Origin of the sequence: Methylobacterium sp. WL119 (assembly GCF_008039875.1) — a bacterium.
GTDB lineage: Bacteria > Pseudomonadota > Alphaproteobacteria > Rhizobiales > Beijerinckiaceae > Methylobacterium.
On sequence record NZ_VRUU01000004.1, the window covers coordinates 55960 to 145563 of the forward strand.

The 89604-nt window shown below is 70.6% G+C and carries 98 protein-coding genes and 2 pseudogenes (1 of these 100 only partly in view); 57 read left to right on the forward strand and 43 right to left on the reverse strand.

What is annotated here, in order from left to right; genetic code table 11:
• The 13 genes from glnA to rpmG all read left to right on the forward strand — a co-directional run.
• Positions 1 to 830: the 3' portion of a type I glutamate--ammonia ligase gene (glnA, locus tag FV227_RS03295; RefSeq protein WP_147727913.1), read on the forward strand. The gene continues 580 nt to the left of window position 1, outside the view; the window shows 830 of its 1410 coding nt (coding positions 581–1410); its start codon lies off the left edge, out of view; it ends in the stop codon at positions 828 to 830.
• 191 nt (positions 831 to 1021) lie between these two features.
• Positions 1022 to 1240 carry a hypothetical protein gene (locus FV227_RS03300; RefSeq protein WP_147858280.1) on the forward strand — a complete coding sequence of 73 codons (219 nt, stop codon included), beginning with the start codon at positions 1022 to 1024 and terminating at the stop codon, positions 1238 to 1240.
• Between the two features lie 57 nt (positions 1241 to 1297).
• Positions 1298 to 1489 (forward strand): hypothetical protein, encoded by a 192-nt coding sequence (locus FV227_RS29655; protein WP_246686388.1) that lies wholly within the window; start codon positions 1298 to 1300, stop codon positions 1487 to 1489.
• A gap of 148 nt (positions 1490 to 1637) precedes the next feature.
• Complete coding sequence (locus FV227_RS03310; RefSeq protein ID WP_147727914.1) at positions 1638 to 1910, forward strand: hypothetical protein; 273 nt, start codon at positions 1638 to 1640, stop codon at positions 1908 to 1910.
• Positions 1911 to 1965: 55 nt separating this feature from the next.
• Complete coding sequence (locus FV227_RS03315; protein ID WP_147727915.1) at positions 1966 to 2178, forward strand: hypothetical protein; 213 nt, start codon at positions 1966 to 1968, stop codon at positions 2176 to 2178.
• Between the two features lie 599 nt (positions 2179 to 2777).
• Entirely contained in the window at positions 2778 to 3122 is a 345-nt protein-coding gene (locus tag FV227_RS03325) for a hypothetical protein (RefSeq protein WP_246686382.1), read from the forward strand.
• Between the two features lie 385 nt (positions 3123 to 3507).
• On the forward strand, positions 3508 to 4143 hold the full coding sequence (locus tag FV227_RS03330) for a VOC family protein (protein ID WP_147858281.1): 636 nt from the start codon (positions 3508 to 3510) through the stop codon (positions 4141 to 4143).
• 50 nt (positions 4144 to 4193) lie between these two features.
• Complete coding sequence (locus FV227_RS03335; RefSeq protein WP_147728936.1) at positions 4194 to 4772, forward strand: NAD(P)H-dependent oxidoreductase; 579 nt, start codon at positions 4194 to 4196, stop codon at positions 4770 to 4772.
• A gap of 78 nt (positions 4773 to 4850) precedes the next feature.
• The gene (locus FV227_RS03340) at positions 4851 to 5189 is read left to right on the forward strand and encodes a hypothetical protein (RefSeq protein ID WP_147728935.1); all 339 of its coding nucleotides are present in this window, start codon (positions 4851 to 4853) and stop codon (positions 5187 to 5189) included.
• A 260-nt stretch (positions 5190 to 5449) separates the two neighbouring features.
• Positions 5450 to 7786, forward strand: coding sequence for a ribonuclease R (rnr, locus tag FV227_RS03345; protein ID WP_147858282.1), 2337 nt, complete (start codon positions 5450 to 5452; stop codon positions 7784 to 7786).
• A gap of 27 nt (positions 7787 to 7813) precedes the next feature.
• Positions 7814 to 8272 (forward strand): DUF983 domain-containing protein, encoded by a 459-nt coding sequence (locus FV227_RS03350; protein ID WP_246687865.1) that lies wholly within the window; start codon positions 7814 to 7816, stop codon positions 8270 to 8272.
• A gap of 19 nt (positions 8273 to 8291) precedes the next feature.
• Complete coding sequence (locus FV227_RS03355) at positions 8292 to 8966, forward strand: NUDIX domain-containing protein (RefSeq protein WP_244033158.1); 675 nt, start codon at positions 8292 to 8294, stop codon at positions 8964 to 8966.
• A 147-nt stretch (positions 8967 to 9113) separates the two neighbouring features.
• Positions 9114 to 9281 carry a 50S ribosomal protein L33 gene (rpmG, locus tag FV227_RS03360; RefSeq protein ID WP_147726819.1) on the forward strand — a complete coding sequence of 56 codons (168 nt, stop codon included), beginning with the start codon at positions 9114 to 9116 and terminating at the stop codon, positions 9279 to 9281.
• 84 nt (positions 9282 to 9365) lie between these two features.
• Here rpmG and FV227_RS03365 read toward each other — a convergent pair whose 3' ends face one another.
• The 6 genes from FV227_RS03365 to FV227_RS03390 form a co-directional block, all read right to left on the reverse strand.
• Positions 9366 to 10268 carry a LysR family transcriptional regulator gene (locus FV227_RS03365; protein ID WP_147726817.1) on the reverse strand — a complete coding sequence of 301 codons (903 nt, stop codon included), beginning with the start codon at positions 10266 to 10268 and terminating at the stop codon, positions 9366 to 9368.
• A gap of 58 nt (positions 10269 to 10326) precedes the next feature.
• Entirely contained in the window at positions 10327 to 11982 is a 1656-nt protein-coding gene (locus FV227_RS03370; RefSeq protein ID WP_147726816.1) for an OFA family MFS transporter, read from the reverse strand.
• 142 nt (positions 11983 to 12124) lie between these two features.
• Positions 12125 to 12418 carry a formate dehydrogenase subunit delta gene (locus FV227_RS03375; RefSeq protein WP_147726813.1) on the reverse strand — a complete coding sequence of 98 codons (294 nt, stop codon included), beginning with the start codon at positions 12416 to 12418 and terminating at the stop codon, positions 12125 to 12127.
• Positions 12419 to 12506: 88 nt separating this feature from the next.
• Complete coding sequence (gene fdhF, locus FV227_RS03380) at positions 12507 to 15368, reverse strand: formate dehydrogenase subunit alpha (protein WP_147726811.1); 2862 nt, start codon at positions 15366 to 15368, stop codon at positions 12507 to 12509.
• A gap of 10 nt (positions 15369 to 15378) precedes the next feature.
• On the reverse strand, positions 15379 to 16938 hold the full coding sequence (locus tag FV227_RS03385) for a formate dehydrogenase beta subunit (RefSeq protein ID WP_147858305.1): 1560 nt from the start codon (positions 16936 to 16938) through the stop codon (positions 15379 to 15381).
• Positions 16939 to 16946: 8 nt separating this feature from the next.
• Positions 16947 to 17420, reverse strand: coding sequence for a formate dehydrogenase subunit gamma (locus tag FV227_RS03390; RefSeq protein ID WP_147726809.1), 474 nt, complete (start codon positions 17418 to 17420; stop codon positions 16947 to 16949).
• Positions 17421 to 17868: 448 nt separating this feature from the next.
• Here FV227_RS03390 and FV227_RS03395 point away from each other — a divergent pair, with 448 nt between their 5' ends.
• Complete coding sequence (locus tag FV227_RS03395; protein WP_243933661.1) at positions 17869 to 18033, forward strand: hypothetical protein; 165 nt, start codon at positions 17869 to 17871, stop codon at positions 18031 to 18033.
• 66 nt (positions 18034 to 18099) lie between these two features.
• Here FV227_RS03395 and FV227_RS03400 read toward each other — a convergent pair whose 3' ends face one another.
• From FV227_RS03400 to FV227_RS03420, 5 genes are all read right to left on the reverse strand, one after another.
• Positions 18100 to 18954, reverse strand: coding sequence for an ABC transporter permease (locus FV227_RS03400; RefSeq protein WP_147858283.1), 855 nt, complete (start codon positions 18952 to 18954; stop codon positions 18100 to 18102).
• 79 nt (positions 18955 to 19033) lie between these two features.
• Positions 19034 to 19666, reverse strand: coding sequence for a LysE family translocator (locus FV227_RS03405; RefSeq protein WP_147728172.1), 633 nt, complete (start codon positions 19664 to 19666; stop codon positions 19034 to 19036).
• A 225-nt stretch (positions 19667 to 19891) separates the two neighbouring features.
• The gene (locus tag FV227_RS03410; RefSeq protein ID WP_147728173.1) at positions 19892 to 20875 is read right to left on the reverse strand and encodes an aliphatic sulfonate ABC transporter substrate-binding protein; all 984 of its coding nucleotides are present in this window, start codon (positions 20873 to 20875) and stop codon (positions 19892 to 19894) included.
• A gap of 108 nt (positions 20876 to 20983) precedes the next feature.
• Entirely contained in the window at positions 20984 to 21340 is a 357-nt protein-coding gene (locus tag FV227_RS03415) for a type II toxin-antitoxin system PemK/MazF family toxin (protein WP_147728174.1), read from the reverse strand.
• On the reverse strand, positions 21324 to 21569 hold the full coding sequence (locus tag FV227_RS03420) for an AbrB/MazE/SpoVT family DNA-binding domain-containing protein (protein WP_210246691.1): 246 nt from the start codon (positions 21567 to 21569) through the stop codon (positions 21324 to 21326). The genes FV227_RS03415 and FV227_RS03420 overlap by 17 nt, the downstream gene beginning before the upstream one ends.
• Positions 21570 to 21869: 300 nt before the next feature.
• On the opposite strand from FV227_RS03420, the gene FV227_RS03425 reads away from it, so the two are divergent.
• From FV227_RS03425 to lptB, 5 genes are all read left to right on the forward strand, one after another.
• A complete protein-coding gene (locus FV227_RS03425) occupies positions 21870 to 24662 on the forward strand; it encodes a [protein-PII] uridylyltransferase (RefSeq protein WP_147728175.1) in 2793 nt (930 codons plus the stop codon).
• 82 nt (positions 24663 to 24744) lie between these two features.
• Complete coding sequence (gene grpE / locus FV227_RS03430; RefSeq protein ID WP_243938182.1) at positions 24745 to 25371, forward strand: nucleotide exchange factor GrpE; 627 nt, start codon at positions 24745 to 24747, stop codon at positions 25369 to 25371.
• A gap of 474 nt (positions 25372 to 25845) precedes the next feature.
• Positions 25846 to 26610 carry a lipopolysaccharide-assembly, LptC-related protein gene (locus FV227_RS03435; protein WP_147728819.1) on the forward strand — a complete coding sequence of 255 codons (765 nt, stop codon included), beginning with the start codon at positions 25846 to 25848 and terminating at the stop codon, positions 26608 to 26610.
• Positions 26607 to 27416, forward strand: coding sequence for an LptA/OstA family protein (locus tag FV227_RS03440; RefSeq protein ID WP_147728820.1), 810 nt, complete (start codon positions 26607 to 26609; stop codon positions 27414 to 27416). The genes FV227_RS03435 and FV227_RS03440 overlap by 4 nt, the downstream gene beginning before the upstream one ends.
• An 86-nt stretch (positions 27417 to 27502) precedes the next feature.
• A complete protein-coding gene (lptB, locus tag FV227_RS03445; protein ID WP_243950730.1) occupies positions 27503 to 28276 on the forward strand; it encodes an LPS export ABC transporter ATP-binding protein in 774 nt (257 codons plus the stop codon).
• Between the two features lie 61 nt (positions 28277 to 28337).
• On the opposite strand, the gene FV227_RS03450 is transcribed toward lptB, so the two are convergent.
• The gene (locus tag FV227_RS03450; RefSeq protein ID WP_210246692.1) at positions 28338 to 29231 is read right to left on the reverse strand and encodes a LysR family transcriptional regulator; all 894 of its coding nucleotides are present in this window, start codon (positions 29229 to 29231) and stop codon (positions 28338 to 28340) included.
• Between the two features lie 117 nt (positions 29232 to 29348).
• Between FV227_RS03450 and FV227_RS03455 the strand changes: the two genes are divergently transcribed.
• The gene (locus FV227_RS03455; RefSeq protein ID WP_147858284.1) at positions 29349 to 29975 is read left to right on the forward strand and encodes a LysE family translocator; all 627 of its coding nucleotides are present in this window, start codon (positions 29349 to 29351) and stop codon (positions 29973 to 29975) included.
• A 122-nt stretch (positions 29976 to 30097) separates the two neighbouring features.
• Here FV227_RS03455 and FV227_RS03460 read toward each other — a convergent pair whose 3' ends face one another.
• Both FV227_RS03460 and FV227_RS03465 read right to left on the reverse strand, forming a co-directional pair.
• A complete protein-coding gene (locus FV227_RS03460; RefSeq protein ID WP_147729947.1) occupies positions 30098 to 30406 on the reverse strand; it encodes an MmcQ/YjbR family DNA-binding protein in 309 nt (102 codons plus the stop codon).
• Between the two features lie 36 nt (positions 30407 to 30442).
• Positions 30443 to 30694, reverse strand: coding sequence for a hypothetical protein (locus tag FV227_RS03465; protein ID WP_147729946.1), 252 nt, complete (start codon positions 30692 to 30694; stop codon positions 30443 to 30445).
• Between the two features lie 216 nt (positions 30695 to 30910).
• On the opposite strand from FV227_RS03465, the gene FV227_RS03470 reads away from it, so the two are divergent.
• The 3 genes from FV227_RS03470 (at position 30911) to FV227_RS03480 (ending at position 34290) form a co-directional block, all read left to right on the forward strand.
• Entirely contained in the window at positions 30911 to 31924 is a 1014-nt protein-coding gene (locus FV227_RS03470) for an outer membrane beta-barrel protein (RefSeq protein WP_147858285.1), read from the forward strand.
• Between the two features lie 198 nt (positions 31925 to 32122).
• A complete protein-coding gene (locus FV227_RS03475; protein WP_147729206.1) occupies positions 32123 to 32959 on the forward strand; it encodes an outer membrane beta-barrel protein in 837 nt (278 codons plus the stop codon).
• Between the two features lie 413 nt (positions 32960 to 33372).
• Complete coding sequence (locus FV227_RS03480; protein ID WP_147858306.1) at positions 33373 to 34290, forward strand: outer membrane beta-barrel protein; 918 nt, start codon at positions 33373 to 33375, stop codon at positions 34288 to 34290.
• Positions 34291 to 34410: 120 nt separating this feature from the next.
• Here the strand turns inward: FV227_RS03480 and FV227_RS03485 are convergent.
• Both FV227_RS03485 and FV227_RS03490 read right to left on the reverse strand, forming a co-directional pair.
• Positions 34411 to 35997 (reverse strand): annotated as a pseudogene (locus FV227_RS03485) (DHA2 family efflux MFS transporter permease subunit); the annotation flags it as partial.
• Positions 35998 to 36002: 5 nt separating this feature from the next.
• On the reverse strand, positions 36003 to 37223 hold the full coding sequence (locus tag FV227_RS03490) for an HlyD family secretion protein (protein WP_147858286.1): 1221 nt from the start codon (positions 37221 to 37223) through the stop codon (positions 36003 to 36005).
• Between the two features lie 126 nt (positions 37224 to 37349).
• On the opposite strand from FV227_RS03490, the gene FV227_RS03495 reads away from it, so the two are divergent.
• Positions 37350 to 37991, forward strand: a complete 642-nt coding sequence (locus tag FV227_RS03495) for a TetR/AcrR family transcriptional regulator (protein ID WP_147729715.1) — start codon at positions 37350 to 37352, stop codon at positions 37989 to 37991.
• A 119-nt stretch (positions 37992 to 38110) separates the two neighbouring features.
• Here FV227_RS03495 and dxr read toward each other — a convergent pair whose 3' ends face one another.
• The 4 genes from dxr to pyrH all read right to left on the reverse strand — a co-directional run bounded on the left by dxr (position 38111) and on the right by pyrH (position 41766).
• Positions 38111 to 39289, reverse strand: a complete 1179-nt coding sequence (dxr, locus tag FV227_RS03500; RefSeq protein WP_147858287.1) for a 1-deoxy-D-xylulose-5-phosphate reductoisomerase — start codon at positions 39287 to 39289, stop codon at positions 38111 to 38113.
• A gap of 14 nt (positions 39290 to 39303) precedes the next feature.
• Entirely contained in the window at positions 39304 to 40164 is an 861-nt protein-coding gene (locus FV227_RS03505) for a phosphatidate cytidylyltransferase (protein ID WP_147858288.1), read from the reverse strand.
• 180 nt (positions 40165 to 40344) lie between these two features.
• Complete coding sequence (gene frr, locus FV227_RS03510) at positions 40345 to 40908, reverse strand: ribosome recycling factor (protein WP_147727743.1); 564 nt, start codon at positions 40906 to 40908, stop codon at positions 40345 to 40347.
• 135 nt (positions 40909 to 41043) lie between these two features.
• Entirely contained in the window at positions 41044 to 41766 is a 723-nt protein-coding gene (gene pyrH, locus FV227_RS03515) for a UMP kinase (RefSeq protein WP_147727744.1), read from the reverse strand.
• 148 nt (positions 41767 to 41914) lie between these two features.
• Here pyrH and FV227_RS03520 point away from each other — a divergent pair, with 148 nt between their 5' ends.
• The gene (locus tag FV227_RS03520; protein WP_246688364.1) at positions 41915 to 42223 is read left to right on the forward strand and encodes a BrnT family toxin; all 309 of its coding nucleotides are present in this window, start codon (positions 41915 to 41917) and stop codon (positions 42221 to 42223) included.
• Positions 42186 to 42470: a helix-turn-helix domain-containing protein gene (locus tag FV227_RS03525; RefSeq protein WP_210246693.1), complete on the forward strand. Its 285-nt coding sequence runs from the start codon at positions 42186 to 42188 to the stop codon at positions 42468 to 42470. The genes FV227_RS03520 and FV227_RS03525 overlap by 38 nt, the downstream gene beginning before the upstream one ends.
• Positions 42471 to 42588: 118 nt before the next feature.
• Here the strand turns inward: FV227_RS03525 and tsf are convergent, their stop codons facing one another.
• The 10 genes from tsf to FV227_RS03575 all read right to left on the reverse strand — a co-directional run bounded on the left by tsf (position 42589) and on the right by FV227_RS03575 (position 51132).
• Positions 42589 to 43509, reverse strand: coding sequence for a translation elongation factor Ts (gene tsf, locus FV227_RS03530; RefSeq protein ID WP_147727745.1), 921 nt, complete (start codon positions 43507 to 43509; stop codon positions 42589 to 42591).
• Positions 43510 to 43630: 121 nt separating this feature from the next.
• Positions 43631 to 44698, reverse strand: a complete 1068-nt coding sequence (locus FV227_RS03535) for a 30S ribosomal protein S2 (RefSeq protein ID WP_147727746.1) — start codon at positions 44696 to 44698, stop codon at positions 43631 to 43633.
• A gap of 201 nt (positions 44699 to 44899) precedes the next feature.
• Positions 44900 to 45643, reverse strand: coding sequence for a pseudouridine synthase (locus tag FV227_RS03540; protein ID WP_147727747.1), 744 nt, complete (start codon positions 45641 to 45643; stop codon positions 44900 to 44902).
• Positions 45640 to 46560, reverse strand: a complete 921-nt coding sequence (locus tag FV227_RS03545) for a methyltransferase (RefSeq protein WP_147727748.1) — start codon at positions 46558 to 46560, stop codon at positions 45640 to 45642. Before FV227_RS03545 ends, FV227_RS03540 begins: the two co-directional genes overlap by 4 nt.
• 173 nt (positions 46561 to 46733) lie before the next feature.
• Positions 46734 to 47729 carry a GTPase Era gene (era, locus tag FV227_RS03550; RefSeq protein WP_147727749.1) on the reverse strand — a complete coding sequence of 332 codons (996 nt, stop codon included), beginning with the start codon at positions 47727 to 47729 and terminating at the stop codon, positions 46734 to 46736.
• Positions 47726 to 48532, reverse strand: a complete 807-nt coding sequence (rnc, locus tag FV227_RS03555) for a ribonuclease III (RefSeq protein WP_147858289.1) — start codon at positions 48530 to 48532, stop codon at positions 47726 to 47728. Before rnc ends, era begins: the two co-directional genes overlap by 4 nt.
• An 8-nt stretch (positions 48533 to 48540) precedes the next feature.
• A complete protein-coding gene (lepB, locus tag FV227_RS03560) occupies positions 48541 to 49338 on the reverse strand; it encodes a signal peptidase I (protein ID WP_147725738.1) in 798 nt (265 codons plus the stop codon).
• Between the two features lie 126 nt (positions 49339 to 49464).
• A complete protein-coding gene (gene acpS, locus FV227_RS03565; RefSeq protein ID WP_147725737.1) occupies positions 49465 to 49878 on the reverse strand; it encodes a holo-ACP synthase in 414 nt (137 codons plus the stop codon).
• On the reverse strand, positions 49875 to 50636 hold the full coding sequence (locus FV227_RS03570; RefSeq protein ID WP_147725736.1) for a pyridoxine 5'-phosphate synthase: 762 nt from the start codon (positions 50634 to 50636) through the stop codon (positions 49875 to 49877). The genes acpS and FV227_RS03570 overlap by 4 nt, the downstream gene beginning before the upstream one ends.
• A 232-nt stretch (positions 50637 to 50868) precedes the next feature.
• Positions 50869 to 51132, reverse strand: coding sequence for a hypothetical protein (locus tag FV227_RS03575; protein ID WP_147725735.1), 264 nt, complete (start codon positions 51130 to 51132; stop codon positions 50869 to 50871).
• Positions 51133 to 51656: 524 nt separating this feature from the next.
• Here FV227_RS03575 and rpsF point away from each other — a divergent pair.
• The 6 genes from rpsF (at position 51657) to FV227_RS03605 (ending at position 56489) form a co-directional block, all read left to right on the forward strand.
• Positions 51657 to 52127: a 30S ribosomal protein S6 gene (rpsF, locus tag FV227_RS03580; protein ID WP_147725734.1), complete on the forward strand. Its 471-nt coding sequence runs from the start codon at positions 51657 to 51659 to the stop codon at positions 52125 to 52127.
• 3 nt (positions 52128 to 52130) lie between these two features.
• Entirely contained in the window at positions 52131 to 52397 is a 267-nt protein-coding gene (gene rpsR, locus FV227_RS03585; protein ID WP_147725733.1) for a 30S ribosomal protein S18, read from the forward strand.
• 139 nt (positions 52398 to 52536) lie between these two features.
• Positions 52537 to 53589, forward strand: coding sequence for a hypothetical protein (locus FV227_RS03590; protein WP_147858290.1), 1053 nt, complete (start codon positions 52537 to 52539; stop codon positions 53587 to 53589).
• Positions 53590 to 53639: 50 nt separating this feature from the next.
• Entirely contained in the window at positions 53640 to 54212 is a 573-nt protein-coding gene (gene rplI / locus FV227_RS03595; RefSeq protein ID WP_147725731.1) for a 50S ribosomal protein L9, read from the forward strand.
• Between the two features lie 272 nt (positions 54213 to 54484).
• On the forward strand, positions 54485 to 55972 hold the full coding sequence (locus tag FV227_RS03600; protein WP_147725730.1) for a replicative DNA helicase: 1488 nt from the start codon (positions 54485 to 54487) through the stop codon (positions 55970 to 55972).
• Positions 55973 to 56024: 52 nt separating this feature from the next.
• Complete coding sequence (locus FV227_RS03605; RefSeq protein WP_246686501.1) at positions 56025 to 56489, forward strand: DUF29 domain-containing protein; 465 nt, start codon at positions 56025 to 56027, stop codon at positions 56487 to 56489.
• A gap of 3 nt (positions 56490 to 56492) precedes the next feature.
• Here the strand turns inward: FV227_RS03605 and FV227_RS03610 are convergent, their stop codons facing one another.
• Positions 56493 to 56810 (reverse strand): cupin domain-containing protein, encoded by a 318-nt coding sequence (locus tag FV227_RS03610; RefSeq protein WP_147725728.1) that lies wholly within the window; start codon positions 56808 to 56810, stop codon positions 56493 to 56495.
• 106 nt (positions 56811 to 56916) lie between these two features.
• Between FV227_RS03610 and alr the strand changes: the two genes are divergently transcribed.
• The 10 genes from alr (at position 56917) to FV227_RS03660 (ending at position 66308) form a co-directional block, all read left to right on the forward strand.
• On the forward strand, positions 56917 to 58092 hold the full coding sequence (alr, locus tag FV227_RS03615; RefSeq protein ID WP_147725727.1) for an alanine racemase: 1176 nt from the start codon (positions 56917 to 56919) through the stop codon (positions 58090 to 58092).
• A gap of 46 nt (positions 58093 to 58138) precedes the next feature.
• A complete protein-coding gene (radA, locus tag FV227_RS03620; protein WP_147725726.1) occupies positions 58139 to 59578 on the forward strand; it encodes a DNA repair protein RadA in 1440 nt (479 codons plus the stop codon).
• 219 nt (positions 59579 to 59797) lie between these two features.
• On the forward strand, positions 59798 to 60403 hold the full coding sequence (locus FV227_RS03625) for a CvpA family protein (protein WP_147725725.1): 606 nt from the start codon (positions 59798 to 59800) through the stop codon (positions 60401 to 60403).
• Between the two features lie 186 nt (positions 60404 to 60589).
• Complete coding sequence (gene purF / locus FV227_RS03630; RefSeq protein WP_147725724.1) at positions 60590 to 62068, forward strand: amidophosphoribosyltransferase; 1479 nt, start codon at positions 60590 to 60592, stop codon at positions 62066 to 62068.
• A gap of 10 nt (positions 62069 to 62078) precedes the next feature.
• Positions 62079 to 62828: an SDR family NAD(P)-dependent oxidoreductase gene (locus FV227_RS03635; RefSeq protein WP_147725723.1), complete on the forward strand. Its 750-nt coding sequence runs from the start codon at positions 62079 to 62081 to the stop codon at positions 62826 to 62828.
• A gap of 38 nt (positions 62829 to 62866) precedes the next feature.
• Entirely contained in the window at positions 62867 to 63277 is a 411-nt protein-coding gene (locus tag FV227_RS03640; RefSeq protein ID WP_147725722.1) for a dihydrofolate reductase, read from the forward strand.
• Positions 63278 to 63320: 43 nt separating this feature from the next.
• Positions 63321 to 63569, forward strand: coding sequence for a type II toxin-antitoxin system prevent-host-death family antitoxin (locus FV227_RS03645; protein ID WP_147725721.1), 249 nt, complete (start codon positions 63321 to 63323; stop codon positions 63567 to 63569).
• Positions 63566 to 63988 carry a type II toxin-antitoxin system VapC family toxin gene (locus FV227_RS03650; RefSeq protein ID WP_147725720.1) on the forward strand — a complete coding sequence of 141 codons (423 nt, stop codon included), beginning with the start codon at positions 63566 to 63568 and terminating at the stop codon, positions 63986 to 63988. The genes FV227_RS03645 and FV227_RS03650 overlap by 4 nt, the downstream gene beginning before the upstream one ends.
• A gap of 89 nt (positions 63989 to 64077) precedes the next feature.
• Positions 64078 to 65202: a carboxylate-amine ligase gene (locus FV227_RS03655; protein WP_147725719.1), complete on the forward strand. Its 1125-nt coding sequence runs from the start codon at positions 64078 to 64080 to the stop codon at positions 65200 to 65202.
• Positions 65199 to 66308 (forward strand): hypothetical protein, encoded by a 1110-nt coding sequence (locus FV227_RS03660; RefSeq protein ID WP_246686500.1) that lies wholly within the window; start codon positions 65199 to 65201, stop codon positions 66306 to 66308. Before FV227_RS03655 ends, FV227_RS03660 begins: the two co-directional genes overlap by 4 nt.
• 1 nt (position 66309) lies before the next feature.
• Here FV227_RS03660 and der read toward each other — a convergent pair whose 3' ends face one another.
• The 3 genes from der to FV227_RS03675 all read right to left on the reverse strand — a co-directional run bounded on the left by der (position 66310) and on the right by FV227_RS03675 (position 69189).
• Entirely contained in the window at positions 66310 to 67653 is a 1344-nt protein-coding gene (der, locus tag FV227_RS03665) for a ribosome biogenesis GTPase Der (protein ID WP_147725718.1), read from the reverse strand.
• A 124-nt stretch (positions 67654 to 67777) separates the two neighbouring features.
• The gene (locus FV227_RS03670; protein ID WP_147858292.1) at positions 67778 to 68488 is read right to left on the reverse strand and encodes a tetratricopeptide repeat protein; all 711 of its coding nucleotides are present in this window, start codon (positions 68486 to 68488) and stop codon (positions 67778 to 67780) included.
• A gap of 95 nt (positions 68489 to 68583) precedes the next feature.
• Complete coding sequence (locus tag FV227_RS03675; RefSeq protein WP_147728307.1) at positions 68584 to 69189, reverse strand: NnrU family protein; 606 nt, start codon at positions 69187 to 69189, stop codon at positions 68584 to 68586.
• A 162-nt stretch (positions 69190 to 69351) separates the two neighbouring features.
• Between FV227_RS03675 and FV227_RS03680 the strand changes: the two genes are divergently transcribed.
• Together FV227_RS03680 and FV227_RS03685 are read left to right on the forward strand one after the other, a co-directional pair.
• On the forward strand, positions 69352 to 70515 hold the full coding sequence (locus tag FV227_RS03680) for a hypothetical protein (protein ID WP_147728308.1): 1164 nt from the start codon (positions 69352 to 69354) through the stop codon (positions 70513 to 70515).
• Between the two features lie 63 nt (positions 70516 to 70578).
• A complete protein-coding gene (locus FV227_RS03685; protein WP_147728309.1) occupies positions 70579 to 70890 on the forward strand; it encodes a cupin domain-containing protein in 312 nt (103 codons plus the stop codon).
• A gap of 64 nt (positions 70891 to 70954) precedes the next feature.
• On the opposite strand, the gene FV227_RS03690 is transcribed toward FV227_RS03685, so the two are convergent.
• Complete coding sequence (locus FV227_RS03690; RefSeq protein WP_147728310.1) at positions 70955 to 71404, reverse strand: hypothetical protein; 450 nt, start codon at positions 71402 to 71404, stop codon at positions 70955 to 70957.
• 68 nt (positions 71405 to 71472) lie between these two features.
• Entirely contained in the window at positions 71473 to 71940 is a 468-nt protein-coding gene (locus FV227_RS03695) for a hypothetical protein (protein ID WP_147728311.1), read from the reverse strand.
• 280 nt (positions 71941 to 72220) lie between these two features.
• On the opposite strand from FV227_RS03695, the gene glyA reads away from it, so the two are divergent.
• The 5 genes from glyA (at position 72221) to FV227_RS03720 (ending at position 76189) form a co-directional block, all read left to right on the forward strand.
• Entirely contained in the window at positions 72221 to 73525 is a 1305-nt protein-coding gene (gene glyA / locus FV227_RS03700; RefSeq protein ID WP_147728312.1) for a serine hydroxymethyltransferase, read from the forward strand.
• 137 nt (positions 73526 to 73662) lie between these two features.
• Entirely contained in the window at positions 73663 to 74175 is a 513-nt protein-coding gene (gene nrdR / locus FV227_RS03705; RefSeq protein ID WP_147858293.1) for a transcriptional regulator NrdR, read from the forward strand.
• Positions 74172 to 75287, forward strand: coding sequence for a bifunctional diaminohydroxyphosphoribosylaminopyrimidine deaminase/5-amino-6-(5-phosphoribosylamino)uracil reductase RibD (gene ribD, locus FV227_RS03710; RefSeq protein ID WP_348642588.1), 1116 nt, complete (start codon positions 74172 to 74174; stop codon positions 75285 to 75287). The genes nrdR and ribD overlap by 4 nt, the downstream gene beginning before the upstream one ends.
• A 3-nt stretch (positions 75288 to 75290) precedes the next feature.
• Complete coding sequence (locus FV227_RS03715; RefSeq protein ID WP_147858294.1) at positions 75291 to 75920, forward strand: riboflavin synthase; 630 nt, start codon at positions 75291 to 75293, stop codon at positions 75918 to 75920.
• Complete coding sequence (locus FV227_RS03720; protein WP_147858295.1) at positions 75917 to 76189, forward strand: hypothetical protein; 273 nt, start codon at positions 75917 to 75919, stop codon at positions 76187 to 76189. Before FV227_RS03715 ends, FV227_RS03720 begins: the two co-directional genes overlap by 4 nt.
• A gap of 60 nt (positions 76190 to 76249) precedes the next feature.
• Here FV227_RS03720 and FV227_RS03725 read toward each other — a convergent pair whose 3' ends face one another.
• The 4 genes from FV227_RS03725 to FV227_RS03740 form a co-directional block, all read right to left on the reverse strand.
• Positions 76250 to 76672, reverse strand: coding sequence for a PaaI family thioesterase (locus FV227_RS03725; RefSeq protein WP_147729261.1), 423 nt, complete (start codon positions 76670 to 76672; stop codon positions 76250 to 76252).
• Positions 76673 to 76730: 58 nt separating this feature from the next.
• On the reverse strand, positions 76731 to 77675 hold the full coding sequence (locus FV227_RS03730; protein ID WP_147858296.1) for a prephenate/arogenate dehydrogenase family protein: 945 nt from the start codon (positions 77673 to 77675) through the stop codon (positions 76731 to 76733).
• Entirely contained in the window at positions 77668 to 78783 is a 1116-nt protein-coding gene (locus FV227_RS03735; protein WP_147858297.1) for a histidinol-phosphate transaminase, read from the reverse strand. The genes FV227_RS03730 and FV227_RS03735 overlap by 8 nt, the downstream gene beginning before the upstream one ends.
• Before the next feature lie 100 nt (positions 78784 to 78883).
• The gene (locus FV227_RS03740; protein ID WP_147727141.1) at positions 78884 to 79762 is read right to left on the reverse strand and encodes a chorismate mutase; all 879 of its coding nucleotides are present in this window, start codon (positions 79760 to 79762) and stop codon (positions 78884 to 78886) included.
• A 241-nt stretch (positions 79763 to 80003) separates the two neighbouring features.
• On the opposite strand from FV227_RS03740, the gene FV227_RS03745 reads away from it, so the two are divergent.
• From FV227_RS03745 to FV227_RS03755, 3 genes are all read left to right on the forward strand, one after another.
• On the forward strand, positions 80004 to 81209 hold the full coding sequence (locus FV227_RS03745) for a homoserine O-acetyltransferase (RefSeq protein WP_187274668.1): 1206 nt from the start codon (positions 80004 to 80006) through the stop codon (positions 81207 to 81209).
• On the forward strand, positions 81206 to 81916 hold the full coding sequence (metW, locus tag FV227_RS03750) for a methionine biosynthesis protein MetW (protein WP_147727140.1): 711 nt from the start codon (positions 81206 to 81208) through the stop codon (positions 81914 to 81916). Before FV227_RS03745 ends, metW begins: the two co-directional genes overlap by 4 nt.
• A 179-nt stretch (positions 81917 to 82095) precedes the next feature.
• A complete protein-coding gene (locus FV227_RS03755; RefSeq protein WP_147858298.1) occupies positions 82096 to 83787 on the forward strand; it encodes a methyl-accepting chemotaxis protein in 1692 nt (563 codons plus the stop codon).
• An 87-nt stretch (positions 83788 to 83874) separates the two neighbouring features.
• Here the strand turns inward: FV227_RS03755 and FV227_RS03760 are convergent, their stop codons facing one another.
• Positions 83875 to 84876, reverse strand: coding sequence for an alpha/beta fold hydrolase (locus tag FV227_RS03760; RefSeq protein WP_147727143.1), 1002 nt, complete (start codon positions 84874 to 84876; stop codon positions 83875 to 83877).
• 354 nt (positions 84877 to 85230) lie between these two features.
• Here FV227_RS03760 and FV227_RS03765 point away from each other — a divergent pair, with 354 nt between their 5' ends.
• Both FV227_RS03765 and FV227_RS03770 read left to right on the forward strand, forming a co-directional pair.
• Entirely contained in the window at positions 85231 to 86550 is a 1320-nt protein-coding gene (locus FV227_RS03765) for an MFS transporter (protein WP_246686502.1), read from the forward strand.
• A 76-nt stretch (positions 86551 to 86626) separates the two neighbouring features.
• Positions 86627 to 87424: an SDR family NAD(P)-dependent oxidoreductase gene (locus FV227_RS03770; RefSeq protein WP_147858299.1), complete on the forward strand. Its 798-nt coding sequence runs from the start codon at positions 86627 to 86629 to the stop codon at positions 87422 to 87424.
• A 115-nt stretch (positions 87425 to 87539) separates the two neighbouring features.
• On the opposite strand, the gene FV227_RS03775 is transcribed toward FV227_RS03770, so the two are convergent.
• Positions 87540 to 87896: an SWIB/MDM2 domain-containing protein gene (locus FV227_RS03775; protein WP_147727136.1), complete on the reverse strand. Its 357-nt coding sequence runs from the start codon at positions 87894 to 87896 to the stop codon at positions 87540 to 87542.
• 215 nt (positions 87897 to 88111) lie between these two features.
• On the opposite strand from FV227_RS03775, the gene FV227_RS30260 reads away from it, so the two are divergent.
• From FV227_RS30260 to FV227_RS03785, 3 genes are all read left to right on the forward strand, one after another.
• Complete coding sequence (locus FV227_RS30260; RefSeq protein WP_279593021.1) at positions 88112 to 88234, forward strand: hypothetical protein; 123 nt, start codon at positions 88112 to 88114, stop codon at positions 88232 to 88234.
• A gap of 117 nt (positions 88235 to 88351) precedes the next feature.
• On the forward strand, positions 88352 to 88834 hold the full coding sequence (locus tag FV227_RS03780) for a DUF2721 domain-containing protein (protein ID WP_147858300.1): 483 nt from the start codon (positions 88352 to 88354) through the stop codon (positions 88832 to 88834).
• A gap of 89 nt (positions 88835 to 88923) precedes the next feature.
• Positions 88924 to 89358 carry a PRC-barrel domain-containing protein gene (locus tag FV227_RS03785; protein WP_147730001.1) on the forward strand — a complete coding sequence of 145 codons (435 nt, stop codon included), beginning with the start codon at positions 88924 to 88926 and terminating at the stop codon, positions 89356 to 89358.
• 3 nt (positions 89359 to 89361) lie between these two features.
• On the opposite strand, the pseudogene FV227_RS03790 reads toward FV227_RS03785, so the two are convergent.
• Positions 89362 to 89604: pseudogene (locus FV227_RS03790) on the reverse strand (hypothetical protein); the annotation flags it as partial.

Here is an 89604-nt window from a genome sequence, read left to right on the forward strand (position 1 = left end):
GCGGCGAGATGCTGGCCGCGATGCAGGGCATGGGCGTGAAGGTGGAGAAGCACCACCACGAGGTCGCCAGCGCCCAGCACGAGCTCGGCATGAAGTTCGACACGCTGACGCTGCTCGCCGACCACATGCAGATCTACAAGTACTGCATCCACAACGTGGCGCAGAGCTTCGGCAAGACCGCGACCTTCATGCCGAAGCCGGTCTTCGGCGACAACGGCTCGGGCATGCACGTGCACCAGTCGATCTGGAAGGACGGCAAGCCGATCTTCGCCGGTGACAAGTACGCCGGCCTCTCCCAGGAATGCCTGTGGTACATCGGCGGCATCATCAAGCACGCCAAGGCGCTGAACGCCTTCACCAACCCGTCGACCAACTCCTACAAGCGCCTGGTGCCGGGCTACGAGGCCCCCGTGCTGCTCGCCTACTCGGCACGCAACCGCTCGGCCTCCTGCCGCATCCCGTGGACGAAGAGCCCGAAGGCCAAGCGCGTCGAGGTCCGCTTCCCCGATCCGATGGCCAACCCCTACCTCGCCTTCTCGGCGCTGCTGATGGCCGGGCTCGACGGCATCCTCAACAAGATCGATCCGGGCGCGGCCATGGACAAGGATCTCTACGACCTGCCCCCGCGCGAGCTGAAGAAGATCCCCACCGTCTGCGGCTCGTTGCGCGAGGCGCTGCAGAACCTCGACCGCGACCGCGCCTTCCTCAAGGCCGGCGACGTCTTCACCGACGACCAGATCGACTCGTTCATCGCCCTAAAGATGGAGGAGGTCATGCGCTACGAGATGACCCCGCACCCGGTCGAGTTCACGATGTACTACTCGCTCTGAGGCCGGGGCGGGCTCGACGCCCGCTCCCATCGCCCACGACGAAGCGCCGGAGCCTCCTCGAGGCTCCGGCGCTTCGCGTTTGAGAACCGCGATGAGAGCCTTCTGACTATATTCCTATACAGGAATATAGGAAGATCCGAGGGGTGCAGTCCATGGCGTCAGGCGCGACGGGCCTTGTGCGGGCGAGATGGATGATCGCCGCGTACCGCGTGGAGGTCGCCTTCCTGCGGTTGCGCCTGTCGCTGCGTGCGTATCACGCCGACCAACCCCGCCTGCCGGCCGGGAACCCGAACGGGGGCCAATGGACGGATGGCGATACGGGCGACGGGCATGATTCCGCCGACGATGCGCGGATCGTTCACGTCTCGGACGATGCCGACCGCCGGTACAGGGTCTTGCTCTCCGAGTAAGAGGCGCGCGGCGGGCATACGCTTCGCGAGCATGTCGGCAAGACGGATGCGGAGATGATGGGTCGCGTCCTGGCCAGCAGAAGGACGTTCCCGGTCATCAGTTACGGCCTGAAGCGCGATGGCTCGTTCGAGTCGGTGGGGACTGCGAACGACTTTATCAATCGGACACTGGAGCAGAATGCTGCGGAGGTCGATGACGTCGCAACCGGTAGAAGAGACGATGCCTTCATGACATCCCGTTTCGGATAGAGAACCGGGCGGGAAGCCTACACGGCGGGGCAGCTCGAGCCGTATCTGCGCACGACCTACGGTGTCGGAATGTTCATCGTTCACGATCCGGGCAGTCCCCGCGGGTACCGCATCCATACCGCCTATTCGCGCAACGACTGAGATCGACATGCAGGCCGCCCCGGAATTCCTGACCTTTGCCCGCTGGTACATCCAGGACATCGATCGCATCGCGCCGACGCTCGAGGAGATGTACGATTTCGGTCTCAGACGTTTTCGTGGCGAGGAACGCGTCCGCCTGCGGCAGTTCATCGACCGGGCCGTCCGCGAGGCGTCCGACGCGACGTTGGAACGGCTGTGGAATGAGACGGACGCCGACATCTACTTCCCCACCGTGCAGGATCTCCGCGCCTTCCTGGCCGGCGCCCGCGACCGGCTCTGACCAGAGAATCCGAGGGATCGGGTCCGGACGCCGCAGAGGGAAGAGGGAAGACGCCATGGCGAAGCCGCGCCTCGAACCCACGTCGGAATTCCATCGGCTCGGCCTGGATTTCTACCAGGACCTAGACACGACCGGGAAGACGGAAGACGAGGTCTGTGACATCGTGCTCGATCCGTTCACCGGCCAGGAGCGGATCCGCCTGCAGGACTTCCTCGACGGGATCACGCGCGACGACGCCTCGGATGCCGAGCTGCTGCAATCAAGGTAGCTTGTATATCAAATATAATCGCAGTGCTGGTTTTTACTTGATCCATGACCTGAATTCGGCGCGTGACTCTTGCGTCCGAGCCGCATATCCACGGAGTGACGGGGATCGACATGCAGCTGCCACCGGAATTCGAAAAGTTCTCACTCCAATTTTATTCGGGCATATTGGACGACGTTGAAACAGAAGAGGAATTAATCAATTCGGCCTTGTCCCCATTCTCAAATCCGCAACAACGCGCGCGCCTGCGTTCGTATCTCGATGAGATAACGCGGGATCATGTAGACGATAGGGAGCTGCAAGAAGTCTGGTCGTCGTCCGCAGACACCGTGTTTCGCGATAGCGCTGGGCTGCGTGAGTTGTTGAGAAGAGCGCGAGATCGGCTCTGATATCTGGCCCGAATTCATCCTTGCGATGCGCGACCCATCCTATGAAATATCCATATCCCGCACGATCCGCCATCGATTGCAGATTTTGTGTTCCATTTAAAGAAGGCTGGAGTTGCTGCATCTGGATGATTGCATAGCTAAAATTCGCAAATCACACATATCAGATCACTGTTTATCTGCGCAATAAACGTGGTATCGGCGTCGAGTCGAGACATGACCCGACTTCCCCGAGCGGATTTCTTATCCGGGCCGCATTCCCCCCTGCAGAAGGCAGCCGAAATGAAGCTATCTGCGGAATTTTGTGATTTCAGCCTGCAATTCTATCAGGATCTTCTCGACGACGTGTCGAGCGAAGAGGAAATGATCCGTACTGTCTTATCGCCTTTGAAGGATGCGGAAAAACGCGCAAGACGGAGGGAATATCTCGGCTCGATCACCGCAGACGAATTTTCAGATGAAGACTTGCGGAAACTGTGGTGGTCCTCGTCCGCCGATATCGTGTTTCACGACGGCGCCGAGCTGAGAGGTTTTCTCAAACGGGTGCGGGACAGATTGTAACGCCCGCCTCGGAAGCCGGCAGGGCAGCTCGGAACCGGCGAAGGCTGTCGATGACAGGGATGCGGTAGAAGTCACGGCAGGTCGCCGAGGCCTGAAGCGTGCCATGGAAGCATGGTGATCGTTCGACGGTGAAGAACGGATCCTTCCCCGGACCCGTCCGGGTTTCGAAAGGCCCGAGATCTTTCGCGGGTGCGGGCGAGGGCCCTGCATGATCCTCGGGGCTCGGCCCCGAGCCCCCGCCAAAGGGATGATCCCTTTGGAATCCCCCGGTTTGTGGTTCTATGATCAGGGGTGGGATCGATCGTCGTCACGGTCAATCACGCCCCCTCGGAATGCGTTGCCGGTCGCTTTGGGACCCTGATCGTTCGAATCGGCGGATCGATCCATGCTCACCCTCGACCATCTTGTCATCGTCGCACCGGATCTCGCCGCGGGCGTGGCTCATGTCCGCGACGGCCTCGGCGTCGACATGCCCGGAGGCGGACGCCACCGCGAGATGGCGACCCGCAACCATCTGCTGCGCCTCGGACCGGCGACCTTCCTCGAGGTGATCGCGGTGGACGCGGCGGCCGCGCCGCCCGGCCGCCCGCGCTGGTTCGGCCTCGACGACGGCGCCCGCGTGCGGGCCGACTGGGAGGCCGGCCGGCGCCTGCGCGGCTGGGTCGCCCGCACCGGCGACCTCGACGGCCTGCTCGGGCGCCATTCCGGCCTGTTCGGCGATGCGCTGGCCGTCAGCCGCGGCGCCCTGCGCTGGCGCTTCGCCGTGCGCCGCGACGGCGCCTGGCCCGAGGACGGCGCCCTGCCCTGCCCGATGACGTGGGGCGAAGGCCCGCACCCGGCCGGCGCGATGCCCGATCTCGGCTGCCGGCTGGCCGGTCTCACCCTCACGCACCCCGATCCCGACCGGATCGCCGCCCTGTACCGGACGCTTCGGCTCGCGGACGCGCCGGCGGTCCGGGCCGGGGCGTTCGGCTACCGCGCCGAGATCGCGACGCCCCACGGCCTGCGCGTGCTATCCTGACGGGCAGCGCGATCGGCGCGTCGTTCCGGCCCCCTGCAGGAGATTGTCCCATGGCCCTCGTCTGCCCGGTGATCCTCGGCTCCGTCCGCTCGGACCGGCAGGGTCTTCGCGTCGCGCGATTCCTGATCGCCGAGCTGGTGCGGCGCGGCTGGGAGGCGCCGCTGGTCGACCCCGCCGAGCTGCAGCTGCCGCTGCTCGACCGGATGTACAAGGAGCACCCGAAGGACGAGGCGCCGCCGAAGCTCGAGGCGCTGGCGGCGCTCTACCGCCGGGCCGACGCGTTCGCCGTGGTCTCGGCCGAGTACAACCATTCGGTGCCGCCGGCCCTGTCGAACACCCTCGACCACTTCCTGGAGGAGTATTACTGGCGGCCCTCGGCGATCTGCTGCTACTCGGCCGGGCAGTACGGCGGCGTGCGCGCGGCGATGCAGCTTCGGGCGATGCTGGCCGAGCTCGGCATGCCGAGCATCCCCTCGCTGCTGCCGGTGCCGCGGGTCGGCAAGGTGCTGGACGAGGCGGGCACGGCCGCCGAGCCGTGGCTGACCAAGGCCGCCGGCAAGTTCCTCGACGAGCTGGCCTGGTACGCCGAGGCGCTGAAGGCCCAGCGGCAGAAGGGCACGCCGTACTGAGCGCCGAGTGGCACCGCGATTGCCACGCGCCGGGGACCGCGGGTCGCAGGACGGGCGTGGCATCAACGAGAGCTGGGCATGAACGAGAGCGTGGAACGGGTCCGGGACGCCCTGGCCGAGCTGATCAAGGCGGCGCTGATCTCCGACGACCGGACGAGCCTTGCCTGCCGCGACGCGGCGCGGGAGAAGCTCGCGGCGCTGGCGGCCGACCCGCCGGAGGCGGCATCGCTGCGCATCGACGGCGCCTGGACCCTGGCGATCAAGGCGGCCGAGGCGCCGGAGCTCCAGCCGGCCGAAGGCCAGGTGAACCTGACCCTGCCTCGGGCCGCGCCGTTCGCCCTCGAGGACCTGATCGCGCCGGGCTTCGACGTGGACGCCGCCGTCGAGACGATCCGCAAGTCGGCCTCCACCGGCTAGAGCATCGTCCGTGATCCAGGGATCGCGGACGATGCTCTGTCCTGTCGTGAGGCCGTATTGTCTTCACGCGGGCCGGGATCCGCCCCGCTTGAAAATGCTCACCGAGCGGAGACCGGCGACCGACGCCTGTCGAGGGCCGGCGGCGCCGATGTTGCTCCGGATCGGGCGCAGCACCATGTTGGGGAACAGACGCGCGGTCCTCGATCGCGATCCCCGAACAGAACCGTCGCCGCGCGCGGCGCGAGCGAGCTGAACAGCCTTTGGCCAAACGCATCAACACCCAGGCGGGGGAGCCGTCCCTCCCCTCGCGCGAGCAGATCGTCGCCTTCATCGCGCAGGCGACCGACACGGTCGGCAAGCGCGAGATCGCGCAGGCCTTCGGCATCAAGGGCGCCGACAAGATCGGCTTGAAGCGCATCCTCAAGGAGATCGAGGAGGACGGCGACATCGCCCGCGGGCGCGGCGGCCTGTCGAAGGCCGGGCGCCTGCCGCCGGTGGTGCTGGCCGACATCCGCTCGCGCGACCGCAACGGCGACTTCCTGGCGTTTCCCGCCGAGTGGGATGCCGGCAAGGGCGATGGGACGGGCGACGGGACGGGCAAGCCGCCGACCATCGTGCTCCACGCGCCGCGCGGCGGCCGCAAGCCGCGGGGCCTGACCGCCGGCATCGGCGACCGCGCCCTGCTCAGGGTCGAGCCCGACGGCGCCGACGGGCGCTACACCGGCCGCGTCGTCAAGGTGATCGGAAAGAACAAGGCCGAGATCATCGGCGTGTTCCGCGAGGGCGCCCAAGGTGGCCGCATCGTGCCGGTGGAGAAGCGCTCGCAGGGCCGCGAGATCCTGATCCCGCCCGGCGAGGAGGGCGAGGCCCGCGAGGGCGACCTCGTCAGCGTCACGCTGGAGCGCGAGACCCGCTTCGGGCTGCCGCGCGGCCGGGTGCGCGAGCGCCTCGGCTCGCTCGGTTCCGAAAAGGCGGTGAGCCTGATCGCGCTGCACCTCCACCACATCCCGCACGTGTTCGCGGAGGCGACGCTGGCCGAGGCCGACGCGGCCAAGCCCGCCACGATGAAGGGCCGCGAGGATTGGCGCGACCGCCCGCTGCTGACCATCGATCCGCCCGACGCCAAGGACCACGACGACGCGGTGATGGCGCAAGCCGACGACGACGCCGGCAACCCCGGCGGCTTCGTCGTCACCGTGGCGATCGCCGACGTCGCGGCCTACGTCCGCCCCGGCTCGGCCCTCGACCGCGAGGCGCTGGAGCGCGGCAACTCGGTCTACTTCCCCGACCGGGTCGTGCCGATGCTGCCCGAGCGTATCTCCAACGACCTGTGCTCGCTCCGCGAGGGCGAGGACCGCCCGGCGCTGGCGGTGCGGATGGTGGTCGCCGCCGACGGGACGAAGCGCAAGCACACGTTCCACCGGGTGATGATGCGCTCGCGCGCCAAGCTCTCCTACGCCCAGGCGCAGGCCGCCATCGACGGGCACGGCGACGACGCCGCGAATGCGCTGCTCGACACGGCGCTCCGCCCGCTCTGGGCCGCCTACGCGGCGCTCCGCGAGGCGCGCGACCGGCGCGGCCCGCTGGCGCTCGACCTGCCGGAGCGCAAGGTGCTGCTGACCCCGGACGGCGCGGTCGACCGGGTGATCGTGCCGGAGCGCCTCGACGCGCACCGGCTGATCGAGGAGTTCATGATCCAGGCCAACGTCGCGGCGGCCGAGACGCTCGAGGGCGCGCGCCAGGCGCTGATCTACCGGGTGCACGACGAGCCGGCGATCGAGAAGATGCGCGCGCTCGGCGAGGTGCTCGCCTCGGTCGGCGTCAAGCTGCCGAAGGAGGGCGCGCTCCGGCCGGCCCTGTTCAACCGCATCCTCGCGGCGGTGGCCGAGACCGAGCACGCGCTGTTCATCAACGAGGTGGTGCTGCGCAGCCAGGCCCAGGCCGTCTACGGCTCGGAGAATCTCGGGCATTTCGGGCTGAACCTGCGCCGCTACGCCCACTTCACCTCGCCGATCCGGCGCTACGCCGACCTCATCGTCCACCGGGCGCTGATCGCTGCCGGGCGCATGGGCTCGGACGGGCTCTCGCCGGACGTGACGGCCGCCGACCTCGCGCAGGTCGGTGAGCAGATCTCGGCGGCCGAGCGCCGGGCCATGGCGGCCGAGCGCGAGACCATCGACCGGCTGATCGCCCACCACCTCGCCGACCGGGTCGGCGCGACCTTCCACGGCCAGATCGCCGGCGTGACGCGGGCCGGGCTGTTCATCAAGCTGGCCGATACCGGCGCGGACGGCTTCGTGCCGATCTCGACGCTGGGCGCCGACTACTTCCGCCACGAGGAGGGCCGCCACGCGCTGGTCGGCGAGCGCACCGGCGAGACCTTCCGGCTGGGCGACAAGGTCGAGGTGAAGCTCGTCGAGGCCGCCCCCGTCGCCGGCGCGCTGCGCTTCGACCTTTTGTCGGAAGGGCGCACCCGGGCGGGAACCAAGGCCTCCGGCACCCAGGCGCCCGGCGACCGCGCCTTCAAGGCCGCCCCGAGCGGCCGCCCCGCCGGCATCCGCAACGCGGGCACGCGTCACCGCGGCTCGCGCCGATGAGGCGGCAGGGTGTATGGTGACGGCATGATGCGCGAGCCCCCCACCCGTACCGGCCTGGTCCGCTCGATGGCGCAGGGCTTCGTCGGCCGCTGCCCGCATTGCGGGGAGGGCCGGATCTTCGGGCGCTACCTCAAGGTCCGGCCCGAATGCGACGCGTGCGGGCTCGAGCTGCACCATCACCGCGCCGACGACCTGCCGCCCTACCTGGTGATCTTCGTGGTCGCCCACGTGATCGGCTACCTGATCCTCGAATCGGAGCTGAACTACGACGTGCCGCTCTGGGTCTCGCTCAGCGTCTGGCCGGTGGTGACGCTGGCGCTGGCGCTCGGGCTGCTCCAGCCGGTGAAGGGCGCGGTGGTCGGGCTGCAATACGCGCTTGGCATGCACGGCTTCGCCACGCTACCGGGAGCTAAGCCCGACGCGGGGCCGGAGGACGCGCACCTTGACCGACCCGGCCTCGACGGCGCGTCCCCCCTCCGGCCCTAAGCCGAAACCGTCCGCGGCCTTGCGCCCGCGCGACGCCGCGACGCTGATCGTGCTCGACCGCCGCAGCAGCGGGCCGAAGGTGCTGATGGGGCGGCGCAACGCCGGCCTCGCCTTCATGCCGGGCAAGTTCGTGTTTCCCGGCGGGCGGATCGAGGCGAGCGACAGGCGCATGCCGGTGGCCGGCGCGCTGCCCGACTACGCCGAGGCCGCGCTGACCCGGCAGGTGGTGCGCCCGCCCCACCATCTCGGCCGCGCGCTGGCGCTCGCCGCCATCCGCGAGACCTTCGAGGAGACCGGCCTGCTCGTCGGCACCCGCGAATACGGGCCGCCGGAGGAGGTGCCGGCCGGCTGGGAGGCCTTCGCCGCCCACGGCGTGCTGCCGGACCTCGAGGCGCTGCACTTCGTCGCCCGCGCGATCACGCCGCCGAAGCGCGTGCGCCGCTTCGACACCCGCTTCTTCACGGTCGACCGCCGCGCCATCGCCGCCGAGGAGCCGGGCCGGGTCTCGGAGGCGTCGGAACTCACCGAGCTCGCGTGGTTCACCTTCGCCGCCGCGCGCAAGCTCGACCTGCCGACCATCACAGGCATGATCCTCGACGAGCTGGAAGCCCAGGTCGCGGTCGACTTCGCGCCCTACCGCCCGATCCCGTTCCACGCCGAGCGCCGCGGCCGGCGCGAGCGCACGGTGCTGTAGGGCTCGGGCCGCGGGGCGCCCGAGCGGGTCCCCACCTTGACGGCCCCGGCCCGATCGGGCATTCACCCGCCGGTATTCGGCCGGCCACGCCCGGCCCTTTTGCGTTTCGCGCTTGCGGAATGCCGCGAAGCCCCAGGAGCGCCCGCCATGGCCAAGGCCGTCACCGTCAAGATCAAGCTCGTCTCCACCGCCGACACGGGCTACTTCTACGTCACCAAGAAGAACTCCCGCACGCAGACCGAGAAGCTGACGCAGCGCAAGTACGACCCGGTCGTGCGCAAGCACGTCGACTTCAAGGAATCGAAGATCAAGTAAGCGTTTCGGTCCGGCAGCCCGGATCGGACGACGAGGCCGCCCCCGACCGGGGCGGCCTTTTTCGTGCACGCCGGTGCGGCGCTCCTACAGGTCCGGCGCGTCGAGCGTCTTCGCCAATGTCCGCGCGATGGCGACCAGCGCCGTGATCATCGGGGTGGAGGGCTCGCGCCGCGGCGCCACCAGGCCGATCGTGTGCTCCAGCTCCGGCGCGACGATCGGGATCGCGCGCACGCCGACCATCGGCCCGAGGGCGTCGGCGAGGATCGCCGGCATCACGCTCGCCCACTTGAGCGTGCGGACATGGGTCATCAGCACGATCATCGAGTTCGATTCGAGCGAGGCCGAGGGCTCGCCGCCCGCGTCGCGGATCTGCTGGTCGATGATGCGCCGGTTCTGCATGTTCGGCGTGAGCAGGCACAGCGGCAGGCGGCCGATCTCGGCCCAGGTCACCGAGGCGCGTGCGTCGAAGGCGCCGCCTTCCGCGGTCAGCAGCCGGTAGCGCTCGCGGTAGAGCGGCACCGAGATCACCCGGCCGAGCGGCTCGTTGTCGAGGTAGGTCAGGCCGGCATCGGCCTCCAGGTTCTCGATCAACGAGAAGATGTCGGCCGAGGTGGTCGATTCCACCGTCAGCCGCACGTCGGGGTGCTTCTCGCGGTAGGGCGTGGTGAGGTTGGCCACCATCGGCAACGCGGTCGGGATCGCGGCGATGCGCAGGTGCCCGGTGAGGCCGCGGCGCAGGCCCGCCACGTCCTCGTGCATGGCGCGGCTGTCGGCGACGATGCGCCGGCCCCATTCGAGCACGCGCTCGCCCTCCGGGGTGAAGCCCTGGAAGCGCGAGCCGCGCCGCACCAGCTGCACCCCGAAGCGGTTCTCGAGCTGCTTCACCCCCGCCGACAGGGTCTGCTGGGTGACGCCGCAGGTCTCGGCGGCGCGCCCGAAATGCTGCTCCCGCGAGAGCGCGAGCAGGAAGTCGAGCTTGTCGATCATGGCACCCTCCCCGGCGGCGTGCCGGGAAGGCTATACCCATTCGGCCGACCGCGCCCGCTCAGCGGAACAGGATCAGCGCCTTGGCCAGCGTCGTCCACACGCCCCAGGCGATCGGGATGCCGACGACGGCCCAGGCGGCGAGCGCCGCCAGGCCGAAGCCGCCGCGGCCGATGCCGAAGGAGCCCGAGGGGATCGTCCCCGCCGCGCCCCGGCTGTTCAGCGCCGCCACGTCGGCGTCCGACATGAACCACTTGGCCTTGAGCGGGCGCACCAGCAGGTTGGCGACGAAGCCGAGCGCCAGCATGCCGGCGAGGATGTACATGGTGCCGTCGTAGAGGCGCGAGCCGGCGACGCCGGCATCGACCTGCGCCTGGCGGATGTAGTTGACCACCACCGGCCCGACGATGCCGGCCGTCGACCACGCGGTGAGCAGCCGCCCGTGGATCGCGCCGACGAACTGCGTGCCGAAGATGTCGGCGAGATAGGCCGGCACCGTGGCGAAGCCGCCGCCGTACATCGACAGGATGACGCAGAACGCGAGCACGAACAGCGCCTGCGAGCCTGCGGCGGCGAAGGACGGCGCACCGGCATAGAGCGCGATGCCGAGCGCGAAGAAGATCGCGTAGGTGGTCTTGCGCCCGAGCTTGTCCGACATCGAGGCCCAGAAGAAGCGGCCGCCGATGTTGAACAGCGACAGCAGCCCGACGAAGCCCGCCGCGATCGCGGCGACCTGCGCCTTCTGGCCGGCCTCGAGGGCGGAAAAGCCGACATCCGGCGCGCCGACGAGGCGGCCGCCGAAGATCTCCTGCAGCATCGGCGAGGCGATGCCGATGACGCCGATCCCGGCCGAGACGTTGAGGCACAGCACCGCCCAGATCAGCCAGAACTGCGCGGTCTTGTGCGCGTCGTCGAGGTGGACCTGGCCGTTGGTGATCATCCCCGCCTTGGCCGGCGCCGGGCTCCAGCCCTCGGGCTTCCAGCCGGCCGGCGGCACGCGGTAGCCGAGCGCGCCGGCCATCATGAACACGAAGTAGCCGGCGGCCATCACCAGGAAGGTCTGCCACACGCCGACCGAGGTCGGCGACTTGAACGCGTCCATCAGCATCGCCGCCAGCGGCGAGCCGATCAGCGCGCCGCCGCCGAACCCCATGATCGCCATGCCGGTGGCCATGCCGCGCCGGTCCGGGAACCACTTGATCAGGGTCGAGACCGGCGAGATGTAGCCGAGCCCGAGGCCGATGCCGCCGATCACGCCCGAGCCGAGCCACATCATCCAGAGCTGATGGGTGACGATGCCCAGCGCCGAGATCGCCATGCCGCCGCACCAGCACAAAGCCGCGGCGATGCCGGCCTTGCGCGGCCCCGCCCGCTCGAGCCAGCCGCCAAACACCGCGGCCGAGGCCCCGAGGAAGACGAAGAACAGGGTGTACATCCAGCCGAGATCGGCCACCCGCCAATCGCAGGTGGTGGTCACCAGCGCGGTCGCCAGCGACATGTCCGGGCAGGCCTTCGACGCGGTGATGCCGAGGGCGCGCGAGAGCGGCAGCCAGAACACCGAGAAGCCGTAGGCCATGCCGATGCAGAGGTGGATCGCCAGGGCCGCCGGCGGCACGAGCCAGCGGTTAAACCCGGGTTTCGCGACGATGTATTCGCGCGACAACCAGGATGTCGGCCGCTCGCGCAGCAAGGTGACGTCGGCGGTCCGTGCGGTCATCGGTGAAGTTCCCCCGAAGCGGCCCTGTTGAGCGGGCCGTCAATCGAGGTGAATTCTAAGGATTGAATTCAAGCGCGACTATCCGCGGATGTCGACGAGTCGGACGTTTCATCCGTCCGATCGTGACAAAACCGCGCCGGCGTCAACCGGCGTCGCTCGCACCTTCGCCGAGCTTCTGCGGATCGCGGGTGGCGGACCGCACCGGGCTCTCGGCCTCGGTCCGGCCCTCGCGCATCGCGCGGACCACGAGCGGGTCGACCCGCTCGCCCATCGCCGGCAGGCAGGCCTCGAGGCTCGCGAGCATCTTCGGGGTCCAGAACGCGACCACGTGCTTGTGGATGCCGGTCACCGCCTCGTCGTCCGGGTAGGACCGGAAGAAGGACGCGATCTGGTTGGCCATTCGCACCAGCTTCTCGTCGCTCGTCAGCGCGCTCATCGAAAACCTTTGCTTGCCTGCGTTGCCGAACGATGCGCGAGCAGCGCGTGTCCCTCCCCCCGCAGAGGGGGGAGGGAAGAGCCTGCCGCTACTCCGCCGCGTCGAGCTGCTGCGCGATGCGGGTGAGCGAGAAGTCCTCCTCGTAGAACTTCGCCTGCCAGTCCGACGGGCGGTTGGTGCGCCGGACCTGCACCGCCGTGACCTTGTACTCGGGGCAGTTGGTCGCCCAGTCCGAGAAGTCCGTCGTGATGACGTTCGCGCCGGTCTTGGCGTGATGGAAGGTGGTGTAGACCACGCCCGGCTGCATCCGCTCGGTGATACGCGCCTTGAGCGCGATGTCGCCCGACCGGCTCTCCAGCGAGACCAGGTCGCCGTCGACCACGCCGCGGACCTCGGCGTCGAACGGGTGGATCTCCAGCACGTCCTCCTCGTGCCAGCGCGAGTTCTCGGTGCGCCGGGTCTGCGCGCCGACATTGTACTGCGACAGGATCCGGCCGGTGGTGAGGATGAGCGGGAACTTCGCCCCCGTGCGCTCCTCGGTGGCCACGAACTCGGTGATCATGAACCGGCCGAGGCCGCGCACGAACCGGTCGACGTGCATCATCGGCGTGCCCATCGGCGCCTTGTCGTTGCAGGGCCACTGCACCGAGCCGAGCTCATCGAGCTTGGCGAAGGAGACGCCGGCGAAGCTCGGCGTCAGCGCCGCGATCTCGTCCATGATCTCCGACGGATGGCTGTAGTCCATCTCGTAGCCCAGCGCCTTGGAGAGCAGGATCGTGCCCTCCCAGTCGCCGTAGCCGCCCATCGGCGGCATCACCTTGCGCACGCGCGAGATCCGGCGCTCGGCGTTGGTGAAGGTGCCGTCCTTCTCCAGGAACGAGGCGCCCGGCAGGAAGACGTGGGCGTACTTGGCGGTCTCGTTCAGGAACAGGTCCTGGATGACGATGCACTCCATCGCCATCAGGCCGGACGTGACGTGGTGGGTGTCCGGGTCCGACTGGGCGATGTCCTCGCCCTGGATGTACATGCCCTTGAAGGCGCCATCGACGGCCTCGTCGAGCATGTTGGTGATGCGCAGGCCCGGCGCGTTGTCGAGCTTGGCCCCCCAGAGCGCCTCGAAGCTCTCGCGGGTGGCGTCGTCCGAGACGTGGCGGTAGCCCGGCAGCTCGTGCGGGAACGAGCCCATGTCGCAGGAGCCCTGGACGTTGTTCTGGCCGCGCAGCGGGTTCACGCCGGCGCCGAGCTTGCCGATGTTGCCGGTGGCCATGGCGATGTTGGCCATGCCCATCACCATGGTCGAGCCCTGGCTGTGCTCGGTGACGCCGAGGCCGTAGTAGATGCCGGCGTTGCCGCCGGTGGCGTAGAGCCGGGCGGCGGCGCGGAGCTCAACGGGGTCGATGCCGGTGTATTGCGCCTGCGCCTCCGGCGAGTGGCGCTCGTCGGCGATGAAGCGGGCCCAGGACTCGAACTCGGCGAGGTCGCAGCGCTCGCGCACGTAGGCCTCGTCGATCAGCCCCTCGGTGACGATCACGTGCGCCATCGAGTTGATGAAGGCGACGTTGGAGCCGGGCTTCAGCGGCAGGTGGTGCGTCGCCTTGATGTGGGGCGACTTCACCAGGTCGATCTTGCGCGGATCGGCGACGATGAGCTTGGCGCCCTGGCGCAGGCGCCGCTTCATCCGCGAGCCGAAGACCGGGTGGCCGTCGGTCGGGTTGGCGCCGATCACCAGGATCACGTCGGACTGCTCGACCGACTTGAAGTCCTGCGTGCCGGCCGAGGTGCCGAGCGTCGACATCAGGCCGTAGCCGGTCGGCGAGTGGCAGACGCGGGCGCAGGTGTCGACGTTGTTGTTGCCGAAGGCGGCGCGCACCAGCTTCTGGACGAGGTAGGCCTCCTCGTTGGTGCAGCGCGACGAGGTGATGCCGCCGACCGAGTCCCGGCCGTAGGTCGCCTGGATGCGCTTGAACTCGGAGGCCGCGCGGCCGATCGCCTCCTCCCACGACACCTCGCGCCACGGATCCGTGATCTTCTCGCGGATCATCGGCTTGGTGATGCGGTCCTTGTGGGTGGCGTAGCCGTAGGCGAAGCGGCCCTTGACGCAGCTGTGGCCCTCGTTGGCCTTGCCGCCCTTGTAGGGCACCATGCGGATGATCTTGGTGCCCTGCATCTCCGCCTTGAACGAGCAGCCGACGCCGCAATAGGCGCAGGTCGTGACCTCCGAATGCTCGGGCTGGCCGTGCTCGTGGATCGACTTCTCCTGGAGCGTCGCGGTCGGGCAGGCCTGCACGCAGGCGCCGCAGGACACGCACTCGGATTCCATGAAGTTGGTGTTGCCGGCCGCCACGCGGCTGTCGAAGCCGCGGCCCTCGATGGTGAGCGCGAAGGTGCCCTGCACCTCCTCGCAGGCGCGGACGCAGCGGTTGCAGACGATGCACTTCGACGGATCGTAGGTGAAGTACGGGTTCGACTCGTCCTTCGGCAGGTACTTCTCGGCGGTGGGCACGACGTGGTTGTCGCCGTCGTAGCCGTAGCGCACGTCGCGCAGGCCCACGATCCCGGCCATGTCCTGCAGCTCGCAGTCGCCGTTGGCCGCGCAGGTCAGGCAGGTCAGCGGGTGGTCGGAGATGTAGAGCTCCATCACGCCCTTGCGGAGCTTGGCGAGCTTGTCGGTCTGCGTCCGCACCACCATGCCGTTCTCGGCCGGCGTGGTGCAGGAGGCCGGCGTGCCGCGCCGCCCCTCGATCTCCACGAGGCAGAGGCGGCAGGAGCCGAACGGCTCCAGCGAATCCGTCGCGCACAGCTTGGGGATCTGCGTGCCCGCCGTCATCGCGGCGGCCATCACCGACGTTCCGGCCGGGACGGTGACGTCCATGCCGTCGATGCTCAGCGTCACCGTCTGATCGCTGACGCGGATCGGGGTGCCGTAGTCGATCTCTTTGATGAGGGCCATGGACGCCTCCCTACTCCGCCGCGACGGGCAGGTCGCCCGCGCGCGAAAAGTCTTCGGGGAAATGGGTGATCGCGCTCATCACGGGCATCGGCGTGAGCCCGCCCATGGCGCAGAGCGAACCGTCGGTCATGACCTCACAGAGGTCGGCGATGACGGTGAGGTTCTTCTCCGGGCTGATCCCGGCGATGACCTTGTCCATCGTCTCGACGCCGCGGGTCGCGCCGATGCGGCACGGGGTGCACTTGCCGCAGGATTCCGTGGCGCAGAACTCGAAGGCGAAGCGGGCCTGCTTCGCCATATCGACGGTGTCGTCGAACACGACGATGCCGCCGTGGCCGACGAGACCCTTGTTGGCTGCCATCGCCTCGTAATCGAGGGGCGTGTCGAGCAGATGATCGGGGAAGTAGGCCCCGAGCGGGCCGCCGACCTGCACCGCGCGGACCGGGCGGCCGGAGAAGGTGCCGCCGCCGTAGCCCTCGATCACCTCGCGCAGCGTGATGCCGAAGGCGGTCTCGATCAGGCCGCCGTGCTTCACGTTGCCGGCGAGCTGGATCGGCAGGGTGCCGAGCGAGCGGCCCATGCCGTAATCGGCGTAGGCCTTGGCGCCGTGCTCCAGGATCCAGGGCGTCGCCGTGAAGGTCATCACGTTGTTGACGAGCGTCGGCTGGCCGAGGAAGCCCTTCAGCGCCGGGATCGGCGGCTTGGCGCGGACGATGCCGCGCTTGCCCTCGAGGCTCTCCAGCAGCGAGGTCTCCTCGCCGCAGATGTAGGCGCCGGCGCCGAGCCGCACCTCGAGGTGGAAGCTCTTGCCCGAGCCCATCACGTCGTCGCCGAGGACGCCCGCCGCGATGCCGTTGGCGATGGCCTCTTTCAGCGTCGCGAAGGCCTGCGGGTACTCGGAGCGCAGGTAGATGTAGCCCCGCGTCGCGCCGACGGCGACGGCAGCGATGGTCATGCCCTCGATGAGGTTGAAGGGGTCGCCCTCCATCATCATCCGGTCGGCGAAGGTGCCGGAATCGCCCTCGTCGGCGTTGCAGACCACGTATTTCTGGTGCGACTGCGCCAGCATCACCGTGTTCCACTTGATGCCGGCGGGAAAGCCGGCGCCGCCGCGGCCGCGCAGGCCGGATTCGCGGACCTCGCCGACGGTGCCCTCGGGGCCGAGCCGCAACGCGGCCTCGAGGCCGCGATAGCCGCCATGGGCCTTGTAGTCGTCGACCGAGACCGGATCGATCACGCCGCAGCGGTGGAAGGTGAGCCGCTGCTGGCGGGCGAGGAACGGGATCGCCTCCGGGTCGCCGAGGCGGAGCGGGTGGTCGCCGCCCTCCGCCAGGCCGGCATCGAGGAGCGCGTCGACGTCGGCGGGCGTCACCGGGCCGTAGGCGACGCGGCCCTCGGGGGTCGCGACCTCGATCATCGGCTCGAGCCAGAACAGGCCGCGCGAGCCGGTGCGGACGATCGACACGTCGAGGCCGCGGCGCTCGGCGCCGGAGAACAGCGCGCGGGCGACGCGGTTGGCGCCGAGGCCGAGGGCCACGGCGTCGCGGGGGACGTAGAGGGTGATGCTCATGGGGGTGCTCATGCGCGCGCCTCGCTGAGGGCCGCGTCGAGGCTGTCGGCGGTGAGGCGTGCGATCGGCTCGCCGTCCACCAGCGCCGCCGGGGCGTTGGAGCACAGGCCGAGGCAGTAGACCGGCTCGACCGTCGCGTTCCCGTCGGCGGTGGTGCCGTGCCAGCCGGTGCCGAGGCGCGACAGGATCTCGGCGTGCAGCCGGTCCGAGCCCATGGCCTGGCAGGCCTCGGCGCGGCACAGCTTCACCGCGTGCCGGCCGGTCGGGTGGGCGCGGAAGTCGTGGTAGAAGGTGATGCAGCCGTGGACCTCGGCCCGCGACAGGTTGAGCGCATCGGCGATCAGCGGCACCGCGCCGGCATCGACGTAGCCGAAGGTCTCCTGCAGCGCGTGCAGGATCGGAAGGGTGGCGCCTTCCAGGTGACGGTGCTCGGCGATGATCCCGGAAGCGCGCTGCGCATCCCAGGGCTCGAAACGCGGCATGATTTCCTGCCCAGATTGTTCCCGTTCTAAGTGGCGACTGGAACAGAAATGCCGATTGCATTCAATCGTGCAGATCGGTCGCTCGACAAAGGTCTTCTGTCGAAATCGAGGGTCCGGCCCTCTGCTTCCCTACGGACGAACCCGCGAGCGCGGCATTTTCAACACGTCCGATTTGTCATGCTGCACCGCAACAGAACGGAGCGTCGGAGCGCACGTCATGCTGCCGTGCAATAAACTACCGGTTCGCATTCCGGCCTCAACCCTCGGATGGTTCGGCCCACGTTCGTCTGCAACCATCGACGGGCACACCGAAACTTTCTTTTCGCCGGCATGAAACCCTGGACCAAAGCACGACTTGACAAGCCCTAAGGGCAGTCTTGGAGCTGTCCGTCAGGCTTACGACGGCGCTGGCAACGGGATGAATAGGGCGCCGAAGGTGACGAATTCCATGGTCAAGAGCGATCTCCACCCGCCGCATTCCGGGCCCGGGTCCGATCCGGTGCTCTACGGGGTGGCCGCCGGGCTCGCCGAGCTGTTCCCGCCGGTGACGGCGCACCCGCGCCCGGTCCACGATCGCGACCGGGCCGAGACCGACGAGCCCGACCAGGACTGAGGCGACGCGCCCCGAGCGCGCAACCCGACGCGTCTTCCGTCGGAGCGCGTCCCGCGGCGATCGTGATCAGAGCGCGTCCCGCGCCGTGTCCTGCCAGCGCACCAGCGGGGTCGTGAGCGCGACCAGCAAAGCGTCGGCGAGCTTGCCCGCCACCGCGAAGGCGATGATCGCGGCGAGGATCTGCTCGGGCTTGGAGAATTGCTGGCCGTCGATCAGCAGGTAGCCGAGACCTTCGGACGCCCCCATCAGCTCGGCCGCGACCACGAACAGGAAGCCGAGCCCGAGGCCGGTGCGCAAGGCCGTGACGGTGGCCGGCAGCACCGCGGGCAGCAGGATGCGCCGCACCTGCGCCGCCCGCGACAGCCGGAAGATCCGCCCGACCTCGACGAGCTTGCGGTCGACCGAGGCGATGGCGCCCGCGACCCCGACATAGACGGGGAAGAACACCCCGACCGCGATCAGCATCACCTTCGGCGTCTCGAGGATGCCGAACCACAGGATGAACAGCGGCACCCAGGCGAGCGACGGCACCGCGCGCAACGCCTGCAGGCTCGGGTCGACGAGCCGGCGCAGGTCCGGCAGGGTCGCGGTCAGCGCGCCCGCGACGATCCCCGCCGCCGCGCCGAGCGCGAAGCCGAGGCCGACGCGCACCAGCGTCGCGGAGACGTGCATCCACAGGTCGCCCGAGCGGGCGAGCTCCCACAGCGTCGCCGCGATTCGGCTCGGCGGCGGCAGCAGCCGCCCCTGCGCCAGGCCGGCACGGACCGCCGCCTCCCAGCCCAGAGCCAGCGCCAGCGGAAGCAGGAGGCCGAGGCCGGCCCGGCCCAAGCGCGGGGAGACCGCGCGTCCGGCCCGTGGGGCGGCGCTTGGCGCGAGGTTGGAAGCGGCGTTCGCCGCCGGAGCGGCCGCGGGTCCGGTCATCGGGCGTAGAGCTCGGAAAGGTGTGGCATCGGACCGTCGGGAGCTGGAGGGTCGGCGGCCCTATAGCACCGCCGCGGGCTCAGCGCCGCGCCTCGGTCGCCATCCGCACCGCGAGGCCGGCGAGCACGGTGCCCATCAGCCAGCGCTGCGCCACCATCCAGGCCGGGCGCCCGCCGAGGAAGCCGGCCACCGACCCGGCGGTGACGGCGAGCAGCGCGTTCACGCCGACGCTGATCCCGGTCTGCACCGACCCCAGCACCAGCGATTGCACCAGCACGCTGCCGTGCCCCGGCGTGATGAACTGCGGCAGCAGCGACAGGTACATCACCGCGATCTTCGGGTTGAGGAGGTTCGTCAGGAACCCCATCGCGAACAGCCGCCGCGGCCCGTCGGGCGGCAGCATCCGCGGCTGGAACGGCGAGCGCCCGCCCGGCCGCACCGCCTGCCAGGCCAGCCACAGCAGGTAGAGCGCGCCGGAAAGGCGCAGGGCGTCGTAGGCGAAGGGCACGGCGAGCAGCAGCGCGGTGATGCCGAAGGCCGCCGCCAGCATGTAGACGAGATACCCCGCCGCGACCCCGCCGAGCGAGACCAGCCCGGCGCCCGCCCCCTGCGAGAGCGAGCGCGAGACCAGGTAGACCATGTTCGGCCCCGGCGTCAGCACCATGCCGAGGGAGACCAGCGCGAAGGCGAGGAGGTTCGTGATCTCGGGCATGCCTCCGGTCGCTCCTGCTGTGTGCGTCGACCGAACCGTGGGCATATCGCGGCGCGGCCCCCCTCTCCCAGGGGGAGAGGGACAGGGTGAGGGGTGTGACCTTTCCGTCTGAGGCACGCCCCTCATCCCACCCTTCTCCCCCTGGGAGAAGGAGCCGCGCTGCGGATCGCGCGGACGATACGGCTCTGCGACGAACGATGCGAGCGGGGCTCGATACGCCCTCGCCTACCGCGCCGGGTTGAAGCGCGTGTCGATCAGCCCGTCGACGGCGGCGGGGACGTCGGTGCCGGCGGGGATGATGCCGGCCTGCTGCAGGGCGAGGCCGGCCGCCTGGATCGAGGCCGCCTGGGCCTTGCCGACCGCCGGCTCGGAGAGGTCGGTGCGGGCGACCTGCCGGGCGATCACCGGCTCGGGCAGCTTCGTGGCGGCGACCAGGGCCGCCTTCAGCGCGTCCGGGTTCTGGATCGCGAACAGCCGCGCCCGCTCGTAGGCGGCGATCACGGTGCGGACGAGCTCGGGGTTCTCCTGGGCGAACGCCTCGCGCACGTCGAGCAGGCCCCAGGTGTTGGCGCTCGCGTCGCGGAAGAACAGCACGTCGTCGTTCTCGATCTCGGCCGCGGCCATCATCGGGTCGAGGCCGGCCCAGGCGTCGACGTCGCCGCGGTCGAGCGCCGTGCGGCCGTCGGCGTGCTGGAGCAGGACGAGCTTGGCGTCGCGCTCGGTCAGGCCCGCGCCCTGGAGGGCGCGGATCAGGAAGATGTGCGGGTCGGTGCCGCGGGTCACCGCGATGCGCTTGCCCTTGAGGTCGGCGACCCGCGCGATGCCGCTGTCCTTGCGGGTGACGAGCGCGGTCCATTCCGGCCGCGAGTAGGCGTAGACCGCCTTGATCGGGTTGCCGTTGATGCGCGCCACGAGGGCGGCGGCGCCGGCCGAGGAGCCGAAGTCGATCGCGCCGGCATTGAGGAATTCGAGCGCCTTGTTGGAGCCGAGCGACTGGACCCAGCGCACGGTGATGCCCCTCGGCTTCAGCGCTTCCTCCAAAAACCCCTTGTCCTTCAGGACCAGCCCGACCGGGTTGTAGGTCGCCCAGTCGAGGCGGACCTCCTTGACCTCGGCGGCGCCGGCGGGCGCGGACAAGGCGGCGGGCAGGGCGACCGGGAGAGCGAGCGCGAGGGCGGCACCGAGAAGCGCGCGGCGGGCAAGGCGCATGAGGACAGTCCTTTTCGGATCGGGCGTTTGATCCGAGCTAGGCCGGTGCGTTCTTTATGTCAAACGACAATTCCGCAATATAGGACGCACAGCCGTGGATGATCGGCATCAACCGAGTTGCAGGAACGCCGCGATCTTCGCCTTCACGTCATCGATCACGGCCGCCGGCGCGACGTCGACGAAGCGCGCGTAGCGCTCGGCCCAGGCGAGCGGCTTGCCCTGGTCCGCAAGGACGAAGCCGTGGATCTTCAGCCCGGACGGCAGGGCCACCTCGTAAGGGTAGCCACGTCCGCGGCTGGTGACCGGACACGCGAAGCAGCGCCCGACGAGGCCGTTGTAGGACCGCGGCGTGAGGACGAGCCCGGGCCGGGTGAAGCCCTGCTCGGTCCCAAGATGCGGACTGAACTCGAGGAAGATCAGGTCGCCGAGATCAGGGCAATAGGGCGGCTCACCAGATCTCGTCACCGACCGTCCGCCCCTCGAACTGGTCGTCGTGCAGGTTCTCTTTGGTGATGCCGGCAAGCAGGCCGTCGAAGGTGTAGCGCGGCGGCTCTGCGCGCGGCGCGATGACGATCCGCCCCTCCTCGACACTCAGTTCGGCCGTGCTGCCTTCAGCAGCGCCGACGTCTCGCAGGATCTGCGCCGGGATGCGGAGGGCGAGACTGTTGCCCCATCGGGAGAACTGAACGATCACGCGCACCTCTCCTGGCATGGCTGTGACCAAGCTTCGAACGGCACCGTGCCGCGCTCGCATCAACGTATCGCCTTCGTATATACGATCCCCGGGACGGCGCGTCAAAGCTCGCCCACCGGCACCCCGCCCGCTCCGGCGGATCCGGATCGAGCGTGGCTTCGGCGTGGCTCTTGCTCGCGGCCCCTCGCCCGAGGCCCTTCGCTGACGAGCCCCGGCTCGAGGACCCTGGCTCGACGCCGCGCGCCTGTCCAGAAGCCCGGCCCCGCTGGCAGCACCGGCAGTTCATGCTAACGGGTACCCATGTTCGATGCCGTCGCTGCCCTGGACAAGGTTCTGGATGCCCTGGATCGCGAGGCTCGTGAGCCGACGAAGCTCCGCGCCGTCCTGGTGCCGGAGCTGAAGCGGGTCATCGAGGCCGGCCACGCGGCGGCCGAGGCGCAGCTTCTGAAGGACCGGGACGGCATGCGCTGCGCCCGCGCGCTGTCGAACCTCACCGACGCGGTGGTGCGCGCGATCCACGACGCGGTGGTCTGGCGGCTCTATCCGAACGACAACCCCTCCACCGGCGAGCAGCTCGCGGTGGTGGCGACCGGCGGCTACGGCCGGGGCACGATGGCGCCGGGCTCCGACATCGATCTCCTGTTCCTGCTGCCCTACAAGCAGACCGCATGGTCGGAGAGCGTCGTCGAGGCGATGCTCTACGTGCTGTGGGACCTCAAGCTGAAGGTCGGCCACGCCACCCGCTCGGTCGAGGAATGCCTGCGCGAGGCCCGCGCCGACATGACGATCCGCACGGCGCTCCTGGAGGCGCGCTTCCTGTTCGGCACGCGGGTGCTGTTCGAGGAGCTGGTGACGCGCTTCGACGCCGAGCTGGTGATGGGCACCGCGCACGAGTTCGTCGAGGCCAAGCTGCGCGAGCGCGACGGCCGCATCACCAAGGCCGGCTCCTCGCGCTACCTGGTCGAGCCCAACGTCAAGGACGGCAAGGGCGGCCTGCGCGACCTCAACACCCTGTTCTGGATCGCCAAGTACACCTACCGGGTGCGCGACCAGGTCGAGCTCGTCGCCGCCGGCCTGTTCACGGCGGAGGAGTACCGCCTGTTCGAGCGCTGCGACGAGTTCCTGTGGCGGGTGCGCTGCCACCTGCACTTCGTCACGCGGCGCGCGGAGGAGCGGCTGTCCTTCGGGCTGCAGCCGAAGATCGCCGAGCGCCTCGGCTTCGGGCCGCGCGGCGGGCTGTCGGGCGTCGAGCGCTTCATGAAGGCGTACTTCCTGATCGCCAAGGACGTCGGCGACCTCACCGCCATCGTCTGCGCCGAGCTGGAGGCGCGCCACGCCAAGCGCACGCCGGTGCTCGACCGCTGGATCGGCAAGTTCCGCGATCGGTTCCGCGCCACCGCGATCGAGGCGGAGGATTTCTGGCTCGACCACGGCCGGGTCAACGTCCGCGCCGAGGACGCGTTCGAGCGCGATCCGGTCAACCTCCTGCGCCTGTTCTGGCTCGCCGACCGGCACAACCTCGCGATCCATCCCGACGCCAAGCGCCTGGCGAACCGCTCCCTGCGCCTGATCGGCCACGCCCTGCGCGCCGACGAGGAGGCCAACCGCCTCTTCCTCGAGATCCTGACCTCGAAGAACTCGCCGGAATCGGTGCTGCGGCAGATGAACGAGGCCGGCGTGCTCGGCCGCTTCATCCCGGATTTCGGCCGCATCGTCGCGATGATGCAGTTCAACATGTACCACCATTTCACGGTGGACGAGCACCTGCTGCGCTCGCTCGGCGTGCTCGCGGCGATCGATTCCGGGCGCACCGAGGAGCAGTTCCCGCTGGTCTCGCGCCTGGTCAACGCGATCCACAACCGGCGCGCGCTCTACGTGGCGATCCTGCTCCACGACATCGCCAAGGGCCGGCCCGAGGACCACTCGATCGCCGGCGCGGCGATCGCGCAGAAGCTGTGCCCGCGCTTCGGCCTGACCCAGGCCGAGACCGAGACGGTGGCCTGGCTCGTCGAGCACCATCTCCTGATGTCGATGACCGCCCAGAGCCGCGACCTTTCGGATCCGAAGACCATCGAGAAGTTCGCCGCCGTGGTGCAGACGCTGGAGCGCCTGCGCCTGCTGACGATCCTCACCGTCGCCGACATCACCGCCGTCGGCCCCGGCGTCTGGACCGCGTGGAAGGGCACGCTGATCCGCACCCTCTACGACGAGACCGAGGTGGTGCTGTCGGGCGGCCATTCCGAGATCGCCCGCACCGACCGCGTCCGGCTGATCCAGATGGGCCTGCGCGAGCAGCTGCCCGACTGGTCGTCGGAGGTGTTCGACGCCTACGCCGCGCGCCACAACCAGGCCTACTGGCTGAAGGTCGACGGCGTGCGCCAGTTCAAGAACGCCGGCTTCATCCGCCAGGCGATCGAGGCCGGCCGCACCAGCGCCACCGACGTCGAGACCGATCCGGTCCGCGGCGTCACCGAGCTGACGGTGTACTCGCCCGACCACCCGCGGCTGCTGGCCATCGTCACCGGGGCCTGCGCGGCGGCCGGCGGCAACATCGTCGACGCCCAGGCCTTCACCACCAGCGACGGCTTCGCCCTCGATTCGATCTTCATCTCCCGCGCCTTCGAGCGCGACGAGGACGAGATGCGCCGCGGCCGGCGCATCACCGCCTCGATCGAGCGCTCGCTCAAGGGCGAGATCAAGATCGCCGAGCTCGTGGCCGACAAGCACCCGCCCTCCACCGGCCGGGCCAAGACCTTCCTGGTCCCGCCGGACGTGGCGATCGACAACGCGCTGTCCAGCCGCGAGACGGTGGTCGAGGTCACCGGCCTCGACCGGCCGGGCCTGCTCTACGAGCTGACCACGGCGCTGAACCGCCTCAACCTCAACATCACCTCGGCGCATGTCGCGACCTTCGGCGAGCGGGCGGTGGACGTGTTCTACGTCACCGACCTGACCGGCACCCGCGTCACCCAGCCCGACCGCCAGGCGGCGATCCGCAGCGCGGTGATGGAGGTCTTCGCCGGCGACGTGGCGGTGATGAAGGCGGAGGGGCTGGAGGCGCTCGTCGCCGCGCCGCCGCCGCGGGAGGCGTGATGTGCTTCGCCGGGTTGATTTCGCGGCCCGCGCGCCTGATATCAACGCCGACCCCGAAATCACCCGGCGAGCCCTTTTCGCGATGACGAGCAACGACATGCAGCATGACGACCCGCGCCAGAGCACGGTCGAGGCCGGCGCCGGCGTGGCGCACGAGGCGCCGCACGACGCCCCCGCGTCCCAGGACGGGTCGGCCGCCGACGCGAAGCTCGCGGCGATGACCGCCGAGCGCGACGAGCTGAAGGACCGCACGCTGCGCACGCTGGCCGAGATGGAGAACCTGCGCCGCCGGACCGAGCGCGAGGTCGCCGACGGCCGGACCTACGCGGTCACCAACTTCGCCCGCGACGTGCTCAACGTCGCCGACAACATCCGCCGCGCGCTCGACAGCGTCCCGGCCGAGGCGCGGGCCTCGGCCGAGGGCGCCCTGAAGGGCCTGATCGACGGCATCGAGCTGACCGAGCGGGATCTCGCCAAGACCCTGGAGCGCCACGGCGTGAAGGTGGTCGAGCCCAAGGGCCAGCGCTTCGACCCGAACCGCCACCAGGCGATGTTCGAGGTGCCCGACCCGGAGGTGCCGGCCGGCACCGTCGTGCAGGTGGTCCAGTCGGGCTACGTCATCGGCGACCGGACCCTGCGCCCGGCCCTGGTCGGCGTCGCCAAGGGCGGCCCGAAGGCCGGCGCGCCGGCGGACGCCGCGCAGGCGTAAGGCGGCCGACGCAGGCCGGGCCTCGTCCGGCCTGCGTCCCGCCTCGGGGGCGCCGCCGCGACGCCTTCCTGCCCGGCCCGTCGGTTCGCGGCTGCGCGGGATCTCGGCGCCGGATCGATCGCGCCACGCACCGCGCGCCCGTCTCGGACGGGAAAGGCGCCCTTCCCCCGCCGGGCGGGAGGGACGGGCGATCGGGCGTCGCAGGACAGTCCGACAGCGGCCCGCGCGGGTCGGGCGCCGGCAGCGCACGCCATCCGGGAACGGCCACGCCATCGCCGTGCGCGAACGCACGGCGCGTCCGCCGAATCCTCGCCCGCACGGCTTCCGGATGCAGGCGACAGTTGAACATTCGGAAACGCTTGGGCCATAACTTCGCCATCGGCCGGGCGCATCCCGGACGAGTCGGCGCGGCGCGCGAAGCGTCGGGGCCGGGCTCGCGGGCGCATCGCCCCAGCGTCGCGCATCGGAATCGTCATGCAGGTCGTCGACGCGGTCGAGATGAACGGGTACGCCCAGGCGAGCGGTCGGACCGACCTGCGCCGCACCCGCGCGCATGCGCGCGCCCATCGCCACAGCGCCCAGGTGCGCACGCTGCGCCGGGTGCTGCCCCTGGTCGCGGGCGGCGCGGTGATCGCGCTCGGAGCCTGGCTGTTCAACCCGTTCGCGGCCGTCATCCCCGGCGTCAGCGTCGGGCCGGTGACGCTGTCGGGCACCAAGGTGCGGATGGAGAACCCGAAGCTCTCCGGCTTCCGCAAGGGCGACCGCGGCTACGAGGTCACCGCCACCGCCGCGCTGCAGGACATGCGCAAGCCGAGCCTGATCGAGCTCGAGGCGATGCGCGGCCACGTCGCCACCGACGACAAGGGCGGCCTCGCCTGGATCGAGGCGGCGACCGGGCTGTTCGACACCACCCGCGAGGCGCTCGACCTCAAGCAGGACATCCGGATCTGGACCGACAAGGGCGAGGAGGCGCGGCTGCAATCGGCCGCCGTCGACTTCAAGGCCGGCAGCGTGAAATCGGCCGAGACCGTCACCGTGTCGGTGCCGAGCGGCCAGGTGGTCGCCGACGGGCTCGACGTGGTCGAGAACGGCCGCGTGATCTCGTTCATCGGCAACGTCCACACCGTGTTCCACCAGGACAAGGCCAAGGACGCGAAGGCCGACGACAAGGCCGAGCCGGCCAAGGCGCCCCTGCGCGTCCTCACCTCCTCGGCCGAGCCGACGGACGGCCGCCCATGACGGGCCTGTCCGGTCTGCCGGCGCGGCTCGCCGCCGCCTTCGCGGCCGCGTCGCTTCTCTCCGTTGCGCTGCCGGTCGCGCCCGCCCGGGCCGAGAAGCCGGCCGTCGCGGCGGCGCCGAAGAAGGATCCGACCTCGCCGTTCGGATCGATGGGCGGCGGCAAGGAGCCGATCAAGATCGACGCCGACCGGCTCGACGTGTTCGACCGCGAGAGCAAGGCGATCTTCGCCGGCAACGTCGTGGCCGTGCAGGGCGAGAGCACCATCCGCTGCTCGACGATGACGGTCCACTACAAGCGCGGCAAGGACAAGGACGCCAAGGACAAGGCGAGCCCGGCCGCGGAGGCCGAGGACAAGCCCAAGGATGCGGCCGGCATGGGCGAGAACGGCATCCAGAAGGTGGAATGCGCCGGCCCGGTCACGGTGGTGCAGAAGGACCAGGTCGCCACCGGCGACAGCGCGGTGTTCGACCAGGCGGCCAAGCGCATCGTGCTCACCGGCAACGTCGTGCTGAGCCAGTGCCAGAACGTCACCCGCGGCCAACGCCTCGTCTACGACATGAACACCGGCCGCGCGAACATGGACCCGGTGCCGGGTGGGCGCGTCTCCGCCCTGTTCGTGCCGGGCGAGAAGGCCGAGAAGGACAAGCCCGCCAAGGGCTGCGCGCAGCCCGCCGGCATCGCCAGGACCGCGCCGAAGCCGGCCGACGCCGCCAAGGGTGACGCGGCCAAGGGTGACGCAGCCAAGACGGATGCCGCCAAGGGCGACGGCAAGTCCGACGGCAAGACGCGGGCCCAGGCCAATTGAGCGGTTCGATCGGCGTCCCCGGCGGTCAGGCCCTCTCCCCGCACCGGTCCGAGACCGCGAGCCCGCGCCCGTCCTGGCTCGGGCGGGTGCTCGGCCGCGCCCGGCCCGAGGCCGCGCCGTCCGAGGTCGAGGGCGGCCCCGGCATCCTCAGCGTCCGCGGCCTGCGCAAGAGCTACGGCGCGCGCACCGTCGTGCACGAGGCCGGGCTCACGGTGCGGACCGGCGAGGCGGTCGGCCTGCTCGGGCCGAACGGCGCCGGCAAGACCACGATCTTCTACATGATCACCGGGCTGGTGGCGGCCGACCGCGGCCACATCACGCTGGACGGCCTGGCGATCACCCACCTGCCGATGTACCAGCGCGCGCGCCTCGGCATCGGCTACCTGCCGCAGGAAGCCTCGATCTTCCGCGGCCTGACGGTGGAGGACAACATCCGCGCCGTGCTCGAGGTCGCCGAGCCCGACCGCAAGGCGCGGGCGAGGAAGCTCGATTCGCTGCTCGAGGAATTCGACATCGCGCGCCTGCGCAAGTCCCCGTCGATCGCGCTCTCGGGCGGCGAGCGGCGGCGCTGCGAGATCGCCCGGGCGCTGGCCTCGTCGCCGACCTTCATGCTGCTCGACGAGCCCTTCGCCGGCATCGACCCGATCGCGGTCGGCGACATCCAGGACCTCGTCAAGCACCTGAAGCAGCGCGGCATCGGCGTGCTGATCACCGACCACAACGTCCGCGAGACGCTCGGCCTGATCGACCGCGCCTACATCGCCCATTCCGGCCGCATCCTCACCGAGGGCACCCCGGAGGAGATCGTCGCCAACGCCGACGCGCGCCGGCTCTACCTCGGCGAGGATTTCCGGCTGTAGCGGCGGCGGCTCCGGTCGGGCCCGGTGTCGTGACCGGAAGGACGGCTCGGGGTGGGAAGCCTCATCCGGTCGGCTCCGTGAACGACGCGATGGCCGCGTCGACCAGAGGATTGCTGCGGGCGTCCGACCAGACCAGGGCCGCCGCGACGATCTCGACGTTCTCGGCCAGCGGTCGGATCACGACCTGGGGCGGGGCGAGCCCTTCGAAGCGCAGGGGCACCAGCGCGACACCCTGCCCGCAGGCCACGAAGGCGATCTGCGAGGTCACGGCGCGGACCTCGTGCACGATGCGCGGCGCGAACCCCGCCGCGTGGCAGGCTGCCGTCACCCGGTCGAAGTAGACCGGGCTGGAGCGGCGAGCGAACATCGCGAAATCCGCATCGGCCAGCAGCGCCAGCGGGACCGCCGCCATCCCGGTCAGCCGGTGATCGCGCGGCAGGGCGACGGCGAGACGATCGGTGGCGACCGGCCGCGAGCGGATGTTCGGGCCGAGTTCCCCTTCCAGGCGCGCGAAGGCGAGATCGATCTCGCCCGCCTCGATCAGCGGCACCGCCTCGACGCTGTCGATCTCGCGCACGGCGATCGTCAGCCCCGGCTGGGCCGCACGCAGGCGCGCCACCATCGGCGGCAAGTCCTCCAGAAGCGCCGAGTTGATCGCGCCGACGGTCAGCGTGCCGGTCCGGCCTGCGACCGCCTCGCGCACGGCCCGCTCCAAGCGCTCGACCTGGCCGGCGAAGACCTGCACCGCCGGCAGGATCGCGGCGCCCGCGGGCGTGAGCCGCACGCCGCGGCGGTCGCGGTCGAACAACCGCGCGCCCAGCATCCGCTCCAAGGTCTGGATGCCCTCGCTCAGCGGGGGCTGCGACATGCCGAGCCGCTGGGCGGCACGCCCGAAATGCCGTGCCTCGGCCACCGCCAGGAACAGCCAGAGGTGCCGGATCAACCGGACGTCCACGGTCACTTCGATAGCCCAGCCGTATCACAGGGATCTTGAGATGGTATTTTACCGATCGAAGGGCCGATGGGAAATCCGGGGCTGCGCCGCCACGAAGCGTGCGGCAGGAGCCCGACGATGCCCGACCATCCCACCCTCGTCGCCTACGGCGCGGTGATCCTCGGCTTGGCGATCACGCCGGGGCCGAACATGATCTACCTGATCTCGCGCTCGATCGCGCAGGGGCGCCGGGCCGGCTTGGTCTCGCTGGTGGGCAGCGCGCTGGGGTTCCTGCTCTACATGGCCTGCGCCGCCTTCGGGATCACGGCACTGCTTGCGACGGTGCCCTACGCCCACGATGCCCTGCGGCTCGCCGGGGCGGCCTACCTGCTGCTCCTCGCCTGGTCCGCAGTGCGCCCCGGGGGCGTCTCGCCGTTCCAGGCCGCGGACCTGCCGCAGGCCGGCCCATGCCGGGTGCTCGCGATGGGGCTGGCCACGACCTTGCTGAACCCCAAGGCGGCGCTGCTCTACCTCGCGCTGCTGCCGCAATTCGTGATCCCCGGCCACGGCAGCGTGCTGGCTCAGACCCTGGTGCTCGGCCTGATGCACATCGCCCTCAACCTCGCCTTCGGCGTCGTCATCGCCACCACGGCCGGGGCGCTGGCGGCCGGCCTCGCCCGGCGCCCGTCCTGGATGCGGGCGCAGCGCTGGCTGATGGGCGGCATGCTCGGTGCGTTCGCGGCCAAGCTGCTCGCCGAGGCCTGAGGCGAGCCCGACGACCCGCCCGGCGATCGACGGGGCGCCAGGCCGTCCCGATCACCACCACGGCGGCGGGCCGAATGACGCAAGCGGGCGGCGCTCAGCACCGGCTCACGGGACGGCCGCCCTCACGCCGTCGGCTCGTAGACCGACACCAGCCCGGCCGGCGCCGTGGCGCGCCAGGCGGCGAGCAGGGCGTCCCGCAAAATCTCCTCCTCGCAGGCGTCGAGGTCGAGGTTGGTCCAGCCGCGGCGGCCCCAGGCGCCGTCGATGGCCGAGAACAGGCCCGGCTCGGCCTCCAGCAGGCGCTCCTGGTCCTCCGGCGACAGCCGCAGCACCAGCCGGTCCTCCTCGGTCCACAGCGTCGCGAAGACCCGGCCGCCCACGCGAAAATCCGGGTTGCCCTTGTGCGCGCCGGGGATCGCTTCCGGCAGCATCAGCGCGAGGGCGCGCACGTCCTCCGGCAGCACCGCTCAGGGCCCGGCGGGCGCCCGCGACAGGCTGGTCGGCCAGGTGCTGCCGGGATGCTCGCGGACGTCGCCGGGGTTCGATCCGGTCGCGGCATCGCTGGCCCACTCGCCCGGCTCGGCCACCGCCTCGATCCGGTCCTCGGGGTAGTGCGCCTCGAGGAACAGCAGCGCCTCGGCCTCCGAGGCCGCGCGCACCGTGACCAGGGGGCGCGGGCCGGACGGGGTCCGGACGTCGGCGATGAACAGGCGCGTCATGTCGATCTCGCTCGGTGGAGGCTGTGCAGGCAACGCCCGGAACGGCGATTGTGTCCGCAGGACCGCATCGGGGACGTGCAGGATTGCGCACCTCAAACAATCCATAACGCTAAGTTTTAACGTTAAGCCAGCTTTAAGACCTTGCGGCCATGGTCCGGGAGGTCACCAGAGCCGGCACCGAAAGCTTCCGGCACATTTAAGCGTGAAGGAATTCTTATGGCCCGCTCCAAGCTCGTCGCTTTGGTGCGCACCCTGACGCTCGCGGCGAGCGTCGGCGCGCCCTCACTGGCCGCAGCCGCCGACCTGCTGCCGCCCCCGCCCCCGCCGCCCTATGCCCCGCCGATCGAGGTCGGCGGCGGCTGGTACCTGCGCGGCGACGTCGGGGCCAGCGTCTACGACCGGGCGAAGTACAGCACGTCCTACGACTATGCCGGCTACCCGGAGGCGAACCGCTCCTACGGCAACGAGGTCGGCGGCGGCGGCTTCGCCGGGGTCGGCGTCGGCTACCAGTTCACCCCGTTCCTGCGCGGCGACGTGACCGGCGAGTACCGCTACTCCACCGGCCTGCGCGGCAGCGAGTACTACAGGGGCCCCGACTACGACAACGGCCTCGGCTCGTACGGCATCAACAAGTCGAGCGGCCACTTCGATTCGGCCGTCGTCCTCGCCAACGCCTACTTCGACCTCGGCACCTGGTACGGCATCACGCCGTTCATCGGCGCCGGCGCCGGCTACGCCTTCAACCACGTCTCCGGCTACGGCACGAACGGCCAGTTCACGAGCCCGACCTACGCCTACGATTACGGCAACCCGCAATACGGCGGCTGCCCCTGCGCCCCGCCGACCTACAACTACACCCCGACCTACACGGTCGACGCGAACGGCAACGCGACGCCGGTCTACAACAGCCAGGCGACGACCAAGTCGTACAAGGACAAGACCACCGGCAGCTTCGCCTGGGCGCTCCATGCCGGTCTCGCCTACAACGTCACCGACGCGTTCAAGGTCGAGCTCGCCTACCGCTACCTGAACCTCGGCCACGCCTCGACCGGCGCCAGCTTCTCCACCTGCTGCGGCGAGGCCGGAGCCGGCGTGAAGATCAAGGACATCGAGGCCCACGACGTGAAGATCGGCGTGCGCTACCTGCTCGGCGGCCTCGTCGCCGCGCCGCTGCCGCCGCTGGTGCCCGACTATCAGCCGGCCCCGGGCCCGCTCGTCCGCAAGTACTGAGACACGTACCGAACCTGCACGGCCTCGACATCGAAGACGGCGCGGATCCGATCCGCGCCGTCTTCTTTCGTTTCAGGGCCAAGACGCGCGCCACGGACCGCGAAATACGGTTAAGCCGTTCACAAGATTTGGGGTTTAGGGTCCTCGTCAAGTCGTCCTACGGGATGCAACTGTTGATCTTGCGTGAGGACTTTCCCCATGGCTGCGCTCGAACGCCGCTTCGCCGCCGCGGCGCTGCTTCTCCTCGGGATCGGCCGAGCCGAGGCCGCCGACCTGCTGCCCCCGCCCCCGCCGATGGCGCCGCCGGTCGCGGTCGGCGGCGGCTGGTACCTGCGGGCCGACTTCACCGAATCGGCCTACGCGCGCCCGCACGACGACACCCGGGCGGACGCGAACGACCCGGGCATGCCGCCGCTCGTCGGCCTGCGCCTGAGCGATGCGGCCGGCTACGGCGGCGGCGTCGGCTACCGGATCACCCCGTGGCTGCGCGTCGACGCGACCGTCGACCAGCGCGAGCCGGCCCGCTACGGCGCCGCCTCCTCGCGCTCGAACTTCGCCACCGGCTACAACGTCGAGGCGGCGCAGGTCTCCGCGCTCACCGCCCTCGTCAACGTCTACGCCGACCTCGGCACCTGGTGGGGGCTGACGCCCTATGTCGGCGCCGGCATCGGCGTCTCGGACATGGGCGTGGCGCGGGGCTACACCCAGACCACCTGCACGGTCGACGCCTGCGACGGCAACCCCGGCACCGGCCTGCGCACCGCCGTGACGCGCCCGAACCGCTCGGTCGCCTCGCTCGCCTGGGCGCTGACCGGCGGCGTCTCCTACGCGATCGGCGGCGGCTTCAGCCTGGACGCGGCCTATCGCTACGTCGATTTCGGCAACGCCAAGAGCGGGCTCGACGCCTACAACGCCGGCACGCGGCTGAAGGACATCGCCGCCAACGAGTTCCGCCTCGGCCTGCGCTACGACCTCGGTGGCTTCGGCAGCGGCCCGAGCCTCGCCGGCCTCGGCGGCAGCGCCTACGGCAACTGATCCGCGACCGGGCGATCGCCGACGGACGCGAAGCGGCCGCGGGCCTCGCGCGGCCCCTTGCCCTGCGGCGAGATGGCTGGATCGGGGGCGTGACCGCCCCCGGACGGTATCGGATTTCCCACCTCGCGACCGTCGCATGCGGGCGCTCGTCCGCGGCACGGCGGGCGAGCCGACGCCCGAAGCCACGGGCGTCGGCGGTCGGGGTGGCGTCGCGATCCGCGGATCGAAGCCTCGGCCCGGTCGCCGGGCGCGGGCGTGCGGTAAAATCCCGTCTTCGTTCCGGTTTTCGCGTCGCATCCCCGCATTGGCACGGCACGCCGGCCGATATCGAAACCAGCCATTAAGGTTACTCTCCTATCAAGAGAGAACAGGTTTCGTAGTGCGGTCGTGTTGCCGCCCCGAGGACGACCGCGATGCGTAAGACTTCCCGCGCACTTCTTGCCGCCCTGAGCCTGGCCGGCCCGACCACGGCCCGCGCCGCCGACCTCGACTACGATTTCCTCCGCGGCCCCGACTACGACCCGCCGGTCGCGGTCACGGCGATCGACTGGAGCGGCGTGTATGTCGGCGGGCACGGCGGGTACAGCTCGGCTGCGCTCGGGTTCCAGAGGTCGTATCAGCCGTTGATCATCCAGCAGACGCACAACTCGACTGCCGAGTCGGACTTCGGCGCCTCCAACCTGTTAACGTCGAAGCCCAGACGCGTGGGCGACGTGAGCTTCGGCGGGTACGCCGGCTACAATGTCCAGTTCGACGACGTCGTCCTCGGTATCGAAGTCGACTACACCAGCTTCGGGCGCAGCGGCTCGTCTTCGGACGGCATCTCCCGTTTCAAGACCAACAGCCTCGGTTATCTCGAGACGGTCAGCCTGAACGGCGCCTCGAGCACCAAGATCAACGATTTCGGGACAATCCGCGCGCGCGCAGGCTACGCCTTCGGCAACCTTCTGCCTTACGTAACGGGCGGTTTCGCGATCGGTCGCGCCCGCATCGCGGACGGCGTGTTCATTGAGGATTCGGGATACAACGCCACCACCTACAACGCTAACCAGGCTCTGACGGTCGGCAAGCCGGCCTACGTCGAGAACTTCGGTTATCGTGCCGGAACGTTCAGCCAGACCGATCCCACGACGGGCGTCCCCTACTCCACCTATGTCAGTAAGTCGAAGACCAAGACGGTCGGCGGCGTCGCTCTGGGCGGCGGTCTCGAATACGCGATCACGCCGAGCATCCTGCTCCGCGCCGAATACCAGTACGTGCTGTTCAACGACTTCGACGGGCACAGGGCCAACCTCAACACCGTCCGCGGCGGCGCGGCCGTCAAGTTCTGACCGGCAAGCCGCCGACCGCCTTCCCTCGCGCCGGATGACCCCGATGCCCGTTCGGATCTCGCTCCCCCTCGCCGCCCTCGCGGGGCCCGCCCCCGGCCCGGGGCGCCGCAGGCCCCCGGCGGCCGCCGCCGCGGGCCTGCGGATCAGGGGCGTGGCCAGCGCCATCAGCAGGAACAGGCCGGTGAGAACGAGAAACACGTCCTCGAAGCTCATCACCAGCCCCTGCATCCGCACGGTGTTGGTCATCGCCTTCAGGGCCATCTTCTCGGCGTCGCCGCCGGTCGCCTCGAACTGGCGGCGCATCGCGTCGAGGCGCTCCAGGGCCGCGCCGTTGGCCCAGGTGAAGCGTTCGTGCAGGCGCTCGAGGTGCAGGTCCCAGCGGTCGTTGAGCAGGGTGTTGATCAGCGCGAGCCCGACCGCGCCGCCGAGGTTCCGCGTGAGGTTGTAGAGGCCGGAGGCGTTCTTGATCCGGGCCGGCGGCAGGGTGCCGAGCGCGATGTTGTTGATCGGGATCATGCACAGCATCAGCGAGCAGCCCCGCAGGACCTGCGGCCACAGCAGCTCCCAGAAGTCCCAATCCTTGGTAAGCCCGGTGACGATCCAGGTCCCGGCGGCGAAGCCCGAGAACCCGATCGCCATCAGGATGCGCGGGTCGACCTTGCCGGAGAACCGCCCGGCGATCGGCGCGGTGGCGAACATGCACAGGCCCGAGACGAACATCGTCTCGCCGATCTGCAGCGCCGAGTAGCCGCGGATCCGCGCGAGGTAGACCGGGTAGAGGTAGGTCAGCCCGTAGAGGCCGATGCCGAGGACGAAGCTCGCCGCGCAGCCGGCGGCGAAGTTGCGGTCGGCGAAGGCGCGCAGGTCCACGATCGGCTGCTTCGCGGTGAAGACCCGCCAGAAGAAGCCGACCGCCGAGACCGTGCCGATGACGCTGCAGATCGCCACCGCGTCGTCTTGCAGCCAATCGTGGTTCGGCCCCTCCTCGAGCACGTATTCGAGGCAGCCGAGGAAGCCCGCCATGCCGGCGAGCCCGTACCAGTCGAAGCTCCTGAATAGGTCGAGGTTCGGCTCGTCGAAGTCGACGAGGAAGAAGGTCGAGACCGTGACGGCGATGCCGGGCATCACGTTGATCAGGAACAGCCAGTGCCAGGAGCCGAGGTCCGTCAGGTAGCCGCCGACCGTCGGGCCGATGGTCGGCGCCAGCGTCGCCACGAGGCCGATCATCGGCGAGACGATCGAGCGCTTGGACGGCGGGAAGATGGTGAAGGCCGAGGCGAACACCGTCGGGATCATGCCGCCGCCGATGAAGCCCTGCAGCGCGCGCCAGACGATCATCTCGTCGATCGAGGAGGCGGTGGCGCACATCACGCTCATCAGCGTGAAGCCGCCGGCCGAGATCACGAACATCCACCGGGTCGAGAGCACCCGCGAGAGGGTGCCCGAGAGCGGGATCGAGATCACCTCGGCGATCAGGTAACTGGTCTGGACCCAGGGGATCTCGTCGCCCGACGCCGAGAGGCCGGCCTGGATCTCGTTGAGCGAGGCCGAGACGATCTGGATGTCCAGGATCGCCATGAACATCCCGAACACCATGCACAGGAACGCCACCATCCGGCGGCGGTCGAGCGGCGGCTCGGCCGTCGCGGAGGGCGACGCCGCGGGGATGGGGGCTCGGCCGGGGCCGGCGGCGGCGGTCGCGGCCATGGCGGTCAGTCCTGCTTATGCGCGGTCCGCAGGAGCGGCGCGTCGGCGCCGTCGCGGGTGTCGATGCGGACCGTCACCGACAGGCCGGGCCGGAGCAGGCCCTCGGCGGCGACGTCAGCCGGCACCTTCACCCGCACCGGCAGGCGCTGGACGATCTTGGTGAAGTTGCCGGTCGCGTTGTCGGGCGGCAGCAGGCTGAACACCGAGCCCGAGGCGGGCGAGAGCGACTCGACCTCGCCCGCGATCTCGCGGTCGGGATAGGCGTCGACCTCGATGCGCACGTGCTGCCCGGGGCGGACGCGCACGAGCTGGGTCTCCTTGAAGTTCGCATCGATGCGGACGCTCTTGAGCGGCACCAGGGCGGCGACGCGCGAGCCCGGCGCGACGTAGGCGCCGGCCTCCACCGCCTTGTTGCCGACGACCCCGTCGAACGGTGCCCGGATCGTCGAGAAGGCGACGTCGCGCTTGGCGCGGTCGACGGCGGTGCGCAGCTCGGCCGCGAGGCTCTCGGCCTCGCGCTGCTGGGCGTGCAGAACCTCGACGTTGGCCTTGGCCGCGATCAGACCGGCCTCGGCCCCCTTGACCGCGGCATCGGTGCGGTCGCGGTCGGCCTTGGCCTGGTCGAGGCGGGATTTCGCGACGTAGTCGGCCTGCATCTGGGTCGCGCGGTTGTAGTCGGCGAGCGCCCGCACCGCGTCGGCCTTGGTCGCGTCGATCTGGGCGGCCATCTGCACGACCTGCGCCTGCGCCGCCTCGGCCTGCCGGCCGATCCGCACGATGGTGCTCTCCTGGGTCGCGAGCTTGTCCTGCGCCGCCTGCTGCGCGAGCCGGTAGTCGCCGTCGTCGAGCCGGGCGATCACGTCGCCCTTCTTGACCGACTGCCCGTTCACCACCGGGACGGCTTCGAGGTAGCCGGAGATCTTGGCGGCGAGCACCGAGATGTCCGCCTGCACGTAGGCGTCGTCGGTCGTGACGAAGAACCGCCCGACGGTCCAGTACTGCCAGCCCTGGTAGCCGCCCCCGGCCAACGCCGCGCAGAGCAGGCCCGCCAGGACGAGCGTCTTGCGCGAGCGCTTCCCGACCACCGGGGCCTCGGTGGGAGCCGGGACGTGGGACGAGGCCGCGGCCGCCTTCGGCGTGGCGCGCGGCGCCTCGGCGCGCTCGTCCCGCACGGCGTCGGCCGCCTCGGCCGCATCGATCCGGTCGCTATCCTCGCGCAACGACATGCCCGAAATCCCAGCTTGAAACTTGCTGACCGAACGGTTCGGTCATCAACGAGGACGATTGACGTCCGCCGTTCCAACGCAGTAGATATCATTGACCGAACGGTTCGGTCAATCAGGATCGCCAAGATGCCCGCGACCCCCGCGACGCTGGAACGAGACGCCGTCACGCCCGAGAGCGACAAGCGCCGCCAGATCCTCGACGGCGCGCGCCAGGTCTTCATGGGCGCGGGCTTCGACGGCGCGAGCATGGGCGAGATCGCTCGCACGGCGGGCGTCTCGAAGGGCACGCTCTACGTCTACTTCGACAGCAAGGAGGCGCTGTTCGAGGCGCTGACCCTGGAGGAGAAGCGGGGCTTGGCCGAGGCCCTGTTCCTGCTGGATGCCGACGACCCCGACGTCGCCGCGGTGCTGACGCGGCTCGGCACCACCTACCTCATCGAGATGGTGCGGCCCGAGCACGTGGCGGTGATCCGCATGGTGATCGGCGCCTGCGAGAAGTTCCCGCGCTTCGGGCAGGCCTTCTTCGAGGCCGGCCCGGCGATGGGCGTGACGCGGCTCACCGCCTACCTCGACGCGCAGGTGGCGGCCGGGCGCCTGAACGCGGCGGACACGGACCTCGCCGCCAAGCACTTCCTGCATCTCTGCCAGGCCGGCCTGCTGACGCGCCTGCTCTTCCACGCCGGCGATCCGGTGACGCGGGAGGAGATCGACTATCGCATCCGCGAGGCCGTGCGGGTGTTCTTCGCGGGCTACGGCCCGGGGCGCTGAGGCACGCCCTTCGCTCCCGACGACGTGCGGATGCGGCCAGGCCTCGACTCCGAGCACCCTTTCCTCCTCCGCTCAAGGGGGGAGGGAAACGCCGGTGCGGATCGGAAAACCCGTCGCGCTCAGCCGGCCGCGCGCATCCGCGGCAAAGCGGCCGTGCTCCAGGCCCGCACCTCGGCGTCGATCGCCAGGGCCTCCTCGACGCCGTCGGGGGTGGTGCGGTGGATCCCCGCGAAATGCGCGATCGCGCGCTCGACGAGGTCGGCGATGCCGTAGAACGGGATCGTGCCGGCGATGAAGGCCGCCACCGCGATCTCGTTGGCCGCGTTCATCACCGTCGGCGCCGCGCCGCCCTCGGCGAGCGCCGCGCGGGCGATCCGCAGGCACGGGAAGCGCGCCTCGTCGGCGGCCTCGAAGGTGAGGCTGCCCAAAGCCACGAGGTCGAGGGACCGGCCGCGGGCGATGGTCAGGCGGTCGCCGAGGCCGAGGCAGTGCGAGATCGGCACGCGCATGTCGGGCAGCGCCAGCTCGGCGGTGACGGCGCCGTCGAGCCAATAGATCATCCCGTGGATCACCGATTGCGGATGCACCACCACGTCGAGGCGGCCCGGCTCGATGCCGAACAGGTGATGCGCCTCGATCAGCTCCAGCCCCTTGTTCATCAGGGAGGCGGAATCGATGTTGATCTTCATCCCCATCGACCAGGTCGGGTGGGCGGCGGCCTCCGCCGGCGAGGCGGCGGCGATGCGCTCGCGCGTCCAGGTCCGGAACGGGCCGCCGGAGGCGGTGATCATCATGGTGCGCACGTCTTCCAGCGGCCGGCCGGCCATCGCCTGGCTGAGCGCGTCGTGCTCGGAATCCATCGGCAGGATGGTCGCGCCGTAGCGCTTGGCGTCGCGCATGAAGGCGTCGCCGGCGCAGACCAGGCTCTCCTTGTTGGCGAGCGCGACCTGCCGCCCGAGGCGGAGCGCCTCGTGGGTCGGCTTCAGGCCGGCGGCCCCGCTGATCGCCGCGACGACGATGTCGGCCTCCTGCGCTACCGCGTCGAGCACCGCCGCCTCGCCCGCCCCGGACGGGATGCCGGAGCCCGACAGCGCCTCGGCGAGCGCCGCGCCGCCGGCCGGATCGGCGAGCGCGGCGAAGCGCGCGCCGGTCTCGCGCGCGACCTTGGCCAGGGCCGCCGCATCGCGGCCGCCGACCACCGCGCCCACCCGGAAGCGATCCGGGTGCTGGGCGAGGAGGTCGGTGGTCGAGCGGCCGATCGAGCCCGTGGCGCCCAGGATGGTGACGGTGTGGGTCACGGCGAAAAACTCCGTCAGGCCGCGAGGCGGCGCAGGATCAGGTACAGGCCGGCGAGCAACGCGACCGCGAAGAACCCGTCGAGCCGGTCCATCACCCCGCCATGGCCCGGAATGGACTTGCCGGAATCCTTGACGCCGTAGCGGCGCTTCAGGGCCGATTCGACGAGGTCGCCGCCCTGGCTCAGGACCGAGGCGACGGCGCTGGCGAGCCCGACCCAGACGAGGGCGGTCTCGGCGAGCGGGCTCCAGCCCTGCGCCCGGGCGAGCGCGACGACCGCGAGACCGGCGACCACCGCGCCAGCGAGCCCGCCGAGCGCGCCGGACCACGTCTTCTTCGGCGACACCCGCGGCATCAGCTTCGGCCCGCCGAGCGTCCGGCCGGTGAAGTAGGCCACCACGTCGGTCGACCACACCACGGCGAACATCCAAGCCGGCCCGAGGATGCCGATCGCCGGCGCGTCGCGGAGCGCCACCGGCACCAGGGCGACGACCGCGCCGCCGAACAGGGCGCCGAGCGCCCGCAGGCGCCCGGCCGGCCCCTCCGCCACGATCAGGCAGAGCGCAGCGCCGAGCGCCAGGAGCACCGGCACCGCGTAGGTCGGCGCGTCGCCCTCGAAGCATGCCGCCGCCAGGATCAGCGTGCCGGCGACGATGGCCAGTAGCGCGCGCCGCGGCGTCGTCCGGCTCATGCCGATCCATTCGGCGGCGCCGACGATCCCGGCGGCGAGCCAGATCACGGCGAAGGCCCAGCCGCCGACCACCAGGGCCGCCACGACGATCGCCGCCAGCACGAGCCCGGAGACCACGCGCAGGCCGAACTCACGGTTCGCGAACGGGTTCTTCCGCGCGCCCACCGCCCTGTCGTCGGCGGCCATCACCGCGCCCTCGAACCGTCGGTCCGCGCGGATGCAAGGCGCGCAGAGTGCTTCCCGTCCACGCGTCCCCTCTCCGTCACGTCGCCGGCCCCGGGGCAGCCGGCCCGGTCTAGCGTTTCCTCACAGGTCGGCGCAGGCACCGTCACGCCCCCTCCCCTCGGGAGCGGGGCCGAGGCCGCCTCACACCTGCATGATTTCCTTTTCCTTGGACGCCAGCACCCCGTCGACCTCGGCGATGTGCTGGTCGGTGACCTTCTGCACTTCCGTGGCCTGGCGCTTCTCGTCGTCCTCGGAGATGGCGCTGTCCTTGAGCAGCTTCTTGAGGTGGTCGAGCCCGTCGCGGCGCACGTGGCGGACCGCGACGCGGGCCTCCTCGGTGTACTTGTGCGCGACCTTGACCATCTCCTTGCGGCGCTGCTCGTTCATCTCGGGGATGCGCAGGCGGATGGTCTGGCCTTCCGTCTGCGGATTGAGACCGAGATCGGATTCGCGGATCGCCTTCTCGACGGCCGTGACCATGCCGCGGTCCCACACCGAGATCGACAGCAGGCGCGGCTCGGGCACGCTCACGGTGGCGACCTGCGCCATCGGCATCGATGCGCCGTAGGCGTCGACCTGGATCGGGTCGAGGATGCTCGGCGTCGCGCGGCCGGTGCGCAGCGAGCCGAGATCCTTGGAGAGCGCCGTGACCGCGCCCTGCATGCGGCGCTTGATGTCGGCGAGGTCGAAGTCCGGTGTAGCCATTGTCTCAGAGTTCCCGAAACGTCTTCACTGTTCGTCGGTCGAGCCGGCCCGCCGGGCCAGAGCGCGTCGGCGCCTCAATGAACGAAATCCCGTGAGGCCGCAAACCGCAACGCCCCTCGGGGACGCCCGCCGTCCTCAAGGCACGACCAGGGTCGAGGCCGCATGCCCGGTGAGGATCGCAGTGATCGAGGAGGGCGGGTGCACCGAGCCGACCACGATCGACAGCCGGCTCTCGCGGGCGAGCGCGAAGGCGGCGGTGTCCATGATCTTGAGGTCGCGGGCGATCGCCTCGTCGTGGGTGATGCGGTCGTAGCGGGTCGCCTCCGGATGGGTCTTCGGGTCGGCCGAGTAGACGCCGTCGACCTGCGTCGCCTTCAGGACCGCGTCGCAGCGGAGCTCGGCCGCGCGCAGCACGGCGGCGGTGTCGGTGGTGAAGAACGGGTTGCCGGTGCCGCCGGCGAGCACGACCACCTGGCCCTTGTCGAGGTGGTGCAGGGCCGGCTGGCGCGCGTAGGTCTCGCAGATCGTCGGCATCGAGACCGCCGACATCGTCCGCGCGGGGACGCCGGCCGCGTTGAGCGCGGTCTCGAGCGCGAGCGAGTTCATCACCGTGGCCATCATGCCGAGCGAGTCGCCGGTGGCCCTGTCGATGAACCCGGCCTGCGAGATCCGCGCGCCGCGGATCATGTTGCCGCCGCCGACCACCAGCGCGACCTCGATCCCGGCCTCGATGGCGCGGGCGATGTCCTCGGCGAGGCCCGCCAGCGTCGGCGGATGGAGCCAGTACCCGTCGGGGGCGGCCAGCGCCTCGCCCGAGAGTTTCACCAGCACCCGGCGAAACGGCGTCGTCTCCGGCATCGTCCACCTCATAGGGTCCGGCGACACGGCCGAACCTGATCCAGAACCGAGGGGCTTCTACGTCAGGCCGCCCGGGACCGTCGAGGCCCCGGAGACCGCTCTCCGCGGACCGTTTCGGAAAAATCGGCTGCCGGCCTCGGATGTCGCCTTGTTGAAGGTACGGGATTTCCGTATCATTCGTGGGATGAGCGAGCCGTTCGATCCCGGCAAGGATGCGATCAACCGCGAACGGCACGGCCTGTCGCTCGCGTTCGGCGACAAGATCATGGCGGACGAGGCCCACCCGATCATTCCCTCCGTCCGGCCGCGGGACGGCGAGGAACGTTTCAAGGCCATTGGTCTGGTCGAGGGCAAACTCCACGCGGCCGTGTTCACCTGGCGAAACGGGTGGCCACGGTTCATCTCTGTGAGGCGAAGCAATGCCGGTGAAGGACGAGCCTACGATTCTGGCCTCTGAGACCAGCGACCCGGAGGATTTCGATGTCCCCGCGACGGCTTTGGATCGGGCGCAGAAGGCCCGGCTGATCCGGATGGCGCGCACGACGCTGGGCCTTTCGCAAGCCGCGTTCGCCCTCAGGTTCCGTGTCCCGCTCGGAACCCTGCGCGATTGGGAACAGGCTCGGACCACGCCTCCCGATTTCGCGGTCGCCTACGTTCGCGTCATCGCCCGGCATCCGGACATGGTCGCCGCGGCCGTCGCTTGAGCGAGACGCCGGCGGCTTCGTCGGGTGCCGGAACGCGAAGAGCCCCGGCCTTGCGGCCGAGGCTCCTCGGAAGAACCTATCATGTCGCTCAGCGCGACATGACTCAGCGCAACTTGGCTCAGCGCGACATGGCGGCGACTTCGGAGGCGAAGTCGGGGCCCTCTTCCTTCTCGATGCCGTCGCCGAGCGCGTAGCGCACGAAGCCGGTGAGCGCGACCGGGGCGCCGGCCTTGCCGGCGGCCTCCTTGATCACCTGGGTGATCGTCTTCGAGCCGTCGTGCACGAAGGGCTGCTCCAGGAGGGTGACCTCCTTGTAGTAGCTCTTCAGGCCGCTCTCGACGATCTTCGCCATCACGTGGTCGGGCTTGCCGGCGTTCTTCTCGCGCAGGATGTTCGACTCGCGCTCCAACGTGGCGGCGTCGACGCCGGAGGCGTCGAGCGCCACCGGGTTGGTGGCGGCGACGTGCATCGCGATCTGGCGGCCGAGCGTCGACAGGTATTCGACGTCGCCCTCCGACTCGAGCGCGACCAGCACGCCGATCTTGCCGAGGCCTTCGGAGATCTGGCCGTGGACGTAGCTCGCGATCACGCCCTTGGTCACGTCGAGCTTGGCGACGCGGCGCAGGTTCATGTTCTCGCCGATGGTGGCGATGAGGTTCTGCAGCTTCTCCGAGACGGTCTCGCTGCCGCCGGGGAAGTGCGCGGCCTGGAGGCTGTCCAGGGTGCCGTCGGAATCGAGCGCCATCTTGGCGGCTTCGCGGGCGAAGGCCTGGAAGGCGTCGTTGCGGGCGACGAAGTCGGTCTCGGAATTCACCTCGACGATGGCGGCGTGGTGTCCGGAGGACTCCACGGCGACGAGGCCCTCGGCGGCGACGCGGCCGGCCTTCTTGGCGGCCTTGGCGAGGCCCTTGGTGCGGAGCCAGTCGACGGCGGCCTCGAGGTCGCCCTGCGTCTCGTTAAGCGCGCCCTTGCAGTCCATCATGCCCGCGCCGGTCTTCTCGCGGAGTTCCTTCACCATCGCGGCGGTGATGTTGGCCATGGCCGGTCCTTTCGTCATCTCAGATGAGAGGAGCCCGACGTCCAGGGGTGAACGCCGGGCCCGAATGTGGTGGTGCGGATCATGGCGCCCCGGATGGGGCCGCCGCGATCCCGGCGGGCGATCAGGCGGCGGCCTGGGCCTCGACGAAGCCGCGGGCCTGGGCGACCCAGCCGTCGCGGCCGAAGCGGTCGTTGAGCTTCAGGTCGGCGTCGACCTTGGCGACGTCTTCCGGGCTCATCGCGGCGATCTGCCAGTAGTGGTAGATGCCGGCGTCGTTGAGCTTCTGTACGATCTGCGGGCCGGCGCCGTGGAGCTTGGACAGGTCGTCCGGCGCGCCGCGGGGGGCGGCGAGCAGCTCGAAATGCTCGGTCGACTCGGCGAGCATCGCGACGTCGGCCGGATCGAGGGCCCCCGACTCCACCGAGACGGCGGCGGCCTCGTCCGACGGAAGCTCCTCGGCCATCGGCTCCTCGGAGGCGCCGAGGTCGACGCCCGACGAGCCCTGGCCGCGCGAGATGCCGTCGATGGCGGCGCGGGCGATCAGGTCGCAGTAGAGCGCGATGGCGCGGCCGGCGTCGTCGTTGGCCGGGACGACGTAGGTGATGCCGTCCGGGTTGCAGTTGGTGTCGACGATCGCGGCCACCGGGATCCCGAGGCGCTGGGCCTCCTTGATCGCGAGCTGCTCCTTGTTGGTGTCGATCACGAACAGCAGGTCGGGCACGCCGCCCATGTCCTTGATGCCGCCGAGCGCCTTCTCGAGCTTGTCCTTCTCACGGGACAGCATCAGGCGCTCCTTCTTGGTGAGGCCCGGGCCGCCGGTGTCGAGGGTCTCGTCGACCTTGCGCAGGCGCGAGATCGAGCCGGAGATGGTCTTCCAGTTGGTCAGCATGCCGCCGAGCCAGCGGGAGTTGACGTAGTACTGGGCCGAACGCTTGGCGGCCTCGGCGATCGTGTCGGCCGCCTGGCGCTTGGTGCCGACGAACAGCACGCGGCCGCCCTTGGCGACGGTGTCGCTCACCGCCTGCAGCGCGGTGTGCAGCGCCGGCACCGTCTGGGCGAGGTCGATGATGTGGATGTTGTTGCGGGTGCCGAAGATGTAGGGCTGCATCTTCGGGTTCCAGCGGTGCGACTGGTGCCCGAAATGGGCGCCGGCCTCGAGGAGCTGGCGCATGGTGAAATCGACGGCCATGAGTCTTTCGCTTTCTTTCCGGTTTATGCCGCCGCGGAGGTAGCGACCGGCCGACGGATCGGCCGATCACCGGAAACGCCCCATTCAGGCATGGGGCCGGCTCCGCGTGTGGAATGGGCGGGGCCTTAGCAGAGGTTGGCCGCCAGGGCAACGGTATCGCCGGGGCGCCGGAAACCCCAGGCAGCGGACCCGAGGCCGGGATCAGGCGGCGGAAAAGACGTTCGCCACGTCCGCCGCGTCCATCACCCGATACGCCCCCGCCGGCAGGTCCGCCGGCAGGGCGAGGCCGCCGATCCGGTCGCGATGGAGCGCGGTGACGTGGTTGCCCATCGCCGCGAACATGCGGCGGACCTGATGATAGCGGCCCTCGTGCAGGGTCACGGTGGCATGCGTCGCGTCCTCGGCGGAGAAGCCCACCGGCAGGAGCGGCTTGTCGTCGTCCTCCAGCATCAGGGTGCCGGCGGCGAGGATCGCGTCCTCGTCGCCCTTCAGCGGGCGGTCGAGCGTCACGCGGTAGCGCTTGGCCACGTTGGCCTTGGGCGCGATGATCCGATGCAGCAGCCCACCGTCGTCGGTGAGCAGCAGCAGGCCCGAGGTCTCCTTGTCGAGGCGGCCGACGGTGGAGAGCGCCGGGTCGCGGCGGTGCCAGCGCTCGGGCAGGAGCCCGTAGACCAGCGGGCCGGCCTCCTTGTGCGAGCAGGTGACGCCGAGCGGCTTGTGCAGCATCAGCGCGAGGCCGGGGGGCGGGTCGATGCCCGCGCCGTCGACGGCCAGACGCGTGGGCAGGTCCGGCGTCACGGCGATGCGGGCTCCCGCGTCGGCGAGGGCCGCGCCGTCCAGAACGATGCGTCCGGCCCGCGCCAGGCCGGCGATCTCGCGGCGCGAGCCGTAGCCGAGGTTGGCCAGCAGCTTGTCGAGCCGGGCGGTCGGGGCCTTGGCGCTCATTTGCGCGCCTCGAACACCTTGTAGCCGTGGGCGGACGCCTTCACCGTCACGGCCTTGAAGGCCTCGGCGAGCACGCGCTCGTAGGGCAGGTGCGCGTTGGCCGTCAGCCACAGGCTGCCGCCGGGGCGCAAGGCCTCCGCGGCACGGCGGATGAAGACCTGCCCGAGCTTCTGGTCCTCGGCGCCGCCGTCGTGGAACGGCGGGTTGGTCACCACGAAGTCGAGGCGCGTCAGGCCGGGATCCGCCGCGCGGATGTCGGCCCAGCGGATGGTGCTGCGCGGGTCGCCGACGTTGCGGCGCGCCATCTCGACGGCGCGGCGGTCGATGTCGATCAGCGTGAGCGCGGTGACGGCGGGCGAGGCCAGCACCGCGCGCGCCAGGATGCCGAGGCCGCAGCCGAAATCGGCGCCGCCGCCCTTCAGCGCCGGCAGGGTCGCGAGCAGAAGCGCGCTGCCGGGATCGAGCCGGTCCCACGAGAAGATGCCGGGCTGCGTGCACAGGGAAAGGTTGTCGATGTGGCGCGGCGCCCCCTCCTCCAGCGCGGCGGCCAGCGGCAGGTCGCCCTCGGGCCGGACGACGCGGCAGATCCGGTGATGGCGACGGGCCTCCTCGGCGCTGGTGCAGCCGAGATCCGTCAGCTCGCGCGCCAGCCGCGCGCCGCCCCGATCCTTCGGGGCCATCGCCAGGAGCTCGCCGCCGGGCCGCAGCGCCCGCAGCGCCTGCGCCAGCACGAAGCGGCGTTCCACGGTGCCGGGCGGCGCCAGCATCCGAACCTGCGCGAGGCTCGCATCCGCGCAATCCTCCAGCCGGGCGGACCCGGGAACGAGGGGCGAGAGCTGGACGGCGTCCGGTGGAACCTCGGCGAGCTCGGCCGGCGGCAGGCCGTAGACGGCGTCGGAGATGGCGGTTTCGGGCATGGGTGACGGGAATTTCGGGACCGGGCCGCCGAAGCGGCCTTGGAGGATGGGGAAACGCCGCGCCTCGGGCGACCCCGCGCGAGCGGTTCGGGGGGGCGGCCGGATCGGCACGGGGAGCACGGCGCATCAACACGCGGTTTCGCGCGATTCGAGAAGCCGGAAACCGAAACGGATCAGCCGCGCGGGAATTCCAGGCCCATCTCGCGGTAGCGGGCCGGGTCGTCGGCCCAGTTCTCGCGCACCTTCACGTGCAGGAACAGGTGGACCGTGGTCTCGGCGACCTCGGCGATCTCGCGGCGGGCCGCCGTGCCGATCGCCTTGATGGTCTGGCCGTCCTTGCCGAGCACGATCGAGCGCTGGCTCTCGCGCTCGACGAAGATGGTCTGCTCGATCCGCACCGAGCCGTCCTTGCGCACCTGCCACTGGTCGGTCTCGACGGTGGAGCGGTAGGGCAGCTCCTCGTGCAGCCGATCGTAGAGCTTTTCGCGCGTGATCTCGGAGGCGAGCATGCGGATGGGGGCGTCCGAGACCTGGTCCTCCGGGTAGAGCCAGGGGCCGGAGGGCATCAGCTTGGCGAGCGCCTGCTTCAGCGTGGCGATGCCGTCGCCGTTCAGCGCCGAGATCATGAAGGTGTCGGCGAACGGGATGCGCTTGTTCAAGTCCTCGGCGAGCGCGAGCAGCTTCTCGCGCAGGATCAGGTCGATCTTGTTGAGGATCAGGATCTTGTGGCGGCGCACGTCCGGCAGGCGCGCCAGGATCGTCTCCAGCTCCTCGTCGATCCCCTTGCGCGCGTCGACCAGCAGGCAGACCGCGTCGGCGTCCGCCGCCCCGCTCCAGGCGGAGTGGACCATCGCCCGGTCGAGCCGGCGCTTGGGCTGGAAGATGCCGGGGGTGTCGACCAGCACCACCTGGGCCGAGCCCTCGATCAGGATGCCGCGCACCAGCGCCCGCGTGGTCTGGACCTTGCGCGAGACGATCGAGACCTTGGTGCCGACGAGGCTGTTCAGGAGCGTCGACTTGCCGGCGTTCGGCACGCCGATCAGTGCGACGAAGCCGGCCTTGGCATCGGCCGGGGTGCCCGGCAGCAGGCTCGGGGGGGCGCGCTCCGGCACCGCCTCGAATTCGTCCCGCGGGCCGTCCTCGCGTTCGTCGTGGGGCATCGCGCTCATGTCCGGTCCTCGCTCGGCCGCTCGCCGGCCCCCTGGCCGGCATCCCGCCCTGCCCCGTCTCCGCCCGGGCCGGCGCCGTCGCCGATGCCCTCGCGCGCCAGCACGGTGCGGGCGGCGTCCTGCTCGGCGAGGCGCTTCGACGGCCCCTCGCCGACCCCCGGCTCGAGCCCTTCGACGCGGGCGGCGATGCGGAAATGCGGCGCGTGGTCGGGGCCGGAGCGCTCGACGACGTCGTAGGCCGGAATCGCGAGGCCGCGGCCCATCGCCCATTCCTGCAGCGCCGACTTCGCGTCGCGGCCGCGCGGCGCGCCGGTCGGCTCGGCCGGGCGGAAGGCGGATTCGATCAGCGCCCGGGCGGCCCCGTAGCCGGCATCCATGTAGACCGCGCCGAGGATCGCCTCGCAGACGTCGGCCAGGATGGTCTGGTTGCGGCGGCCGCCGCCCAGGACCTCGCCCTGCCCGAGGACGAGGTGCGGGCCGACGTCCCAGGCGGTGGCGACGGCGGCGCAGGTCTCGCGCCGGACCAGCCCCGCCAGCCGGCGCGAGAGGTCGCCCTCGTCGGCCTGCGGAAAGGCGGCGTAGAGCCGGTCGGCGATGGCGAGGCCGAGGACGCGGTCGCCGAGGAATTCGAGGCGCTGATAGCTGCCGGCGCGGCCCGCCGCCTTGCTCACATGCGTCACCGCGCGGGCGAGCAGCGACGGATCGGCGAAGCTGTGGCCGATGCGCGCCTCCAGCACCGACAGGTCGGGCTTCGGGCGGGTGATGCGCCGTGCGCGGGCGGAGGGGCGCGCCTCGTCGGGCAAGGCGGGGGTCAGTGGATCGTCGAGAACAGGCGGCCCCAGCGCACGTGGGCCGGCCAGTTCCAGATCTGCCAGGCGGGCGTGCCCTCGTCGATCGAGAAGAAGATCATCTCGGCGCGGCCGACGAAGTTCTCGAACGGGACGTAGCCGACGTTGGCGAGGTCGCGCGAGTCGGTGGAGTTGTCGCGGTTGTCGCCCATCATGAAGAAGTGCCCCGGCGGCACGGTGTAGAGCTCGGTCTTGTCCCAGAACCCGTTGTCGCCGTCGCGCTCGATCGTGTGGTGCACGACGCCGTTCGGCAGCGTCTCGTTGTACTGCGGCACCTTGGTCGCCTGGCCGTACGGGTCGATGGTCTCGTAATCGGCGATGCGCTCGCGCTTGACCGCCTTGCCGTTGATGTTGAGCACGCCGTCGATCATCTGGATCTTGTCGCCGGGCAGGCCGATCACCCGCTTGATGTAGTCGGTGGCGTTGTCCTTGGGCAGCTTGAACACCGCGATGTCGCCGCGCTTCGGCTCGGCGGCCCAGATGCGCCCCTCCGCCTTGGTCGGCAGGTATTCGCTCAAGGGCAGCGAGTACTTCGAGTAGCCGTAGGAATATTTCGACACGAACAGGTAGTCGCCGATCAGCAGCGTCGGGATCAACGATCCCGAGGGGATGTTGAACGGCTGGAACAGCAGCGTGCGCACCACCAGCGCGATGAGCAGCGCCTGGATCCCGACCTTCAGGGTCTCGCGGATGCTGGCCCAGGTCCCCGGTTGCGCCCGGACCTCGTGTTTGCCGTCCCGATCCAAGCGCGCGCGTTCCATCTGTCGATCCGTCTGGGACGAGGCCGACGGCCCGCGCGGGCGCTGCCCGCGGCGCCCCACCGTGTCCGTTGCGTCGCGGCGGTCTAGACCAAGCCGGGTTCCCCCGCAACGCGGCGGGAGGTGGCGTCAACCCCGCCCGGTGCCCTCCGGCACGGCCTCGATGATCACGAAAGCTTGTGCCATCGGCGGGTCGTCGGTGAGGGTGACGTGCAACCGCGCCGCGTGCCCGGCCGGCAGCATCGCGGCCAGCCGGTCCAGGGCTCCGCCGGTGAGATGCAGCGTCGGCTGCCCGCCGGGCAGGTTCACGACCTCCATGTCGCGCCAGAACACCCCGTGCGCGAGGCCGGTGCCGAGCGCCTTGGCGCAGGCCTCCTTGGCGGCGAAGCGCCTTGCGTAGGACGGCGCGCGGGCCGCCTTGCGGTCGCACCGGGCCCGCTCGCCGTCGGTGAACACCCGGTGCGTGAAGCGCTCGCCGAAGCGCGCGAGCGAGCGCTCGATCCGGCGGATGTCGCAGAGGTCGGAGCCGATCCCGAGGATCATCGGCCCCGGCTCCCCGCCCGGGCCGCCTCCATCGCCGCGCGCATGTCGCGGATCGCCCGGGGCAGCCCGACGAAGATCGCGTCGGCGATGAGCGCGTGGCCGATGTTGAGCTCGCGGATCTCCGGGATCCGCGCGATCGGCCCGACGCTGTCGGTGGTCAGCCCGTGGCCGGCATGGATCTCCAGCCCGAGCCCCTGCCCGTGCTCGGCGGCACGGACGATCCGGGCGAGCTCGTGCGCGGTCGCGGCCGCATCGCCCGCGACCGTGGCCTCGCAGTAGCTGCCGGTATGAAGCTCCACGACCGGCGCGCCGAGCGCGTGGGCCGCCTCCATCACCGCCGCGTCCGGCTCGACGAACAGCGACACCCGGATGCCGGCCTCGGCCAGCGCGCGGATGCGAGGCGCGAGGTGATCGTGCCCGCCGACGATGTCGAGGCCGCCCTCCGTGGTGCGCTCCTCGCGCTTCTCGGGGACGAGGCAGGCGGCATGCGGCTTCAGCGTGCGGGCGAGCGCCACCATCTCGTCGGTGGCTGCCATCTCGAAGTTGAGCGGCACGGTCAACGTCCGGGCGAGCGCGGCCATGTCGGCGTCGCGGATGTGCCGCCGGTCCTCGCGCAGGTGGGCCGTGATCCCGTCGGCACCGGCCTCCACCGCCAGCAGCGCCGCCCGCACCGGGTCGGGATAGCTGCCGCCGCGGGCGTTCCGGACGGTGGCGACGTGGTCGATGTTCACGCCGAGGCGGAGAGGATGTGCCGACATGCGCCGATCTTTTCGCGTGGCTTCGAGGTGATCGCGTCGTGCTTAGCCCAGATCGGGCCGCCCTGGCGCCTCGCCGCCGCGAGAAATCGCCCGACCCGTGCTGTTTCGAAGGCGACGCGCCGCGGGTCGGATGGTCGCGGCCTCCTGCGAAGGGCCCTCGAACGCGGAAAGGCCGGGCACGACGGCCCGGCCTCCCTTCGACGAAGCCCGAAGGCTCGTCCGTCGTTGGTGCTCAGCGGACCGGGTTGGCGCCGGCGTTGCCCGGAACCGTGCGGGCGCCGTCCTCGCGGCCGGCCGGCATCGCGTTGGCGGCGCCCGGAGCGGTGCCGGTTGTGGCCGGCATGTCGCCCCGCATCGTGCCGCCCTTCTCCATCGTCTTCTCGGACGGGCTCTTCACGCTGCCGGGATTGTTCATGTTGCCGGTCGCGGACTGCGCGAACGCCGCACCCGAGAGTGCGAGCACGAGCGCCGTGGCGGAGATGAGTGTCTTACGCATGGGACGGATCCTTCGTGTGGTCGGTGTGGGAGGAGGAACGTCGCGGCCCGGGGATGGTTCGGAGAAACTTCGCGCGGCCGACCTCCCGGTGCGTGCGAGCCGCGCCCAGGGGCCTGGTCCCGTTGCGCTTTCCGGGGAACGGAAATCGTCGCCGCCCTCCGGAAGCGCGTCGCGGCATTCGATCGCCGGCACGCAGGCGACGGGACGGCCCGACGTGCCCGGCCGTGCGATTCAGACTTGCGATTCAGCCTTGCGATTTTCCCCGAAACCGACTATCCGCCGCCACTCGCGTTCGCTCCGGCTGGGGGCTGAACGGACGGTGCCGTTCGCGGCACAGGCTTTTTTCCGCGTCGCCTGGCGACGATCGAACGAGCCGTCGTCCCGTGTCTCCGCCTTCGATCAACCGCTCGGGCCCGTTGAAACGGCTCGGAGGGCTTGGCGCCGGGCGATCTCGCGAACCGAACCGGCCCGGAACTCATCGTGCATCTGCATGTCCGGGCCTCATTCAAGCTGAAGGGCCCGTAATGCCTCTCTACGAGCACGTATTCCTGGCACGCCAGGACGTGACGTCCCAGCAGGTCGAGACGATGATCGAGACCTACAAGGGCGTCATCGAACAGAACGGCGGACGTTTCGAGAAGATCGAGATGTGGGGCGTCAAGTCCCTCGCCTACCGGATCAAGAAGAACCGCAAGGCGCACTTCACCCTGCTCAACATCGACGCCCCCCCGGCCGCCATGGCCGAGATGGAGCGCCAGATGCAGATCTCGGAAGACGTGCTGCGCTTCATGACCATCCGCGTGGAGGAGCTCGAGCACGAGCCGTCCGCGATGATGCAGAAGCGCGACCGCGACGACCGCAAGGATCGCGAGCGCGGCCGTCGTCGCGACGACGAGGGCTTCGGTGGTGGCGGTGGCTTCGGCGGCGACCGCGACCGTGGGGATCGTGGCGACCGCGGCGACCGGCCCGAGCGCAACTTCGGCGGGGAGAACTAAGCCATGGCATTCGGTGCAAGTGCTGGTGGAGCCGCCGGCGGCGGTGGCCGTCGTCCGTTCTTCCGTCGTCGCAAGACCTGCCCCTTCTCCGGCGCCAACGCGCCGAAGATCGACTACAAGGACGTGAAGCTGCTGTCCCGCTACGTCTCGGAGCGCGGCAAGATCGTCCCGTCCCGCATCACCGCGGTCTCGGCCAAGAAGCAGCGCGAGCTCGCCCAGGCGATCAAGCGCTCGCGCTTCCTCGGCCTGCTCCCCTACGTCATCAAGTAGGCTCTTCGGAAACCTGCCGGCCCTGGTCCGCCAGGGTCGGCCACCATCCTTCGGGCGACGGTCTCCGCCGCCCGATCGTTGGGGCGCCTCGCCTCTAACCCCGCCCGCACTCCTGCGCGGCGGCGGGACAGCGGATCTCATGGTTCAGAACCTCGGCATCGGCATCGGCGCGGGCCTCGTCTCGGCACTCCTGTTCGGGATGCTGCTGAAGGCCACCCCGCTCGCGGTCGTCCTCTACCTCTTGGCACCCCTGCCGATCCTCATCGTGGGACTCGGCTGGAATTCCCGCGCCGCGCTCGCGGCGGCGGCTTCCGGCAGCCTCGCGCTCGCCCTCGTCGTCTCCCCCTATCTCGGCCTCGGATTCGCCGCCTACCTCGCCGTGCCGGCGTGGTGGCTCGCCTATCTCGCCCTGCTCGGCCGGCCGAACGCCGACGGCAGCCTCGAATGGTATCCGACAGGCCGCCTCCTCGGCTGGACCGGCGCGACCGCGGCGCTGGCCTTCATCGCCATCGCCGTCCTGTCCGCACCGAGCCACGAGGCGTTCGAGGGACAGCTGAAGAGCCTGGCCGGCACCATCGTCCGCGCCCAGATGCGTGGCCTGCCGAGCGCGCCGGCCAAGCCCGATGCCGCCCGCCCGGACGCCGGCGAGCCCGTCGCTGACAAGCCCGTCGGCGAAAAGCCGGCGCCCCCCGAAAAGCCCAGCGACGCGGCCGATGCCGCGCCTGCGGGATCCGAGGCGCACGACGACCTGGTCGATGCGCTGGCGCGCACCGTGCCGGCCTTCGCCGCCAACGGGCTCGCCCTGCTCCTGACCTTCTACCTCTGGGCCTCCGCCCGCATCGTCCAGCTCTCGGGCCGCCTGCCGCGGCCGTGGCCGGACATCCCGTCGACCGTGATGCCGCGCGCCATGCTCGGGCTGCTCGGCCTCGCCGTGATCCTCGCCTTCGCGCCGGGCTACGCGGGCGTGCTCGGCACGGCCCTGGTCGGCTCGGTGAGCGCGGTCTTCGCGCTGCAGGGGCTCGCCGCCTTCCACGACCGCAGCCGCGGCCGGCCGGCGCGCGGCATGATGCTGTTCGGTCTCTACCTGATCCTGTTCTTCACGCAGGGCATCGCCCTGATCGTGCTCACCCTGTTCGGCCTCGCCGACACCGCGCTCAACCGGCGCCGTCGCCCCGACGGCGCGACCCCTTGAGACCCCGGCCGGCCCTCATCGGCGGCCTTACCTGAAGAAGGACGAAGACCATGGAAGTGATCCTGCTGGAGCGCGTCGCCAAGCTCGGCCAGATGGGCGAGACCGTGAACGTCAAGCCGGGCTTCGCCCGCAACTTCCTCCTCGCCCGCGGCAAGGCGCTGCGCGCGACGGAAGGCAACAAGAAGCACTTCGAGACCCAGCGCGCGCAGCTCGAGGCGAAGAACCTCGACCGCAAGAAGGACGCCGAGGCGGTCGCCGAGAAGCTCGACGGCCAGACCTTCGTGCTCATCCGCCAGTCGGGCGAGTCGGGCGTGCTCTACGGCTCGGTCTCGACCCGCGACCTCGCCGAGGTCGTGACCAAGGAGGGCTTCACCGTCGAGCGCGGCCAGTTCACCCTGAACCAGCCGATCAAGACGCTCGGCCTGCACGTGATCCCGGTGGTGCTCCACCCCGAGGTCGACGTGAAGGTCACCGTCAACGTCGCCCGCAGCCCGGAAGAGGCCGAGCGTCAGGCCCGCGGCGAGTCGGTCACCGAGCGCGAGGCATTCAACCTCGACGACCTCGGCCTGGAGGTCGGCATGGCGCTGGCCGAAGCCGGCGAAGGCGCCGACGACCGCGGCTGATCGCATCGCCCTGCCCCCTCCCCACGCGGGAGGGGCGGGCTGTGAATGGCGGTGACAGCGGGGAAGGCGGCCCGGGAGGGTTGACGCGTTCCTCGTTTGTTCCAAGATGGGCGCCCGTTCCTCGCACCGAGGGGCGGGCGTCCTCGCGTTCCGGGCACGGTGACGCGGACGCCGGCGGCTAAGCATCGGTCAACCCGACTGGTGCCATGGTCGTCGGATCATGTCTGGGATGCGGCGCCGGCCCGGCCCGCATCGATTCGGAGCGACCGCCGATGGCCCTGCCCAATGCCCTAGCGGCCAAGCTCGAAGCCGTGCAGGCGGAGTACCGCGTCGCGCCGCACAACATCGACGCGGAGCAGGCGCTGCTCGGCGCGATGCTGGTGAACAACGACGCCTACTACCGCGTCTCGGACTTCCTGCTGCCCGAGCACTTCATGGAGGACGCCCACCAGCAGATCTTCCAGGTGGCGACCTCGCTGATCAAGGCGGGCAAGCTCGCGACCCCGATCACCCTGAAGACCTATCTCGGCGACGCCGACTTCGGCGGCCAGACGGTGATGCAGTACCTCGCGCGGCTGGCGGCGGACGCCACCACCGTCATCAACGCCGGCGAGTACGGCCGCACGATCTACGACCTCGCGATCCGCCGTCGGCTGATCACCATCGGCGAGGACCTCGTCAACGGCGCCTACGAGGCCCCGGTCGAGCAGGCCCCGCGCGACCAGATCGAGGACACCGAGCGCCGGCTCTACGAGCTCGCCGAGGCCGGCAAGTACAGTGGCGGCTTCCAGAAGTTCTCGGACGCGCTCACCGCCGCCGTCGACATGGCGGCCAAGGCGTATCAGCGCGAGGGCAAGCTCTCGGGGCTGGCCACGGGGCTCTCCGACCTCGACGCCAAGATGGGCGGCCTGCAATCCTCGGACCTGATCATCCTCGCCGGCCGCCCGGCCATGGGCAAGACCTCGCTCGTCACCAACATCGCCTTCAACATCGCGAAGGCCTACCAGGGCGAGAAGCAGGCCGACGGCACGATCAAGACCAAGAACGGCGGCATCGTCGGGTTCTTCTCGCTCGAGATGTCGGCCGAGCAGCTCGCCACCCGCATCATCGCCGAGCAGTCGGGCGTGCCCTCCTACAAGATCCGCCGCGGCGACATCCGGCCGGAGGACTTCTACAAGATCACCGACGCAGCCCGCGACATGCAGACGATCCCGTTCTACATCGACCAATCGGGCGGCATCTCGATCGCGCAGCTCGCCGCCCGCGCCCGGCGCCTCAAGCGCCAGAAGGGCCTCGACGTGCTGATCGTCGACTACCTCCAGCTGCTGGCGGGCTCGGGCAAGCGCTCGGACAACCGCGTGCAGGAGATGACCGAGATCACCACCGGCATGAAGGCGCTGGCCAAGGAGCTCTCGGTTCCGATCATCGCCCTGTCGCAGCTGTCGCGTCAGGTCGAGAACCGCGACGACAAGCGCCCGCAGCTCTCGGACCTGCGCGAATCGGGCTCGATCGAGCAGGACGCCGACGTGGTGATGTTCGTGTTCCGCGAGGAATACTACGTCAACAACAAGAAGCCCCGCGAGGGGACGGAGGAGTTCTTCGCCTGGGAGGCGGAGATGAACCGCGTCCACGGAAAGGCCGAGGTGATCCTCGGCAAGCAGCGCCACGGCCCGACCGGCACGGTGGAGCTGCAGTTCGACGCCAACATCACCCGGTTCTCGAACCTCGCGCAGAGCGACCGGCTGCCCGAGCAGATGTGATAGGGTGTGACTGCGCGAATGCAGGAGGACGACCGTGGCGGCGCCGAGACGCGTGGAGAGCTCGAGATCCGGAGCGGCTTACGAGGCCGACGTTGCGGCATGGTCGCTGGAGCAGGCCGCGCATCTGCGCGCGCGCGCTTGGGATCGCCTCGACCTCGCGCATCTCGCAGATGAGATCGAAGCCTTGTCCCGCACGGAACATCATGCCCTGACGAGCGCTCTGCACGTGATCCTGCTACACCTGCTGAAGTGGGATCACCAGCCCCAGCGGCGCACGCGTGGTTGGGCCATCTCGATCAAGACGCAGCGCCTCTCGGTCGCTGAACGGATCGAGGACAGCCCGAGCCTTGCGCCGCTGCTTCCGCAATTCCTGGCTCGTGCCTATCGCCGGGCCCGGATCGAGGCCGCCGGCGAGACCGGCCTCGACGAGTCGGCCTTCCCCGTCGCGTGCCCCTATTCTTACGAAACGATCATGACGCGTCCGATCCCCTGGCCGCCCGAGCCCGAGGCCACTTAGGCGTTACAGCGTCACCAGCGCGCCGGGCTGCTTCACCTCGATCTCGACGAAGGCGATCGGATGGTCCGAGCCGTTCATCACGTCGTGGCGGATGCCCGCCGGGCGGCTGTAGGCCTGCCCCGCGGCGAGCGCGGTCTCGCCGACCTGCTCGCCGTCATGGACCCGGAGCGTTCCGGCCACCAGCATCACCACGAAGTAGGGCCAGCCGTGCTCGTGCCATCCGGTCACCGCGCCGGGGGCGAAATCCCAGCGGGTGATGCGAAGCGTCGCGTCGTCCTGCTGGACGGTGGGAATCGCCGGGATCGTGCAGGCGAACGCCATTGGCTGTCTCCTCGGAAGGCTGCGCGCGCCGCAAGCCCCGTGTTGCAGGTTTCGCGTTGCAGGTCCTGCGTTGCAGGCCACGTGCCTTCCGGCCGCTGGCGCGGTAATGGCATGCCCTGACCCGTCAGGCTGCGCGGACGGCGACGCACGCGCGGCGGAACATCGGAGCCCGACGATTTCCCGAGACAGCACCGTCGCGACCGACGCCATCGGGCACGGCGCCCGCCTCATCGTCGATCTCGACGCCATCGCGGAGAACTGGCGCCGCCTCTCGGCAGAGGCACCGGGCCGCGCCTGCGCCGCGGTGGTGAAGGCCGACGCCTATGGCTGCGGCGCCGAGCCGGTCGCCCGGGCGCTCTGGGCGGCGGGCTGCCGCACGTTCTTCGTCGCGCATCTCGGCGAGGCCGCACGCGTGCGGGGCGCGCTGCCCGAGGCCGCGATCTACGTCCTGAACGGGCTCTCCCCCGGCTCCGCCCCGGCCTATCTGGCGATGGACCTGCGCCCCGTCCTCGGCTCGGTCGAGGAGGTGTCGGACTGGGCGGCGGCCTCGCGCGGGATGCGTGCGGCCGCGCTCCACGTCGACACCGGCATGAACCGTCTCGGGCTCGCCGTCCCGGAGGCGCTGGCGCTTGCCGGCGATCCACGGATCGGGGCCGCCGGCATCGACCTCGTGATGAGCCACCTCGTCAGCGCCGAGCTGCCCGACGAGGCGGTCAACGCCCGGCAGATCGCCGACTTCGCGACGGTGCGGGCGGCGTTTCCCGGCATTCCCGGCTCGCTCGCCAACTCGTCGGGCATCTTCCTCGACGGGGCGACGCATCACGACCTGCTGCGGCCCGGCTACGCGCTGTTCGGCGGCAACCCGACCCCCACGCGCCATGCCAACCCGATGCGGCCGGTGGTGCGGCTGGAGGCGACGATCCTGCAGATCCGGCAGGTCGCCGCCGGCGCGCAGGCCGGCTACAACGGGCGCTGGACCGCGCCCGCGCCCCGGCGCCTCGCGACGCTCTCACTCGGCTACGCCGACGGCTATCCCCGGGCCGCGAGCGGGCACGGCCACGCGCTCGTCGCCGGCATTCCCTGCCCGATCCTCGGCCTCGTCTCCATGGACCTGATCATCCTCGACGTCACCGAGGCGGCGGACGCCCGGCGCGGCACCGTCGCCACGCTGATCGGCGATGGGCTGGACGTCGACACGGTGGGACACGCCGCCGGCACGATCGGCTACGAGATCCTGACGGGGCTGGGTTCTCGTTACGTTCGCACGTATATCGGGACGTGACGCCGTCCGCCCCGAGCGGATCCGGCCCCGAACCTGCTGCGAGCGCATGGCAAAGATCCACCAGACCTTCATCTGCCAGGCCTGCGGCGCGGTCTACAACCGCTGGCGCGGGCGCTGCGAGGCCTGCAATGGCTGGAACACGATCGTCGAGGAGACGCCGGGCGGCTCCGGGCCGCAATCGGGCCCGGCCGCGACCCGGCCCGGCCGGGCCCGCGGGCGGGTGTTTCCCCTCGAGGGCCTGACCGGCGAGGCGCGGGAAGCGCCGCGCATCCCCTCCGGCATCGGCGAGCTCGACCGCGTCACCGGCGGCGGATTCGTGCGCGGCTCGGTGATCCTGCTCGGCGGCGATCCCGGCATCGGCAAGTCGACCCTGCTGATGCAGGCCTCGGCCGCGATGGCGAAGACCGGCGAGCGCGTCGCCTACATCTCCGGCGAGGAGGCGGTGGGGCAGGTGCGCCTGCGCGCCGAGCGCCTCGGGCTGTCGGGCCACCCGGTGGAGCTGGCGGCCGAGACCAACGTCGAGGACATCGTCGAGACCCTGTCGCAGGGGCGCCCGCCGGCACTGGCGATCATCGATTCGATCCAGACCATGTGGACCGAGACCGTCGAATCGGCCCCCGGCACGGTCACGCAGGTGCGCTCCTCCGCCCAGTCCCTGATCCGCTTCGCCAAGACCACCGGCACGGCGGTGATCCTGGTCGGCCACGTCACCAAGGACGGGCAGATCGCCGGCCCGCGGGTGGTCGAGCACATGGTCGACGCGGTGGCCTCGTTCGAGGGCGACCAGGGCCACCATTTCCGCATCCTGCGGGCGGTGAAGAACCGCTTCGGGCCGACCGACGAGATCGGCGTATTCGAGATGACCGACATGGGGCTGGCCGAGGTGCCGAACCCCTCGGCGCTGTTCCTGGCGGGACGCGACCATCAGGCCGCCGGCACCGCGGTCTTCGCCGGCATGGAGGGCACGCGGCCCCTGCTGGTGGAGATCCAAGCGCTGGTCGCGCCCTCGTCGCTCGGCATGCCGCGCCGGGCCGTGGTCGGCTGGGACCCGAACCGGCTCTCGATGGTGCTCGCGGTGCTCGAAGCCCATGGCGGCATCCGCCTGGGCACGCACGACGTCTATCTCAACGTCGCGGGCGGCCTGCGCATCTCCGAGCCCGCGGCGGATCTGGCGGTGGCCGCCGCCCTGGTCTCGTCGCTGTCGGGCGCGGTGCTGCCGCCGGAGACCGTGTATTTCGGCGAGATCGGCCTGTCCGGCGCGATCCGGCCGGTGGCGCAGGCCGGCGCGCGCCTCAAGGAGGCGCAGAAGCTCGGCTTCGCCAAGGCGATGACGCCGCAAGGGCGCGGCGAGACCACCGACCGCGCGCTCGCCACGGAGTCGCTGCGCCACATCGCCGACCTCGTGGCCGGCATCGCCGCGAACGGGCCGCGCCGGGTCGCCTCGGGCAAGCGCCGCCATGCGGCCCACGACGAGGATGCGGATTAGGCGACCGGCTGAGCGCGGTTCTCAGGACGACCTGTGCCGCGCCGGCGGCTTGGGAAGGGCGGTGAAAGCCCGTCTGCAACCGGCGGGTTCCGGCGGCCGGCAGTCGCCACCGAGGGTGACGGCCGAGTTTGACCGCGATATAAGGCGCCCGCGGTCCAGGGGAGCCGCAGACCGCATCGCTTTCGTCGTGGCATCTCCCCATCCGATCCGAACCCGCAGATGCCGTTTTCCGTCCTCGATCTCGTGGTGCTCGGCATCGTCGTGGTGTCCGCCCTGCTGGCGGCCGTCCGCGGCGTCACGCGGGAGGTGCTGGCGATCATCGCCTGGGTCGCCGCCGCCGCGGTGGCGTGGTCGCTCTATCCGATGCTTCTGCCGACGGTGAAGCAGCACGTGACCAGCGACACCGTCGCCCTCGTCGCCTCGATCGCGGCGATCTTCCTCGGCACGCTGATCGTCGTCTCGATCATCACGGTGAAGATCTCCGACGTGGTGCTCGATTCGCGCATCGGCGCGATCGACCGCTCCCTCGGCTTCCTGTTCGGCGCCGCCCGCGGCTTCCTGATCTGCGTGATCGGCTGGGTGTTCCTGTCCTGGCTGGTGCAGGGCAAGGTGCCGACCTGGGCCGCCGAGGCGCGCACCCGGCCGATGCTGGAGAAGTCCGGCGACGCGCTGGTGGCGCAGCTGCCCGAGAATCCGGAAGGCTTCCTGAAGCAGTTCAAGAAGCCGAAGGTCGACACCCCGCAGAACGAACCTGTGGATGCACCGGCCGAGACCGAGGTGCCCCCGCGCCAGACCACGCCGGCCATGCCCGCGCCGCGGCGCTGAGGGCGCGCGAAAGAAGGCCGGCTCGGCATATGTTGCCGCGGTGACCCTGACCTGCGTCCGGTCCGGCTTGGTTGCGATGCCGCGAGGCCTCAGATAACGCCTTGACGACGGCGCCGCGGGGCCGGCCGCGCGGACGCGGTCCGGGCAGCTTGCGGGCGGACGGCAACCAGGGATCGACCTCAGGCCATGTCACACCGCGCCGTAACCGTGGATTCCGTGTTCGACCCCGAGACCGACGGCGATACGCTCCGCGAGGAATGCGGCGTCTTCGGCATCTTCGGGCATCCCGACGCCTCGGCGATCGTCGCGCTCGGGCTGCACGCCCTGCAGCACCGCGGCCAAGAGGCGGCGGGCATCGTCGCCTTCGACGGCGAGGTCTTCCATTCCGAGCGGCGCCCCGGCCTCGTCGGCGACTCGTTCTCGGACGGCGGCACGATCGCCCGGCTGAAGGGCCGCGCCGCGATCGGCCACGTGCGCTACTCGACCACCGGCGGCACCATCCTGCGCAACGTCCAGCCGCTCTTCGCCGAGCTGGCCGGCGGCGGCCTGGCGGTGGCGCATAACGGCAACCTCACCAACGCGCTCTCGATCCGCCGCGACCTCGTGCGCGACGGCGCGATCACCCAGTCGACCTCCGACACGGAGGTGATCCTGCACCTGGCCGCGCGCTCGCGTAAGCCGCGGATCGTCGAGCGCTTCATCGATGCGCTGCAGGCGATCCAGGGCGCCTACGCCATCGTCGCGCTCACCAACAAGAAGCTGATCGGCGCCCGCGACCCGCTCGGCATCCGCCCGCTGGTGCTCGGCGAGCTCGACGGCCGCTACATGCTGGCCTCGGAGACCTGCGCGCTCGACATCATCGGCGCGAAGTTCGTGCGCGACGTCGAGAACGGCGAGGTCGTGGTGATCTCGGAGGACGGCATCGAGTCGATCCGCTTCGCCGACAAGGTGCCGATGCGGCCGTGCATCTTCGAGTACATCTACTTCGCCCGGCCGGATTCGGTGGTGAACGGCAAGAGCGTCTACGCCGTGCGCAAGAACATCGGCGTCGAGCTGGCCCGCGAGGCCGCGGTGCCGGCCGACGTGGTGGTGCCGGTGCCCGATTCCGGCGTGCCGGCCGCGCTCGGCTTCGCACAGCAGACCGGCATCCCGTTCGAGATGGGAATCATCCGCAACCACTATGTCGGCCGCACCTTCATCCAGCCGACCCAGTCGGTGCGCGAGCTCGGCGTGCGGATGAAGCATTCGGCCAACCGGGCGGCGATCGAGGGCAAGCGCATCGTGCTGGTCGACGACAGCCTGGTGCGCGGCACCACCTCGGTGAAGATCGTGCGGATGATGCGCGAGGCCGGCGCGGCGGAGGTGCACTTCCGCATCGCGAGCCCGCCGATCACCTATCCCGACTTCTACGGCATCGACACGCCGGAGCGCGAGAAGCTGCTGGCCGCCACCCACGACCTCGAAGGCATGCGCCGCTACATCGGCGCGGATTCGCTGGCCTTCCTCTCGATCCCCGGCCTGTACCGGGCGATGGGCGAGGCGGAGCGGATTGAGGCCTGCCCGCAATACACCGACCATTGCTTCACCGGCGACTACCCGACCGGCCTGACGGACCTCGCCATCGCCGGGCCAAAGCGCCTCGCGATGCTCGCCGAAGCGGACTGACCCCTCGCGCATGACCGACACGAAGACCTCACTCGACGGACGCGTCGCCGTCGTCACCGGCGCGTCCCGTGGGATCGGCCGGGCCGCTGCGCTGGCCCTGGCGGAGGCCGGCGCGCACGTCATCGCCGTGGCGCGCACGCAGGGCGCGCTGGAGGAGCTCGACGACGCGATCCGCAGGGTCGGCTCGAGCGCGACCCTCGTGCCCCTCGACCTGACCGACTACGACGGCATCGACCGGCTCGGCGCGGCGATCAACGAGCGCTGGAAGCGCCTCGACATCGTCGTCGGCAATGCCGGCATCCTCGGCAATCTCATGCCGATCGGGCACATCACCCCGAAGGTCTGGGGCCAGGTGATGGACGTCAACGTCACCGCGAACTGGCGGCTGATCCGCTCGTTCGACCCGCTGCTGCGGATGTCGGATGCCGGCCGGGCGATCTTCGTCACCTCCGGGGCGGCGGGCAAGTGCCGGGCCTACTGGGGGCCCTACTCGGTGTCGAAGGCGGCGCTCGAGGCGCTGGTGCGGACCTACGCCGCCGAGAACGAGACCACCAACGTCCGGGCGATGCTCCTCAATCCCGGCCCCCTGCGCACCGACATGCGCCGCGCGGCGATGCCGGGCGAGGACCCGGAGACGCTGAGGACGCCGGAAGACCTCGCCCCGCATTTCGTGCGGCTGGCGAGCCCCGCCTCGAGCGAAACCGGGCTGATCTACGACTTCCCCACCGATCGCACCGTGAGCCCGCAAGCGCCGCGCTGAGCGGTCGGGGCCGAGCCCGCACTTTTCCGGATATCCTGATGATCGACGTGCGCTGCATCTGCGCGATCGGCCAGCGCGGCCAGCTCGGGCTGAACGGCCAGCTCCCCTGGGAGGGCAACACCGACCCGCTCTTCGTGGAGGACGTGACGCGGTTCTTCGCGCTGACCATGGGCCACGTGCTGATCGCCGGCCCGAAGACGGTGGCCTCGGTGCCGGCCTTCGCGTTCAACGACCGCACCATCGACGTGATCCGGTCGCACGAGGATCCGGAGGGGGTGCTCGCCCGCTATCCCGGTCGCCGCATCTTCGTCGGCGGCGGCATCGCGGTCTGGAACGTCTACGCGAAGTACATCCAGAACTGGGACGTCACCCGCCTGCCCTACGACGGCGAGGCCGACCGCTGGTTCGACCCGGGCTGGCTCGTCGGCGGCGCCCTGCGCGTCGGATAGGCGGATCTGGACAGTCCGTCGGGAAAGTCCGTACTCTCGCCCGATGGGCGAGCACAGCGTCATCGAAGCCGAAGAGCATCTGTCCGAGCTGATCGACCGCGCGCTCGCGGGCGAAGGCGTCGTGATCACCCGGGATGGTCGGCCGGTCGCCAACCTACAGCCGATCCCTCGGTCGGGGCGGCCCGTGACCGCCGAGGACCTGGATTGGCTGGCAGCCCGTCGCGCGCGAACCGCCGCGCCCTCCGAGGATGCCGGGCACCTCGTCGGCCGCATGCGCGACGAGGATTGGTGAGGACGTACCTCGATGCCAGCGTCCTGGTCGCCCTTCTGACGGATGATCCGTCCACGGCGCGGGCGGACGCCTTCTTTCGACGTCACGAGCCGATCGCGATCGTCAGCGATTTCGCAGCGGCGGAATTGGCCTCGGCCCTCGCACGCCGGGTGAGAACCGGCGAGATCGACGCGGGCGCCGCGCAATCGGCGTTCTCGGATCTCGATCGCTGGATCGAACGGGTCGCGGAACGCATCGAGGTCGCATCGTCCGACGTCGTCGCGGCGACCGGGTTTCTCCGCCGCCTCGATCTCACGCTCCGTACGCCGGACGCCCTGAACATCGCTCTGTGCCGTCGTGCGAATGCCGTCCTCGCGACCTTCGACATCAAGATGGCGACCGTCGCGCGCACCCTCGGCCTGCAGGTCACGGAAGGATAGCGTCCTTCGCGCCGAAAAATGCGCCCTCGGGACCGCACTAGGCCCGCTCCCGCCCTATCTGCGCTCGGATCCTCCCGACGAAAGATGCCATGAGCGCCCACAGCTACCGCTTCGGCATCGAAGAAGAGTATTTCCTGGCCGATGCGGAGACGCGCGGCACGCCGCGGCGCTCGGTCAAGCCGTTCCACGTCGAGGCGGCCGAGCGCTTGCCCGAGGCGGGGCGCGAGCTGCTGCAGTGCCAGGTCGAGGTCTGCACCCCGCCCGTCACCGCCTTCGCCGAGGCGCGCGACTCGCTCGCCCGGCAGCGCGGCGCGCTCGCGGACCTCGCCGCCGAGCACGAGCTGCTGATCTTTGCCGCGGGCACCCATCCGGTGGCCGACTGGTCGCGGCAACTGCCGACCAAGGGCGACCGCTACCGCGGCATCCTGCGCGACGTCGGCCTCGCCGGGCGCCGCAGCCTGATCTGCGGCATGCACGTCCACGTCGAGGTGCCGGACCCGGAGGCGCGGGTCGACCTGATGAACCGGCTGCTGCCGTTCCAGCCGCTGCTGTTCGCGCTCTCGGCCTCCTCGCCGTTCTGGCAGGGCAAGCCGACGGGGCTCACCGCCTACCGCCTGAGCGCCTTCGGCGAGCTGCCGCGCACCGGCCTGCCCGAGCTCTTCGCCGATGCCGCCGCCTATGCGCGCTACGTGCGGATCATGACGGAGGCCGGCTCGATCCAGGATGCGAGCTTCCTGTGGTGGTCGCTCCGGCCCTCGATCAAGTTCCCGACGCTGGAGCTGCGCATCGCCGACAGCTGCACGCGGCTCGCCGACGCGCTGACCATCGCCGCGCTGTTCCGCTGCCTCGTGCGCTGCGTGGTGCGCCGGCCGGACCTCAATGCCGGGCTCGACGGCGTCTCCCGGGCACTCGCCGACGAGAACCTCTGGCGCACCCAGCGCAGCGGCGTGGGCGCCGAGCTGATCGACGAAGCCCGCGAGGCGGCCCTGCCCTTCGCCGACGCCTTGGAGACGGTGCTCGACCTCGTCGCCGAGGATGCGGCGGCGCTCGGCTGCGCGGCCGAGGTCGCGCATGCGCGGACCATCGTCTCGGGCGGCACCAGCGCCGACGGCCAGATCGCCGCGTTCGAGGCCGCGCGAGAAGCGGGGCACAGCAACCGGCAGGCGCTGGACAAGGTGGTGGAATGGCTGGCGCGGACGACCCGAGGGGTGTGAGCGTGCCCTCGCCCGGCCGTATTTCGGCTGCGCCCGTTCGCGTCCTCTGCGTCGGCTATAGCGTCACAGAGCAGATCGGCTACGTGGAGCGGGCTGGCGACTGCGCCTCCTCTGACGGTGCCGACCTCGTTTTCCTCAAGTCTGGCTGGGGCGGGCACAGCGTCCACGCCATCGCCTACATGATCGACGAGATCCTCGACACGATCCCCTGCGATCGGGTCCTGCTGGAATTGTTCACCGACAACGTGCGCTACTACGATCGGAGGGCGCTGCGCTTCTATCTCGATCAGATCCTCGCGGCGACCGCCCGCCGCGGCCGGCCTGTGGCCTTCCTCAACCTGTATCAGAACGGGGTCAACTATGCGTCGGAGACGGTCGCCGGCCTCCTCGACGACTACGAGACCAGTTTCGGTATCCCGACCCTGGATCTCGCCCTGCCCCTGGCCAAGTCCGGCCCAGAGGAGCGTGCACTCTGGCTGAAGGACGGCACCCACGTGACTCCTGCCGGTGCCGATCTGTATGGCAGGCAGGTCTTTGACTTCGTGCGCGGGCGTGGGTTCGGCGACGCCTACATCCGCCACTACCGCACGCTTCCTGGCCTGTTCGTGCCCCTCAAGCTCGCGACGACGCCGGACCGGTCTCGCCCTTTTGCGCTGTACCGAAACGGCATTCCGCTGCACTATGTGACGATCCCTGAAAAGACGTCGCTCTCGATCGATCTCGGGCGTACCGCCGACGTGCGCCCCGTAATGACCACCTACGGCCCCCTGAACGGGACACTACGCTTCTCGAGCCCATCCATCGAGCGGACCCGCGACGTGCTGCTCTACGACCGTTTCAGCTACTACGCGCGCTCGATCGTCATGAACGTGAACCTCAAGGGCATCCGAACCTTGACGTGCTTTCAGCTCGACATCGTGCCCGACATTGAACTCGCGAAGGGTGAGAAGAACACCGGGCCGCGGATGGGCTACGTCTCGCACGTATTCCTGCACCGCCGCCTGAGGCCGGCGGAATGGTTGCGCCATTACGGGCACGGCGCATGCTGGGCTGTGCATCGCATGCGATGCGCCCTCGCCCGCGTCGGAGGGAGAACCGGCGCGTGATCTACCCTTTGTCGAACGGGTTCGACGAGGTGCGCAGGGAGAGCCGGATCGGGGTGCCCGGCAGGGCGAACGCCTCGCGCAGCGAGTTCGTGAGGTAGCGGGTGTAGCTCTTCGGCATCGCGTTGAGCTGGTTGCCGAACAGGGCGAAGTGCGGCGGGCGGCTCTTCACCTGCGTGGCGTAGCGGATCTTGATGCGCCGGCCCGATACGGCCGGCGGCGGGTTGCGCTGCGTCGCCTCGGAGAGCCAGTCGTTGATCCGCGAGGTCGAGATGCGGGTGTCCCAGACCTCGGCCGCCTGCACCACCGCCTGCATCAGCTTGTCGACGCCGTCGCCGGCGAGCCCCGAGAGCGGCACCACCGCGACGCCGCGGACCTGCGGCAGCAGGCGGGTACAGTCCTCGCGCAGCGACTTGAGCAGGCCCGGCTGGTCGGCGACGAGGTCCCACTTGTTGAGGCCGATCACCAGCGAGCGCCCCTCGCTCTCGACGAGGTCGACGATGGTGAGGTCCTGCTTCTCGAACGGGATCGTGGCGTCGAGCAGCACCACCACCACCTCGGCGAAGCGCACGGCGCGGATGCCGTCCGAGACCGCGAGCTTCTCGAGCTTGTCCTCGATCCGGGCGCGGCGGCGCATCCCGGCGGTGTCGTGCAGCTTGATCCGGCGCCCGCGCCATTCCCAGTCGAGCGAGATCGAATCGCGGGTGATGCCGGCCTCCGGGCCGACGAGCAGGCGGTCCTCGCCGAGCATCCGGTTGATCAGGGTCGACTTGCCGGCGTTGGGGCGGCCGACGATGGCGACCTTGAGCGGCTTGCCGCGCGGGTCGTCGTCGTCCTCGTCCTCGTCGGTCTCGGGCAGGGCTTCCTTCAGCGCCTCGTGCAGCTCGCCGATGCCCTCGCCGTGCTCGGCCGAGAACGGGATCGGGTCGCCCAGCCCGAGCCGGAACGACTCGTAGGCCCCGGCCATGCCCGCGCCGCCCTCGGCCTTGTTGGCGATGAGGATCACCTTGCAGCCGGCCCGGCGCACCAGCTCGGCGAAGGGCTGGTCGGCGGGCAGGATGCCGGCCCGCGCGTCGATGACGAACAGCACCACGTCCGCCTCGAGGATCGCGGCCTCGGTCTGCATCCGCATCCGGCCGAGCAGGGTGGCCGAATCGGCCTCCTCGAGACCGGCGGTGTCGATGATGCGGAAGTTCAGCCCGCCGAAGGCGACGTCGCCCTCGCGGCGGTCGCGGGTGACGCCGGGGCGGTCGTCGACCAGCGCCAGCTTCTTGCCGACGAGGCGGTTGAACAGGGTCGACTTGCCGACATTCGGCCGTCCGACGATCGCGACGGTCGGCAGTTCCATGGGGTGGTCCGTTCTATGTTCGGTCGAGCCGCCGGGCTGGCCGGGCGGCGAAGGTCCGGAGAATGCCCAAAACCTCCGGTGCGAGCCAGTCGCGCCGGAGGTTTTGGACTGGCGTGTCGAGCGATCAGCGCGTGATCGGCGGCGGGGGCGCGGCGGGCTCGGGCTTCGCCTCGGTCACCGTCACGGGACCGCCGGCGACCAGGGCGACGTAGACCTCGATGCGCTGGCGCAGGTTCTGCGGCGTCTCGGGGTCCATGTTGAGCTGGTCGAACCAGCGCCCGGCCTCGTCGTACTGGCCGTTCTTCAGGGCGGTCAGCCCGAGCATCTCGCGGGCGGTGAAGCGGAACGGCGTGCCGGCGGCCAGGCTCTGCAGGCTGGCGAGCGCGGGCGCCGGATCGGGCAGGTCGAGGCGGATCAGCGCCGCGCGGAGCCGCGCGAGGTCGCGCAGGCCGTCGCCGAGCGCCGTGTCGCCGGAGATCGCCTCGAACGCGGCGGCACCCGCGGCCGGGTCGCGCTTGGCGGTCTCGGCGGCCGAGCGGAACTGGGCGAGCAGGCGGTAGCCGGCCGGCCCCTGCGCCTCGAGGGCGTCGAACGCCTTGTCGGCCTCCGCCACCTTGCCGTCGCGGGCCAGGCGGTTGGCCTCGTCGAACTGCTGCGAGGCGGCCTCGGCCGCGTTGCGCTGGCCCGTCTGCCAGTAGCGCCAGCCGCCGACGCCGGCGACCACCAGGATCGCCACCGCGATGATCACGCCGCTGTAGCGGCGCCAGATCTCGGCGACCTTGTCGCGGCGATAGTCTTCGTTGACCTCGCGGATGAACTCGTTGTTCTCAGCCATCGTATCCCGGTCCGGCGCGCGAGCCGGACGACCTGAAGCGTCTCGATTGGCCCCGCGCCTAGCACGCGGGCGCCGGTTTGGCGACCGGGCGGCGTCTACGCCTGGCCCGGCCAGGCGTAGACGCCGATCAGGATCGGGTGGAGATACTTGCCGAACACGAACCAGGCGACGACGCCGACGACCACCGCGATCGCGTCGTTGCGCCAGCCCGCAGGGGCCGCGGCGCCCCCGTGCTGCGCGACGACCTGACCCGCCGTGAGCGCGCGGCGCTTGGCGCTGATCCGGGCGATCACCGCCCAGGCCAGGAACGAGCCGAACAGCAGGATCGAGCCGAGGTCGCCGTTGGCGAGCAGGTGCGCCGTCGCCCAGATCTTCACGGCGAGCAGCATCGGGTGCTTGGCCTTCGCCCGGATGTGGCCCGGCAGGTAGGCCGAGGCCAGCACGATGAAGGCGAGCAGCACCAGCACCAGGGACAGGTGGCGCGTCCAGACCGGCGGATCCCAGACCGGGATGTACCCGTCGACGCGATAGTTGTGGAAGCCGACACCGATCAGCACGAGGCCGAGGACCGAGAGCAGGGTGTAGCCGAGCTTGTACTTGCCCTCGCCGACTTGGCCGACGACCTCGGAGCGCTTGGCGCGCAGCATCGAGAAGGCGTGGGTGCCGAGGAACAGCACCAGCCCGAGGATCAGGATCAGCATGGATGGGGACTCGGCTCGGGAGGATCGGGCCCCCGCACCGGCGGGAAGCCATTCTGTAACGGTTCTGAACAGAAACTCCCGTGGTTTGTCCAGGCGCGCGACCGTCGTCCGTGCGCGCTCCTCGTCCAAGTGCGCTTTCGGCGCACCCATCGGTCTCGTCCCATGCGGCTCCGCCTCGCGCTGTTTCTCCTGTCGCTGCCGGCGCTCGCGCAGGCGGCCGCCGAGCCGCCGCTGTCGAGCCTGACCCTGGTCGGGCCGCCGAGCATCGTGTTCAAGGCCGGGCGCGACGCCTGTGACGGCGCCGACGTGCCCGACGCCTCGGCCCGCGCGTTCCGGGATGCCACCGGTGCGGTCGCCCTGTTCGGCATGCACTACCGCAACCGGGCCCTGCGCGGGCCGGACCTCGACCACCTCAAGCTCGACTGCACGGTGGTGCTCGACTCGGGCGAGAAGGCCGACCCGGCGCTCTACGACGACCGCTCCTGGATCACCGCCACCTGGACCGAGGACGGCGCCCGGATCGCCGCGCTGGTGCACCACGAGTACCAGGCGAACGAGCATCCGGGCCGCTGCACGGCCGAGACCTACGAGGCCTGCTGGTACAACACGATCACCGCCGCCGCCTCCGCGGATGGCGGCCGCAGCTTCCTGCGCACGACCCCGCCCGCGGTGGCGATGGCGGCCCCGTTCCGGCAGGAGGTCGGCCAGGGGCGTCACCGCGGCTTCTTCAACCCGTCGAACGTCTTCGCCGACGGGCGCTTCCGCTACGTCTTCGTCTCGACCACCGGCTGGGACCGGCCCGGGGATCAGGAGGCCGGGGTGTGCCTGTTCCGCACCGCCACGCCCGGCGATGCGGCGAGCTGGCGCGCCTGGACCGGCACCGGCTTCACCGCGTCCTTCCCGGATCCGTATCGCACCAAGGGCGCGCGGGCCGAGGCCTGCAAGCCGGTGGCGCCGTTCCCGACGCCCGTCGGGGCGGTGGTCCGCCATCGCGGCACCGGCGCCTTCGTCGCCCTGTTCATGGCCAAGGCGGGTGACGGGTTCGCGCAATCGGGCTTCTACTGGACGAGCTCGCGCGACCTTCTGACCTGGGACGTGCCGCGGCTGCTCGTCGCTGGGGCGACGCTCTACGACGACCCCTGCGCGGCGCCGGGCGGCCTGATCGCCTACCCGTCCCTCCTCGACCCCAGGGCCGAGGGCCGGAACTTCGACGACGTCGGCGACACCGCGATCCTCACCTACGTCACGCTGCGGACGGAGGGCTGCACCATCACCTCGGACCGCGACCTGCTGCGGCGGCCGGTGGCGATCAAGGTGTGGCCGTGAGCGCATCGTGCGTTGACCGGGACCGCGCCTGCATCATGTTCGAGGGCTGACCACGAGGCCACCATGACCGACCACCTGCTCGCCTGGGACGAACGCGACGAGACCGTCGCGGAAAACGGCGTCGCCAAGCGCACGATCCCGGGCGCGGGCGCCAGCCTCGTGCGGATCGTCGTCCCAGCGGGCACCTCGGCGGCGCGGCACAGCCACGCGCACGAGCAGTTCGTGCAGGTGCTCTCCGGCTCAGGCATCCTGGAGACCGAGCAGGGCCGTGCGGCATTCGGCCCCGGCAGCGTGTTCCACTTCCCCGCGGAGGCGTGGCACGCGGCGGAGTTCGAGACGGAGACGGTGCTAGTGGAGATCAACGTGTCGGCGTGAGGCCGGCGGATGGGTCCGTCGTTCGACGCGACCCATGTCGGCGGGCCCCTCCAACCTTCGACATCTATGAAGGCGTCCGACCGACCTCCCCTGACTCGATCCGATCGACCTCGTTCTCGGTATCCTGCGCATAGCGTGCGGCCTCTCCGGGTCGAAGAATTCTTCCCTCTTGCGGGTCGAAAGCCACGCCGTCGGTCAGCGTCAGGCAGGCGGCCAGCGCCAGCCACGTGCCGACGCAACTCGGCAAAGCCGCGAAATAGAAGGCGTAGGCGTAGGGCCACGGCCCGCCGAGATCGATGTCGTCGTACGTTTCCGCCAGTTCCGCGAACGCGCAAGCGCCGAACTCTAACCCGGCTTCTCGGCCACGCCAAAGCGCCGGAAGGTGCCCCCGATGATCCGCGAGATCGCGAGCCGATCTCAATCTCAGATCGAACCCGAGGGCATCGATCGACGCTTGCCAGTCTTCGATCGATTTGATCGGACGGGCGCAGAACGCGTAGGCTTCCATCGTCATGTTCTGTCCCTCAAAACCAGTGGATGTCGGCAAAAACGCTTATCTTCGTCCTGTTCCGTCTTGAAATCTCATATCGCCGATATCAGCGCCGAGGATGTTCTTCCATCGCGCAAGACCACGTCGGTCCGCACGCGTCCCTCCAGCCCATAACGAACACTATCGCCCAGGCTGAAGCTTTGCTCGACGCCGTGCCGGCCGATACCTGGAATATCCAGATTGCGAATCAATCGAGCGGTCGCAGCATGCAATCGGACGCCGTAGGCCGGCACACGGACATCTCCCGAGATCGAGATTGCCTCCTTGACGACATCCACAAGAAGCTCGGTCTTCGCGTCGATCCTTGCGTTCCCGGTTTTCTCTATCTGGCTGCGCACGATCTGACCGGCGCCGCCGGTCCAGCGACCATCCGGGCCTCGGGGTTGATCCGGGCGAAAGCCGGCTTTGAGGGAATGGCTGAGCACGGACAGCATCGCAATCCGCAGGCGGATCTCTGCAACTCTGTGCGCGAATCGAAGCTGGTCTCGACGTTCGTTCATGCCAAAGCTCCCCCGAAGAGGCCTTGCCATATATTCCTAATAAAGTCAATTTTCCTATAGCGCTGTGGAGCGAGGCACGGCCGATCGCCCAGCCGTGCTTTCAGCGTGCAGTTGACGCTGCCGGGCGCCCGGCCTCAACTTTTCTTGCCCCCGCGGCAAAAAGGCCTGTGTTGGCGGCTTCCACGCACGCGTGTAGAGAGTAGCGCTACGAAGGCTCGCCCGTGCACGCTGACGGGACGAGCGCGCCGATTTCGCCCGCATACAAGAACAGAGGCCATCCATGAGCGCTGGTACCGCTTCCGACAAGCATTTTTCGAACTCCTTCTTCGCGGCCCCGCTGAGCGACGCGGATCCGGAGATCGCCAAGGCCGTCGAGCAGGAGCTCGGCCGGCAGCAGCACGAGATCGAGCTGATCGCCTCCGAGAACATCGTCTCGCGCGCCGTGCTCGAGGCGCAGGGCTCGGTGCTGACCAACAAGTACGCGGAGGGCTATCCCGGCCGTCGCTACTACGGCGGCTGCCAGTTCGTGGACATCGCCGAGAACCTCGCCATCGAGCGCGCCAAGCGCCTGTTCGGCGTCGGCTTCGCCAACGTGCAGCCGAACTCCGGCAGCCAGGCGAACCAGGGCGTGTTCATGGCCCTGATGCAGCCGGGCGACACCTTCCTCGGCCTCGACCTCGCCGCCGGCGGCCACCTCACCCACGGCGCGCCCCCGAACGTCTCGGGCAAGTGGTTCAAGCCGGTCTCCTACACCGTGCGCCGCGACGACCAGCGCATCGACATGGAGCAGGTCGAAGCGCTGGCCCACGAGCACAAGCCGAAGGTGATCATCGCCGGCGGCTCGGGCTATCCGCGCCATTGGGACTTCGCCAAGTTCCGTGAGATCGCCGACGCGGTCGGCGCGTACTTCTTCGTCGACATGGCGCACTTCGCCGGCCTCGTCGCCGCCGGCGTGCACCCGTCGCCGTTCCCGCACGCCCACGTCGCCACCACGACGACCCACAAGACGCTCCGCGGCCCGCGCGGCGGCATGATCCTGACGAACGACGAGGCGCTCGCCAAGAAGTTCAACTCGGCGATCTTCCCCGGCCTGCAGGGCGGCCCGCTCATGCACGTCATCGCCGGCAAGGCCGTGGCCTTCGGCGAGGCCCTGAAGCCCGAGTTCAAGATCTACGCCCGCCAAGTGATCGAGAACGCCAAGGCGCTGGCCGACACCCTGATGTCGGGCGGCTACGACATCACCTCGGGCGGCACCGACAACCACCTGATGCTGGTCGACCTGCAGCGGAAGGGCCTCACCGGCAAGGCGGCGGAAGCCGCGCTGTCGCGGGCCGACATCACCTGCAACAAGAACGGCGTCCCCTTCGACACGCAGAAGCCGACGATCACCTCGGGCATCCGCCTGGGCACGCCGGCCGGCACCTCGCGCGGCTTCGGCGTCGCCGAGTTCAAGCAGATCGGCGGCTTCATCGTCGAGGTGCTCGACGGGCTCGTGGCGAACGGCGAGGCCGGGGATTCCACGGTCGAGGCCTCGGTCAAGACCCGCGTCCACGCCCTCACCGACCGGTTCCCGATCTACGGCTGATCCGGACGCCGCCGGAAGGGAAGCCTTCCGGCGTGCACTGCAACACGATAGAGACGGCCGCGGATCGCCTCGATCCGCGGCCGTTCTCGTTTCCCGAGAGGCCGCCGTCTTTCCGGCTCGATGAGAAGGTCCGCCCGATGCGGTGTCCCTATTGCGGCGGCTCCGACACGCAGGTGAAGGATTCGCGGCCGAGCGAGGACGGCGCCGCGATCCGCCGCCGCCGGGTCTGCCCGGACTGCGCCGGCCGCTTCACCACCTTCGAGCGCGTGCAGCTGCGCGAGCTCGTGGTGCTCAAGCGCTCGGGCAAGCGCGTGCCGTTCGAGCGCGACAAGCTGCAGCGCTCGATCGGCGTGGCCCTGCGCAAGCGCGCGGTCGACCCCGAGCGGATCGAGCGGCTGGTCAGCGGCATCACCCGCCAGCTCGAGAGCGGCGGCGAGGCCGAGATCACCTCGGAGGCGATCGGCGAGCTGGTGATGGAGGGCCTGAAGGGCCTCGACGACGTCGCCTACGTGCGCTTCGCCTCCGTCTACAAGAACTTCCGCGAGGCCAAGGACTTCGAGGACCTGCTCGGCACCTTGGCGGAGGCCGGCGTCGAGCCGCCCGAGGGCGTCGCGGCGGGCAAGCCGCGCACGGCACGGTCGCGCTCGTGACGGCCGACGCGCGCTTCATGCGCTTCGCCCTCGCGCTCGGGCAGCGCAACCTCGGGCGGACCTGGCCGAACCCCTCGGTCGGCGCCGTGGTGGTCGCGGGCGAACCGGGCGCCGAGCGGATCGTCGGCCAGGGCGTCACCGCCCCCGGCGGCCGCCCGCACGGCGAGCCCCTGGCGCTCGCCGATGCCGGCGCGGCGGCCCGGGGCGCGACCCTCTACGTCACGCTGGAGCCGTGCTCGCATCACGGCCGCACGCCGCCCTGCACCGACGCGATCGTCGCGGCAGGCATCGCGCGGGTCGTCAGCGCGATGGAGGATCCCGACACGCGGGTCTCCGGCCGCGGCCACGCGCTCCTGCGGGCGGCCGGCATCCGGGTCGAGACCGGGCTGCTGGGCACCGAGGCCCGGCGCGACCATGCCGGGCACGTGGCGCGGATCACCCACGGGCGGCCCCACCTCCACCTCAAGCTCGCCCGGACGCGGGACGGGTTCGCCGCCGCCTCCGACACGGCGCGCCTGCGCATCACCGGCGCGATCGCCGACGGCGCGGTGCACCTGTGGCGGGCCCATGCCGACGCGATCCTGATCGGCATCGGCACGGCGCGCGCCGACGACCCTTCGCTCACCGTGCGCCTGCCCGGCCTCGGCGGTCGCTCGCCGCTGCGGGTGGTGCTGGATTCGCAGCTGCGGCTGTCGCCGTCGAGCGTGCTCGTGCGCGGCGCCCACGACGTCCCGACGCTGGTCGTGACGACGCGGAGCGCCCCGGCCCATGCCAAGCGGATGCTCGAATCGCTCGGCGTCGCGGTGGTGCGCGTCGCCGCCGACGCGCGCGGGCGGGTCGACCTGCACGCGGCGCTGGCGATGCTCGGCGAGCGCGGATTGACGCGGCTCTGCAGCGAGGGCGGCCCTCACCTTGCCGACGCGCTGACCGAGGCCGATCTCGTGGATTCCTGCACCCTGATCACCGGGCCCGGCACCTGCGGTCCGCAGGGCGGCCTGCCGGCGGTCGGCCCGCATCTCGGGCAGGCGCTGGAGAGCGGACGGTTCCGGATCGCCCAGTCCCTCGACCTCGGGGCGGACCGGGCCGTGACCTACGAACGGAGTGAGGCTTAAGCGATGTTCACGGGTCTCGTCAGCGACGTCGGAACGGTGCTCTCGGTCTCGGGCGATGCACGGATGCGCCGCCTCACGATCCGCGCCGCCTACGATGCGGCCACGATCGCGCTCGGCGCCTCGATCGCCTGCTCCGGCCCTTGCCTTACGGCGGTGTCGATCGAGCCGGCCGAGGGCGGCTGCGTCTTCGCGGTGGACGCCGCCGCCGAGACGCTGGCGCTGACCACGGTCGGCGGGTGGGAGGCCGGCACCCGAATCAACCTGGAGCGCTCGCTGAAGATCGGCGACGAGCTCGGCGGCCACCTCGTCACCGGCCACGTCGACGGCGTCGCCGAGATCCTCGCCCGCGAGACCGTCACCGCCGGCGCCTGGGGCGCGAGCGAACGGTTCACCCTGCGGGCGCCCGCCGGGGTCGCCCACTTCATCGCCAAGAAGGGCTCGGTCTGCCTCGACGGCACGTCGCTGACCGTCAACGCGGTCGAGGGCGACACCTTCTCGGTCCTGCTGATCCCGCACACGCTGGAGGTCACCACCTGGGGCGAGCGCCGCGTCGGCGACCGGCTGAACCTCGAGGTCGACCTGATCGCGCGCTACGCCGCGCGGCTCGCGGAGGGCCGCGGGAGCGCGGCGTGAGCCTGATTTCGAACGAGCGGATCAAGCTCTCCGCCGCCTACCTGAACACCGCCGCGGGCGGCCTGTTCACCGCGGGCGTGGTCGCGGCGCTCGTTGCGACCGTCTTCGGGGTTTCGGGACGGTCCAACCTGTCGGCGTTGACGCTGTCGGGAGGCATCGCGATCTTCTTCCTTGCGAGCATCGCCCTCCACGGGTGCGCGCGCATCATTCGTGGAAGGCTGCAGCCATGGCCGACATTCAGATCGTGGCCTTCGTCGTCGCGCCGCTGATGGCGGTCGCCGTCGGCTTCGGCGTCATGCTGTGGTCCCGCTACGCGGATCGGTAGGCCCTCACCGCGGCGGGATCGAGTACGTGCCGTTCGCCTGGGCGACGAGGTCGTCCGAGCCCGGCGCCGTGATCCGCACCTCGCCGACGGCGAGGCGCCGGCCGAGCTTCAGCAGCGTCACGTCGGCGATCAGCACCAGCCCCGCGGGCTTGCGCAGGAAGTTGAAGGTCAGGCTCGTGGTCACCGCGAGCGCCACCGGGCCGATCTGGGCGAGGATGGCCGCGTAGAGCGCATAGTCGGCCAGCGCCATCATCGACGGGCCGGACAGCGTGCCGCCCGGGCGCAGGAAGCGCGCGTCGCCGTCGAGCCGCATCCGCGCGGTCAGCGGGCCGACGGCCTCCAGGTGGTAGGCGCGCCCGCCCGCCTGCATCTGCGGGAACTCCCGGTCGAGGAAGTCGCGGGTCTCGGCAAGCGTCATCGCGGTCATGAGGGCCGTTCCAGCATGGCGGTGCGCCGGCGGCAAGGCGGGCGACCGGGATCGCGGGTCACCCCGCCTTGGGAACGCCCTCGGCCGCGCGCGCGCGGCCGAAATCGGCCTCGGCCGTCTCCTGCCCCTGCGCGACGATGCCCCGGCGGATCGCGCGGGTGCGGGTGAACAGGTCGTGCAGGGCCGCGCCGTCGCCGTAGCGGATCGCACGGGTCAGCACCGAGAGGTCCTCGCTGAAGCGCCCGAGCATCTCCAGCACCGCCTCGCGGTTGCTGAGGAAGATGTCGCGCCACATCGTCGGGTCCGAGGAGGCGATGCGGGTGAAGTCGCGGAAGCCGCCGGCCGAGAACTTCATCACCTCGGACTGCGTCACCTGCTCGAGGTCGGCGGCGGTGCCGACGATGTTGTAGGCGATCAGGTGCGGCACGTGGCTGGTGATGGCGAGCACGAGGTCGTGGTGCTCCGGCGTCATCGTCTCGACGACGGCGCCGAGCCCCTGCCACAGCGCGCGCACCCGCGCGACGGCGGCCTCGGGCGCGTCCTCCGGCGGGGTCAGGATGCACCAGCGCCCGGAGAACAGCGTCGAGAACCCGGCATCCGGCCCGGAATACTCGGTGCCGGCCACCGGATGGCCGGGCACGAACACGATGCCGTCGGGCAGGTGCGGGGTGACGGCCGCGACGACCGACGCCTTCACCGAGCCGACGTCCGAGACGACGGCACCCGGCTTCAGGTGCGGCGCCATCGCGGCGGCGACCGGGCCGATGGCGCCGACGGGCACGCACAGGATCACGAGGTCGGCCAGCGCCGCGCCCGCGGCGGCATCGCCGGTGACGTCGTCGGCGATGCCGAGATCGAGCACCCGCGCGCGGACGGCGGCGTCCGCGTCGATCGCGACGATGCGCTCGGCCAGCCCGTAGCGGCGGGCGCCGCGGGCGATCGACGAGCCGATCAGGCCGAGGCCGACGATGGCGAGGCAGCCGAGCGGCGCGGCCTCAGGCATGGTCGCCTCGGACGAAGGCGCCGAGCGCGCCGAGGAAGGCCTCGTTGCTCTCGACGCTGCCGATCGTCACGCGGAGCGCATTCGGCAGCCCGTACGCCGCCACCCGGCGCACGATCACCCCGCGCCCGGTCAGGAAGGCGTCGGCGTCGGCCGCCGTGCGGCCGGGCACGTCGGGAAAATGCACGAGCATGAAGTTCGCCACGCTCGGCGTCACGGTCAGGCCGAGCGCGCGGGCGCCCGCGATCATCCGCGGCAGCCATTCGGCGTTGTGGGCGGCGGCCGTCGCGGCGTGCGCCTCGTCGGCGAGCGCCGCCGCCCCGGCCGCCATGCCGGCGGTGGACAGGTTGAACGGCCCGCGGATGCGGTTGACCGCGTCCATCACGTGGGCCGGCCCGACCATCCAGCCGACGCGCAGGGCGGCGAGCCCGTGGATCTTGGAGAAGGTGCGGGTCATCACGACGTTGTCGGCGTCGCGCGCGAGCTCGAGCCCGGCCGCGTAGTCGTCCGCCTGGACGTACTCGGCGTAGGCGCCGTCGAGGACCAGCAGCACGTCGCCCGGCAGGCCGGCATGCAGGCGCCGCACCTCGGCCAGCGGCAGGTAGGTGCCGGTCGGGTTGTTGGGGTTGGCGACGTAGACGATCTTCGTCCGCGGGGTCACGGCGGCGAGGATCGCGTCGACGTCGGCGGTGAGGTCGCGCTCGGGAGAGACCACGGCGGTGCCGCCCGCCGCCAGGATGGCGATGCGGTAGACCAGGAACCCGTGCTCGCAGAAGACGCCCTCGTCGCCGGGGCCGATATAGGCGTAGGCGAGCAGCGAGAGCAGCTCGTCCGAGCCCGCGCCGCAGACGACGCGGCCCGCGTCGATGCCGTAGCGCGCCGCGATGGCGGTCCGCAGCAGCGTGGAGGTGCCGTCGGGATAGTTCTCGAGCTTGGCCGTGGCCGTCTGCATCGCCGCCATCGCCGCCGGGCTCGGGCCGAGCGGCGTCTCGTTCGACGACAGCTTGTGGATCTTGGCGTGACCCGGCGCCCCGCTCTTGCCGGGCACGTAGGGGTCGATCGCCAGGACGCCCGGACGGGGCACCGGGCGGAGACGGGGAGAGGCGGACATTGGTGTTCGCAGCCTGCAGAAGAAACGCGGGTGGCGCCCGTCTACAGCATTTCGCGCCGCGATGAAGCGGGGCGCGACCGGATCGGGCGCCCGGCGGCCCTCACACCCGGAACCGCGCCGCGTGGCTGCCGGTCTCGTCGAGGCTCGACACCGCCGCGCCCGCCCCGTCCAGGGCCTCGGCGAGCTGCCGCGTGCCAACGCCGCCCGGCACCGCCAGCAGCAGGCGCTCGACCTCGCCCTTGGGCTTGGCCCGCGCCACCACCTCGCCGTAGAGCCCCTGCACGGCGCGCTCGGCCTCCTCCGTCCAGGCACCGCAGCGCACCGCCCACAGCACCCAGTCGCGCTGCGCCGCCGCCGGATCGTCGAGGGGCTTGGCCACCACGAAGACCGGCGTGCCGGCCGGGTGGGCCGGCCGCTCGATGAAGGGCAGCCGGGCGATCACCTTCGGCCGGCCCGCGCCGATCAGGCCCTCCCACCAGGCCTCTCCCTTCGCCGCCCCCTTCGCGGGCACCTGGGCGGCGCGCGGGTCGAAGCGGAAGATGCCGAGGTCGCCGCGCGAGGCCGCCACCGCCTCGATCACCGCCGCGCAGGTCGGGTGGGGCCGGTAGGGCACGGTGAAGCCGAAGTGGAAGCGGGCGGAGTCGCGCATCGCCGGATCGCCGGCGGAGATGTCGGCATGCACCGAGAACGGCGCCTGGACGTAGGTGAACGTCGCGATGATGACCCGCCAGATCCCCTCGACGGTGTCGAGCGGCAGCAGCCCGCGGTGGCGCTCGGCGACGCGCCGCATCATCGCGGCCTCGCGACCGGGACGGAAGGCGGAGCCCGAGGCCGAGGTGCCCTTCACCGCGATCAGCCGGTCGATGATCCCGCCGCGCTGGATCAGCAGCGCGTGCATCTCGGCGTCGATCCGATCGATCTCGGCCCGGAGGGCGGCGAGGTCTTCCATCGGCGGCGCGGCTCGTTTGGGGAAGCGCATGGTTCGACAAGCTGAGGACGGGGCTGCTCGCGCGTGTTTACGGCCCGCCGCGCCGAAGGGCCAGCGCGGCAGGGCCGTGCGATCGACAACGGAGGGCGGATGAACGGCCTTCCGGCGGCCCCTTTCGTTGACGCTCGGCGGCGGGCACACTACGTCCGGTGCAGCGGCGGGCGCGGGAAGCGGGCGGCCTCGCGATTCCTTCGGCCCCTTCGGCGCGCGAGAAGCCGTTTCCAGACGCCTCATGGACAATCCCCTCGATACGGCCGTCACGGCCGCCTCCGCGACGGAGCCCGAGATCCGCAGCCGCGAGCCGTCGCAGGCGCGCGACCCGGCGGGGCTCGTCGCGCGGTTCGAGGCCGGGCAGCCGCTGACCATGGATTCGGGCGCCGCGCTCGCGCCGTTCCAGGTCGCCTACCAGACCGCCGGCACCCTCAACGCCGCGCGCACCAACGCGGTGCTGATCTGCCACGCGCTCACCGGCGACCAGCACTTCGCCCACCCCCATCCCGTCACCGGCAAGCCCGGCTGGTGGACGACGCTGGTCGGCCCGGGCAAGCCGATCGACACCGACCGCTACTTCGTCGTCTGCTCCAACGTGATCGGCTCGTGCATGGGCTCGACCGGCCCGGCCTCGATCGACCCCGCGACGGGCTCGGCCTACGGGCTCGACTTCCCGCTGGTCACGATCCGCGACATGGTCCGCGCCCAGGCGATGCTGCTCGACCATCTCGGCATCGCGGACCTGTTCCTGTGCATCGGCGGCTCGATGGGCGGGATGCAGGTGCTGCAATGGGCCTCGCTCTACCCTGAGCGCGTGTTCGCGGCGATGCCGATCGCCACGGGCGCGCGCCATTCGGCGCAGAACATCGCCTTTCACGAGGTCGGCCGGCAGGCGATCATGGCCGACCCCGCCTGGGCCGACGGTCGCTATCTCGAGGCCGGCACGCGCCCCTCGAAGGGCCTCGGCGTCGCGCGGATGGGCGCGCACATCACCTACCTGTCCGAGCCGGCTTTGCACCGGAAGTTCGGGCGGCGCTTCCAGGGCGGCTCGGCGCCGACCTTCTCGTTCAACGCCGACTTCCAGATCGAGAGCTACCTGCGCCACCAGGGCCTGAGCTTCGTCGAGCGGTTCGACGCCAACGCCTACCTCTACCTGACGCGGGCGATGGACTACTTCGACCTCGCCGCCGACCACGGCGGCGTGCTCGCCAACGCCTTCAAGGGCACGAAGACGCGGTTCTGCGTGATCTCGTTCACCTCCGACTGGCTGTTCCCCACGGCCGATTCCCGGGCGATCGTGCACGCGCTGAACGCCGCCTCGGCCCCGGTCGCCTTCGTCGAGGTCGAGAGCGACAAGGGCCACGACGCGTTCCTCCTCGACGAGCCGACGCTGTTCTCGGCGGCCCGCGGGTTCATCGACGCGGCCGCCCGGGCGCGCGGGCTGTGAGCGGGCGCGAGGACCTGTCCTTCGGCGACGCCGCCTCCGGCACGCCCTGGGAGGCGGCGGACGACCTGCCGCGCACGCCCGAATCCGGCGGCGCCCGCGTCGACCACCTCGTGGTCCTCGGGCTGGTGCCGCCCGGCGCGCGCGTCCTCGACATCGGCTGCGGCGACGGCTCGCTGCTGGCGCTGCTGCGCGACCGGCGCGGCGTCGACGGGCGCGGCATCGAGCTGTCGCGCGAGGGCGTGAACGCCTGCCTCGCCCGCGGCCTGCCGGTGATCCAGGGCGACGCCGACACCGACCTCGAGAACTACCCCGACGACGCGTTCGACGTGGTGGTCCTGTCCCAGACCATCCAGGCGACGCGCAACCCGCGCATCGTGCTGGAGCACCTGCTCCGCATCGGCCGGCAGGTGGTGATCTCGTTCCCGAACTTCGGTCATTGGCGGGTGCGGGCCGAGCTCGCCTTCCGCGGGCGGATGCCGATCACCGAGATCCTGCCGGAAGCCTGGTACGAGACGCCGAACATCCACCACTGCACCATGCGCGACTTCGTCGAGCTGTGCCGGGCGGTCGACGCCCACATCGAGAAGGCGGCGGCGCTCGACGCGCGCGGACGGCCGATGCGCTTCTCGATGCCGTGGTGGTTCTGGAACCTGATCGGCGCGCAGGGGGTGTTCCTGCTCAGGCGGGGCCGCCTCGGAGCCGGCTGATCGGTCGACCGCGCCGGGCGGCATCGAGCCGAGGCGGACATCGATCGCGTCGATCGCGCATCTTCTCACGAAGCCGTGAGCATTCGTGAGCCCACTCCAAGATCCGCAGAGGTATTGGTTAACCGCGATTTAAGCGATCTTGGGCGATCTTCGGCTGTTCAACGTGATCGGATAGATCGATGCTCCGTCTTTCAAACATCAAAATCCTGCCGAAGCTCATTGCCGTGATCGCATCGATCGCCGTCGTCGTCGGTGGATGCGTCTGGTATGCGCAGGCGCGCATGACCACGATCGACGACGCCTACAGCCTCCTGATCGTCCACGAGGCGAAAGGTGTCGCGAGCGCGCGCCGGGCAAACGGCCTGATGTTCGAGCTCAACTACTGGGTCTACCGCATCATCGCCGAGACCGACGAGGCCCAGATCAAGAGCGCCAATGCGGGCTTCGAGGCGGTGCTGCCCAACATGAGGCAGGCGCTGGCCGACCTCCGCGAGCAGGCGCCTGCCTTCGGCGCGCGCGTCGAGGCGCAGAACGCCCGGGTCGACCGGTTCCTCAAGGACGTGACCGAGGTGCGCAGGCTCGGGACCGCGAACGAGAACGCGGACGCCATAGCCCTCGTGCACCGCGCCATCGATCCGACCTTCGCCACCATGACGGACGAAGGCAGCAGGCTCGCGCACGACATTGCCGCCTATATGGAGCATCAGTCCGACGTCCTGAGCGATCAGACGAATGCGACGCGCTACACCCTGATGGCGCTGGCCGCTCTCGGCCTCCTGGTCGGCCTCGTCGCCGCGACCCTGGTGTCGATCGTCGGCATCACGCGTCCGCTGGGTCGGCTGGTCGTCGTCCTCCGACGTATGGAAAACGGCGAGATCGATGCGCAGATCGCCGAGGCGCGCCGCGGCGACGAGGTCGGCTACGTCGGCCGGGCCGTCGAAGGCATCACGGCCATGGTTGCCCGGAAGGCCGCCGAGCAGGCGGAGATCAAGGGCATCGCCGACGCGGCGGCGGCCTCCGAGCGCAAGCGCGTCATGACGGAGCTGGCCGACGGGTTCGAACGGGCGGTCGGCGGCATCGTCGGCATGGTGTCCTCCTCCGCCACCGAGCTGCAGGCCACCGCCCAGACGATGACCGCGACCGCACGGGAGACGGCCAGCCAATCGTCCACCGTGGCGGCCGCCGCCGAGGAGGCGGCCTCCAACGTGAATACCGTGGCGGCGGCGGCGGAAGAGCTCGGCTCGTCGGTCCAGGAGATCGGGCGGCAGGTCTCCGGCTCGGCCGACCTCGCGCAGACGGCGGTCTCCGAAGCGGAGCAGACCGGACGCCTGGTTCACGAACTGAGCCAGGCGGCCGCCAAGATCGGCGACGTGGTGGGGCTGATCTCGAACATCGCCGGCCAGACCAACCTGCTGGCGCTCAACGCCACCATCGAGGCGGCGCGCGCCGGAGAGGCCGGGCGCGGCTTCGCGGTGGTCGCCGCCGAGGTGAAGGAGCTTGCCAACCAGACGGCCAGCGCCACCGCCGAGATCGGCAGCCAGATCGCCCAGATCCAGACCTCGACGCAAGGGGCGGTGCAGGCGATCGGGACCATCTCGACGCGCATCCGTGAGATCGACGCGGTCGCCGCGTCGATCGCGGCGGCGGTGGAGGAGCAGGGTGCGGCGACCCAGGAGATCGTGCGCAACGTCGCGCAGGCCTCCGCCGGCACGAGCGAGGTCACCGGCAACATCGCCGGCGTCGCGCAGGCTTCGGAGGAGACCGGCGCCGCGGCCGCGCAGGTGCTGGCCTCGGCGTCCGAACTGTCGCGTCAGTCGGAGCATCTTGGCGCGGAGGTCGCCCGCTTCCTCGCAACCGTTCGTGCCGCCTGAGCCGCCGGGCTTTCCGGGGCGGCTCCGAGGCCGGGCATCGTGCCCGGCCTTCCTCCGTTCGCGGGCCTTCGCCGCGACACCGGGCGGTCAATGCCCGTCGAAGAACTCCAGCATCGCGGCGTCGAAGCGGTCGGTCGCCTCCATGTGGACGAGGTGGCCGATGCCCGCGAACACGATCGCCCGGCCGTTCGGCATCCTCGCGGCCAGCGCCGTCGCGTTGTCGGCGTTGCGGCCCATCCTCGCGGCGAGGTCCGGCGGGGCGTAGGGCTTGCCCGGCGCGTTGTGATCGGCGCCGCCCATGACGAACAGGGTCGGCATCGGGAGCAGCGGGATCTCGTGCACCACCGGCTGGCCCCAGATCATGGTGTAGGAGTTCACGAACGATTGCAGCCAGCGCGGATACTCGCCCGCTCCCTTCACCCGCTCGCGCACCTCGACGAACGGCTCGATCGCCGATTCCGGCAGCGAGAGCGCGTAGCTGGTCATCAGCTGCCGGCGGTAGGCGGCCGCCGTGAGCTCGCCCTCGCGCTTGAGCAGGGTGTCGTTGGCGACCGGCGGCACGCTGAAGCGGTAATCCTCCAGGCCGAGCGGCGCCTCGAGGACGAGGCTGTTGACCCGGTCGGGGGCGTTGCGTGCCAACCGCACGGCCAGCATCCCGCCCATCGAGTGGGCGACCACGTCGACCCGGCGCAGGTTCAGGTGATCGAGCAGCGCGACGGTGTCGGCGGCCATCGCGTCGAAGGTGAACGGGCCGATGGGCTTCGAGGACTTGCCGAAGCCGAGCTGGTCGGGCGCGACCACGCGGTAGCCCGCGCCCGTCAGCGCCGCGACGACCGGCGCCCAGTAGCTCGCCGGGAAGTTGCGGCCGTGCAGCAGCAGCGCCGTGCGGCCGTTGGCCGTGCCGGTCGGCGCCACGTCCATGTAGGCGAGGCGCTGGGCCTCGCCGTCGCGCGACAGCGCGAGGAAGCGCACCGGATACGGGTAGGCGAAGCCTTCCAGCCCGATCCCGAGCGGCGGTGCCTCCTGCGCCGGTGCCGCCATCGGCATCAGCGGCAACAGGGCGAGCAGCAGGGCGGTGGTCCGCGTCATCGTCGGCATCGGGGCGTCATCCGTCAGATCGAGGCGACGACGCGATGGCGCGTCGCGAAGGCGGAAAAGCGGCGCACGGGCGAAGGATCCCGCGGCCATGTCACCGGCGCGCTGCTCAAGCCTGCGTGAAGCCGCTATGTGCGGGCGCAAGCGCCGGGCGGACCCACGGCGGCCGGCGGCCGGGGTCGGCCCAGAACAAGGTTTTCGACGATGACCGAGACGGCCGGATCGTCCGGACGACGCGCGATCCGCGGGGCGGAGGAGGAAGCGCAGGCGGCAAGCGGCCTCGGCGACGGGAGCCCGGCCGCCGCGAGGCCGGCCGACGGGCTTCCCCCGCGCGAGCGCCTGCTGGCGATGGCGGCGGTGTCGCTCGCCATGACCATGGCGGTGCTCGACGGGGCGATCGTCAACGTGGCGCTGCCGGTGATGGCCAAGGACCTCGCGGTCGATCCGGCCGCGGCGATCTTCGTGGTCAACGGCTACCAGATCGCGGTGACGGCGGCGCTCCTGCCCTTCGCCTCCCTCGGCGACATCCTCGGCTACAAGCGCGTGTACCTCGCCGGGCTGGCGGCGTTCGTCGCGGCCTCGCTCGCCTGCGCCTTCGCGCCGAGCCTCGGCTTCCTGATCGCCGGGCGCCTGGCGCAGGGGCTCGGCGCCGCCGGCGTGATGAGCGTCAACATCGCGCTGGTGCGCTTCATCTATCCCCACCGGATGATCGGCCGCGGCGTCGGCAACGTGGCGCTCGTCGTCGCCGTCGCCTCCGCGGCCGGCCCGACGGTCGCCGCCGCGATCCTCTCGGTGGCGTCCTGGCCGTGGCTGTTCCTGGTCAACCTGCCGGTGGGCGGCCTCGCCTTCCTCGTCGCCTCGCGGACGCTGCCGACGACGCCGCGCAGCGGGGCGCGCTTCGACGCGTTGAGCGCGGTGCTGAACGCGCTGACCTTCGGCCTGCTGATCGTCGGCGTCGACCGCCTCGGCGACGCCGACGGGCGGGCGATCGCCTTCGCCGAGATCGCGGGCGCCGTCGCGGTCGGCGCGGTGTTCGTGCTGTACCAGCTGCGCCTGCGGGCTCCGCTGCTGCCGGTCGACCTCCTGCGGATCCCGGCCTTCGCGCTGTCGATGGCGACCTCGATCGCCTCGTTCGCGGCGCAGATGAGCGCCTACATCGCCCTGCCCTTCTATTTCCAGGACGTGCTGCACCTCTCGGGCACGCAGACCGGCTTCCTGATGACGCCCTGGCCGATCGCGATCGCGGCGATGGCGCCGGTCGCCGGGCGGCTCGCCGACCGCTACCCGCCGGGGCTGCTCGGCGGCATCGGCCTCGCGCTGATGGCGTCAGGCATCGCCGCGATGGCGCTGCTGCCGGCGCACCCGGCGACCCTCGACATCGTCTGGCGGCTGACGCTGAGCGGCCTCGGCTTCGGCCTGTTCCAGACGCCGAACAACAAGGTCATCATCACTTCCGCCCCGCGCGAGCGCAGCGGCGGGGCGAGCGGCATGCAGTCGACGGCGCGGCTCACCGGCCAGTCCCTCGGCGCGGCGATGGTGGCGGTGATCTTCGGGATGACCCAGGGCGCCGGGCCGGAGCGGGCGGTGTCGCTGGCGCTGTGGTCCGCGGTGGCGCTCGCCGTGTTCGGCGGCTGCGCCAGCGTTCTGCGGCGGGGCAGAGCCGGATAGGCTGCATGCCACCTGGGGCCGGACCGGCGCGTTGATCGGCATCGCGAGACATCGCGGCAACCAGGGATCGACCGAAATGGACATGAACCTGAAGGGCCGCCGCGCCCTCGTCACCGGCTCTACCGGCGGCATCGGCTTCGGGATCGCCCAGGCGCTCCTCGACCTCGGCGCCAGCGTCGGCATCAACGGGCGCACCGCGGAACGCGTCGAGGCGGCCATCGCGGCCCTGCGCGGGAAGACCCAGGCCGGCGAGGCCTTCGCGGCGGTCGGCGACGTGGCGACGGCCGATGGGGTCGCCGCGCTGGTCGCGGCGCTGCCGGACGTCGACATCCTGGTCAACAACACGGGGATCTTCGAGCCGAAGCCGTTCTTCGACATCCCCGATGGCGACTGGCAGCGCTTCTTCGACGTCAACGTGATGAGCGGCGTGCGTCTGTCGCGCGCCTACGCGCCGGGGATGGTGGCGCGGGGCTGGGGCCGCGTGGTCTTCATCGCCAGCGAGTCGGGCATCAACATCCCGGTCGAGATGGTCCATTACGGGATGACGAAGACGGCGCAGCTCGCGGTCTCGCGCGGGCTCGCCGAGACGGTCTCGGGCACCGGCGTCACGGTCAACAGCGTGCTGCCGGGGCCGACCCTGTCTGAGGGCGTCGCCGATTTCATGAAGCAGATGGCCGGCGGATCGGGCGAGGCCGATCTCGACGCCCTCGGCCGCCAGTTCGTCGCCGAGCACCGCCCGACATCGCTGATCGGACGGCTGGCCAGCGTCGAGGAAGTGGCCAACATGGTGGCCTACGTCTGCAGCCCGGCGGCGAGCGCGACCAGCGGCGCGGCGCTTCGAGTGGATGGCGGCGTCCTGCGCAACATCGCCTGACGCCTGATCGGGTCGCGCGGGGCGGCGTGGCGCCGCCCCGTTCGAGCGCACCGTCGAAGCAGGACGATCCGGGAACCGCGTCTCCGGATCGACCCGACGACGGGTCCGGCGCGGCTCAGGCCTTGAGGTGGGCGGCGAGGTGCTTGTTCATCTCGAACATGCTGCACTTGTCCTTGCCGAAGACCTTCTTGAGCTTGTCGTCAGCGAGGATCTCGCGCTTGTTCTCCGGGTTCTGGAGGTTGTGCTTCTTGATGTATTCCCAGACCTTGCTGACGACCTCGCCGCGCGGGATCGGGCTGGTGCCGACGATGGCGCCGAGATCGGCCGAGGGCTTCAGCGGCTGCTGCAGGGCGTTCGGCTTGGCGCCGGCGGCGGCCTTGGTCGCCTTGGGGGCTGCAGCCTTCGCGGGCTTGGCGTCCTTGGTCTCCTTCGCAGCCTTCGGGGCGGCCTTTTCCGTCGTCTTGGTTGCCATGGGGTTCCTCCGGTTCTCGCTGCGAGCGTGAACGTGACATCCCCGCAGCAGGGGTGAGCATAGCAGCAAGAACTAAGGGCTAGCGCAGCCGTTCCAAGGGAAAACTGGAACAGTTCCCTTCATCATCCACAGGGTGTGGCGCCGGCGGGCGGGTTCGGCACCGGTTTTCGCGCCGCGAAACCCTTTCTTCACCCAACCGGAGGACAGATCCGGGCATGGTCAGCACCGCCCTCGCCCTCGCTTTCGTCTCCGCGTTCGCCCTGGTCCTCGGGCTCGGCATCGGCATTGCCGCCGAGCCGAATGCTTGCGATCACCCGCATGGCGGCGGATTGATCTGAGGGCGCGAAGGCCGGAGCGGACGCCGGATCCTCGCGAACCGTCCGGCCGCCCGGACGTTGGCGGCGTCGGAGGCCGGCCCTCCCGCCTTCCTCCTCGCGCCGCGGAAACCTCTGCCCATGTCGAGCCTCGAGCCGAACACCCTCGACGGCATCGCGCACATCATCCAGGTGGCGCTGACGCCGGTGTTCCTGCTGTCCGGGGTGGCGACCCTGCTCAACGTCTTCGGCGCGCGCCTCGCCCGCGTGTCGGATCAGGCGGAGCGGGCGTCGAGCCTGCTCGCGGGCGCGAGCGAGGCGGAGCGCCGCCGCCTCGGCCACCGGCTCGACCGCCTGCAGCTGCGGGCGCTGCTGCTCGACGCGGCCGTGGTGCTCGCGGCGCTTTCGGGGGTCTCGACCTGCGGCGCCGTCCTGACGCTGTTCGTCGGCGCGCTGCGCGACGCCACCGTGGCCGGCGTGCTGTTCGCGTTGTTCGGCACGGCGATCCTGTGCACGCTCCTGGCGCTGGTCGCCTTCGGGACCGAGATGCTGTTCGCGAGCCGCGGCGTGCGCAACCGTGTCGCCCTGCGGCGCGCCCAGGCGGAAGCCGGGCCGGAAGGCTGAAGGGGCCCGCGGAACCCATCGCGGGTCCGAGCTTTCCCCTGCGAACGCCCGGGATGCCGGGTCCGTGCAGTCCTGCGAAAGGTATCGCGATGCCGACAGATCTTCCCAACGAGCGCAGCATCCGCAAGGCCGGCTCGATGGAGCTCGACCCCTCGGCCGAGGGCGTCGCCATCGACGAGACCGTCCGGCTGATCGCCTCCAACAAGGTCGAGGGCACGGCGGTCTACGATGCCGCCGGCAAGCACCTCGGCGCGATGCACAACTTCATGGTCGACAAGGTCTCGGGCCAGGTCGCCTACGCAGTGCTCGCCTTCGGCGGGTTCCTGGGGCTCGGCGAGAACCACCACCCACTGCCGTGGAAGGCGCTGACCTACAGCGTCGAGCTCGGCGGCTACGTGGTGGACATCGACCCGGCGACGCTCGCCGGCGCGCCGAGCCACGGCGCCGGCGAGGACGGCTTCGCCGATCCGGCCTATGGCGGCCGGCTCGACGACTATTACGGTCGCGGCCCGAAAGCGGCCTGACGATCAGAACTTGCCGCCGAGGCCGACGCTGCCGCCGGGCGTCAGGGACGGCGTCATGCCGCCCGACGACCCCCCGCTGGCGGGCTCGCCGTCGATCTCCTCGCGGCGGATGCGGCGCGCGCCGTCGTTCGCGGCGCGCGCGTCGTTGCGCTTGTCCTTGGGCAGGTCGAGCGTCCGGGTCGGCGCCGTCGCCAGCGGGCGCCCGTCGGAATCGACGTTGGCCATGCGCGCCTCGCGGCCCGGAAG

Bases quoted from the DNA above. Each gene is read 5' to 3' on its own strand.
- FV227_RS03300 (WP_147858280.1), top strand. From the start codon at position 1,022: ATGATCGCCGCGTACCGCGTGGAGGTCGCCTTCCTGCGGTTGCGCCTG.
- FV227_RS29655 (WP_246686388.1), top strand. From the start codon at position 1,298: ATGGGTCGCGTCCTGGCCAGCAGAAGGACGTTCCCGGTCATCAGTTAC.
- FV227_RS03310 (WP_147727914.1), top strand. From the start codon at position 1,638: ATGCAGGCCGCCCCGGAATTCCTGACCTTTGCCCGCTGGTACATCCAG.
- FV227_RS03315 (WP_147727915.1), top strand. From the start codon at position 1,966: ATGGCGAAGCCGCGCCTCGAACCCACGTCGGAATTCCATCGGCTCGGC.
- FV227_RS03325 (WP_246686382.1), top strand. From the start codon at position 2,778: ATGACCCGACTTCCCCGAGCGGATTTCTTATCCGGGCCGCATTCCCCC.
- FV227_RS03330 (WP_147858281.1), top strand. From the start codon at position 3,508: ATGCTCACCCTCGACCATCTTGTCATCGTCGCACCGGATCTCGCCGCG.
- FV227_RS03335 (WP_147728936.1), top strand. From the start codon at position 4,194: ATGGCCCTCGTCTGCCCGGTGATCCTCGGCTCCGTCCGCTCGGACCGG.
- FV227_RS03340 (WP_147728935.1), top strand. From the start codon at position 4,851: ATGAACGAGAGCGTGGAACGGGTCCGGGACGCCCTGGCCGAGCTGATC.
- FV227_RS03350 (WP_246687865.1), top strand. From the start codon at position 7,814: ATGCGCGAGCCCCCCACCCGTACCGGCCTGGTCCGCTCGATGGCGCAG.
- rpmG (WP_147726819.1), top strand. From the start codon at position 9,114: ATGGCCAAGGCCGTCACCGTCAAGATCAAGCTCGTCTCCACCGCCGAC.
- FV227_RS03365 (WP_147726817.1), bottom strand. From the start codon at position 10,268: ATGATCGACAAGCTCGACTTCCTGCTCGCGCTCTCGCGGGAGCAGCAT.
- FV227_RS03370 (WP_147726816.1), bottom strand. From the start codon at position 11,982: ATGACCGCACGGACCGCCGACGTCACCTTGCTGCGCGAGCGGCCGACA.
- FV227_RS03375 (WP_147726813.1), bottom strand. From the start codon at position 12,418: ATGAGCGCGCTGACGAGCGACGAGAAGCTGGTGCGAATGGCCAACCAG.
- fdhF (WP_147726811.1), bottom strand. From the start codon at position 15,368: ATGGCCCTCATCAAAGAGATCGACTACGGCACCCCGATCCGCGTCAGC.
- FV227_RS03385 (WP_147858305.1), bottom strand. From the start codon at position 16,938: ATGAGCATCACCCTCTACGTCCCCCGCGACGCCGTGGCCCTCGGCCTC.
- FV227_RS03390 (WP_147726809.1), bottom strand. From the start codon at position 17,420: ATGCCGCGTTTCGAGCCCTGGGATGCGCAGCGCGCTTCCGGGATCATC.
- FV227_RS03395 (WP_243933661.1), top strand. From the start codon at position 17,869: ATGGTCAAGAGCGATCTCCACCCGCCGCATTCCGGGCCCGGGTCCGAT.
- FV227_RS03400 (WP_147858283.1), bottom strand. From the start codon at position 18,954: ATGACCGGACCCGCGGCCGCTCCGGCGGCGAACGCCGCTTCCAACCTC.
- FV227_RS03405 (WP_147728172.1), bottom strand. From the start codon at position 19,666: ATGCCCGAGATCACGAACCTCCTCGCCTTCGCGCTGGTCTCCCTCGGC.
- FV227_RS03410 (WP_147728173.1), bottom strand. From the start codon at position 20,875: ATGCGCCTTGCCCGCCGCGCGCTTCTCGGTGCCGCCCTCGCGCTCGCT.
- FV227_RS03425 (WP_147728175.1), top strand. From the start codon at position 21,870: ATGTTCGATGCCGTCGCTGCCCTGGACAAGGTTCTGGATGCCCTGGAT.
- grpE (WP_243938182.1), top strand. From the start codon at position 24,745: ATGACGAGCAACGACATGCAGCATGACGACCCGCGCCAGAGCACGGTC.
- FV227_RS03435 (WP_147728819.1), top strand. From the start codon at position 25,846: ATGCAGGTCGTCGACGCGGTCGAGATGAACGGGTACGCCCAGGCGAGC.
- FV227_RS03440 (WP_147728820.1), top strand. From the start codon at position 26,607: ATGACGGGCCTGTCCGGTCTGCCGGCGCGGCTCGCCGCCGCCTTCGCG.
- FV227_RS03455 (WP_147858284.1), top strand. From the start codon at position 29,349: ATGCCCGACCATCCCACCCTCGTCGCCTACGGCGCGGTGATCCTCGGC.
- FV227_RS03460 (WP_147729947.1), bottom strand. From the start codon at position 30,406: ATGCTGCCGGAAGCGATCCCCGGCGCGCACAAGGGCAACCCGGATTTT.
- FV227_RS03465 (WP_147729946.1), bottom strand. From the start codon at position 30,694: ATGACGCGCCTGTTCATCGCCGACGTCCGGACCCCGTCCGGCCCGCGC.
- FV227_RS03470 (WP_147858285.1), top strand. From the start codon at position 30,911: ATGGCCCGCTCCAAGCTCGTCGCTTTGGTGCGCACCCTGACGCTCGCG.
- FV227_RS03475 (WP_147729206.1), top strand. From the start codon at position 32,123: ATGGCTGCGCTCGAACGCCGCTTCGCCGCCGCGGCGCTGCTTCTCCTC.
- FV227_RS03480 (WP_147858306.1), top strand. From the start codon at position 33,373: ATGCGTAAGACTTCCCGCGCACTTCTTGCCGCCCTGAGCCTGGCCGGC.
- FV227_RS03490 (WP_147858286.1), bottom strand. From the start codon at position 37,223: ATGTCGTTGCGCGAGGATAGCGACCGGATCGATGCGGCCGAGGCGGCC.
- FV227_RS03495 (WP_147729715.1), top strand. From the start codon at position 37,350: ATGCCCGCGACCCCCGCGACGCTGGAACGAGACGCCGTCACGCCCGAG.
- FV227_RS03505 (WP_147858288.1), bottom strand. From the start codon at position 40,164: ATGGCCGCCGACGACAGGGCGGTGGGCGCGCGGAAGAACCCGTTCGCG.
- frr (WP_147727743.1), bottom strand. From the start codon at position 40,908: ATGGCTACACCGGACTTCGACCTCGCCGACATCAAGCGCCGCATGCAG.
- pyrH (WP_147727744.1), bottom strand. From the start codon at position 41,766: ATGCCGGAGACGACGCCGTTTCGCCGGGTGCTGGTGAAACTCTCGGGC.
- FV227_RS03525 (WP_210246693.1), top strand. From the start codon at position 42,186: ATGCCGGTGAAGGACGAGCCTACGATTCTGGCCTCTGAGACCAGCGAC.
- tsf (WP_147727745.1), bottom strand. From the start codon at position 43,509: ATGGCCAACATCACCGCCGCGATGGTGAAGGAACTCCGCGAGAAGACC.
- FV227_RS03535 (WP_147727746.1), bottom strand. From the start codon at position 44,698: ATGGCCGTCGATTTCACCATGCGCCAGCTCCTCGAGGCCGGCGCCCAT.
- FV227_RS03540 (WP_147727747.1), bottom strand. From the start codon at position 45,643: ATGAGCGCCAAGGCCCCGACCGCCCGGCTCGACAAGCTGCTGGCCAAC.
- FV227_RS03545 (WP_147727748.1), bottom strand. From the start codon at position 46,560: ATGCCCGAAACCGCCATCTCCGACGCCGTCTACGGCCTGCCGCCGGCC.
- era (WP_147727749.1), bottom strand. From the start codon at position 47,729: ATGAGCGCGATGCCCCACGACGAACGCGAGGACGGCCCGCGGGACGAA.
- lepB (WP_147725738.1), bottom strand. From the start codon at position 49,338: ATGGAACGCGCGCGCTTGGATCGGGACGGCAAACACGAGGTCCGGGCG.
- acpS (WP_147725737.1), bottom strand. From the start codon at position 49,878: ATGATCCTCGGGATCGGCTCCGACCTCTGCGACATCCGCCGGATCGAG.
- FV227_RS03570 (WP_147725736.1), bottom strand. From the start codon at position 50,636: ATGTCGGCACATCCTCTCCGCCTCGGCGTGAACATCGACCACGTCGCC.
- FV227_RS03575 (WP_147725735.1), bottom strand. From the start codon at position 51,132: ATGCGTAAGACACTCATCTCCGCCACGGCGCTCGTGCTCGCACTCTCG.
- rpsF (WP_147725734.1), top strand. From the start codon at position 51,657: ATGCCTCTCTACGAGCACGTATTCCTGGCACGCCAGGACGTGACGTCC.
- rpsR (WP_147725733.1), top strand. From the start codon at position 52,131: ATGGCATTCGGTGCAAGTGCTGGTGGAGCCGCCGGCGGCGGTGGCCGT.
- FV227_RS03590 (WP_147858290.1), top strand. From the start codon at position 52,537: ATGGTTCAGAACCTCGGCATCGGCATCGGCGCGGGCCTCGTCTCGGCA.
- rplI (WP_147725731.1), top strand. From the start codon at position 53,640: ATGGAAGTGATCCTGCTGGAGCGCGTCGCCAAGCTCGGCCAGATGGGC.
- FV227_RS03600 (WP_147725730.1), top strand. From the start codon at position 54,485: ATGGCCCTGCCCAATGCCCTAGCGGCCAAGCTCGAAGCCGTGCAGGCG.
- FV227_RS03610 (WP_147725728.1), bottom strand. From the start codon at position 56,810: ATGGCGTTCGCCTGCACGATCCCGGCGATTCCCACCGTCCAGCAGGAC.
- alr (WP_147725727.1), top strand. From the start codon at position 56,917: ATGGCATGCCCTGACCCGTCAGGCTGCGCGGACGGCGACGCACGCGCG.
- radA (WP_147725726.1), top strand. From the start codon at position 58,139: ATGGCAAAGATCCACCAGACCTTCATCTGCCAGGCCTGCGGCGCGGTC.
- FV227_RS03625 (WP_147725725.1), top strand. From the start codon at position 59,798: ATGCCGTTTTCCGTCCTCGATCTCGTGGTGCTCGGCATCGTCGTGGTG.
- purF (WP_147725724.1), top strand. From the start codon at position 60,590: ATGTCACACCGCGCCGTAACCGTGGATTCCGTGTTCGACCCCGAGACC.
- FV227_RS03635 (WP_147725723.1), top strand. From the start codon at position 62,079: ATGACCGACACGAAGACCTCACTCGACGGACGCGTCGCCGTCGTCACC.
- FV227_RS03640 (WP_147725722.1), top strand. From the start codon at position 62,867: ATGATCGACGTGCGCTGCATCTGCGCGATCGGCCAGCGCGGCCAGCTC.
- FV227_RS03645 (WP_147725721.1), top strand. From the start codon at position 63,321: ATGGGCGAGCACAGCGTCATCGAAGCCGAAGAGCATCTGTCCGAGCTG.
- FV227_RS03655 (WP_147725719.1), top strand. From the start codon at position 64,078: ATGAGCGCCCACAGCTACCGCTTCGGCATCGAAGAAGAGTATTTCCTG.
- der (WP_147725718.1), bottom strand. From the start codon at position 67,653: ATGGAACTGCCGACCGTCGCGATCGTCGGACGGCCGAATGTCGGCAAG.
- FV227_RS03670 (WP_147858292.1), bottom strand. From the start codon at position 68,488: ATGGCTGAGAACAACGAGTTCATCCGCGAGGTCAACGAAGACTATCGC.
- FV227_RS03675 (WP_147728307.1), bottom strand. From the start codon at position 69,189: ATGCTGATCCTGATCCTCGGGCTGGTGCTGTTCCTCGGCACCCACGCC.
- FV227_RS03680 (WP_147728308.1), top strand. From the start codon at position 69,352: ATGCGGCTCCGCCTCGCGCTGTTTCTCCTGTCGCTGCCGGCGCTCGCG.
- FV227_RS03685 (WP_147728309.1), top strand. From the start codon at position 70,579: ATGACCGACCACCTGCTCGCCTGGGACGAACGCGACGAGACCGTCGCG.
- FV227_RS03690 (WP_147728310.1), bottom strand. From the start codon at position 71,404: ATGACGATGGAAGCCTACGCGTTCTGCGCCCGTCCGATCAAATCGATC.
- FV227_RS03695 (WP_147728311.1), bottom strand. From the start codon at position 71,940: ATGAACGAACGTCGAGACCAGCTTCGATTCGCGCACAGAGTTGCAGAG.
- glyA (WP_147728312.1), top strand. From the start codon at position 72,221: ATGAGCGCTGGTACCGCTTCCGACAAGCATTTTTCGAACTCCTTCTTC.
- nrdR (WP_147858293.1), top strand. From the start codon at position 73,663: ATGCGGTGTCCCTATTGCGGCGGCTCCGACACGCAGGTGAAGGATTCG.
- FV227_RS03715 (WP_147858294.1), top strand. From the start codon at position 75,291: ATGTTCACGGGTCTCGTCAGCGACGTCGGAACGGTGCTCTCGGTCTCG.
- FV227_RS03725 (WP_147729261.1), bottom strand. From the start codon at position 76,672: ATGACCGCGATGACGCTTGCCGAGACCCGCGACTTCCTCGACCGGGAG.
- FV227_RS03730 (WP_147858296.1), bottom strand. From the start codon at position 77,675: ATGCCTGAGGCCGCGCCGCTCGGCTGCCTCGCCATCGTCGGCCTCGGC.
- FV227_RS03735 (WP_147858297.1), bottom strand. From the start codon at position 78,783: ATGTCCGCCTCTCCCCGTCTCCGCCCGGTGCCCCGTCCGGGCGTCCTG.
- FV227_RS03740 (WP_147727141.1), bottom strand. From the start codon at position 79,762: ATGCGCTTCCCCAAACGAGCCGCGCCGCCGATGGAAGACCTCGCCGCC.
- FV227_RS03745 (WP_187274668.1), top strand. From the start codon at position 80,004: ATGGACAATCCCCTCGATACGGCCGTCACGGCCGCCTCCGCGACGGAG.
- FV227_RS03755 (WP_147858298.1), top strand. From the start codon at position 82,096: ATGCTCCGTCTTTCAAACATCAAAATCCTGCCGAAGCTCATTGCCGTG.
- FV227_RS03760 (WP_147727143.1), bottom strand. From the start codon at position 84,876: ATGACGCGGACCACCGCCCTGCTGCTCGCCCTGTTGCCGCTGATGCCG.
- FV227_RS03765 (WP_246686502.1), top strand. From the start codon at position 85,231: ATGGCGGCGGTGTCGCTCGCCATGACCATGGCGGTGCTCGACGGGGCG.
- FV227_RS03770 (WP_147858299.1), top strand. From the start codon at position 86,627: ATGGACATGAACCTGAAGGGCCGCCGCGCCCTCGTCACCGGCTCTACC.
- FV227_RS03775 (WP_147727136.1), bottom strand. From the start codon at position 87,896: ATGGCAACCAAGACGACGGAAAAGGCCGCCCCGAAGGCTGCGAAGGAG.
- FV227_RS30260 (WP_279593021.1), top strand. From the start codon at position 88,112: ATGGTCAGCACCGCCCTCGCCCTCGCTTTCGTCTCCGCGTTCGCCCTG.
- FV227_RS03780 (WP_147858300.1), top strand. From the start codon at position 88,352: ATGTCGAGCCTCGAGCCGAACACCCTCGACGGCATCGCGCACATCATC.
- FV227_RS03785 (WP_147730001.1), top strand. From the start codon at position 88,924: ATGCCGACAGATCTTCCCAACGAGCGCAGCATCCGCAAGGCCGGCTCG.